The following is a 115,092-nucleotide window of genomic DNA, read 5'->3' on the forward strand; positions in this document are numbered from 1 at the left end:
CTGAAGGTGTACTCCGGGTCGAATCCGCGCACAAACGCCTGCCAGAGCCGGTCCGCGGACCCGGCAGCAGGGGCAGTGCCCGACCACCACAGCAAGACCGGCCTCGGGCTGCGGTCTCCACGGAGGTGGTCGAACTGAAGGTGGATGACAGTGCCTTCGATGACCGGTGACTCTCAACTCTCCCTTGGGGTGGGTCGGCCCAGGCCGAGCGGCGGACCAGTAGCGGGTGCGGCCGGTCCCAGGCAGTGGCGACGGCTTTCCCGTAGTGGGTGGTATCGGTCACCGTGGTGACGGACGGGGGCGGCTGAGTTACCGAGGCCTCGAACGCGAACTCCGCTCCGCGCTTGGGCTTGCGGCCGACCTTGCCAGGCGGCTGCGGCGGGGGCGGGAGATACCGTACGCGATCCGAACGCATCCGACCCGGCATCTCCACGGGCAGGTCCGCCAGCAGGAAAGCGAGGCGGGGCCACGTCGTAGCCGGCATCGGCGACGACCAGGACGGACGGATCCCCGACCTGCCACTGGCCTCTCAGATGCAGCCGCTGGAACACGGCCTGGATCTGGGCTGCGGTGCCGCGGTCGCGTCGTCCCAAGGGCACAGCCGGACCACATCCAGCATGGCGGTCCACGACGTCCGCCCCCTGCTCCAGAGCGGCCACGAAAGAGTAGGGCATCCGGGGATCATCTGGGCCGAGCCCCTGCCACGACCATACGTGTGACAGAACAGCCGTTCCGGGCTGGTATTCGCATCCGTCCGCAGCCAGTTGCTCACATCGACCGCCAGCACCAGCTGCCCCTCGGCCGTCCGCGGAAGTGGTAACCCCGCCAGCGGCCTGCGCAGCCGCGACACGTCGAGGTGCCCCTGGTTCACCCCGCAGTACAACGCACCATGACCACGCCGGTACTCCGGCGCCAGGGAGAGCTCGACCAACGACCTCACCCGGCCGTCCGCACCGATCAAGGCATCACCCAGCTCGAACAACGCATCACGCCGTCCGGTCAGACACGCATACAACTCCATCCGGAAGCAGGCGAATTCCGAAACCGCATCCCGCTGGACCTCGTGCTGCGGCAGACTCATGGCTACGGCCTTCGTGCTGGTCAAGCGCCTCTGCGACGGAGCGCATGATCAGGCGGAGGTCGCTCCCACGTCAGCTACTCAGCTGAAACAACGGCAAGTTCGAGGTCGCATTCGACCGCGGACGATAAACGTCAAGCCAAGTCGGTCCGCTTCTGAGGCGTACATCGATCGCCAGTAGAACGACGGAGACTCATGACGCGGACGAGATGGACGACGAGCAAACTCAGTTGATGCGCGAGGGCAGCCCTGCGAGACCGGTGTCGCGCATGATGCGCTCGACCGTGTCAATGAGGGCGCTGTCGGCTCCGACTACGGACTCGACGCCTCCGGGGAGGAGATCGCGCTCGCGATACCACTCGCGCAGCTCCTGCTCAGTGACCCGGGCCACATAGTCACGATCGGCTTTTGAGGCATGTCGGGTCAGTGTCTCCTCGATCGGGATATCGAGGTAGTAGCAGCGGGAGACTCCGCGATGGTCTCCGAGCAGCCCCGCAAGCATGTCGCCGTATCGGTCGGCGTACAGGATCCCTTCGACCACCACGTGGTAGCCCGCGTCCAGCGCGTAGCGGGCGACCGCGTCGATCAGCCCGATGTTGGCGCCGCCAGGCACATCACGCTCTCTCAGCACGATCCGCCTCAAGTTGTCCTGACCGACCAGAGCCAGGCCACGGCCGAACCGGTCGCGTATCCCCGCCGCCACCGATGACTTGCCCGACGCCGAGTTCCCTCGAACGACCACGAGCCGGGTCTCTTCACTTCCTACGATCAGTCGGGGCACGGCTACCTACCCCCAATAGCTGCGGCGCAGTGTTTGAAAGAAATCAGTGCCCCCCGTACACAAGCCCTGGTCTCGCGGGCGAAGAACTTCACCGAGGGCGAGACTCTCACGTACAAGCGGGCCCCGCTCTCGCCGGCCAGCTCCCACATCCGGGAGCGGTGCCAGTCGTGAGAGACCTCGCGTACGACCACGGCCGGCCCGGTTCGCTGCTCCGCCCAGTCCCGCACCGTCGCGGGCAGGAGTTTGGTCTGCCTCACGCCGTGCACCTCGCGCTCGGGGGAGCGGCGTGCGAGCAGCGAGAGGAGTCGGCGGCGGCGAGGGATGGGGGCACGGTTCCTCCTTGAGGGGCCTCGTACAGCCAAGTCGGTGAAACGCGTGGGATCCGCGAATTCGTGCGTACTACGTCCTGCTGAAATGCCGAAATGCTGGAATCCGGGCTTGATGCGCACTGGCGGATCGGTTGGGGATACGTAATTCGCTCCGGATGGCACTGTGCGTCGTCGAAGGGCTGGTGTGCTCCACGGCCGACGCATTCATGGGCCCCCCCGTCAGACGGACGGTGAGTGCCGGTGGGAGGTTCTGTAGTGGATCAAATAGGCACACTGTTTTTCGTCGAGTGAAGGTTTGTCCTCGCTCTCGACTGCCTCGCTGATGCTGTTCTCGATCGAGAAGCGGTAGGCCCACTTCTCGAAGGTGGGAGGGCAGTACTGGAGAGCCTTCATCTGCTCGTCCAAGTCGTCGATGTCACTGTTGCCGTTGAACTCGCCGCCGCTGTCGTGGGCTTCGTACTCGTGACTACCATGACCCGCTGATCGCTGCCCACCAGCAGTTCGGCGGCTCGATCGTGCTGGTCTGGGACAGCCTCAACGTCCACAAGGCCGCCGGGCTGCGGGAGTTCGCCGCATCCCGGGACTGACTGACCATCAGCCCTGCCTGATCAGCTGCACGACCCCATGCGTTCAACCGCAGTACTTTGACGCTTCGGCGTACGGCATCGCGTGGGGACGGGCGCGTGAGGCGGTGCTCACCCCGACGAGCACGCCCTTGAGCTGGTGAAGCGCCCATACGACCTGCGACACGCGGGAACCTCGTTCTGGCTTTCCTCGGGTGTCGACCCTGCGGAGTGCGTGCGCCGGGCCGGACGGAGCGTCCAGGTGCTCTATCGCTACTACGCCGAACTCCTGGCCGAGGCGCGGAATCATGCCAAGACCTTGACAGAGGAGTCGATGCGGCGATGGGAAGGGCAGGACGGCACCGCATGGAACACATGAGCCTGGCCTTGGCCCGGAAATGCCCGGGAACAGCTGGTCGGAGGTGGGACGGGAGCGGGAGATACACTGAGAATTACCTCGCATCTCGCTCCATGGCCTGGATGCGCGAAACGAAGGGCGCCTGGCAGGTAAAACACTTGCTCAGGCGCCCTTTGCCTGCGGCTAGAAGAAGCCCAGCTTCTTCGGCGAGTACGACACGAGGAGATTCTTCGTCTGCTGATAGTGCTCCAGCATCATCTTGTGGTTCTCCCTGCCGATGCCCGACTGCTTGTATCCGCCGAACGCGGCATGTGCCGGATACGCGTGGTAGCAATTCGTCCAGACCCGGCCAGCCTTGATGGCGCGGCCCGCCCGGTAGGCGGTGTTGACGTCACGGGTCCACACGCCCGCGCCGAGGCCGTAGAGCGTGTCATTGGCCGTGGCGATCGCGTCGTCGAAGTCGGTGAAGGACGTCACCGCGACGACCGGGCCGAAGATCTCCTCCTGGAACACCCGCATCCGGTTGTCACCCTCGAAGACCGTCGGCTGGACGTAGTAGCCGCCCTCCAGCTCACCGCCGTGCTCGATACGCTGACCACCGGTCAGGATCTTCGCGCCCTCCTGCTGACCGATGTCCAGGTACGACAGGATCTTCTGCAACTGGTCGTTGGAGGCCTGGGCGCCGATCATGGTGTCGGTGTCCAGAGGGTGCCCCGGCACGATCTGTTCGGTCCGGGCGATGCCGGCTTCCAGGAACTCGTTGTAGTGCCCGCGCTGGATCAGCGCGCGCGACGGACAGGTGCACACCTCACCCTGGTTGAGGGCGAACATGGTGAACCCTTCCAGGGCCTTGTCCAGGAAGTCGTCGCTCGACGAGGACACGTCGTCGAAGAAGATGTTCGGTGACTTGCCGCCCAGCTCCAGAGTCACCGGCTTGATGTTTTCGGAGGCGTACTGCATGATCAGCCGCCCCGTCGTGGTCTCACCGGTGAACGCGATCTTCGCGACACGGGGGCTCGACGCGAGGGGCTTGCCGGCCTCCGCGCCGAAGCCGTTGACGATGTTGACGACGCCCGGCGGGAGCAGGTCGGCCACCAGTGTGAGCCAGAAGTGGATGGACGCCGGGGTCTGTTCGGCCGGCTTGAGCACGACCGCGTTGCCGGCGGCGAGTGCCGGGGCGAGCTTCCAGGTAGCCATCAGGATGGGGAAGTTCCACGGAATGATCTGTGCGACCACGCCCAGCGGCTCGTGGAAGTGGTACGCGACGGTGTCGTCGTCGAGCTCGCTGAGCGAGCCCTCCTGGGCGCGCAGCGCACCCGCGAAGTACCGGAAGTGGTCGATGGCCAACGGGATGTCGGCGGCCAGCGTCTCGCGTACCGGCTTGCCGTTCTCCCAGCTCTCGGCGACCGCGAGCTCCTCCAGATGGGCCTCCATCCGGTCGGCGATCCGGTTCAGGACCAAGGCGCGGTCGCCCGCGGAGGTCGCCCCCCAGCCGGGTGCCGCGGCGTGCGCCGCGTCCAGGGCCAGCTCGACGTCCTCAGCGGTACCACGGGCGATCTCGGTGAACGGGCGGCCGTTGACGGGGCTCGGGTTCTCGAAGTACTGGCCCCGGGTCGGCGGGACGTACGCGCCGCCGATCCAGTGGTCGTAGCGCGACTCGTACGAGACGATGGCGCCCTCGGTGCCCGGCGCAGCGTAACGGGTCATCTCTGTGGCCTCCCGGATCCGGTGCCGCCCGCCGTTGGACGGCCCTCGGCGCGAGGCTAGGGAACGTGACGTTGCAAGGTCGTTGCATCCCGCTCCCGCAAGCGACGGGCGCCTCGCACCCACCGGGGGCGGGCACCCCACGGCTGCCGGAGGCGGGCACCCCCGTGCCCGGGGGGAGACGATCTCGCCCGTCACCCGCCCTGTTCCGTGTCGAGACTGCGCACCCTGGCCAGCAGCGGGGCCCGCCGTTCGGCCGGCACCGCCCCGGCGAGGGCCCGCCACACCGGCAGGTCCTCCTCGCCCCACGGGCTGTACGCCCAGTCGGCGAGCAGGCCCGGATCGCCCCGGGCGATCAGCGCCGCCCGCAACTGGTCGGCGAGCCGCCGGCGCAGCCGGACCACGGCGGGGGACTGCGAACCCGGCAGCAGCGGTCCCGCGTACGCATCCAGCGCGGCGGCCACCGCCCCGGAACCCAGCAGCCGCGCCACCGTGTCGAAATCGGCGTCCACCGGGGCGGCGATCCGGTACGGCCGGGAGCGCAGCAGACCGGGCCCCAGCAGCCTCCGCAGCCGGGAGAGTTCGGCCCGCAGGGTCACCGGAGTCACCGACTCGTCCTCGTACAGCTCGACCAGCAGTTCGTCGCCCCCGACGCCTTCGGGATGGCGGGCCAGTGCCACCAGGATCTCGCTGTGACGCCTGCTGAGACGGATCCTCCGGCCCTGGGCTACGAGCACGGCCTCGTCCCGTCCCAGTGCCCCGAGCCGCACGGACTCGCCGGCCGGCGGCGGTGCCAGAAGGGCCAGCTGCGACTCGGCCGCACGCGCCACGGCCTGGACGAACGCCAGGCTGTGAGGGTGTGCCAGCCGGTCCCCGCCCGTGATGTCCACGGCGCCCAGTACACGCCCGGTCCTCGGGTCGTGCAGCGGGGCCGCGGCACACGTCCACTGCTGCACCGGCCGCAGAAAGTGCTCGGCGCCGAAGACCTGGACCGGCCGGTCCAGCGCGATGGCGGTTCCCGGCGCGTTCGTCCCCGCCACGGACTCCGCCCACCGGGCGCCCTCCGCGAAGTTCATCAGCCCGGCGCGCCGTCGGGTCGCCGCGTGGCCCTCGACCCACAGCAGCCTGCCGTGCGAGTCGCAGACCGCGAGCAGGTGCTCCCCGTCCGTCGCGTACGTGCTCATCAGCTCGCGGATCACCGGCATGGCACGGGCCAGTGGGTGGGCCTCGCGATAGGGAATCAGCTCCTCGGCGCCGAGTTCCATCAGGGCCGCCCCGTCCGGGCTGACCCTGGCCCGCGCCGAGCGGCGCCATGATTCGGCCACCACGGAACGTACCGGCCGCTCCAGCCTGTCTGCCGAGGTGAACGCCTCGTGCGCACGGTGCAGTTCGCCGAGCCGTTCGCCGGGATCCGCGTCGGGTGCCAGGGCCACCCAGGGGTCCGTCAACTCACCCTCCCGTCCATGGGTGTCGCGCCCCATCGTTACCCCGGTCCGCCGCCGTGACAACCTCGGCGCGGAGAGTGATTGTCCCGGTCAGCCGGACAGGTGGGCCGAGAAAGGGAAGGCTGTGGGGCAGGTGGGTCAGGTGAGATTCACGAGGCGGATGTAGCGGACCCAGTCCCAGTGGGCGCCGGGATCCGTGTGGTCGCTGCCCGGGACCTGGTGGTGGCCGATGATGTGGGCCCGGTCCTTCGGGATGCCGTGGCGGTCGCAGATGTCCGCGGTGAGCTTCGCCGACCGCTCGTACATCGCGTCGGTGAAGTAGGCGGGCTGGTCGACCCAGCCCTCGTGCTCGATGCCGACGCTGCGGGTGTTGTAGTCCCAGTTCCCCGCGTGCCAGCCGATGTCCCGCTCCCGTACGCACTGGGCCACGTACCCGTCGCCCGAACGCACCACGTAGTGGGCGGAGACCTGCTTGGCCGGGTTCTGGAAGATGCCGATCGTCTCGTTGAACGTCTCCTGCGTGACATGGATGACGACGAAGTCGACCGGATATGCCGAAGGCCGTGTCGAGGCGGTGTAGTTGGAGGTGGACGCGGGAGCCCAGTTCGCCGCCGGGTAGTCCGTCTCGGCGGTCGAGGCGGCGACCGCCCGTACCGAGGCGGGCAGCAACGCCGCCGCGGCGGTGACGGCGGCGCCCTGAAGAATCCTTCTGCGGTGCATCGGCACTCCTGGGGGAGGACGGGACGGTGACACAGGATCAGGACCGTGGCAACACCGAGGCTGTCTCCCGGAGATGACGATGGAGACCGCGATTCGGTTCCCCGGTGGGCAGCCATTCCTTGCGGATCTTGGCCACGCAGGTGTAGTTGGTGTCGCAGACGTTGGCCAGCGGCGCCTCACCGGCCTGGCTGACCAGTTGGTAGGCGTCGAGTTCGGAGAGACCGTAGTCGCGGACCAGCCATCGTACGAGGTCCAACTGGGAGATCCGGAAAGCGTCTTCGAGCGGCCGGGCGGAGCCGGTGGACATCAGATGGGTGTCGGACTCGATCCGCGGCCACGGGGTGGCGACACCCTTCAGCAGTTCGACCAGTACCACGGTGTTCATCGCGCACTCCACGGCGACGCCGCAGGTCTCGCCCTCTCCCTGGCGGGCGTGCCCGTCGCCCAGACTGAGCAGCGCGCCCTCGACGTTGACGCCCAGATAGCAGGTCACCCCGGCCCGCATCTCCGGCGTGTCCATGTTGCCGCCGTGCGCGTCCGGCACCAGGGCGGAGCGGACCTCCAGGTTGGCCGGGGCGACACCGACCGTGCCGTGCATGGGGTCCATCGGCAGCTCCACCTGGATGTCGCTGTCCCTGGCGTTGAACAGGCAGGTCCGCCGGGCCCGGTCCAACTGCCACATCCACACCACCTCGGGCAGCGGGGCCTGGAGCGAGGCCGTGGTGTGTGTGGAGGTCAGCGCCCCGAACAACGGCACGGTCGTCGACGCGGCCCAGTCCCTGGCCGGCTCGATCGACACGAAGTGCACCGCCACGGTGTCGCCCGGCTCGGCCCCCACCACGTGGAAGGGGCCCGTCTGCGGATTGAGGAACGGGAACTCGCACACCTGCGACACCAGGTCCCTCTCGGAACGCACCCGCCCCGCGAAGCAGTCTTCGGTATACAGGTCGAGGAAGGTGCCCGGTTCGATCCGTGCCACCGGAGCGGCGCCGCCGAACGTCCAGGCGTATTCGCCCTCGCGCGGTCGTACGGTCAGGATCCTGGGGTCACTCATCGCTGTGCCGCTCCTGTCTCGGGCTCGGGAGTGGGTTCGGTCCCGGGCGGACGCGAGGAGCACGCCGTGCGTTGTCCGATGTACGGCCGAGCGTCCGGCGGGGAGGGGCCTACCGTACGGCCGCTGCGCAGGTGACGGAAGACGGCGCGCGTGGGCAGGAGGGGGGCGGGCGGCAGCGCGGCGATCGCCGGGCACAACCTTCAGTGGGCGTACGCCTGCTGAGAGCTGGGCCCGGCGATCGCCGCGCGTGCTGAGCGATCCGGCCGTTCGGCCGGTCAGCTGTATGAGTGGTTCAGCCGTTCAGTCGTTCAGCGGGCGAGGCAGCTTGAGGGACGTCACCGATGTCTCGATGCCGCTGTCGACCAGCCGTCCGTTCGTGTCGAAGGCGTCGGCGCCGTCCGTCATCCCGAAGTCGTTGTCGTTGATGAGCGCGAGCGTGCTCCGGCCCGTGACCGCGACACCTTCGATCTTGCCGGGGATGCCCGGGACCGTACCGAGATCGATGACCAGGCGCTTGCGCAGCACCCGCACCCCGGCCGCCGCGGGGTCCGTCAGTTCCTCGTACGAGGGTGAGGTCTTCGGGTCGTCCCAGGACGAACCCAGGATGCCGGAGCCGCGGGGGAGTGTCACCCGGTGCAGCCGGGCCGCCTTGTCGGTGCGCTCCTCGACCAGCAGTGTGTCCCGGTTCAGGGCGACGACCGAGGAGATCTTGAGCTCGGAGGTGTCGTCCTCGCTCGGGTCGACGACCTCGACCGGGTCGAAGCGGTAGGCGTATTCGGCGGTCACCGCGTGCTTCTTCGTCGAGAAGCGCAGCAGCCGGACATTGCGCGAGGCCTCGCCCGCGTCCTCGTCGGGCAGCGAGAGCGGGCTCTGCACCGCCATCACCAGATCCCCGCCGGGCAGCAGGGCCAGTCCCTCGAAACCCCGGTTGATCTTGCGGTGCAGCAGCACTCCGGGAAGCGCCTCGACCACCGGGTAGTCGGCGCCCCTCAGCCGCAGGCCCTCGGGTACGTAGCGGGCCAGCACACGGCCGCGCGAGGAGACATGGACGAGCGAGGGGCCGTACTCGTCCACCAGCCAGAACGAGCCGTCCGCCGCACGGACGACGCCCTCGGTGTCGAGACCGTTCGGGTTGTACGTCAGCGGCGTCGTCGCGTCGTACGTGTAGGGAGCCTCGTCGCGGCTCCCCTGGTTCGGCAGCCCGGTGACCGGAGCGCCGGACCGGGTAGTGAGCGGGATGGCGCTCAGGACCTCGACCCGCTTGCCACCGACCCGGATCTTCACGATCGCCGGATCGAACCCCGGCACGGGGAACGTACGACGCTTCTTGCCGTCGACCTTGATCTGGCCGTTCGGCCCGCGGTCCGTCACCGTCCAGAACTCGCCCTTGCGGCCGGCCGGGTAGATGTCGCTGCCGATGCCGCCGAGCTGCACATCGCGGTCGTCCCGGACCGTGCCGGGCAGCAGACCGTTGCTGAAGCCGGCGAGCGGGATGTCGCCCAGCACGGCGCTTCCGGTGATCCGCGCGGTCCGGTCGGGACGCTCGTGGTGTCCGTGGCGCTCCTGCGGACCGGCGGTCGCGGTGGCGGCGACACCGAGAGTGGACAGCAGAGCGAGCGGCAGCCCGACGGCAAGGGTACGACGGACAACACGCGCGGACATGGGGCCTCCAGGGGCACAAAGATTCTTCGGCGACGTCAGGTTCTGCCCCCACGCGCAACTCCCGGTGACATCGAGTTGAACGTGGGGGCACCACATGACGAACCTGGCCCTGCTTGCCGCCGGACCCTTGTACGTCTGCTGGACCCGTGTACGTCCACCGGACCCCGTGTACGTCCGCCGGGGCGGTGCACGTCCGCCATGCGCGGCGGGGCGGTGCACGAAGGAGTGTGCCCCCGCGTCAGGCGTCGGCCCGGGAGGCGGCCAGGGCTCCCGCCGGGTCGTCGTCGGCCGGACCGGCCGGAATCCAGCGGCCCCGGTCCTTGCGGTACGGCCACCAGCGTCCGTCCCGCCCGTACCGGAGCTGGACGTCCGCGCCCGTCACCGTCCAGCGGGCCCGCCCGGCCCGCAGCTGTGGCCGTTCGCCTTCCTCCCAGGCTCCGGCGAGCTGCGCCTGAGCCCGTGCCAGGGACTCCGGGTCCGGGTCCCACTCGTCCTCCAGCACCGCGAGCGCGGCGCTCCCGCCGTACCGCCAGGCACGCACGGCGGCGTCCAGCTCCGCCCGTCGGCGTCCGGAGCCCGTCGCGAGCCGGGTGGCGATCCACGACTCGGGCGCGGTCTCGGCGGCCAGTCGTACGGCGTCCTGGTCCGGCGTCAGCTCAACGGGCAGTGGCTGGTGTTCGTGCCCCGGCGCCAGGGCGTCCAGCAGCATCCGGTGGGCTCGTGCGGCGCTGTCCGTCGCCAGCAGCTCCAGAGCCGCCGGATCGAGACCCGGTGCCGGGTCGGTCTCCGTGTCCAGGGAAGGCGGAAGGCCCGGTTCCGCGGGGACCGGCGGGGGCTCCGGGAGCGGCGGGACTATGCCGCCCGCCGCGTAGGCCTCCTCGGCAGACACACCCCGGCGTGCTCCGATGCCACCCCGGTCCGCGGTGTCCGGCGGCTCGCCGCGCGCATCCCGGACCGCGCGTGCGGCACTGCGCACCTGGAGTTCGTCCAGCAACCGCCGCTCGTCGCGCCCGCGCATCAACAGCAGGACGAACGGATCCTGGTCCAGCAGCCGCGCCACCTGGTAGCACAGGGCACCCGAGTGCGGGCAGTGGTCCCACGCCTCGCAGCCGCACTCCGGTTCCAGGTCGCCGATGCCCGGCAGCAGGTCCACCCCGGCCGCCGCCGCGTCCTCCACCAGATGCGGGGGCATCTCCCGGTCGAGCAGCGCCGCGATGTGCCCCGCCCGGTCGACGGCCATGTCCAGGAAGCGGTCCCACTCGTCCCCGCTCAGCTGCTGGAGCAGCACATCGCTGCGGTACGGCGTCGCGTCCCGGTCCTGGACCACGGCCGTGATCCGCCCCGGCCGTACGGAGACCGCACCGACCTTGCCCTCCCTGGCCAGCCGCCGCCCCTTCTTGAGCTGCTCACCGTCGAGCGCCGTGTCCTCCAGCGCCTTCAGCCAGGCCTGGCCCCACCAGGACGACGCGAATCCGCGTCCCTGCGCCGGCGGCAGAGCCGCGAACGTACGCTCGGGACCGCCACGTCCGTCGGCACCCTGTCCGTATCCGGCCCCAAAGTCGTGCCCGTAGGACTCACCGTAGTCCTGACCGTCGTTGGGCTCGTCGCCCAGTTCCTCGCCCAGTTCCTCGCTCAGTTCGTTGCTCCGGTCGTCGTCGTAGGCGTCGTTCTCGTACGCGTCGTTTTCGTAGGCGTGGCTCATCGTGCGCCCCCTCGCAGCTGGACCAGATCGGCCAGTTCCGCATCGGTCAGTTCGGTCAGGGCCGCCTCGCCCGAGCCCAGCACCGCGTCCGCGAGTCCCTGCTTGCGGGCCAGCATTTCGGCGATCCGGTCCTCGATGGTGCCTTCGGCGATGAGCCGGTGCACCTGGACCGGCCTGGTCTGGCCGATCCGGTAGGCGCGGTCCGTCGCCTGTGCCTCGACCGCCGGGTTCCACCAACGGTCGAAGTGGACCACATGCTCGGCCCGGGTCAGGTTGAGTCCGGTGCCGGCCGCCTTCAGGGAGAGGAGGAAGACCGGGGCCTCGCCGGTCTGGAACCGGCCGACCATCTCCTCCCGCCGAGCGACGGGCGTACCGCCGTGGAGGAACTGGGTGGGCACCCCGCGCACCGCCAGATGCTCCTCCAGGATCCGGGCCATCTGTACGTACTGGGTGAACACCAGCACGCTCGCGTCCTCGGCCAGGATTGTGTCGAGGAGTTCGTCCAGCAGCTCCACCTTCCCCGAACGGTCCGCGATCCTCGGCTGCTCCTCCTTGAGGTACTGCGCCGGGTGGTTGCAGATCTGTTTGAGCGACGTCAGCAGCTTCATGACGAGCCCACGCCGGGCGAATCCGTCGGACCCGGAGATCTCCGCCAGGGTCTCGCGCACCACCGCTTCGTACAGTCCGGTCTGTTCCGCCGTCAGCGAGACCGCACGGTCGGTCTCCGTCTTGGGCGGCAGTTCGGGCGCGATGCCCGGGTCGGACTTGCGGCGCCGCAACAGGAACGGGCGCACCAGCGCCGCGAGGCGGTCGGCGGCCGCCGGATCGTTGCCGCCCTCGACCGCCGCCGCGTACCGGTTGCGGAACGTGCCGAGGCGGCCGAGCAGCCCCGGCGTCGTCCAGTCGAGGATCGCCCACAGCTCGGAGAGGTTGTTCTCCACCGGGGTGCCGGTGAGCGCGACGCGGGCCCGCGCGCCGATCGTCCGCAACTGCTTCGCCGTCGCCGAATGCGGATTCTTGACGTGCTGTGCCTCGTCGGCGACCACCATTCCCCAGTCCGCCGCGGCCAGCCGGGCGGTGTCCAGTCGCATCGTGCCGTATGTCGTGAGGACGAACTCGCCGTCCCCGAGCCCGTCCAGCGAGCGTGCCGCACCGTGGAAGCGCCGCACCGGGGTGCCGGGGGCGAACCTCTCGATCTCCCGCTGCCAGTTGCCCATCAGGGACGTCGGGCACACCACCAGGGTCGGCCCGGCGGCCGTCGGATCGCTCTGGCGGTGCAGGTGCAGCGCGATCAGGGTGATGGTCTTGCCGAGTCCCATGTCGTCGGCGAGGCATCCGCCGAGGCCGAGCGAGGTCATGGTGTTCAGCCAGTTCAGCCCGCGCAACTGGTAGTCGCGCAAGGTGGCGGCGAGCGCGGCAGGCTGGCCGATCGTCCGCTGTCCGCCCGACTCCGGATCGGCGAGCCGGTCCCGCAGCTTCTCCAGCCAGCCCGTCGCGGCGACCTCGACCCGGCGGCCGTCCACCTCGGTGGAACCGGTGAGCACGGCCCCCAGCGCGTCGATGGGGGTGACCTTGCGGTCCTGGGACTCGCGGGCCCGCCGGGCCTCCTCGGGGTCGATGAGCACCCATTGGTCGCGCAGCCGCACGACCGGCCTGCTGGACTCCGCGAGCCGGTCCAGTTCCGCCCGGCTCAGCTCCTGGTCGCCCAGAGCGAACCACCAGTTGAAGGCCAGCAGTGCGTCGGCGGACAGGAACGAGGGGGTGTCGGACCCGGTGCGGGCGGGGGCACGGCCGGCGTCCTCGGGCCCGTCCTGGCCGTGCTCCTGGTCGGAAGGCCCGATCACCGCACGCGCGGTGAGCTTCCTGGCCAGTTCCCTCGGCCAGTGCACCTGGACGCCCGTCGCGGCGAGTGCCCGTGAGGCGGGCCCCAGCAGTTCGGAGATCTCCTCGTCGGCGGGCTCGACGGAGTCCGGCACCGCTGCCGACAGCAGAGGGGCCAGCGGCGGCCAGGCGCGGGCGGCGCGGCGCAGGGCGAGCAGGGCGTCCATCCGGGCGCGCGGGCCGAAGGCGGCGGCGGCCGGTGTGCTGCCCGCCCACACCTCGGCCGCGTCGGCGACCAGCGTGGGGTCGCTGACGCTGTGGATCTGCAGAACGGCACGGAACGACGGCTCGGCACCGGAGGAGTCCGTCGTGGCTTCCGGTACGGCCAGCCCCGACACCTCGATCCGCAGGGAGAGCCGTACGCCCGCGTCGTGTCCGGCCGCCACGTCGGCCGCCCAGCCGCGCAGAGCGGGGACACGCTGCGGCTCGTCGGCCGCGAAGGCGGGCCCAGCCGCGGCGAACGTGGCGGCGGGCGTCCGGGGCAGCGCGTCGGCCACCGCGTCCAGGAACGCGCGCAGCAACCGCTCGGGCTCGGGCAGCAGAACGGATTCGCCGGCGGTGGTGCCGGAGTCGGCATCGAGCGGCACCGCATGGGCGGTGGGAGGCATGGACGCCGCCAGCGCCCGGATCCGTTCGAGATCGTCCGCCGCGAGCGGCCCGGTCCGCCAGGCGTCGTGGTCCATGGGGCTGAGTCCCGGCAGCAGCAGCCCACGGGCGGCCAGTTGAAGGGCGAGGATCCCGGCGGCGCCCCAGAAGGCGGCCGAGGGGGAGGCGTGCGCGCTCACCCGGGCCCGGGTGAGTACCGCGAGAGCATCCCGGACGGGCATGTGCAGCGCGGGAACGGAGAAGGGCCGGGCGTCGGCTCCGACCACGGTCAGCTCCCGCGAAAACCCGGGAGAGCCGGGCGGGGTGCTACCGTCCGGGTTCCAGAACGCGATCAGGCCGGTACGGGCCGGATCCGCGGGGAGGAAGACTGCGGAGCAGCGGGACAGTTCAGAGATCTCGGAAAGCGTTTCCGCAGGGTGCCTGTGCACAGCGATGTCAGATTCCTCAAATTTGACTAGTGGGTCCGGGGTCGCCGAGGGTACTCCACCCGGAGTCCACTGCGGCAACTCCGTGCCGTGATCCAGGTCTCATTTTCCTGCCTTCCGGAAGTCTGTGGTGCAGCCAGCACCACCTTGGGACACGGGGGCAGCCCCCCGGATATCCGGGGTGGTGGCGCCATGGCTGCCGCGGGTCCCCAATCCGTACGTTTCATGAGGTCAGCGCACATGCCCAGAGACCGGAGACGTCATGCCCCAGGCGATAGCCACCGTTGCGGAGCACACCCGCGACGGATCGGAGAGTTCCGGAAGCACGGGAAGTGACGCGACCCCCGCAAGTGCTGCGAGCACCGCATGCGAGGTGGGTGTCACGAGCGCCGCAAACGATGCGAGCGTCACGGGCGTCGCCGGTGACGTGGCTGTCGCCGGCTCCCTGGGCGGGGTGAGCGGGAGTCCGGAAGAGCCGGGCGCGGGAACGCCGGGCTCCGGGTCGGCCGGCGCTTCCGGAAGCGATTTCGCCCCGCTCCTGCGGGCCGTCAAGGGACAGGGTCTTCTGGACCGCCGGACCGGTTGGTACAGCGCGGGTATCGCGGCCAATCTGGCCGCCCTGGGAGGGGTGATCACCGGCCTCGTCCTTCTGGGCAACACCTGGTGGACCCTGCTCCTCACGCTGCCGCTGGCGATCCTGTGGAGCCGTACCGCCTTCTACGGGCACGACGCGGGGCATGCCCAGATCACCGGTGACCGCAGGAAGAGCCGGATCATCGGGCTCTTCCACGCCAACCTGCTCCTCGGCATGAACGAGGCGTGGTGGAACGACAAGCACGTCCGTCACCACGCCAACCCCAACCACATCGACAAGGACCCCGACGTCGGTGTCGGCGCCCTCGTCTGGACCCAGAAGCAGGCGGCCCAGCGCGAAGGATTCGCCCGCTGGCTCACCCGTAACCAGGCCCGGCTCTTCTTCCCGATGCTGCTCCTCGAAGGCATCGCCCTGAAGATCTCCGGCTTCCAGTTCCTGCGGAATCAGCCCGTCAAGGAGCGGGCCCTCTCCGGCCTGCTGCTGATCGCGCACCTCGCGCTGTACGCCACGCTGCTCCTGAGCACGATGTCCCTCGGCAAGGCTGTCGTCTTCGCCCTGGTTCACCACGCACTGTTCGGTCTCCACCTCGGTATGGCCTTCGCGCCGAACCACAAGGGCATGGAGATGCCCGACCCGGACGGCGACCGCTGGGGGCATCTGCAGCGACAGGTCCTGACCTCGCGCAACGTGCGCGGTGCGTTCCTCACCGACTGGTTCCTCGGCGGTCTCAACTACCAGATCGAGCACCATCTCTTCCCGAGCATGCCGCGCCCTCACCTGCGACTGGCCCAGCCGCTGGTCAAGGCCCATTGCGAGGACATCGGCATGCCGTACGCGGAGACCGGAATCATCGAGTCCTACCGGCAGGCGCTGACCCATATGCACGAGGTCGGCGAACCGCTGCGGTAGACGCGGGCCGTGATGTGGAACCGATCAGCGCGTACAGGCGTTCACACAGCAGGGAGCGGCTTCGGCCGCGAAGGAGGCGTGGACCATGTCGAACGGTGCGAAGATCGCCATCGGGGGAGTTGTCGCGGCAGCCATCCTGTGGCCCCTCATCGGGTTCTGGTGGGCGCTGCTGGTGCTGATCGGAGTGCCCGTCGTGGGCTATCTGATGCTTGACCCGTCCCAGCGGCGCAGGCTGCGCAGAGTCAGCCGTAAGCAGATCGGTCGCTGACCCCCCGGGGACCGGGACGTCAGGAAGGGCGTACGGCCAGTTCGTCCAGGGCCTTCAGCAGACCGGGCAACTCGGGGCCACGGCCCACGGGCAATACCTCCCCGGGCGTCTCGTCCAGCAGGATGAACGCGATGTCGTCCGTCCTCGCCACCAACGACCACCCCGGCCCGTCGGCACGCAGGGTGCGGGCGTCGGCGGTGGCGAAGGCGGACCGTATCCGGCCGGGTGGCGGTGGAGTCCGGATATAGGCTCGTGCCTCCTCCAGTACCCGGCGCACACCGGGGTGCTGGAGGGAATGGAGGCCCGCCCCCTCTGTTCCGGGGCCCTCGGCCGATCCGGAGCCTTCGGTGTCCGCTTCCCGGTGTCCGGCCGCAGCGGGCGTCCCCGTACGCGATGCGTCGGGTTCGGCCTCTCCGCCCCGCACTCCGCCGACCCCCGTTTCCCCGGTCCGCCCCTCACCGGGCCGGGCGAACAGCGAGTCGTCGATCCGTTCGCGCCAGTCCGCCCACCGCGCGGCGATCTCGTCCGCCCCGAGACGCCGCTGCGCCGGACCCCAGGCCTCGGTGTCGGGCGGTGTCAGCGGGGCGGGACCGCCCCCTTCCGCCGCCGGGTCCGGCAGCGGGTCGTGCGGGGCCGGAACACCGGGAGCGGCGACGGCCACGTCGAGCGGCCAGCCGGGCAGCGCGCACACCACGGAGCGGTCGTCGGGGGAGAGGTCGTACTCCATTCCGCAGTCCCAGGCGGAGATGGCGACCGCGACCAGAGAGACGTCCTCGACGACCACGGTCCAGCGGGCGCCCGTGCCGTCCTGGCCGAGCACCAGACCGTAGCCCTCCTCGTACGGTTCGAGGGCGAGCGCCCGGCACGCGGCGACATAGTCGTCACCGAGCACGCTCGGGAACCGCGCGGGGGTGAGCAGCACCGCGGTCAGCACAAGCAGCGCGTCGTCATCGGCGACCATGTCGTCCGTCCCGGCCACAGCGTCCTCCTCGTCCCTGACGGCTTGATCTGTCGGCGCACCTTAACTACTCGGTAACCCTGTCGTCGAGGCCCTGACAAGTACGCGGGAAGGCCGTCGCTCGCGTCCCCGCGCCGGTGGGGACGCGAGCGGACACCGGCGCCGCCGCCGCAGGCCCTGCGTAAGGTTGGACCTCCGGCCGAACGAGGGGACAGCGTGGTGAAGAGGTACGACAGGCTGAAGGAGATCCAGCGACTCGACCCGGAACGGGACTTCCTGGAGATCTACCGTCTCACCGCCTGCTACGAGTTCCCCTGGGACATCACCAGAGCACTCGAACTGGCCCTCTACCGCACGTATGCCGTTCCCAGCATCGGCCGGCTCCTCGCGGCGACCGCCGAACTGACGGACCGTTCGCAGAAGCGCTACGACGACACCGTCCTGCTCCTGGACACGGTCGTGGAGCACGGCTTCGGCACCGGACAGGGACGTACCGCCATCCGCCGGATCAACCAGATGCACCGCAGCTACGACATCAGTGATGACGACATGCGCTACGTTCTGTGCACATTCGTCGTCACTCCGAAACGATGGATCGACAGCCATGGCTGGCGCAGGCTGTGCGACCACGAGATCCGTGCCTTCGTGGCGTACTACCGCACGCTCGGCACCCACCTGGGGATCAAGGACGTGCCCAGCACGTACGAGGACTTCGAGCATACCCTCGACGCATACGAGCATGAGCACTTCGGCTGGGACGAGGGGGCCCGCAGGGTCGCCGATGCCACGCTGGCCCTGGTGGGCTCCTGGTATCCGGCCGTGCTGGCGCCCGTCGTACGCGGCGCCAGCCTCGCGCTCCTGGACGACTCGCTGCTGCGGGCGTTCCGGTACGAGCGGCCGGGCCCTGCCGTCCGCCGGCTGACCAACGGCGCGCTGCGGCTGCGCGCCCGTACGGTACGGCTTCTGCCACCGCGGAAGTCACCGCACTACGCGCGCCGGAACCCCGAGGTCAAGGGGTACCGGGAAGGGTACGCGGTCGCCGGGCTCGGCACGTTTCCCACGCCGGGGGTCCGCGGGTGTCCGGTCCCGCACGGCCGGACACCGCAAGCCCGGAGCGAGCGGACCGAGAGCGGTCCGGAGCCCGTGCGGTAGGTGCCTGTCGGCCGTCCGTACGGGGGTGAGGACGCCCCGACGGAACGCACCGTCCGGTTCCGCTCGCCGGCCGCGGAGCGCAGGGCCGGCGGCGGCGCCGGGCGCGGTTGCGTGAAGGCCTGATTCTCCGCGGGATGACGCACGGGTTCCGGGTCGTCGATTCCCGGTTCTGGTCCCAAGGGCCCGGAGCGGACGGACGGTGCGGGGGAACCTCGTCAGACGTTGACGCCGTAGTCGGAGGCGATCCCCGCGAGCCCCGAGGCATAACCCTGGCCAACGGCACGGAACTTCCACTCGGTGCCGTGCCGGTACAGCTCGCCGAACACCATCGCGGTCTCGGTCGACGCGTCCTCGCTGAGGTCGTAGCGGGCCAGCTCGACGCCGTTCGCCCGGTTCACCACGCGGATGAACGCGTTACGGACCTGGCCGAAGCTCTGGCCGCGGCTCTGGGCGTCATGGATCGACACCGGGAACACGATCTTCGCGACCTCGGCCGGTACCCCCGCCAGGTCGACATCGATGGACTCGTCGTCGCCCTCGCCCGTCAGGTTGTCGCCGGTGTGACGGACCGAACCGTCCGGGCTGTTGAGGTTGTTGTAGAAGACGAAGTGCGCGTCGGAGAGGACCTTTCCGGCCTCGGCGCAGAGCAGGGCACTGGCGTCGAGGTCATGATCGGCGCCGGTGGTGGTCCGTACGTCCCAGCCCAGTCCGACCGTCACGGCGATCAGGCCCGGCGCCTCCTTCGACAGGGAGACGTTGCCGCCCTTCGCCAGGGTCACACCCATGGAATTCCTCCAGTATTACGTCGCTCCGCACGGCTCCGCCGTGCCGTACAGCCGTCGCTCATACGAACGTGCGGTGCGGTCCTCATGGTTCCCTGATTGCGCAAGTCATGAAGTGAAAGAGATGGACGACGAGTGCGCGGGCTCACCGGGACTCCTCCTCCTTCATGGCCTTGGTCTCGCTCTTGAGGATGCGCATCGACTTCCCCAGGGCGCGGGCCGTGTCCGGGAGCTTCTTCGATCCGAAAAGCACGATGAGCACGATGGCCACGATCAGCAGGTGCCAGGGCTCCAGGCCGTTGCGCAACATTCTGGTCCTGCCCTTCTCTCCGTCCGCACGGCAACAGTTGCCGCATTGCGCAACTGTACAACCGTGGTGAAGGAGGGAGCCGGCCGCCCCCTCACCGCGGCCCGCCCCTCACCCCGGTCGGCCGCCGGAGACCGTGCTCCCGCATCGCCCGCGCTCGCCGTCGTACGGCCGACGGTCGTCACGGCGGCGGTCGTCACGGCGGCGCGCCGCCGACAGCCCGGCCGCGTACAGCCCGAGCACCGTGCCGAGCAGCAGGTAGTAGAGCGGTGGGAGGGCGGACATGCCCAGCAGCGGGCCCACAGCGGTCAGGGGCAGCAGCACCCCGACGGCGGCCAGCCCCGCCGCCGCCGCACGCAACGGTCCACCGGCGCGGCGCTCGGCGGCGGTCCGCCCGGTACGCAGCAGCACCATCACCAGGGCCTGGGTGAGCAGATTCTCGGTGAACCACCCGGCATGGAACGCGGTCTCGTCGTCCGGCGCCGCCGGGTCGCGCAGGGCCAGCGTGAGCACGCCGAACGTCGCGAGGTCGGCGGCGGCGTTGAGCAGCCCGAAGCCCGTGATGAAGCGCAGGAAGTCACGAGGACGCAGCACGGTGGGCCGGCGAAGGACCGATGCCGCGGGCCGGTCGAACGCGAACGCCAGCTGTGCCGCGTCGAAGCAGAGGTTCTGCACGAGCACCTGCGCCGGGAGCATGGGGAGGAACGGCAGCAGCAGCCCCGCGGTCAGCATGGCGATGACGTTGCCGAGGTTCGAGGAGAGCGTGACGCGCAGATAGGTGGCGATGTTCCCGCTGCTGCGGCGGCCCGCGACCACGGCCCGGTCGATCGCCGTGAGGTCCTTCTCGGCCAGGACGACGTCTGCCGCTTCCCGAGTCACGTCGACCGCGTTGCGGGGGCAGATGCCGACGTCCGCGGCGTGCAGCGCGGGGAGGTCGTTGACGCCGTCACCGAGGAATCCGGTGGTATGCCCGCCCGCGCGCAGGGCCGCAACGATGCGGGCCTTGTGCTCCGGCGTGCACCGGGCGAACACGGTGGTACTGCCCGCCAGTCGCGCCAGCTCCTCGCCCGACAGCACATCGATCCGGTCGGCCGTCACGACGTCGCCCGGTCGCAGACCCAGGTCGTGGCAGACGCGGGACGCGGTACCGGGATGGTCGCCGGTGAGAACCTTCACGGCCACGCCGCGCGCCGCCAGGACGCCGAGTGCGTCGGCGGCGCTGGGAGCCGGGAGGTCCCGGAGGGTGACCAGGCCGAGGAACGTCAGCCCCCGCTCGTCGGCCGGGGTGTAGGCGCCGGTCCGGGCCGGACGGTCGGCCCGCGCCACGGCGAGCAGCCGTAGCCCGCGCTCCGCTTCCCGGGCGGCGAGGGCGAGCAGCCGCTCCCGTTCCCGTCCCTCCAGTACGCAGCGGTCGAGTACGGCCTCGACCGCACCCTTGGTGACCAGCGTGTGGATGCCGGGGCGGCCGGGCTGCCGGACCACGGCGGTGGCGAGACGGCGTACCGGATCGAACGGCAACGCCGCCACCCCGTCGTACAGGGACAGCGGTGAGCTCTCGTCCCCCGCCTCCGCGTCGTCCTGCGCCGCGTCGAGAACCGCTTCGTCCAGTGCGTCGGGAGCCGGCAGTTCGGCGAGTTCCAGAGTCCACAGCGCGCCGACCGCGGCCCAGCGCAGTGCTTCCGGATCCGGCCGCCCCGTCCCGTCCACCGAACCCTCGACGACCGGCCGGTCCTCGGTCAGGGTGCCCGTCTTGTCCAGACACAGGACATCGACCGCTCCGAGGTCGTGCAGTGCGGGCAGTCGCTTCACGATGACGCCGTTCGTGCGGGCGAGCCGGGCGGCGCCCCGGGCCAGCGCCGTCGTGACGATGACGGGCAGCATCTCGGGGGTCAGGCCTACGGCCACGGCGACGGCGAACGGCAGGGTCTCCAGGCCCCGGCCGCGCAGCGCCGCGTTGGCCATGAGTACCAGGGGCGGTGTCAGCAGCATGAAGCGGATCAGGGTCCAGGAGATCCCCTGCACCGACCGGTCGAAGGCGCTCGTGGTTCGGCGGCGGGCGCGACCGTCATGGGCGGCGGCGAACCGGGTGTCCCCGCCGGTCGCGACGACGACCGCAGTACCGCTGCCGGAGGTCACACTGCTGCCCTGGAAGCAGAGGTGGGGCTGTGCGAACGGGCCGGAGGAGGACACGGGTGGTTCCGGGGACTCGACCGGGTGCTTCGGCACCGGCGCGGACTCTCCGGTGAGCGCGGACTGGTGCACGGTGAGGCCGCTCGCGCGCAACAGCCGCACATCGGCGGGCACAAGATCTCCCGGCCCGAGCCGGATCACGTCGCCCGGCACCAGATCGGCCACCGGAACCTCACGCGCACGGGGCGCGGCATCGGCCGACGTACGGCGCAACACGGTCGCCGTGGTCGCGACCAGCTCTCTCAGCGCGGCCGTCGAGCGGTCGGCGCGGTGTTCCTCGCCGGAGCGCAGCAGACAGCTGATCAGGACGAGGACCAGGGTGACGCAGGCCGTTCCCCACGCCGTCACGAGAGCCGACACCAGGCCCAGACAGAGCAGCACCGAGGTGAACGGGTCCCGGAGGCTGCCCAGGAAGCGCCGGGGCCAGGAGACCGGACGCCAGGCGGGAAGGACGTTCTCCCCGAGCCGCGCCAGGCGCTCCTCGGCCCCGGTCTCCAGCAGCCCGCGCGGTCCGCTGTCCAGCGAGCGCAGCACCTGGAGCGGGGTGAACCCGTCTCCGGCAGCGCCGGTACCGGCGTCCGTGACATCGATGGGCCCGCCCGTCGCGGGACCGCGGCCGCCGGCGGCGGAGCCCGCACCGCGGTGGTGGGCCGCCGTCAGGGGAATCACCGTGGCCGGGGCCTCGTTCAGGTCCTCACTGCCTGATCCAGCGGCTGAGGTGCTGTCAGGCACCGAGCTCACGCAGGCGGACAGGTCGCGCTGACGGGTGCCCGGCCTCTTCCGCCAACTGGCCGACCATCAGCAGTACCACGCTCACGACACCCGGATCGTCGACCAGATAGACCTGGCGGCGCCCCTCGCGGCGCGAGCGTACGAGTCCGGCCAATTTCAACTTCGTCAGATGCTGGCTCACCGAGGGCAGTGTGCCGCCCACCCGCTCGGCGAGCCCGGTCACATCGCTCTCGCCCTGGGACAGTGCCCACACGATGTGCAGCCGGGCGGGCGACGCCAGGAGCCCGAACGCGGCAGCCGCCTCGGCCAGCACTTCCGCGGGCGGATCATCGAAACCGCCGCCGGAACCTGTCGACACGCTTGACCTCTCCGTCCACGGGGCCGCCGCGCGTATCCATCCCGCACGCGTTCCCTGTACCGACAGGGCCAGTCACCCGAAACGGCCAGTGTAGGGGGCGGGGCCTGCTCGCTCATTGGCCGATCCGGCACTCTTCCGAAGCGAAGAGGACCCGATATGGGCAATGAATGATCATCACTCGATGGTGTCGTGGCGAACATGGCCCAAAAGTGATCACTCTGAAGTCAACTGTGACCATCGCTGTCCACTCGGGCCGCGTCGGCATGCCGGGACGCAGGCCCCGGTGAACTGCGGCTCGCCGGCCCCGGCGAGCGCGCTCAGTCCGCCACTGCGGCCATGGCGAGCGCCTTGTCCACACGGACACGCACGATCAGCTCGCCGGGTACGCCATTGCGCCTTCCGAATTCCTCGGCCGCCTCCTCGCCCATGTACCGGGCCGCGATGCGCGTCGCCCAGTGCCTGAGCCGATCGGCGTCCTCACTCAGTTCGGCGCGCCCATGGAGCACGGCGAAAGCGAAGGGAGGCCGGTCGTCGTCGACGCACAGGGCCACACGGTCGTCACGCGCGAGATTGCGGCCCTTCACGGTCTCCTTGCCGGTGCTGAACACCAGATCGTCGCCGTCGAGCAGGAACCAGACAGGGGCGATGTGCGGACTGCCGTCTGCCCGGACGGTCGACACCTTGGCGGTACGGGTGCCCTCGGAGAGGAAGGCCCGCCGCTCTTCATCGGTCATGTGGTGTGCCATGGCCCCATCCTCGGACGAAGTTCCGCGTGGCGCGAAGCGACGCCCCGAGGAAGGGGCCGCTTGCCCGTACGGGAGCGGTACGCAAGGCTTACGCGCGAGCGGGGAACGGGGAACGTATGAGCGGGGAGGACGAGCACATGGCGCTGGACCGGGGACTTGACTGGCTCCTTGACGATCTCACCAGCAGGGTGGAACACATACGGCACGCACTGGTGCTGTCGAACGACGGTCTGGTGACCGGGGCGAGCACCGGACTGGCGCGCGAGGACGCGGAGCATCTGGCGGCGGTCTCTTCCGGCCTGCACAGCCTGGCCCGCGGATCGGGACGGCACTTCAGGGCCGGCCGAGCCCGGCAGACGATGGTCGAATTCGACGAGGCGCTGCTCTTCGTGACGGCCGCGGGCGACGGCAGCTGTCTGTGCGTGCTCACCGCAGCCGAAGCGGATGTCGGCCAGGTCGCCTACGAGATGACGTTGCTCGTCAATCGGGTCGGTGAACACCTCGGTGTCGCGGTCCGTCAGGGCGGCGAAACCGACAACGACCGCCCCTGACCTGCGTTTTTCACCGGGTCTCGGGAGTTGTCCACAGGCCTCGCGGCAGCAGCCTCCTCCGGGCTACCGTGATTACGGAGAGTATTCGAACCTCACGGGGGAGGACTGGGCATGACCGTTACGGACGTCACCCGCACGCACGGAGAGGAAGCGCGCGGGCAGGAGGGAAATGACCTCGCGGTCACGGTGGCCGCGGGCCGGGCCGCACAGGAACTGGGTGTGAAGCGCGGGGAGTTCGAGCTCGCGGTGCATCTGGGGCTGATCGCCATGACCACCGGACAGGGCGGCGGTCGCCCACGGGTCGCCAAGGACGAGATCGAGCGGCTGCGGGCACAGCCGGGATTCCCCGACGCCCTCGGGGAGCGCGTACGCACGGTGGGCACCGCGGAAGGGGCTGCGCTGCTCGCCATCAGCCCGGCCCGGTTCACCAGGCTGGCACGGGCGGGTTGTTTCGCTCCGGTTACGTTCTATCTGAACCGCTACCGGGCGGTGGTCTGGCTCTACCTGGCCGACGAACTGGCCGCGTTCGCCACCCGCGAGCCCGCGCTGCTCGCCGGTACGAGCCCTGCGGGAATGCGGACGATGCTGGAGGCCGGGGCCGACTGGCGCGCCCGGAACTGGCGATCGCAGCGGATCGACAGGCTGCTCGACCGCACGGAGGACGCATGGGCGAGGGCCGCCGTGCAGGCGTCCGCGTTGGATCCCGTCCAGCTCGCCGAGGTGGTGGACGATCCCTACGAGCGGGCCTACCTGGCCAGGGTCAGGCCGGAGCCCGTGTTCGGACGGCCGGGATCGGTGTCCGCCAGGGAGGTCATGGGGGAGCTGATGCTGGCGGACGATCCCGACGAGATCCTGTGGCGGCGGGTCGGGCTCAACCTGGAGCTGGACCGGGCCCGCGCGTACCGGGACGCGCCGCGCTCCGGTGAGGAGCGGGGCCTGCGGGCGACCCTGCCGGACGGGCCGCCGTCCGGGCGGGGCAGGCATTCGACCCCTGAGGGGGCGGTGGTTCTGCCGTGGCGGCCTGTGCGGGACGCGGGTCTGTCCACGCCGGCCCACCGGTTCGGCCCGGCATTCCGCCCCGGTCCTGAACTCATGTCTCCCTCTGAGCCCGATTCCTGCCCCGGGCCCGCACCGGGCTTCGTACGTCCGGCCACGTCCGAAGGCTCCTTCCCACGGTGCGAGGACGCGGCCGAAGGCCCGTCCGAGGGCTCCTTCGGTGTATCCGGCGGCGATCTCCCCGGAGCCGTATCCGTTGCCCCGCATCCGTCCTCCCCCCGGCGCATGCCCGCTCGCGCACGGGGGCTCCTCGCCCGGCTGGGACGGCGACGGCGGGGGCCCGATAAACGCTGGCGGTCGGCAGCCCCGCACAGGCATCCTGAGCCCCATGTTGATCAGGGAAGCAACCGCTGAGGACTGGCCCGCCATCTGGCCCTTCTTCCACACCATCGTCGCCGCCGGTGAGACGCTCACCTACCCGCTCCAGCTCGGCAAGGAGGACGCGAAGGACTGGTGGTTCCTCGCGGCGCCCAACCGTACGGTCGTCGCGGTCGACGACACCGGGACGGTGCTGGGCACGGCGAAGATGAACCGGAACCACATGGGCAACGGTTCACATATCGCCAGTGGCACGTACATGGTCGACCCCGAGCACTCCGGCCGGGGTGTGGGGCGGGCTCTGTGCGAGTACTCGGTGGAGTGGGCCCGTGCCTCGGGCTTCCGGGCCATGCAGTTCAACGCGGTGGTCGAGACGAACACACATGCCGTCAAGCTGTACCGATCGCTCGGCTTCGAGGTGCTGGGAACGCTGCCGGAGGGCTTCAACCATCCGACCGAGGGATACGTCGGGCTGCACATCATGCACAAGGCGCTCTGACAGCGTTCGCGCGCGTACGGATCAACGTCGAGGTGTGCAGGGCGGCCTGACATGTACGGCCCACTCTCTCATCGCGCCACCGAGGCCAGGTGTTCCGCCGAGGTTCATGTCCGTCTTGTGGCAAGCAGCGGAGGTTTGAGAACAGTTGGGCTGTCCCGTGATACGCGGGGGCGGTGCGTCGCCCGGTGCCAATGGCAGTACTGTGCGCCCCACCGCCATTCGGGCGATGAGAGATTCATATGGAGGAAGAATCCATGACCATACCCAGGAGATCGTGGCGTGGCGCGGGAGCACTCGTGGCCGCTGCGGTCGTCGGTCTGACCGGCGGGGTCATCTCCGCAGGTCCGGCCGCAGCTCACACCCCCACCTGGGTCGTGACCTGTTCCGATGTGAGCGTCGACCTCACCAACTACACGAGCAGTGTCGCCAATACGGTGACGGTGACGGTGGACGACAAGGAGCTGCTCCCGACGGAGACGTTCGGGCGGGAGTTCCACAAGAAGCTCACACTGCCTGCGCACGACAAGGAAGTGACCGTCCGACTGATCGTCAAGGACGGTGGCGAGGGCGGTACGTACTCGCGCGACCTGACCGAGACGGCCCCGGTGTGCGAGGACGAGACGCCGAAGCCCACACCCAGTGAGACGAAGCCGACGGAGCCCCCGGTCACGTCGACTCCCGAGCCGAGCTCCACCCCGAGCGAGAAGCCCTCGGAGTCCGCGCCCGCCGTGCCCGCACCGAGCTCCAGTTCGCCGGACCTGGCCGAGACCGGCTCGTCGTCCGCCACGCCCGTCATCGGTGGCGCCGCGGTCGCGGTTCTGCTCGCCGGCGGCGGCATCCTGTGGGCCGTCCGCAAGCGCCGTACCACCCAGAACTGACGCTGTCCGTCCGGCACGCGGGCCTACAGGCCGCACCCCGTGTTCTCTGAGACCGAGCTGTTGAGCGTGTGAGGACGGTCCGCCGAGGGGCGTGTCGCATCACTTCCGGTGGTGCGGCACGCCCCTCACCCTCGTACCGGTGCCGGCGCGGCAGCTCTCAGCGTGTTCCGGAGCCGGCCCCGGCTGTGGACGGGGGCGCTGCGGCGGGCCCGGGATTCGGGCCGATCTCGCACCAGACGGCCTTTCCCTCGCCGCGGGGTTCGATCCCCCAGCGGGTCGCGACCGCGTCGAGGAGAAGCAGTCCACGGCCCGACGTCGATGTTTCCCCCGGGGTCCGCCGTCGGGGCCACACGCTCGACCGGTCCTGTACCGAAAGCCGTACGCGCCGTACCGGCTCGGGCAGCACCTCCAGGGTGAGTACGGCTCCGCCCTCCGTGTGGAGGAGCACGTTCACCAGCAGTTCACCGGTGACCAGTTCGGCATCGTCCGCCAGCTCGGCCATGCCCCAGTCGGCCAGCGCCTGGCGGACAATGGCACGGGCGTCAGAGAGTCCTTCCGGGTCCGCCTGGTGGATGTACTGATGCAGCCGGGGCGCGAGCGGCGACCCCACATCGGGGCTTCGGCGCAGCACCAGCAACGCCACATCGTCCCCCGAACCCCACCGTTCCCACAGCCTGTCCGAGAGATGGTCCGCCAGTGCCTCGGCGCCCGCCGGTCCGGCGCCGAGTTCGTGCGAAAGCGCCGCCACACCCGCGTCGATGTCGGTCCCGGGCTCCTCGACCAGCCCGTCGGTGAAGAGGACCAGGGTTTCACCGGGCACCAGATCGAGCCGGGTCTCGGGGAACTCCTCGTCCTGGAAGTCCGTGGAGATCCCCAGAGGCAGGCCACCGCGCACCTGGGGACTGCCGACCCGGCCGTCCGTGTGCCGGATCAGCGGGCCGAAGTGCCCGGCGCGGACCACCCGCACCGATCCCGACACCAGGTCGACCTGGGCATAGGTGCATGTGGCGAAGCGGTCGGTGTCCAGCTCGGCGAGAAAGCGGGAGGCGCGCGCCAGTACGGTGGCCGGCGCGTGACCCTCGCCCGCGTAGGCGCGCAGGGCGATGCGCAACTGCCCCATGATGGCGGCCGCGTGGGTGTCGTGGCCCTGGACGTCGCCCACGACAATGCCGAAGCGGTTGTTGGGCAGGACGATCACGTCGTACCAGTCGCCGCCGACCTGCCGTCCGCTCCACGCCGCGTGGTAGCGCACCGCGATCTCCCCGCCCTCGATGTCATGGATGCGTCGCGGGAGCATGGCCGCCTGCAGGCCGGTGGCGAACTCGCGTTCCTCGTCGAACAGCATCGCCCGCTGGAGCGACTGGGCCACGATCGCGGCGAGCCCCAGGCACAGAAGCCGCTCGTCCGGATTGAAGACCGTGCGCTCCCGGTAGAACAGGGCGAGCCCGCCGATCGGGCGGGCCTGCGCCACCAGCGGCAGATAGGCGGCGGCACGGAACTCCAGCTGTCCGATGTGCGGCTCCAGCACGGGATACCGCCGGGCCAGGGAGGCCAGCGAGGTGATGAAGCGGGGCTGCCCGCTGAGAATGGTGTCCGCCAGCGGCAGCTCGTGGTTGAGATCGCCGGAGCCGAGCTCGTCGAGTACCTCCAAGGACTCGCCGGCCAGCGCGATGATGTTGAGCGAGGAATTCTCCACCAGCCCGAGCGCCAGTCCGTCGGCGCCGACCCTGGCCAGTCCGCCCGGTCCTGTCAGCGCAGCTGTCACATCGTCCACGGTCACGGCACGCGACATAGCGCTCGTTGTGCGTTCAACGATATTGGTCTGGCGCTGGCGCTGTTTCTCCAGGTCCAGTACGAAGGCCGAATGGGCGACCTCCGCCGTCGCGTCCCGCACGATTCCGACCATCCGATGGGCCTGTCCGTCCGCCGACCGCAGGATCCGGGCCTGGAGATGCGTCCACTGGCTGCTTCCTTCGTCGAGCGGGACCCGGAAGTGGATACTGCAGGAGGTGCTCCCGCTGCTGATCGCCTCGTCGATCGTGTCGTTCACACGGTCCCGTTCCGCCGGTTCGAGCCGGTCCATCACCATGCGCGCGTCCGCGTCGAACGCGGCGGGATCGACGCCGAGAACCATCAGCCCCGCATCGTCGATGTCCAGCGTCCGGGAATCCAGATCCCACTCGAAGCTGCCGGTCCGGTTCAGGGCCAGGCGCTCCGCCGGCCCGAGTCCGCCGTTGTGCCGCCGGTCGATCCGGCTGAGCGGCCGGGCGTCGGCGTCTTGTCGCTGCTCGTGGTCGGTCATACCCCCTCCGGAGGTCGTCCGGCCGGGGCTGCTGGACGGCGCGGCCCTCAGGACTCAATTGTCGAGCCGGTCCGGCGGGACTGCCACAGCGGATCACCCGGCCGGGCCCCGGTCCCCGCCTCCACCGTGTTCCGCCCATGTCCCGTGGACCCTGCCGCCCCCCTCTCCCACGCCGTCACCGGCCCGTCGCACAATGGGCAGGGAATGATCGTCCACGAATGGTGGACGGTCCGCCCACAGGCCCACCGACCGGGAGCGCACACATGAACGATGACGGCCCCGTCCTGCTGCACACCCAGGGCCACGCCCTGTACATCACGCTGAACCGGCCACGAGCGCTCAACGCGCTGAACCACACCATGGTCCGGTTCATCGACGCGGCGCTCGCCGGTGCCGAGTGTGCGGACGAGATCACCTCGGTGGTGATCGGCGGGGCGGGGGAGCGCGGTCTGTGCGCGGGCGGTGACATCCGCACCCTTCACGACGACGCACGCGCCGGGGGCCGGTCCTCCTTGGAGTTCTGGCGCGACGAGTACCGGCTCAACGCCCGCATCGCCCGATTCCGCAAGCCGTACGTCGCGCTCATGGACGGCATCGTGATGGGCGGAGGCGTGGGTGTATCGGCTCATGGCAGCATCCGTGTCGTCACGGAACGCTCACGGGTCGCCATGCCGGAGACCGGCATCGGATTCGTGCCCGATGTCGGGGGCACGCACCTCCTGGCCGCCGCTCCCGGGGAACTGGGCACACATCTGGCGCTGACCGGCCGGAGTGTCGGCGCCGCCGACGCACTGCTCTGCGGCCTCGCCGACCACTTCGTACGGTCGGAGCACCTGCCGGAACTCACCGCGGCCCTCGCCACGAGCGCCACGCCCGACGAGGTCGCACGGACGGTGCGCCGGCACACGTCCGAAGCGCCCGGTGGCGAACTCGCGTCCGCGCGCCACTGGATCGATGCCTGCTACGCCGCGGAAACGGTCGAGGACATCCTTGAACGGCTGCACGGCAGCGGCGTGCCGGAGGCGCGGGACACCGCCGCGACCCTCCTGACGAAGTCGCCCACCGCGCTCAAGGTCACCCTCGCCGCGGTACGCCGGGCGCGCGCGCTCGACAGCCTGGAAGCCGCACTCGACCAGGAGTTCCGGGTCTCCAGCCGGGCTTTCGAGCAGCCCGACTTCGTGGAGGGGGTACGCGCCCAGATCATCGACAAGGACCGGAATCCGCAGTGGAAGCCGGCCGGCCTCGCCGAGGTCTCCGACCGCGACGTCGCCCGCTTCTTCGCGCCGCTCGGCCCGGACGAGCAGGAACTCGGACTCGCTGTGGACGCGGGTACGGACAGGGCCTGACGCGCCGGTCGGCGGTCCCTGACGTGTGTGCCGCCGGCCTCGGCCTGAGGCCGACGCGCCGGTCAGTGACCGTTGCCCGACAGGCTCGGCCGCAGGGCCCGTACGAGAGCGAAGAGCCTGTCCTCGTTGCCGGACAGCCCCGCGCCACTGAGTGCCTGGTCCGCCTCCTCCATCGGAGACGTGAGCAACGGCAGGTAGAGAGGCATGTCGTCCGGGTCGGAGAGAGCGGCCCGGGTGGCTTCCAGTAACCGGACATACGCCCGGGCCGCGGCGAGTTCGTCTTTGTCCATCACAGCATCTCCTGGTCAGAGGTGTCGGACCGGCAAGCATCCCCCATGGGTCTGACAACGTCCCGCGGACGGCTCCCGCTCCCCGGTCGGCCGGTGTCAGGCGTCTCGCGGGCCCGGAGGGCCGGCGGGCGGCTCCACTTCCAGGAACCTGCGTCGCCGGGGCCCGCGGTAGAGCAGCGCCGTCCAGCCGAGCCGTCGCAGCGCGCCGGCGCACCGGGGCAGCGCGTCCTCCTCCTCGTGAGCGGCCCCGCTTCCGGGTGGACCGGCCCACTCCACCCGTACCGTGCCCGGGGATTCGCCCTCCAGTACGCGATACCCGGCCGCCGTGCGCCGGCCGGAGGCGTCAAGGGCGGAGGGGACCGCTCCGGAGGCCTCCAGGGCCAGCGCGACGGCCCGGACCGGCCGATGGAGCTCCCATGCCGCGGGCACCCCCTCCGGGTCGGCCTGCCCGGTGTTGGTCAGCCTCCGGATCTGGAGCAGCCCCTCGAAGGCGGTCCGCACCGAAGCGGCCCGCACCTCCGCCGCCCGCCGGGAACCGCCGGTCCCGTCGTCCGCCCCCGAGAGCGGCGGACCGTCCCCGGTGGCCGGTTCGAACCCGGTCTCCTCCTCGGCGCTCATCCAATTCCCCTTCTCCGGTACCGCACTGCGCTCCAGTGTGCGCCGGGCCACTGACAACGCCGAAGCCCGACGGGCCCGCAGCACGCGAGAGCGAGGGACCCGCGGCGGCGCCGCGAGTGCGCCCGCCGGGGTGCGACCAGGGCGCTGCCCCTGCCCATGGGGGTCAGCAGGGGAGCAGCAGGGATACGACCAGCCGACGCGCGAGCGGACGGCGGCTCCCACCGTGGCCGGCGGCCGGGCCGGCGGGTTCCGGGGCAGTCGCGCGGCCGCAACTGATCATGGGCGCGGCGCGTCCGGGTGATATCTCGCTAAACTCGGCCCCCTCGCACTTCAGAACAGAGGAACCGCACCCCGTGTCCGACAACGATCCGAGCGTCGCACCCGACAGCGAACGTGCCGCTCTGCGCGCGGACTGCGCGAACTGTTTCGGGCTGTGCTGCGTCGCGCTGACCCTGACCGCATCGGCGGACTTCGCGATCAGCAAGGACGCCGGGGAGCCCTGCCCCAATCTTCAGGAAGACTTCCGCTGCGGCATCCACACCGCGCTGCGGCCGAAGGGCTTCTCCGGCTGCACGGTGTACGACTGTTTCGGCGCGGGCCAGAAGGTCTCCCAGGAGACGTACGGCGGCCAGGACTGGCGGTCGGCCCCGGACACCGCTCAGCAGATGTTCCAGGTGTTCCCGGTGGTGCGCCAGTTGCAGGAACTGCTCTGGTACCTCACCGAGGCGCTCTCCCTGCCCGCCGCCGGGCCCCTGCACGCCGAGATCGGGCGTGCCCTGGAAGCGACGGAACGTCATACCCGCCGCCCCGCCGCGGAGCTGGCCGGACTGGACGTGGCGGCCCACCGGGACGGCGTCGCCGATCTGCTCCGGCGTGTCAGCACACGTGTGCGGGCCACCGCGCCCCGCCGCAAGAAGCGTGGCCACCGGGGCGCCGACCTCATGGGCGCCCGGCTCAAGGGCGCCGACCTCCGGGGTGCCGACCTGCGCGGGGCCTACCTCATCGCGGCCGATCTCTCCGGCGCGGACCTGCGCCTCGCCGATGTCATCGGCGCCGACTTCCGGGACGCGGACCTCTCCGGTGCCGACCTCACCGACAGCCTGTTCCTCACCCAGACCCAGCTCAACGCGGCCAGGGGCAACGCGGCGACCGGCCTCCCGGGCCGTCTGACCCGCCCCACGCACTGGAGCTGACCCTGGGGCGGGACCCCGCTGTCAGACACCCCCACCGGACTCCAGCTCCGACTTGAGGCGTGCCGGCGTGGAGCCGGACGGACCGTGGTGCCGGAGTCCCGGGGCGCCACACCTTACCCGCGGGTAGTTCCGTCCGGTCCACGGGCGGCGCCGCGCGGTGGCACACGAGCGGGGGTGCGAACGGTCGGCGGCCCTGGTTCGTTGGAGAGTGTGGCGTACGCGCGACAGCGCCCAGTGGACCGCACCCGAGGAGCCCCGCACATGCCCAGCCCTACCGAAACCGGCGGCACCGGCACCGATACGACCCGTACCGGTCCCACCGGCTCCGGCCGTACACGTCTGGTGGAACAGCTCATGGAACGGTTCCCCCACGTGCCGCGGGAAGCGGTCATCAAGGAGGACCTGCTCCGCGGCGGCGTCGCCTTCGACGAGTCCGCGCTCAGCGACAACGAGCACGGCGACGTCAAGCCGAAGTCGTACTTCATCTTCTCCTTCGACCACGGCACGCTGCCCGAGCTCGGCGCGGCCGCGCTGCGCCGTCCCCCCGAGGAGATCGTGCTCACCGGCGGTCCGTACGGGCTGCGGCGCACCGTGGTGTCCGTGCGGGTCAACCCGGCTTCCCCGTACCGCGTGGCGGCCGGCCAGGACGGAGTGCTGGGGCTCTATCTGGACGGCAGGCGCATCTCCGATGTCGGTCTGCCCCCGATGCCCGACTACTACCGCCACACCCTGGAGAACGGTAAGTCCGTGATGGAGGTGGCCCCCACCATCCAGTGGGGCTACCTGATCTACCTCACCGTCTTCCGGGTCTGCCAGTACTTCGGCGCCAAGGAGGAGTGCCAGTACTGCGACATCAACCACAACTGGCGCCAGCACAAGGCGGCGGGACGCCCCTATACCGGGGTGAAGGACGTGGAGGAGGTCCTGGAGGCCCTCGCCATCATCGACCGGTACGACACGGCGAAGACCTCCACCGCCTACACGCTCACCGGCGGTGCGATCACCTCGCACCTCGGCGGACGCGACGAGGCCGACTTCTACGGGCAGTACGCCAAGGCCATCGAGGAGCGCTTTCCCGGCCGGTGGATCGGCAAGGTCGTCGCCCAGGCCCTGCCCAAGGCCGATGTGCAGCGCTTCCACGACTACGGAGTGCGGATCTACCACCCCAACTACGAGGTGTGGGACCGCCGTCTGTTCGAGCTGTACTGCCCCGGAAAGGAGCGTTACGTCGGGCGCGACGAATGGCACCGCCGCATCCTCGACTCCGCCGAGGTCTTCGGCCCGCGCAACGTCATCCCGAACTTCGTCGCCGGTGTGGAGATGGCCGCGCCCTCCGGCTTCGCGACGGTCGACGAGGCCATCGACTCCACGACCGAGGGACTGCGTTTCTTCATGTCGCACGGCATCACACCGCGCTTCACCACGTGGTGCCCCGAGCCCACCACCCCGCTCGGCAGAACCAACCCGGACGGGGCGCCGCTCGAATACCACATCAGGCTGCTGGACGCCTACCGCTCGACCATGGAGGAGTACGGTCTGTCCTCACCGCCCGGATACGGTCCCGCCGGGGCCGGTCGCGCGGTGTTCTCGGTGAGCTCCTTCATGGACAGCCTGGCCCCGGACCAGGCGGCGCCGGAGGACGGTGCGGCCGGCTGACCCCGGCGCCGTGCCCGCCCCGGTACCGCCCCTGTCACAGGGCCGGACGCCGCCGGGGCGCGGCACGGTTTCCCGCCGTGACGGGGTCAGGCACGCCACTGCGAGGTGCGCTCCGGCGAGGCCTCGGCCAGTTCCTTCACGATGACGTCGGCATCGCCCCGGCTCCCGTAGACGGGCGTTCCGGGCTGCTGCCGCCACGAGTCGTCCAGACCGCCCGCGTCCACGGTGTCGAAGCCGAGCTCGTCGATGAGGTCGCGCACGGCTTGCTTCGCCGCGGTGTCGTCTCCGGCGACCGGCAGTGCCTGACGGCCGGTGCTGCCCTGCGGGCGGCCCCGGTCCAGGATGTCCTGGGCGTACGTCCCGTTGAAGGCCTTGATCACCGGGTGCCCGATCTGCTGCTCGGTCCAGCGGCTTTCGGGCAGACCGTCCTCGATGGCCGCGATCCTGCCGTCGCGTTCCTGCGGGTAGTAGTTGCCGGTGTCGATGACCACGGCACCCGGCGCCGCGCCGTCGAGGACGCCGGAGGGCAGCACGGGCACTGCCTTGAGCGGAATGGTCACCACGACGATCCGGGCGTCCTTCGCCGCCTCGGTCACGTCGACCGGGGTGGCGCCGGTCTCCGCGGCGAGCGCCGTGAGCGTCTGCGGGCCACGGGAATTGGCGACGGACACCTCATGTCCGAGCGCGGTGAGCCGCCGGGTCAGGTTGCCGCCGATGTTGCCCGCTCCGATGATGCCGATCTTCATGGTCCGACCTTCCGCTGCCGACTGCCTGATGAGAAGTGGTCTCGTCGCATCACCAACTGCACACCGGCGTGCGCTATTCCGTGTCCGGCCGAACGGATTCCCCGCCGATGGCGAGGGTGGAACAGGATCTCGGCGGGCACATACCAGGACAAGAACCGGAACCACAGAGCCCCACTTGGAGGCAGTGCCCATGCTGCACGGAGTCGACATCAGCGCGTATCAGCCGTCCTACGACACCGACGGCCTCGACTTCGTGTTCATCAAGGCCACCGAGGGCCGTTCGTATGTCAATCCGGCTCTGGGCGCACAGGTCAAGCGGGCGCGGGACGCCGAATGCGTCGTCGGCTTCTACCACTTCCTGTGGCCGGGGAACGTGGCGGACCAGGCGGCGTACTTCCTGAGCAAAGCACCGGAGAAGGCCGGCGATCTGCTCGCTGTCGACTGGGAGGAAACCGGGGAGGGCACCCGGGCCAGCAACGCGGAGAAGGACCGCTTCATCCGTGAGGTGAAGCGCCTGCGGCCCGGTCAACGCGTCCTTCTGTACTGCAACCGTTCCTTCTGGCTGAATCACGACACGACCTCGTACGCGGGCGACGGGCTGTGGATCGCCGACTACGTCACGGCAGGCAAGCCCCGTATCGAGGCGTCGTGGCGCATCCACCAGTACACCGACCACCCGCTGGACAAGGACGTGGCCGACTTCTCCTCCCTGCGGGCGATGCGCGACTGGGCGGCCGGGTAGCCGAAAAGCCGCCGCGCCGAGCACGTACGTTCACACAGGGGAAGGCAGGCCCCGATCGCTCGGGAAGCGAACCCCGGGCGATCGAAATAGTCTATCCTGAGGCCTTTGTTCACCATGCCTCAGCATGCCCGCGTCGGCCGGCCACCAGGTCCTGGTGCGGATGGAGACGTCCGGGCTCTGCCACACCGACATCCACGTGGCCCGGGGGGACTGGCCCGTCAAGCCGAGCCCGCCGTTCGTACCGGGTCACGAGGGCATCGGGATCGTGGAGGCGGCCGGAGACCAGGTGGGCCATCTCGCGGTGGGGGACCGGGTGGCGATTCCCTGGCTCGGTGAGGCGTGCGGGCACTGCGACCACTGTGTCTCCGGCTGGGAGACACTCTGCCTCCAGCAGCGGAACAGCGGCTACTCGGTCGACGGCAGCCATACCGAGTACGCACTCGCGCACGGCACTTATGTGGTTCCCGTCCCCGACGGCATCGATCCGCTCGACGCCGCGCCCCTGACCTGTGCCGGCGTCACCACCTACAAGGCGGTCGAGCTGTCCGGAGCCCGCCCCGGCACCCGCGCCCTGATCTCCGGGATCGGCGGACTCGGGCACCTGGCCCTCCAGTACGCGCGGATCTTCGGCGCCGAGACCATCGCGGTCGATGTCACCGACGAGAAGCTGGCGCTCGCCCGGGAACTGGGCGCCGACCATGTCATCGACGCCCGCGTCCAGGACGTGGCCGAGGAGACCCGCAGGCTCGGCGGCGCGGACGCGGCGATCTCCCTGGCCGTGAGCAATGAATCGTTCGGGGCGGCGTACGGTGCGCTGCGCCGCGGCGGCACCCTGGTGCTGGTGGCGCTTCCGGCCGCGGGGAAACTCGAACTCCCCGTATTCGACACGGTGCTGAACGGCACGAAGGTCGTCGGCTCCATCGTCGGCACCCGCGAGGACCTCGCCGAGGTGTTCCAGCTCCATCGCCTCGGCCGTACGAGAGTTGTCCGGGAAACCCGCGGCCTCGACGACATCAACACCTCGATCGACGAGGTCCTGAGCGGCAAGGTCTCCGGACGCCTCGTCTTCGACCTGCGCTGAGGATTCACCGGGCGGGCCCGCCCCGAGCCGGCCCGCCCTGACCGATGGGCCATTTGAGTGTCCTTGGCGGGCGCTCGCGCAGCGCCCGGAGAGATGTCCCACCGCACCGATCTCCGCGGGTCCATTCTGGTCGCCGAGTCCGCAACGGGCCGTCGACCGAAGGAGCGTCGCAGTGACGACGAGGGACACCTCACAACCGGTGGAAGCCGATGCCGCCTACCAGAATGAATTGCCGGTACGGCGCGAGGAACCGGGAAACGTCGTCATCAAGTGGCTGACCAGCACCGACCACAAGACGATCGGCACGCTCTATCTGGTCACGTCGTTCGCCTTCTTCTGCATCGGCGGAGTGATGGCGCTCTTCATGCGCGCCGAACTGGCCCGTCCCGGCACGCAGATCATTTCCAATGAGCAGTTCAACCAGGCGTTCACGATGCACGGCACCGTCATGCTGCTGATGTTCGCGACGCCGCTGTTCGCCGGATTCGCGAACTGGATCATGCCGCTCCAGATCGGTGCGCCCGACGTGGCGTTCCCGCGGCTGAACATGTTCGCGTACTGGCTGTACCTCTTCGGCTCGGCCATCGCGGTGGCCGGCTTCCTCACCCCGCAGGGTGCCGCCGACTTCGGCTGGTTCGCCTACTCCCCGCTCACCGACGCCGTCCGCTCGCCGGGCATCGGCGCCGATATGTGGATCATGGGTCTGGCCTTCTCCGGCTTCGGCACGATCCTCGGTACGGTCAACTTCATCACCACCATCATCTGCCTGCGCGCACCCGGCATGACGATGTTCCGCATGCCGATCTTCGTCTGGAACGTCCTCCTGACCGGTGTGCTTGTCCTGCTGGCCTTCCCGGTCCTCGCCGCCGCACTGCTGGCGCTGGAGGCGGACCGCAAATTCGGTGCGCATGTCTTCGACGCGGCCAATGGCGGCGCACTGCTCTGGCAACACCTCTTCTGGTTCTTCGGCCACCCAGAGGTGTACATCATCGCCCTGCCGTTCTTCGGCATCGTCAGCGAGATCATTCCGGTGTTCAGCCGTAAACCGATCTTCGGATACATCGGTCTGATTTCCGCGACGATCGCCATCGCGGGGCTTTCCGCGACCGTGTGGGCCCACCATATGTTCGTCACCGGCGCTGTATTGCTGCCGTTCTTCTCCTTCATGACCTTCCTGATCGCGGTGCCGACCGGTGTGAAGTTCTTCAACTGGATCGGCACGATGTGGAAGGGTTCGCTGTCCCTTGAGACACCGATGCTCTGGTCCGTCGGGTTTCTCGTGACGTTCCTCTTCGGCGGTCTGACCGGCGTCATCCTGGCCTCGCCGCCGATGGACTTCCATGTCTCCGACTCGTATTTCGTCGTCGCGCACTTCCACTATGTGGTGTTCGGTACCGTGGTCTTCGCGATGTTCGCCGGATTCCACTTCTGGTGGCCGAAGTTCACCGGCAAGATGCTGGACGAACAGCTCGGCAGGATCACGTTCTGGACGCTGTTCGTGGGCTTCCACGGCACATTCCTGGTGCAGCACTGGCTCGGTGCCGAGGGCATGCCGCGTCGTTACGCGGACTACCTCGCCGCCGACGGCTTCACCGCGCTGAACACGATCTCGACGATCTCCTCGTTCCTGCTCGGCCTGTCGATGCTGCCGTTCTTCTACAACGTCTGGAAGACGGCCAAGTACGGCAGGAAGATCGAGGTCGACGACCCGTGGGGTTACGGCCGTTCGCTGGAGTGGGCGACCTCCTGCCCGCCGCCGCGGCACAACTTCCTCACCCTGCCGCGGATCCGTTCCGAATCCCCGGCGTTCGACCTGCACCACCCCGTCGTACGCGCCCTGGACGAGGCCGCCAACAGCCCCGCCGTCTGAGTGAGGGCGGCTCCGGGGGACAAGCAGGTGTGAGGGCGGCAGCCCAGGACCAGGACGGCCCGACGACAGGAGGACCGGTGAAACCACACGAGGACAGTGCCCGCGGCCTGGCCCAGCTGGAGGGCTATCTGCTGTGGAACGCCGAGATCGAGGAGGCCCGCAGACAGGCCCGCCGCCTCACCGGACAACTGCCCTGGCTCACCACGGCTCAGCGCGAGGACGTGGAGCGCGTCTACCTCATGGAACGGATGGCCGGCTGCCGGGAGTCGCTCACCCGGATCACCGGCCGGGCCGCCGAGCTGCGCGGCGAGTACACCGAGCGCTACGTGCGGCTCCGGGCGCGCTGCGTGGCGGCTTCCGTGGTGGCGGTGAGCGCCGTGGGCGGCGCCTGCACCGCACTCACCGTCCTCACCCGGTGAACCGGCGCGCGCCTGTCACCATCCCCGCCACAGCTCGGGGAACGGTCGTCCGGGCGAACGGCCGGCCGGGGCGGCTCATCCGGCGGCGCCGAAGTTCTGGGTCCACACCGGCCCGCTCCCGGTGCTCCGCATCCCCACACCGATCTCCTCGAACGAACAGTTGAGGATGTTGGCCCGGTGCCCGGGGCTGTTCATCCATGAACTCATCACCTCCGCCGGGGTGCGCTGGCCCTTCGCGATGTTCTCCCCGTACGTGCTCCAGCGATAGCCGGCCGCGGTGAGGCGATCGCCCGGATCGGTGCCGTCGGGCGAGGTGTGCGCGAAGTAGTCCCGGGACGCCATATCGGCGGAATGCCGCTGCGCCGCCGTGGACATCAGGCCGTTTCCGCGTACCGGACCGCATCCTTCCTTCGCACGCTCGGCGTTGACGAGATCGGTGACCTGCTGCGACACGGAGGGCGGGGCGGGCGGCGCCGGAGTGGCAGGCCGGGGAGAGGGCGCCGGGGTGCCCGCTGCGGGCCGTGCACTGCTGCTCGCCGTGGCCCCGGCGGTGGGAGAAGGCGTCCGCGACGGTGAAGCGGTGGGCGAGGACGGCACCACGGACGCCGGCCGCGGCGGCGTCGCCGCGGGCGCCGAGGAGCGGGTGGAGGCATCGGGCGCACCGGCCGTGACCGCCGCCTCGTCCCGGTCGGAGTCCCCGTCGTCCGCGTAGAGATGTACGGCGCCGCCACCGGTGCCCAGGGCCGCGACCGCGACCAGCGCGGCCACGACCGTATTGCGCCGTCGCCGCCGGAGGCCACGCCGGCGCTCCGCACGTCCGGGCCGGTGCGGACGGACGGCGGCGGTGGTGGCGGACCCGGCCGCGTGACGGGCGGCGGCGGGTCGTCCGGCGGCTGTGTTGAGCAGGTCCGGGGCGGCTTCCGGGAGGGACGGCGCCAGAGGTACCAGGGCCAGTCCGACGAGCAGGCCCTCCGCGGGGACGAGCTGAGAACCGTGACCCGAGCAGACGGTGCAGCCACGGGCATGACGGGCCAGACGCTTGCGCCAGAGGGCCGACGGCACCCCGTCCCATCCGGCGACGATCTCCTCCAGCAGGACGCAACGGGGGCGGGAGCCCAGCGCGCCCACCACCACCCTGGCCGCCTCCAGCTGGGCCTTCATCCGCTGGACCCGGACCGCAGTGTGCTGCGGGGTCAGTTCCAGAGCGTCGGCGACCTCGGCCCGGGACACCTGACCCGCGGTCTCCAGCCACCACAGTGACAGCAGAGCCCGGTCCTCCTCGTCCAGCCACCGCGTCGCCTCCGCCACCTGGCGGCGCTGTCCGGTCAGACCGAGCCGGAGAATAGTCACATCGACGAAATCGGCACCCGGGTCAGGCCTGTCGTGAGCGTCGTCCAGATGGTCGGCGGGCATGGCCCCGGACCGCTGCTCCCGCCAGTGCTCGCGTATCTCGTTCATGGCTATGGCCACCAGCCAGGAGCGGAAACGCCCGGGATCACGCAGCCCGGGAAGACCCCGCAGCATGCGCAGCACCGTCTCCTGCACGACGTCATCGACGTCCGCGTGCCCGTTCAGCGCACGGCCCACGATGTTGTAGAGCAACGGCAGATACGACGCGACGAGCCGGTCCTGCGCCTGCTGGTCGCCGCTCCGCGCCGCGGTGATCAACGCCGTGCCGTGTTCCTCGCCCATGCTGTGCTCACTCTTCCGGGGTCCTGTTCCGTCTCTTCCCACACCCGGGAGACGCGGTGCGGGCGGGACAATAACAAGAATCCGCCGGACCACCCCAAGTTTCTGCCCTCGGGGTGGTGGCCGCACCGGCCGTCGCGATGAAGCCGTTCGTGAGCACGGCCGGTGGCGTACGGTCAGGGGCCGTCAGCGGCGGGGCGGCCCGTCCTGGTCGCGGTCGGTGCCGAGCTGCTGCTTGAGCTTGTCCTGCGCGGTGTCGACCTGGCCGCTGTACTTGCCCTTGGTCCGGCCGTCGACCATGTCACCGGTCTTGTCGACGGCCTTGCCCGCCTGAGCCTCGTGCCCCTTGAGCATCTTCTTGAGCTTGTCCAGTGCGGACATGGCTGAGCCTCCTCGCGTCTGCCCCCCACCCATCCAGGGTCACCGCACGGCGCCCGGCCCGCATCCGGGGGCGTATGCCGGGCTGTGGCGCCGTCGCGGGGGCCGGAAGGTTGAAGACCGGCTGCGTGGGCAGATACCGGTTGACCAGTAGGAGGTGGTGGCAATGGGCCGCATCAGGATCGTCCGTCGTCCGCCGCCCCCGTCCGGGCCGCCCCCGCTCGATCTGCGGACCCCGTCCGGGCGGCCCCTGCCGTACTGAGCGGATCCGGCGCGACCGGCGGGTCGCCAGGGGCCGGCGGGACCTCACGCGGTGAAGGGTGGTCCGCCGTCCGGGCCGCGGCTCCCGCTGCCGCCGTCGCGCCGCTGAGGCGGAGCTCCCGACAGCGGTGCGAACTGCTCCACCAGCGTCTGCAGCTCCTCGACGGCATGCTCCGTCCGGCGGCGGATATTGGTGTGTTCGGCCACGATCGCGGCCAGCAACAGCGCGGTGAGCGCCACACAGCCGTTGAAAAGCGACAGGTTCACCATGATCTCCACCAGGCTGTGGTTGTCGAACGGTCCCACGCCATCGGTTCCGGCGACGATCGCCAGCACGGACACCAGCAAGGCGCAGGGCGCGCTGCCGGGCAGTTGAAAGCGCAGCGCCGCCCAGATGAGCACCGGAAACACCAGATAGATCATCGACAGCGAGCTTCTCGTCGCCAGCAGGCCGACCGACAGCGTCGCGACTGCCAGCACCGAAGCCTCCACCCAGCGGTCGGTCATCCGCGGCAGCCTCGCCCTCCGCAGGACCAGCACGAGCGGGGTGACCACCAGCACCCCCATGGCATCGCCCGCCCACCAGGACGACCAGACCAGCCAGAAGCTGCTCGTCGGCAGTTTGCCGCTGAGTAGCAGTTGCACGCTGCCCACCGTCGCACTGATGAGCATTCCCACGAACGCGCCGAGAAGAACGAGCATCATGCCGTCCCGCAGACGTGCCAGATCGACCCGGAAGTCCGCTCTGCGCAGCATGAGATACGCGCACAGCGGTGCGACCGTATTGCCCGCCACGATGCCGAGACCGGAGAACGTGACGGAGCCTCCGGTCGCGGTGATCGTCAGGAGCGCCCCGAGGGCGATGCCCGGCCAGATCCTCGTTCCCAGAATCAGCAACGCGCCCAGAGCGACGCCCGTGGGCGGCCAGAGCGGAGTGACGATGGACCCGTGGACCACCACTTCCCTGAGCAGGCCGAGCCGTCCCGACCCGTAGTAGACGGCGGCGACGCCCAGTATCTGCGCGACGGCCACGGCCCGATGTCTGGCTTCCTTGCTGCGGATCACACCTGTCATCAGACACCGACCGCATGGGGAGGCGGCTGTGACACGCTCGGCGGGCGCGCGACGCGCCTGTGTCACCGCGGCCGGCGGGCGGCCTCATGACGCAGGACGAGCACCGCCGCGTCGTCCTCGTGGCCGGTGAACTCCGCCGCCCCCAGCACCTCGTCGGCCAGTTCCTCGGCGCTCGCCCCGGAATGGGCGCCGACCAGCCGGCGCACCCGGTCCAGGCCGTCCTCGATCAGCAACGACGGGCCCTCGACCACGCCGTCGGTGAGGAGCACGAGGGTTCCGGCGGTGTCGAGCGTGCGCCGGGTGACGGGATAGTGCTCCCCGGCCGCGATGCCCAGAGGCAGGCCGCCGGGGTCCTCGGTGATGCCGGACAGCCCGTCCACGGTCCCCCATACGCACGCCACATGACCGGCCCGCGCACTGTGCAGCTCCCAGGTGCGCGGGTCGAGCCGGAGAAACGTACAGGTCGCGAACAGTGCGGAGTCCACGGACAGCAGCAGATCGTTCGTACGCGCCATGACGTCGCCGGGATCGGAGGCCGTGGCCGCGATCGCGCGCATGGCGATGCGTATCTGCCCCATGAAGGCCGCCGCCTCGACGTCGTGGCCCTGGACATCGCCGATCGCGAAGCCGAGGGCCCCGTCGGGCAGCGGGAATCCGTCGTACCAGTCACCCCCGATGTCCAGCCCGTGGCGGGCGGGGGCGTAGCGGGCGGCGCTCTGCAGTCCCGGCAGCGTCGGCAGCGACGCGGGCAGCATCTCGCGCTGGAGGGCCTGCGCCAGCTCGACGCGCGCCTGGTGCAGTTCCACTTCCTGCCGAGCGCGGGCGGTGAGACTCTGCAGGGTGTTGAGCAGTTCCTCGGCGCTTCCTGAGCGGGGAGTCCGACGCGGGTTCATGGGCCGCTCCGCGGTGCGTTAGTTCCTGCATCATATTTCGGGCACCTGCGCGGGGCGACTTCGGACGGTGGCCGGGGAGGACGGGCCGTCGCGGGGGCGGTCCGGTACCGGCTCGCGGAAGCCGAGCACCGCCGGATGCCGGATGGTCCGACGCACCGCGCCGTTGTCAGTGCCCGGTGGGATGCTGCCCGCATGGACGAGCTCATGAGGCAGCGCCGGGTGTACGGCACCGACCACGACGACCCGCACCCCGGACCGAAGGCCGGCCACGAGTACCGCGAGCTGGTGGGCGGTCCGCTGGACGGACTGCTCCTGGACGTCACGGGCTGGAGCGACGCGGCGCTGCGCGACGGTGCGGGGCTGATCACGGAGATCGGTGCCTACGGTCCGGGCGGGCGGGCGGAGTACGGGCCGCGCGACGGCGATCCGGACCGGTGGGACTGGCGGGGCGATGTGCGTTAGGGCGTGTGTCGAAAGTAGCGCCGTCCGCCCGAAGGGCGGTGCTCACGGCGTCCGGTGCGTGCGATCGCACGGCGGAGGAGTGTTCTCGTACTGGACGTACGTGGACACTCCGACAACGCGGACAACGCGGACAACGCGGATAACGCGGATAACGCGGCGAGCGTGCGTGCCGGGCATCGCGGGCCAGGCGGGACTTTCACACACGCCCTGGACGCGCCGACCGTGCGGACGACGGCGGGACACCCCGGGCAGGGGCGTGCTCTTCTCGCCGGGGGAGCCGTAGCCACTGGGGGCGCCCGTAGATCCAGATGCGGGCGTCCGGTTCCGGCGCGAGGATCGGATTACGGGCGGTGGTCCGGCCGCGCCCTGGCCCTCTCGGGTCAGTTCTCCCTTCCGGGTGCTTCCGGTCCGCCTCCCGGCCGCATCCGTGAACACGTACCGGTCCTTCGTACCGGGTCGTCCAACCAGGCGGAGCGAACGCCGCCCTGTCGAGCTGGAGTGTTTTGCCGCGCGCCTGTTCGATAGGTTGGCGCGTCATGAGGGCATTGAGCGCTGTTGGGTACCGTCGGCTGGGCGCAATCGGATCCGTGGCGGCCGCCGTGGGGGGCTGGGGAGCGGGATCACTCCCGGCCCGTGACCCGTGGGGGCTCTGGCCGGCCTACGGGCCCGGAGTGACCGCGGCGGCAGCCGTGCTCGCCTACGCCGGGCTGACGCTGCTCGTCGTCGCCTGGTGGCAGTACGGCAGGGCCGGGGCCGGTGTGCGCGACACACTCGTCACCCTCGTCTGGTGGGCGGCCCCGCTCGTGCTGACACCGCCCCTCTACAGCGCCGATGTGTACAGCTACATCGCCCAGGGCGCGATGGTCATCGAGGGGCACGACGTCTACAGCGTCGGACCGTCGGTCCTCGACCCCGGCGGGCTCGGCGGTGACGCCGCCGCGAGCGTCGGGAGGAACTGGACCGACACGCCCGCACCGTACGGCCCGTTCTTCCTGATCCTCGCGCGACTCGTGACCTGGGCGACGGGCGGGACGATCGTTCCCGCCGTGCTGGGCATGCGGCTCATCGCCCTGGGCGGGCTGGTCCTGATCGTGTGGGCGCTGAGGCGTCTCGCGCGCGAGTACGGCAGGAGCGAGAGCGGCGCCCTGTGGCTCGGCGCACTCAATCCGCTGCTGCTCATCCATGTGGTCGGCGGGATACACAACGACGGGCTGATGATCGGGCTCATGCTCGCGGGCACGGTGCTCGCCACCCGCGGACGGTGGGTGGTGGGGAGCGCGCTCGTCGGGCTCGCCATGATGGTCAAGTCCCCGGCGGCGCTGGCGCTGCTGTTCATCGGCGTACTCGTGGGCAGGGCGGCGACCGGGCCCCTGGTACGACGCGTGGCCAAGGGACTGCTGGCGCCCGGTCTGGTCGCGGGGGCGGTCGCCGTGGCGGCGGCACTGCTCGGCGGCACGGGCTTCGGCTGGCTCGGGAGCCAGGGGGTCGCGGGTTCCATACACACGGCACTGTCGGTCACCAGCGACCTCGGCCTCGTACTCGGCGAACTGCTGCACCTGCTCATCGGATCCGATGTCGAGCCGGTCAAGAGCGCGGTGCAGACCCTGGGCCTGGCGGCGGCGCTCGGCCTCATCCTGCACTTCGCCTGGCGGGCGGTGAACGGGCGCCTCACGGCGGTGCACGCGCTGGGGCTGTCCCTGGTGGCCCTGGTCGTACTCTCGCCGATGGTGCAGCCCTGGTACCTCCTGTGGGGCGTGACGGTGATCGCCGCCACCGAATGGCGCGGCCGCACAGCGCGGGTACTGGCCGTGCTGTCGGCGGCGCTCGTGTACGAGACCCATCCCTCGGGGAGCACACCGGCGTACGGATTCGTCCTGGTGGGTGTCGTCTGCGTGGTGGCCGCACGTCTCGTGCGCCGCGAACGGGCCGTATGGGACGCGCCCCGCATGCCGGACATCCGTACCGAGGGCGACCTCCGGCCACGCGTTCGCCTCTGAGCCGGCCTGTGAGCGGCCCGGCGTCGGACCAAAGGTTTGGCACCGGCGCGGGCCGTGGGGGTACACTGCGGGGGTCCTATTGTCTCCGATAGAGGTGGACGTTGCGCATCTGAGGTTCGCGATCATCACGCGGTACGGCACCGTCCGTACACCTGTCACGCCGCTGCTGGCATTCCTGCCGCCCGTGACCCCGCGTGGATGCGACCTCGGTGCATGAGCCGTCCCTGACTTCTCGGAAGGCCGCACTCCCCTCTTACCCGGCTTGGTCGCCGTGTGGTGCTCGCATACGAAGCCCCCTGTACACCGCGCTTGCGACTGCGAGGACCTCCATGGCCAACCCCACCCTGCCCAGCGCCTCCGTGACCTGTTCGGGCCTGTCCTTCAACTGGCCGGACGGCACCCCCCTCTTCGACGGCTTCTCCGTCAGCATCGGCCGGGGACGCACCGGCCTCGTCGGTGCCAACGGCACAGGGAAGTCCACTCTGCTGCGCCTCCTGGCAGGCCTGCTGCGTCCCTCCCAGGGGTCGGTGACGGTCGGCGGAACACTCGCCTACCTGCCGCAGAACATCACGCTCGGCACGACACTCCGCGTCGACCAGGCCCTGGGTATCGCCGAGCGGCGGGCCGCGCTGAGCGCCATCGAGGGGGGAGACGTGGACGAGGCGCACTTCGCGGTCATCGGCGACGACTGGGACGTGGAGGAGCGGGCACGGGCGACCCTGGACTCACTCGGCCTCGACGGCGTCGAACTGGACCGGACCGTGGGCGAGATGTCCGGCGGCGAGACCGTACTCCTGCGCCTGGCCGCGCTTCTGCTGGAGCGCCCCGACGTTCTGCTGCTCGACGAACCGACCAACAACCTCGACCTGTTCGCACGGCGCCGGCTGTACGAGGCGGTCGACTCCTGGCGCTCCGGTGTGCTGGTCGTCGTCAGCCACGACCGTGAGCTGCTGGAGCGCGTGGACCGCATCGCCGAACTGCGATCGGGATCCGTGAGCTGGTACGGGGGCGGCTGGTCGGCGTACGAACAGGCCCTGGCCACCCAGCAGGAAGCCGCCGAGCGCATGCTGAGGGCCGCCGACGCGGACGTGCGGCGGCAGAAACGCGAACTGGAGGAGTCCCACATCAAACTGGCCCGCCGCGAGCGGCAGGGCCGGAAGGTGGAGGCAGAGCGGCGGCTGCCGAAGATCCTCGCCGGTGCGCGCAAACGGGCCGCGCAGGAGTCGGCGGGCAAGCTCCGCGGACTGCACGAGGACCGCCTCCACGAGGCACGCGAGCGGAGGGAGGAGGCCGCGGACGCGATCCACGACGACGCCGAGATCAGGGTGAGCCTGCCCCGTACGGCCGTGCCCGCCGGCCGCACCGTACTGACCCTGGAACAGCTCCGCCCGCGGTACGGCAAGCTGCTGGACGGCAACCTCCAGGTGCACGGTCCCGAACGCATCGCCCTGGTCGGGCGCAACGGGGCCGGGAAGACGACGCTGCTGCGCACCCTCACCGGAGAGCTGGCACCCCTGGCCGGCGAGGCCAGGACGTTCGTGCCGCTGCGGTTCCTTCCGCAGCGCCTGGACGTGCTGGACGAGGAGCTGAGCATCGCGGCGAACGTGGCGCGCATGGCTCCCGGTGTCGACGACAACCACATCCGCTCCCAGCTCGCACGGTTCCTGTTCAGGGGAGCCCGCGCCGAACAGCCGGCGGGCACCCTCTCGGGCGGGGAGCGCTTCCGGGCCGCGCTCGCGGCGACGATGCTCGCCGCACCCGCCCCCCAACTGGTAGTGATGGATGAGCCGACCAACAACCTCGACATGGCCAGCGTGCGGCAGCTGACGAGCGCGCTCGACCACTACGAGGGCGCACTCCTGATCGCGGGCCACGACCTGCGTTTCCTCGAATCCATCGGCATCACCCGCTGGCTGCTGGTCGAGGAGGAACTGCGGGAGACGAGCGCCGAAGAGGTCCGCGGCCTGCTCGGAGCGCCGGACGCGGAATGACGGCTCCCGCCGCGGCGTCACCTCACACGTTCACCACCGACCGGAAGGGAACACTCTCCTGAAGATGTCCGGCACACCTGGGGACCGCGCCGACGAGCAGGACGTCCTGTCCGGCGACCACCACTCCGCACACCTCCTGGCCGAGAACGTGCACTGCGTGCTCGGGGACCGCCAGGTGCTGCGCGACGTCTCGCTGAAGGTCTCCCGCGGCGAGCGGGTGGGCCTGATCGGCGAGAACGGCCGGGGCAAGTCGACGCTGCTGCGCGCACTCGCCGGTGAACTGCCGCTGCGGCGCGGTCGGGTCGTGCGCGCGGTCGCGGGCCAGGTGGGATTCCTGCCGCAGGAGCCCGGCTTCCCGGCCGACGCGGTCATCGAGGACGTACTCGTCCGGGCCACCGCCGAATTCGGCGAACTGGCCGAACGGATGCGCGCCGCCGAGGAGCGGATGGCCTCCTGCGAAGGTGACCCGGGCGAGGTGCTCAGCGAGTACGGCAGCCTCCAGGACGAGTTCGCCCGGCGCGGCGGATGGGAACTCGACGCCCGTATCGGTGAGGTGCTGGACGTCTTCGGTCTCGGCGGACTGGACCGGACACGCCCCACCGCGACGCTGTCGGGCGGCGAGCGGTCGCGTCTGGGACTCGCCGCCCTGGTCCTCAGGGAACCCGCCGGACTGCTGCTGGACGAGCCGACCAACCACCTCGACGACCGCGCGGTGGACTGGCTCGTCCAGTGGCTGGGCCGGTACCGGGGGCCGTGCCTCATCGCCTCGCACGACCGGGTCCTGCTCGACACCGCGGTCACGGCCATCGTCGATCTGGACGGCCCCCACGGCTCCACCGTGCGCTACGGCGGCGGATACCGCGACTACCTCGACGACCGCGCGGCGGCGCACGCACGCTGGTGGCAGCAGTACCGCGACTGGCACCAGGAGCTGGCCGAGGCACGGCGGAGACTCGACCGGGCCGCCCGGTCGGGCCGTACCTTCAGCGGAATCCGGGACGCCGACAAACTGGCCTACAACGCCGCCGGAAGCGCCGCGGAGGCCGCGGCCGCCCGTGCGAACCGCGCGGCCCGGCAGCAACTGGGACGGCTGCTGGACGAGGAGGTGCCGCGCCCGCCCGAGCCCCTGGCCTTCCGGCCTCCCGCGACCGGGGAGGTGCCCGAAGGAGTGCTGATCAGGGCCGAAGGACTGGTCGTCGGCGATGTGCTGCGCGGTGTGGACCTGGAACTCTCCCCGGGCACGCGGTACGTGATCACCGGACCGAACGGTGCGGGTAAGTCCACCCTTCTGTCCGTACTGGCGGGCCGGCCGACGCCCGACGCAGGGAGGGTCGTACGCGAACCGGGGGTGCGCGTCGGCCACTTGCCGCAGGAGAGCCACTTCACCCAGGAGCGGCGCGGCCTGCTGGACACCTTCGCCGCCCACCGGTCGGCCTACGTCGACGACGCCGCGGCGGAACTGACCAGGTTCGGCCTGTTCGCGGCCACGGACTTCGGCACTCCGGTCAACCGGCTGTCCGTGGGCCAGCTGCGGCGCCTCGAACTCGCGCTGCTGTTCGCGCAACGCCCGCACCTGCTGCTGCTCGACGAGCCCGGCAACCACCTCAGCCTGGCTCTGGTCGAGCAGTTGCGGGAAGCGGTGGAGCGGTTCACCGGCCCTGTCGTCATGGTCACCCATGACCGCACGGTGCGCGAACGCCATCGGGACAGCGTGCTGGAACTGGTGGACGGGCGGCTGGCCCGCCCGGTGCGGCCCGCCGGACGGAGCGTACGCCGGGGTACGTGAGGTTCGTGCGGGTCGGCCACGGGACGACCGGGGGCAACCGCTTCTCCCGCCGGACTCTGGCCCGGCCCGGGGGCCGCTGCCACCATGGACCGTATGACCCAACTCCAGCTGGCAGTAACCGCTTTGGCAAGCGCGGCGGGCGTGTACACCGTCCTGGCCGTCCTCTGGACGCTACGCGCCAGGGCCGACCGGGCAGCCGCCGCTCAGCTGGGCGATATGGACATCGACCCCTGTCACGCGGCGGCCACCGCGGGCGACACGCATGACGCCGTCGAGCACGCGGCCGCGGCGCTGCTGCTCCAGGGCCGGTTGCGGATCGACGGCGACGGGCGGCTGGATGCGACCGGCGACGGTGATACGGGCCATCCGCTCTGCGACGCCCTGCTGGACGCCGTACGCTGCCGCGCCCCCGTCACCCTGCGCCGGCTTCGCTGGGACACCGGACTGCGCGTGCGGTGCGAGGCGTTCCTCCGTGAACAGGATGCCGCGGTGCCCCGCTGGGCAGGCCGCCGGAAGGACGGCCTGGGCGTCACCGCGTGTGCCACCGCGTTCGCGCTGTCCTTCTTCTACGCCGTCCAGCTGGCGTTCTGGCACGAGCCGGTGGCCTCCGACCTGGCCGACATACTCTTCGCCCTGTTCCTCACCGTGATCACCGGCCTGATGATCGCCGTCCCCCTCGTCTGGCTCGCGCTGAGCGCCTGGCCGCAGCGCCATGACCCCTTCCGCGCCCATTGCGCCGCGCTCCCGCAACCGGTGATGACCACCCTCGACGAGGAACGCCGCAGACGGCTGGGCGAGAGCCGTGTACACGTCGAGCCGTGGGAACGCGAGGACATCACGTGGGTGGACAGCGGGGGAGCGTTCTGAAGCCCGTCCCGTACATCTCGCGCCCGCCGGGGCCTACGGGACAGCCTCTGGCGGGTCCCCACAGCTCCGGAAGCGGAATCGGCCGGGGGCGGGCACGGTGGAAGGGCCGGTGACCGCGAGATTCGGAGGCACCATGGACCAGCAGGACACCGCGCCGGGACTCCACTGCCTGGTGACCGGTGCGACCGGCTACATCGGAGGGCGGCTCGTCCCCGAGCTGCTCGACGCCGGGCATCGCGTACGGTGCCTCGCGCGGACTCCCGAGAAGCTGCGCGACCACCCCTGGACGGGCCGGACCGACGTCGTCCGCGGTGACGTCCTCGACCCGGAATCGCTCCGTACCGCCATGCGGGGGGTGGACGTCGCCTACTACCTGGTGCACGCGCTCGGCAGCGGCCGGGACTTCGAGGCCACGGACCGTGAAGCGGCCCGGAACTTCGCCGAACAGGCACGTGCCGCCGGGGTGTCCCGCCTCGTCTATCTGGGCGGCCTCACCCCCGTCGGCGTACCGCGGGACGAGCTGTCGCCGCACCTGCGCTCGCGAGCGGAGGTCGGCGACATCCTGCTGGGGTCCGGAGTGCCGGCCACGGTGCTGCGCGCGGCCGTGATCATCGGCTCGGGCTCGGCCTCCTTCGAGATGCTGCGCTACCTCACGGAACGCCTGCCCGTCATGGTCACCCCGAGCTGGGTGTCGACCAGGATCCAGCCGATCGCCGTCCGTGACGTACTGAGGTACCTGGTGGGCAGCGCCGCCATGTCCGCCGAGGTGAACCGCACCTTCGACATCGGCGGCCCCGACATCGTGACGTACCGGGAGATGATGGAGGAGTACGCCGCCGTCGCCCGGCTGCGGCCCCGGCTGATCCTGCCCGTCCCGATGCTGACGCCACGCCTGTCCAGCCACTGGATCGGACTCGTCACACCGGTGCCCCGCTCGATCGCCCGGCCGCTCGCGGAGTCGCTGAAGTACGAGGTCGTCTGCGCCGAACACGACATCCGGCGGTATGTGCCCGACGCCCCGGGGCAGCCCTTCACCTTCCGGCGGGCGCTCACCCTCGCGCTGCAGCGGGTGCGTGAGGCGAACGTGACCACGCGGTGGTCCTCGGCCTCGGTACCCGGCGCACCGAGCGACCCGCTGCCCACCGATCCGGACTGGGCCGGCGGCAGCCTGTACACCGATGAACGGGACACGGGCATCGACGCGTCCCCCGAGGCGCTGTGGCGTGTCATCGAAGGCATCGGAGGCGACAACGGCTGGTACTCGTTCCCGCTGGCCTGGGCCGTCCGCGGGTGGCTCGACCGTGTCGTGGGCGGTGTCGGCCTGCGGCGCGGACGCAGGGACGCCGGACGGCTCAGAGTGGGCGACGCGCTGGACTTCTGGCGCGTCGAGGAGATCGAGCCCGGGCATCTGCTCCGGCTGCGCGCCGAGATGCGGCTGCCCGGACTGGCCTGGCTGGAGCTGTACGCGGAGGAGGACGGGGAGGGCGGTGCCCGGTACAGACAGCGCGCGCTGTTCCATCCCCGGGGGCTGCTGGGCCACGCCTACTGGTGGAGCGTCTTTCCCTTCCACTCCGTCGTGTTCGGTGGCATGGCGCGGAACATCACGCGAGCCGCACTGAAGCCGACACGGTCGGAACGGGCCGAGGCGGCCGCGGCCCTCTGAAGCGGTGTGACCTCGGGCCAGGGGTCCTCCGGCCTGTTGGGTGACTGATACACGTACCGTACGGTCACGCCCTTGCTACGTTCTCCGGTGGAGAGTCGGCAGGTGAGCGAGCCCGAGGAGAACGTGCTGTGCGGATCTACATCAGCGTGGACATGGAAGGCATCACCGGACTGGTCGATGTCGAGGACGTCCAGCCCGGAGGCCGGGACTACGAGCGCGGGCGGCTGATGATGGCGGAGGACGTCAACGCCGCTGTCCGGGGCGCCCTCGCGGCCGGAGCCACCGACATCACCGTCAACGACGCGCACGGCCCCATGCGAAACCTGCTGCCCGAGACGCTCCACCCCGCGGTCCGCCTGATCCGGGGGAAGCCCAAGAACATGGGCATGCTCGAAGGGCTCGGCCCCGAGCACGACGCGGTGATCTGCGTCGGCTACCACGCGCGGGCCGGAGCGCTCGGAGTGCTCAGCCACAGCTTCCTGGGACACGAGATCGAGGACATGTGGCTGGACGGGGCGCCCGTGGGCGAGATCGGCCTGGCCCAGGCCGCGGCGGCGGCCATCGGCGTTCCCGTACTCGTCCTCACCGGGGACGACAGCGCCTGCGAGGAGATGGCGACGTGGGACGGCACCGTGACCACCGTGGCCGTGAAGTACGCGAAGGACCGCTTCGCCGCGGAGCTGCGCCCGGCGGCCGAGGCGCGGGCGGCCATCGAGGAAGCGGTCGCCACCCGTCTCGCCACGCCGCCGACCCGCCCGGCGACGGTGGACAGCCGGGCGACCCTCACCGTCCGCTGGCAGTCGGCCTCGATCGCCTCCATGCTCCAGGGCATCCCCGGGGTGACGGCGACGGACTCGCGGACCGTCCAGGCGCAGGGGTCGCTGCCCGTCCTGTACCGGCTCTTCGGGGTGTGGGTCCGCCTCGCGTCCTCGCTGACCAGCCAGGCGCCCTACTGCTGACCGGCACGCCGCCTCTCGTCGAGGGGCACGGCGGCCGGCTTACGGCGCCGGAGACATGCCGACAGATGGTGCTGCAGCGACTGGCCGACCGCCGCGAGGTCATGGACGAACGTCAGCGTGCCGTCGTCGGCCAGCACATAACGCCGACGGGTGGCGTTCACCTCCTTGGCCGTGGGGGTGAGGGCCACCTCGTGGGTGGTGAGATCCACCGTGCCGTCGGCTGCGCGGCCGGCCGAGATCTCCGCGATGCCGGTGGGCTGGGTGATCAGTGCCTCCACCCGGCCGTCGGGCTGGAGTCGCCACCAGCCGCTCTCCCGGGCCGACGGGCGCAGCGGCGCGTCGTCGGCGTCGAGCAGCCACGCACGGGCCTCGTAGTGCAGGAAGGGCCGGCCGTCGTGGCTGAAGGTGACCTCCTGCGCATAGGTGAAGTCCCCGGCGAGCGTGGGGTACTCGCCCTGCCCCCGGCCGTGCCAGCTGCCCAGGAGACCGAGCACGGGCGCGAGCAGTGCGTGTGGCGCGGGGGCCTCGTCCGGTCGACGGCTGTCGGGGAACGGGTACTCCGGTACGGGGTCGAACACGGTGGTGTGCTCCTGAGGTCGAGGCCGGTGTCAGGCGGAAGCCTAAGCGCTGTCCGGCGATCCCCGGCCGGCTCACGACGGCGGTCGCGGCGACGCCACCGGCGGACTCCCGCGCGCTGGATTCACACCTGCCGGGGCCGGCGGTTCGTTCGACGACGTGGCGAAACCGACGGTCCATGTCGTCGACCGGACCCCGGACGGGATGCCGCTGTTCCTGAAGGTCCCCGGCCTCGGACCGGTGCCCACCCGTCCTTCGCCCTCACCGCCCGGCGGCGGTGAGGGCACGGGTCAGCGCAGTGCCGCCGGGGACGACCCGCCGGCCACGGCCACCCGGGGCTTCCCGGTGCCGTCCGCGGGAACGGCCCAGATGTCACTCGACCGGGCGGTCGCGCCCGGCAGCGCGTAGGCCACCGTGTCGTCGTCCAGCCAGGCCGCCTGGTCATCGACGCTGCGGGTCTCGGCGAGCGGTGTCTCGCGCATGGTCCGCAGGTCGAGGACGTACAGCCGCCAGGGTGCCGCCGGGTCGTCGGACACCTTCTTCTTGAAGGCGACCCGGGTGTTGTCGGGCGACAGAGAGGGGCACTCGGCGTTCTGCCGCAGCGCCTTCGCCGACCAGTCCTTCATGTTGCCCTCGACGAGATAGGTGCGGCCCTTGGTGGAGACGGTCGCGTAGAAGCGGTTGTCGTCGCGGGCGAACGTCACTCCCCAGTAGTTGACGTCGGGGGAGTGGTAGCGGGCCCCGTCGATGGTGAGGGGGATCTCCTCGATGGACTTGATGAGATAGCCGGTACGCAGGTCGAGGACGGCCGTCCGGGTGGAGAAGGCGGTGGTGGCGTAGGAGTCACCGGTGGCGAACACCGTCCAGGAGAGCATCGTTCCGGAGGCCGAGACACGCGCCCGGGTGGGAACACCCGGCACGGTGACGCGCCGCGTCTCGCGCAGTCGCCGGTCGAGGACGACGGCGTACGTCTTGGGCAGCACCCCGGGTTCGGCGCGCAGACAGAGCGCGTTGTCCCCGGCGGCGTAGAACCGGTCGCAGGCGGGGCCGCCGGTGGTGCGGGCCCCGGTGGTGCTGCGGACCCGGGTGGTGGTGCGGGTATCGGGGCCCGCGGCGAGCGGCTGGTGCGCCACGCGTCCCGTGGCCGAGTCCCGGAAGTACAGCGCGGGCCCTTCGAGCGCGAACGAGGCGTCGGCCTCCACCTGTTGACCCTCCGTCCGGTTCTCGGCGTGCAGCGCGTACCCGAGGGAGCCGCCCCCCAGGAGCAGCACCGCGGCCGCCACGACCGCGACACGGGAACGGGGGCCGAGCGGCCCGGCGGGTGTCGGGAACCTGAGTCTCATGCGGTCCGCCTCTCGGGGATCTGGGCTTCCGGCCCCTCGGGGGCCGGGGAGCCGGACGGGTTGCGCGGCAGCAGTGCCCAGCCGCCCGCGAGCGCGGCGACCAGGACCGAGAGCGCCGCCCACAGCGCGGGGCGCGGCCCCCACAGGGTCCACGCGGCGCCGAAGCCGGCCGCGGCGACCATCCGGGCGAGCGCCTGGCCGGTCTGGAGCAGGGCGAGTCCGCCCGCCCTGCCGTCCGCGGGCAGTGAGGGCCCGGCGAGGGCCATCAGCACCCCGTCGGTGGTGGCGTAGAAGACGCCGAGCAGCACGAGGACCGGGACGAGGAGAAGCGGCGCCGGGCCACCGGCGGGGGCGAGGAGTGTGGCGTACACGCCGAGCAGCGCGAGATGTCCGAACAGGAACGGCAGACGCCGGCCGACCCGGTCCGCGATTCGGCCCGCCGGCACCGCGAGCAGCAGGTAGCACGCCGCCGCGCCCAGCGGCAGCAACGGGAACCAGCCGATGGGAAGGTCCAGGCCGCGCTGGAGCAGGAGATAGACGAAGGCGTCGCCCACCGTGGCGGCGCCGAGCAGGGCGGCCGCTCCGAGGATCCGCCGGAACGTGGCATCGCGGAGTGCGGCGAACGCGTTCCACTTGCGGGGGGCCGCCTTCGGAGCCGCCTTCGGTGCCGGTTCGAAGGACGGTGCCGTGGACGGCCCGGGAACGTACAGGACGAGCAGCAGCACCCCGAGCAGGCCGACGCAGAAGCTGACGACGAACACCGCGTCGTAGGCGCCGGCGGTCGCCCAGAGCAGGGCGAACGCGGCGAGCGGACCGAGCAGGGCCCCCGTGGTGTCCATCGCCCGGTGCACGCCGAAGGACCGGCCGAGCGTTTCGGGCCGGCTGCTCAGGGTGATGAGCGCGTCGCGGGGCGCCGTACGGATGGCCTTGCCGACCCGGTCGGTGGCGAGGGCGGCCGCGATTCCGGCGGTCGCGCCGCCGGCGAGCAGCAGGCCGAGCCGTGAGCAGGCGGAGAGGGCGTAGCCGAGCCCGGCGACGCGCTTGTGCCGGTGGCCGCGGTCGGCGGCATGCCCGCCGAGCAGCCGGACGATGGAGGCGGCGCCGTTGAACAAGCCGTCCAGGAAGCCGAATTGAAGAGGTGAGAGACCAAGCCCGAGGACGAGGTAGAGCGGCAGCACCGCGGTGACCATCTCGGAGGAGATGTCCGTGACGAGGCTGACCGTGCCGAGTGCCAGGACGGTGCCGGGGACACGCCGGCCCGCCCCGCCGGAGCGGGGCGGTGCCGGTGTGTCCCGGCGGCCTGTGGTCGCCAGGTACATCAGTGGCAGGTGTACTTCGGGCTGGTGTCCTTGTTCTTCCCGTCGGTGCCGACGTAGTTCCAGCTGTAGCCGGAGTCGGTGAAGTCCAGCTTCAGGACACCGTACTCACCGCTGATCCGCTTCTGGCTGTTGGGCTGGACGTTCTCGATGGGGTAGGGCTCGGCGCCGCCCATCCCGCCGATGATCTCGGTGAGCCCGTCGGCCGTCGCCTTCCCGTCGGGGTTCTGCGGGGCGAACCGCTCGTAGTGGTGGTCGTGCCCGTTGAGCACGAGGTCGGCCTTCGCCCCGTACAGGATCTTCCACACCGGCCTGCTCACCGGGTCGTTGCCGTGACCGCCGGAGGAGTAGAGCGGGTGGTGGAAGAAGGTGGCGATGCACGCCTTGCTGTTCTTGGCGAGGTCGGCCTTGAGCCAGTCGATCTGGGCGCTCTGGTCGAAGGAGTTGGAGTCGAGGGCGATGAAGTGCCAGTTGCCCTCGTCGAAGCTGTAGTAGCTCTTGCCCTGGGGGTACGCGATCGCCCCGAAGTACGTCTTGTAGCCGACGAGGGGTCCGGCCGGGTCATAGGTCTCGTGGTTGCCGGGTACCGGGCGTGTCTTGTTCTTGAAGGCGCCCCAGGTCTTGTCGTAGTAGGCGCGGTAGTCGGAGATCCGGGCGTCGTCGTACTGGTTGTCGCCCATCGTCAGGTAGAACTTCGGATTGATCTGCTGTGCCAGCGCGGCGGTCCTGGGGTGGGCGCAGTCGCTGTCGGAGGCGGTGCACTGGGCGGCGATGTCACCGGCGGCGACCACGGTGAACGCACCGGTTTCCGGGGGCGTTCCCTCGGAGGTGCCGTACACCTCGACCTCGTACAGCGAGTAGCCGTAGGCGGTGCCGCGCGCCGTGCCCTGGACGCGCACGTAGCGGCCCTTGCCGGACACGGTGGGCCAGTCGTCGGTGCCGCCGTTCCCGGCCGTCTCCTCGGCCAGCCGGGTCCAGGTGGTGCCGTCGCCGGAGACCTCGATCCGGTACGCCTTGGCGTATGCGTCCTCCCAGGTCAGAGCCACCCGCGTGATGTCGGCGGCCGCCCCGAGATCGACACTGATCCACTGCGGATCCTTGCCCTCGGCGCTGGCCCAGCGGGTGGCGGGGTCGCCGTCGAACGCGTTCTGCGGGCCGAGCGCGGAATCCTCGCTGGAGGACGCGGTGGCCGGCTTCCCGCGGGAGAGGAGGGGATCCGCGGCGGCGCCGGCCCGGTCGGGGTAGGCGAGCAACAGGCTGATGACGAGGAGCAGTACGGCGGCGATGACCATGCCCACCGTATGGCGTCGTGTCGGATGGGGCAGGACTGAGCGGTTCGGGTACATCCCTGGACTCCTGGCCTTGGGGGTGGCGAGAGCTGGGCATTGGTACGTGATGTCGCGTCCCGGCCCGTGCGCGCGGGCGGGCAGCGACGTCGTGGCGGCCGGGCCAGAGCTCTCACTGAGCGCGTCATGCCCATGGGGCGGGCACCGCGCCGAGCCGCCGCCCGGAATGCTAGCTGACAGTAAACTTTCCTACCAGTAGTCCAACTCTCTTTACTGAGGCCTTTGTTCGGTACGCCGGAGCACCCCCGTGCGGCCGCTGGAAGTACCGCTCGTTCGGGACGTTTCCCGGATGCGTCCTTCCCGGGCCGAGATGCGCAGGCAGCGGGGCCGTGGTCGGTGCGGGTGTCCTGCTCTCCTACGATCGGACGGAAGTTGCCGGTGGAGCGAAGGCGGGTGAGCGGGATTGGGGCAAGGTCCTGACTGGTTCTGGGAAGTCCTGGATGTGACAAGGCCACGCCTGTCCGCCCTGGAGACATGGCTGATGGCACAGCCACGACAGATTCTTGAGGAGTTCGCGCTGGCATACCTGGATGCGGCGGACTCGCTGATCGACTTCTCGGAAGGCGTACACATCGACGGATCGGTCTGGTCCGAGGACAGCACCGAGGATCTGTGCCTGTGGGTGGTCGGCCAGGGCCACAGGTTCTGGCACTCGGTGGTGACCGGTGAGTGGGAACTGGCAGAGGCCGCGCAGGCGTATCTGGGACGCCCATCGCCGCTCAGCGGCGAGGTGACTCAGTGGGATCAGGTGGTCTCGGCCCCGGAACACCGGGGTTACCAGTCCCCGGACGCCATCGTCCACGGCGTCTGCCGAACGCGTTTCGCAGAGGACCTGCACGAACGGCTTTCGGATGGATGACCTGCCGGCCAGCCGCTTTCCGGGCGACGCGGCGAGGCTCCTGGTGGATCAGCGGTTGTCGGGTCCAGCCGCCCACCGGGAGCCCACGTGGGGGGATGTGGAAAGAGGGTGAACGGCCGCGAGCGCCTCACCCGCGAATCCACGCCGGCGGCCGGATCAGTCGGGACATCCGCTCTCGAAGGCGTGGTGTCCGTCGGACAGGCGCGTGACGGAGAGCGGTTCGAGGCCGGCGGCAGTGTGCAGTCGCCAGATGTCGTCGGCGGTCCGGAACCCGCGGACCTCCTTTCCGCCGAGCACCATCTGGTAGAGGGCGTGAGCCCCGTCCGACTCCCGGTCGAGCAGGGGCTCCAGCACGATCAGCCTGGGCCGCGGTCCTGTGCGGGCAAGGGTCTGCGCGGTGCGGGTCATGGCCCGCCGTACCGCGGTGAGGATGCGTGTTCCCTGCTCGGGCGACCAGTCGTGCAGCACGTTCTTGAGCAGGTAGAGCCCGCCGCCCTCGGGCACTTCCTCGAAGATGTCCGCCGGCTGGAAGCGGATCCGGTCGGCGAGCGAACGGTCCGGGGCCTCCGCCATGCGGGCCGCCGCCCGGGCACAGACGCCCGGCCGGTCGACACAGGTCCCTTCGAGGCCCGGGTCGCGGGCCAGGAGCGACATGAGCAGCGTGCCGTTCCCGCCGCCGACGTCGATCAGCCGTCCCGGCGCGGAGAAGGAGAACTGTTCGGCGAACGCCGCGGCCGTCGGTCGCGCCAGCTCCGCCATCGCGGCGTCGAAGACCTGCTCCCTCTCCGGTGTCCGGCCGAGGTATTCGTACAGCGGTACGTCGAAGACCTCCTCGAACCCGGAGCGCCCGGTCATGACCGTGCCGAGCAGCCCGGCGAAGGCGTCGTCGTAGGTCTCGGCCAGCAGGATGCAGTGGTGACGCAGGGAACGGGGATGGTCGCTGCGCAGGGCGGCGTGGCTCTCCGCGAGCCGGAACCGCCCGTCCTCCTCGCGCACGAAGACTCCCCGCATGGTCAGGGCCTGGAGGAGGCGAAGCATCACCTCCGGGTCGCTGCCGGTCCGTTCCGCGACGTCGTCGGACGTCATGGAGGCGCCGTCGAGGATGTCCGCGATCCCCAGTCTGGCCGCCACGGCCAGTGCGCGCGAGAAGCACCCTCCTGCGGCGATCTCCAGGAGCCCCCCGCCTGTCTGTGCGTCTTCCCCCTGACGGCGTGCGTCCGTGTCCACGGCCGGCCCTCCTTCCGCTCTTCCTCCCGCCCGGCGGCCTCGGCCGTGCGGTACACGGAACAACGACGCGGAGGGACGACCAGAACGGCTCCTGCCCCCGTATGTCCGGCGCACACAGGAGCGCCGTGTACCCCATATGCGTGAACCTGCACGGTCAGGGACGGTACGGGCCACCCGGGGCGGCAGGCTGGCAGTCAGGTTCTGCTCCGGCCGTCGGCACGTCGGCCGGGCACGCCGCGCCCGCACGAGGCGGCGCCGAAGCGCCGGCCCGTACGCGACCGCCTCGCCGTGCACGGGCCGAAGAGGTGAGGAACAACGTGACAGCCACCGCCGGATCGTCCCCAGCCCTCCCGACCCCGAGCTACCCGATGGAACGCACCTGCCCCTACGCCATGCCCGCCGGATACGGGCCGCTGCGCGAGCACCGTCCGCTGTCCCGGGTGTCCCTGTACGACGGACGAAGTGTCTGGCTCGTCTCCGGGAGCGACGTGGGCCGGGCACTGATCCTCGACCCGCGGATCTCCTGCGACACGGCGCATCCCTCCTTCCCCAGCCTGACCGAGAGCATGGCCTCGCGGCAGATGCCCGGCCTCCCGCTGATCGGCGTGGACGACCCCCTCCATGCCCGCCAGCGCAGGTGGATCTCGTCCGCCTTCGGCATCCGCCGGATCGCTGCCCTGCGTCCGGCCATCGAGCGGACCGCCGCACGGCTGGTCGACGCCATGCTCGCCGCGGGCGACCGGGCGGATCTGGTCCGCGCCTACGCGATGCCCCTGGCCTCCGACACGACGTTCGCCCTGCTGGGGATGCCGCACCGGGACCGCCCGCACGTCGACGCGCTGATCACACGACTCCTCTCGCCGGTCGACGAGGAGGACGGCCGCACCCCGGAAGAGTTGCTCGCCCAGCTCCTGGACTACCTCAAGCGTCTGCTCACGGACCGGCAACGCGCCCCCGGCGACGACCTCATCGACGACCTCGTCGCCGCCCACCGCCCCCTGACCCCGCAGGACCTCGACACACTGGCGATGACGTGCGTCGTTCTGATGTCCGGAGGGAACGAAACCACCTCCACCACCCTCTCCACCGCCGTCCTCGCCCTGCTCGACCACCCCGCCCAGCTCGACCGGCTGCGCCGGGACCCCTCGCTGATGCCCGGCGCTGTCGAGGAACTGCTGCGGATCAGCTCCGTCACGGACGCGCTCCCCCGTGTGGCGGTCGAGGACATCGACATCGCCGGGCACACCATCGAGGCAGGCGACGGCGTCCTCTTCTCGACCATGCTGATGAACCGGGACCCGGACGTCTGGGACAGCCCCGACACGTTCGACGTCCACCGCAGGACCGGCCGCCACGTCGCCTTCGGCTTCGGCATCCACCAATGCGTCGGCCAGAACCTGGCCCGTGCCGAAATGGACATTGCCCTCACCACCCTCCTGCACCGCATCCCGACGATCCGCCTGGACGTCCCCTCGCATCAGGTCCGCAGCGTCGCGGTCCACGTCCAGCTCGGCGGCGTGGCCGAACTGCCGGTCACCTGGTGAGGCCGGCCGGCGAGCACCTCCGGGGACCGCCGGCGCCCGGCCATCGCCCTCGTTGCCCGGCACTCCCACCAGGACAACTCTCTTTCAGAGCCCGGTTCGCGGCGTGCAGGTCACCCGGCGACCGGTCCACCATGTTCTGCTGAATTCCATCCCGGGTTCGCCCCCGCCTCCGAGGCTGTCGACGAGGTCCTCTACAAGGGGGCGCACTCCGCCCCGAAGAGCGGCTTCGAAGGTTCGGCCGAAGACGGCACCTCGCCGGCCGACTGGCTCAAGGTCCGGGACATCACCGCTGTCGACATCGTCGGCATCGCCACCGACCACTGCGTCAAGGCCACCGCGCTGGACGCCGTACGGGCCGGATTCGCCGCACACGTCCTGCTCGACTACACCGCGGGCGTCGCCGCAGACACCACACACCGCGCCCTGGGCGAACTCCGCGAGGCCGGTGTCTCACTTCGGCCGGTCCGGTGACATCGAGCAGGTCGACATCGGGAAGGACGGCGATGACGATCCGGCGGGTGCTGGGCATGCATCCAGCGTCACCCCCGACTAGCCAGCGGCCGCAATGACGGCTTCCTGTCACATCCGGACATGCGCGGGAACCCCTTCCGGGCAGCGGCGGGCTTCCGTTCCGAGAGGCGTGGTCGCCACCGAAATCAAGAGCCGGCTCCCCTTCCCCTTCCGGCAGCCGCCGGGATACCTCTTGGTCGCAGGACCCGTACACACCGCGAGGAGTGAAGGAAGCCATGGATCACGCCCACATTGCCCACCCAGCAGCAGCCGGAGCGGCGGAGGAGACGGGAGGCTGGTACGTGGACGATCGCTGCACGAACTGCGATGTCGCCAGGCAGTACGCACCGGACCTGATCCGTGAGGTCGACGGACGGTCCGAGATCTACCGCCAGCCACAGGGCGAGGAAGAGGCCGGCCGCTTACTCGCCGCCGCGTTCGCCTGCCACACCCGTTCCATCCGGCACACCTCCCAGCGGCTCGACCCCGCGCTGGACCCCTTCCCGTTGCCCCTCGATGACACCGTCCTCCTGTGCGGGCAGAACTCGACGCACACCGCGGGGGCCAACTCCTACCTCGTCCGGCGCTCTTCCGGTACGGCGATGCTCGTGGACACGCCTCGCTGGAGCCCGGCGCTGGCCGCCCGGTACGACACCATCGCCGATGTGACCGACGTCCTGCTGACCCATCGGGACCACGCCGCGCACGGCCGTCGGTACGCGGACCACTTCGGCGCCCGGCTGTGGATCCACGAGGGCGACCTCGACGCCGCGCCGGACGCCGACCGGATCATCCGGGGCACCGGCACCGTCGAGATCGCCGAGGGGATGCTCGCCCACCCGCTGCCCGGTCACACCGAGGGCAGCGTGCTCTATGTCGCGGACGAGACGTACTGCTTCAGCGGCGACAGCTTCTACTGGTCCCGTACGACAGGTGACATCGAAGTGGCGGAGAGCGTCACCTGGTACTCCATCCGGGAGCTGGCCGCCTCGCTGGCGCGAACCGCGGACGGCCTCCGCTTCGAGTGGCTGCTGCCGGGGCACGGAGACCGCAAGCGGCTCCCGGCCGCGGACATGGCGGAGCGCATGCGCCGGCTGACGGCACGTACTCAGGAACTGACCCCCCGGCCCGTGGACTTCACCGCACTGCGCTGGTGACCGGCAGCGGCCCGGCAGCGGCTACCCGGTCGGTGCGCCGTGGTCCGACACGCACGTCACGGACGGCCGCGCGAGCGTCCCGGGCGGCATCCGCCGGGGACGCCGCTGCATAGAGTGGAGGGTGTGACGTGGAGCGAGGAGGAGTACGCCGCGTACCTGCGCGATGAACGGAGGCGCTACGCCTGGGTGATGAGGCGGTACGGGAACCTGTCCCCGGCCGAGTCCCGGGCGGCCGCCGAGGAGCGGTACGCGTACGAGCCGGCCGACGCCCCGTTCCGGGGGCTGGTCTTCCACGACGAGGCGTGGCACTGGGCGATGCTGGCCCTCCACGGGGAGCGGTACTGGACGGACCGGCCCGAGTCGGCCGACGCTCCGCCGGAGTACGACGCCCTCGGCTGAGCACGAGCGGGTACGCAGACGGCGGCGCGGGCCCGTGCAGTGCCGGTGGAAACCGCGGCGGTGTCCGGGCTCGACAGGGGGGCAGGCAGGCGGGGCCCGTTGGAGGCGGGCGCCGCCCGGCTGCTGCGCGCGACCGGCGCGGCCTCACCGCCGGCTGATCCGGAGGTGCCGTCCGTGGGCGCGGGCGGCGGCGGGACGGAGAAGCGGCCGCCGCCCGCCCCGCGGTCAGAACGGCCTGGTCGGCAGGTACTTGCCGTTCAGAGTGATCACCGCGCGCTCGCCGCCTTCGGGGTCGGCGACCTTCTTCACGTCGAGCGTGAAGTTGATCGCGCTGATGATGCCGTCGCCGAACTGTTCATGGACGAGGGCCTTGAGGGTGGTGCCGTACACCTGGAGCATCTCGTAGAAGCGGTAGATGGTCGGGTCGGTGGGAATGCCGCCGGGGAGGGAACCGCGGGTCGGAATGGTCTGCAGCAGCGTCACCGCGTCCGCGTCCAGGTCCAGCAGCTCGCCGACCGCCTGCGCGGACTGCTCCGGCAGGGCGTGCTGCCCCAGTACGGCGGCGGTGGTGAACGCCGGCGACAGACCGGCCGCGTCCGCGATCTGCTGCCAGGTGAGGTCCTTGCGGGTCTTGGCTGCGACCGCGGCGGCGGCCAGAGCCTGACGGGGGGCCGGGTCGAACTGGGCGTGCGTCATGGGGAATTCCTTCTGTGTGAGCCGGTCGCCGGGTGGCGGCCGGTGGTGGTTCCCGCGGAACGGGTCAGGCCGCGACTGTCGTGTCGTCGACCGTTTCGACGGTGCAGGTGGCGATGTCGAAGACCCAGCCCCGCAGGGTGACCGTGCCCTCGGCCAGGGCCCGGGTCACCGAGGGGTGGGTGGCCAGATTCCGCAGCTGGGTAGCTACGTTCGCCCGTACCAGAGCGGCGACTCCGGCCCGGTCCGGGGCGCCGGACGCGGTGCGGGCCGCGGGGACCGCGGCGGCACGGGCCAGGGCGGCGTCCGCGTGGCGCAGCCAGCCGGCGATGGCCGGGGCGCCACTCAGGTCGTGGCCCTCGGCCAGGGCGGTCATCGCCCCGCAGGCGGAATGCCCGCACACGACGATGTCGCTCACGCCCAGAACGGCGACGGCGTATTCGATACTCGCGGTGACGCCGTCGGCTCCCGGGCCGTACGCGGGGACCAGATTGCCGGCGGTGCGGATCACGAACAGCTCACCCGGCTCGCTCTGCGTGATCATCTCCGGGACGACCCGGGCATCGGAACAGCTGATGAACAGCGTCTTCGGCCGGTGTGTGGTGGCGAGACGCGAGAAGAGCCCCGCCCTGGCCGGATAGACGTCCCTGCGGAACCGGGTATGGCCATCACGAAGATCGTGCACGGACACTCCCTCTCATGAGTTCTGCCCTGCGGGCTGACAGAGACAACCGTGCACGACCAGCATCTATAGCGTCCAATATCTGCTGTCCATGAGATCTATCGACTGCATCTATAGTGGGATTCATGGGTCCTGAACTACGCCATGTCCGCTATCTGCTCGCCGTGGCCGAGCACGGCACGTTCACGCGCGCGGCAGAGGCACTGCACATCTCCCAGCCGACCTTGTCCCAGCAGATCAAGCAGTTGGAACGAGCCGTCGGTGCCCTGCTGCTCGACCGCGGCGGACGCGGCGTCCGGCTGACGGACGCCGGTGAGGCATACGTGTACTACGCCCGGCGCGCCCTCACGGAGCTGGCCGCCGCCGACCGCGCCGTACTCGATGTGGCGGACCTGTCCCGGGGCCATCTGCGGCTGGCGATGACGCCCACCTTCACGGCCTACCTCGTCGGCCCTCTCGCACAGGAACTCCACACCCGTCATCCCGGAGTCACCCTGCAGGTGCACGAGATGCCCCAGGACCGGATCGAGACGAGCCTGCTGGCCGACGAGATCGACCTCGGCGTCGCCTTCGCGGCGGCCCACCTTCCCGGAGTCACCGCGACGGCGCTGTTCACCGAGACACTCAGCCTCGTCACCACGGCGGCCGGGCCCGGCCCCGGGGAGCGACAGCCCATGCCGGTGGCCGATCTGGCACAGCAGAGTCTCGCCCTGCTCAGCCCGGACTTCGCCACCCGCCGTCACATCGACCGCTACTTCGCCGAGCATCACATCAGCCCGCCCGTGACCGTCGAGGCCAACACCATCCAGGCCCTCAGCGACATCGTCCGACGCACGCCGGACCTGGCCACGGTGCTGCCCGAGGCCATCACCCACGACCATCCGCACTTGACGCCCGTCCGCCTCGATCCGCCGCTGCCCACCCGTACGGTCACCTTGCTGCACAGGGAGAGCGCCTACCGGAGCGCCGTCGCACGAGCCTTCGTCCGACTGGCGCGCGATGTCGTCCGTGAACGCGGGTACGCCCCAGCGTGAGGGCTCCGCCCGTACTCGCGGTGGTCCGCCGAGCACGCCCCGCCCGTCCGCGCGGGGGTACCCGCGCGGACCCCGTCACCGATCGTCGGATGCGGGAGGCGTGCGCAGGACTACGGGCGGGACGGGGCGGCTGCCCGGGATGTTGATGCGGATCCGGGTGGTGAGCGTGGTCCCGCTCGGAGCCGGCGCGGGCGGGGGCGTCCGGTCAGGCGTCCGGTCCGGGCCCTGGCAGTCGGGACACGGACAGTACTGGTACGGGCGGCCCGGACCCGCGGGCGGGCGGAACCAGTCCGGCGGTCGGGGCGGGCCCGCCGGCGGCGGGTCGTCGAGCGTTGCCATCGCGTCCGCGTTCTGCGGCGGAGCGGGCTCCGGATCGGCCGGACGGGGCCAGGCCTGCTGAGGCACCCGGCGGGGAAGCGGGTCACGGGGAGGCGCGGCGGGGATCCGCAGGACCAGTGTGGGGGTGTCCGGAGCGTGAGGCGCGGAGGGTTCGGAGGCCCGCGCGGGCGCGCAGTCGGCACAGAGCGCGGCGGTCCACCCGCGTGCGTCGTTGTAGCCGAAGGACGGCCGGCGGCACCGGGGACAGGCGAGCTCTCCGCGGCGCTGCGCCTGGTCGACGAGGAGTTCACGGGTCATTCGGGCCGACTTCTGTCCGGCGCCGTTGCTCTGGTGGGGGATGTTCACCAGAAGCTTGAGGCCGGGCTTCTTGCGCGCCGAGGACTCCAGGTCGCTCATGAGCAGTTGGAGGTCCCGCGGTGTGATGCGGTCGTGCGTGACCAGACGGTCCTTCCGCCGGTGGCGGGCACGTGTGCTGCTGCGGTCCGCGTCCGCACGGTCCCAGGCCTTCCCCCACTCCGCGAGGTCGGCCTTGCGGACGCCGCAGGCCTCGGCGAACGCGAGGACGAAGTCACGGCCGGGCGTCGAACGGCCCTTGAGGACCCGGCCCGCCGTACTGCGCGGCAGCCGTCCCACACTGCCGAGGCGGGGGTCCAGACTCCGCAGCGGAGGGCTTCCGTCGTCCTGGTAGAGGTCGACGATGGCGGAGTGCAGGTCGGCGAAGTCCTTGACCACGCTGATGTGCGCCCCGCCGCGGTGTCCGGTGAGCACGCCCTGGGCACGGACCTCGTCGCGGCGGGCGTGCTTCCACAGGCGCTCGGCCTCTTTCGTGCCGCGGCCGCAGGCCCGAGCGTAGGAGGTGACCACGTTCGGGTTCTGCGGCACGCTGCGTCCGGAGGCGGCGCGCGCGAGGGTGTCGGCGCTGAAGTCCGTACGAGCGGCGAGCTGGTGGTAGGTCAGCCCGGCCTCGTCACGGCCCGCACGCAGCCAGGTCGCCAGCGCGAACAGCGACTTGCCGCACTGGGCGATCGGGTTCTCGCGGCGCCCCATGGACGGTCAGGCCTCCGCCGGTCCCGGCTCGGTCGCCCCGATCCGCAGCCGGCGCAGCAGCCGGACGCCCAGGGCCGCCGCCTCGACGATCAGCACGGTCGCGCTGATGGCCGGGAGCCCGGCGACGGCGAGAACGGTGGCGGCGACGACGATGACGATCAGGACCACGACTTCGGGGACGGTGAGAGGACGGGGCGGCACGGCGTCGGACGTGCCGCAGAGAAGGGTGCTGTTCATGATGGTTCTCCAGACGAACGTGTACTGCGGGCGAACAGATGGGTTGCGCAAGGCGGTTGCCGCCGCCTGTGTACGTAGTGATGTTGCAGCATTCCCGGCGGCCGGACTAACCCCTTCGGCGCCGATTCCGCGTCCGCGTCCCTGCTCCGGTCCGGCCCGGCCTCCGGCATTCACAGGACTACCTGCCTGGTCGGGGCAGTGATGACGGACGCGATTCCGCAGATCCGTCCCACCTTTGCGCAGTCCCTTTTGGGGAGATACGCGGATAGCCGCGGTGGCGTCCCGCCCTCTGTTGCCCCTTCCGGCCATGGCCGGAAGGGTTCCGCCCCAGCTCACGGGCCCGCCAGGGTCCTGATTTCCGCGTCCCTGTCCCCGTGTTGACCTGACGGCGCGGATACCCGATCTTTGACGGTGCGCCCGCAGTGGGCATGTTTCCGCTGCGGGGCTCTCCGATGTACTGCGGGCAATCCAGTTCCGGAGACGGGGCGGACTCGTTGCCGCGAGTCCCTCCTCACGTCCCGGCACCGTGATGACGGTGCCGGGACCCGCCCCGCGGAGGTCCGTCCGCCCGGGCGCACACCGACCGGTGGACCACCGGCGGGGCCCGGCCGGCCCCGCCGCCCGCATCGGGGGAGACGTACGGGGACCGTTGCCCGGTGACGGCGCTCCGTGGACCCCGGTGCACCCGGGGGGACGGCTGAGGAGGCGTCCCGCCTCAGCCGTTGAGGAACTCCCCACACCGGAAGGGGCCCAGCGCGGCGCCTTCGGACGGCCGCAGGGTGACTTCCACGTCGTCGGCCCTGACCTTCGGTTCCAGCACGGACTGGGCGCGCGCCAGCGTGCACACCAACTGCCCCGTGCCCTGGTCGTGCCCCGTCGCCGCATAGGGCTCCTCCAGGCGCACCGTGACGCGGGTTCCCGATCCGCTCACCGAATAGCCGCCGAGGTCCTGGACGAGAGAGGTGAGTCCGTCGCGCTGTTCGGAGGGCGACGGCCCCGCCGACAGCAGCTTCATCACCGTGCCGAGGTTCTCGATCTCCCTGTCGAGCAGCGGAACTCCGCGCAGTCCGCCGTCGGACGCGAAATAGAGCCGCGCCCCGCGCGTCGGACCGGACGCCGGCTCGCCCGCGTCGATCACTCCGGTCGGCTGGACGCCGCAGCCCATGAGGGCGACCCCCAGCGTGACGACCACGGCACCCTGCCGCCCCTTCACTCCGTTTCCTCTCCGGTACGCCGCAGAGGCAGCCGCAGTGTGAACACGGCGCCGCCCCGCGGTCCCTCGGCCACATCGATCGTGCCGCCGTGCAGCCGCGCGTTCTCCAGCGCGATCGCCGTACCGAGGCCGCTGCCCTGTCCGCCGTCCTCCGACGCGCCTCGCGTACGGGCCGTGTCCGCCTTGTAGAAACGGTCGAAGACCTGCTCCCGGGCCCCCGGCGGCAGCCCGGGTCCATGGTCCGCGACCTCCAGCGTCACCCACTCCCCGTCCGGCCCGCGGGCCGTCCCGAGGGTCACGGTGACCGGCGGAGCGCCGTGCCGCAACGCGTTGCCCACCAGATTGGCCACGATCACGTCGATACGGCGCCGGTCGACCACCGCGCGGATGTCCTCGTCGAGGTGCGTCCGCACCCGGTCCGTCCAGCCGCGCAGCGCCAGCGACGCCCGTACGGTGTCGGCGAGGCCGGTCTCGGCCGCGTTCAGCCGGACCGCCTTGGCGTCGAAGCGGGAGATCTCCATCAGGTCGTCGACCAGCCGGGACAGCCGTGCCGTCTCCGCGCCGACGGTACGGGCCGCCCGCGCCGCGTCCGGCGGCAGCTGGTCGGCGTCCTCCTCCAGGACGGTCGCCACCATCGTCATCGCGGCGAGGGGCGTGCGCAGTTCGTGCGACACGTCCGCCACGAAGCGGCGTGCCTTCGCCTCCTGCGCGCGCAGTTCCGCGTCGGAGGCCTGGAGCGCGTCGGCGGTCTCGTTGAACGTCGTCGCCAGGTCGGCGAGCTCGTCGTGACCGGTGACCGCGACCCGGCTGCCGAGATCCCCGGCCGCGAGTTCGCGGGTGGCCCGGCCCAGCTTCCGTACCGGACGCAGGACCGTCCGCGCGGCCAGCAGCGCGAGGACGGCGGCCAGCAGCACCACCGGCACGATGCCCGCCCGCACGGAGCCGAGCAGGGCCGCGGTGTCGTCGCGCTCGGCCCGCAGATCGGCGATCATGAAGACCTCCAGGCCGGAGGCGCGGCGGTCCCCGTCGGCGTACATCACGGGCGTGCCGACGGCCAGATAGGGCTCGCCCCGCCACATCACCCGCTGGAACCGCGCCCCCTTCCCGGTGCGCACGGTGTCGCGCAGCCCGGTGGTGATCCGGTCCTCCGTCTCGGCGAGCGAGTCGGAGACCCCGGTGAGTTCCTGGTAGCGGGCGACCACGATGTTCCCTCCGACCCCCTCCGACACCTTCGCCGCGAACCCGGACAGCGACTGCTGGTCGGGGGGGATGTCGAACTGGGCCGCCACCGTGCCGACCCGCTCCCGGAAGTCGTTCACCGCCGTGTTCTGGGCGCGTTGGAGGACGGCGGTGCGGGCGTCCCGGTAGGCGAGGGCGGTCGCGGTCACCGCGCTGATCAGGGCGACGAGGACGAAGGCGATGACGAGCCGGACGCGCAGCCCGCCGACGAGCCGTCGCGAGCGCCCCTGCGGGGCGCCGCCGCTGCCTCTTCCCGGACGGTTCACAGCGGCCCGAAGCGGTAGCCGAAGCCCCGCACGGTCTGGACGTACCGCGGCTTCGCCGGCACGTCCTCCAGCTTGGCCCGCAGCCGGCCGACCGCCGCGTCCACCAGCCGGGAGTCGCCCAGGAAGTTGTGCTCCCAGACGGATTCGAGGAGCTGTTCGCGGCTGAGCACCCTGCCGGGGGAGGCCGACAGCTCCAGCAGCAGCCGCAGCTCGGTGGGCGGCAGCGGAACCGGGGTGCCGTTCTTGGTGACGGTCAGCCCGGCGCGGTCGATGTGCAGGCCCCCGAGGACGGGACCGCCGTCCGCCGGCCCTGAAGCGGACGTGGGGACGGACGCCGCATGGGACGGCGACGGCTCCGCGCGGCGCAGGGCGGCCCGGATGCGCGCCTCCAGGACGGGCGCGGTGACCGGCTTGACGACATAGTCGTCGGCGCCGGCCTCCAGGCCGGTCACGATGTCGGAGTCGTCGCCGCGCGCGGTCAGCATGATGACCGGCAGGGTCGCCGAGCGGGCGCGGATGCGGCGGCACACCTCGAAGCCGTCCATACCGGGCAGCATCAGGTCCAGTACGGCCAGTTCGACCCGTGCGCCCCCCTCCCCGGCGAGCAGGGCGAGGGCCTGCTCACCGGTGGCGGCGGTGTCCACGCCGTACCCGTGCCGGCGCAGCACGAGTTCCATCCCGTCCCTCACGGACGCGTCGTCCTCGATCAGAAGCACATGCGGCATGGGGCCGATTATGGGCACGGCGGAACCGATCCGCCTACTCCGTACAGCAGCGGACGCGCAGGTCGGAGGCATTGTTACGTTCCCATCACCTCGTCATGGACGGGCCATCATCTGCGGCCGTGAACGTGAGGCCCATGAGTTTCCCCATGACGAACCCCCGGACCACCACCCGGCTGCGCCTGGCCACCCTCGTGGCCCTGCCCGTCCTCGCCTTCTCCGTCGCCTGCGGCGGCGGTGACGACAGCGCCGGCGGCGCGAAGAAGGACGAAGCGATCGCCGACGTACCGGACGCGCCGGCCGCGAGCGCCGCGGAGGGCGACAAGAAGCCGAGCACCCCGCCCGCGGGCAAGAGCGCGTTCTACGACGCCCAGATGACGTACGTCCAGTGCATGCGCGCCAAGGGCGGATACCCGGACTTCCCCGACCCCAAGCTCAGCGGCCACCTCGACTGGACGAAGGTCAACGAGATCGGTTCCCAGCCCGGCCGCAACAAGGGCATCAAGGGCGGCAAGAACGGCGCCTGCGTCCCCGAACTGCAGGCCGCCTTGACAGCGACGCCCGAGATCGACCAGCAAAAGGCGTACGAGTCGATGCTCGCGCACGCCAAATGCATGCGGGACAACGGCATCTCCAAGTTCACCAACCCGACGATGAGCGCCGGGAACGCCCAGCCGGGCGGTCAGCCGAACCCGATGTCCCGGGCCTATGAGGAGGACTCGCCCGCGTACAAGCAGGCCCGCAAGGCGTGCGAGTCGAAGCTGCTCGAAGGCCTGGACGGTATGCAGTGAGGCGCCGCACCGCTTTCCTCACGCTCGGCGCGGCGGCCGTCGCGGCCGCCGTCACCGGGGGAATCCTGCTCCCCGGTGACGGCGGCGGCACGGGCGCCTCCGGGCGCGACGGCGGCCTGCCGCCCGCCACCGCCACCGTCGTACGCACCGACCTCGTGCAGTCCAAGACGGTCGACGGCAAGCTCGACTTCGCCCAGCGCCGCCCGGTCGGATCCGCCGTGGAGGGCACCGTCACGGTGGCCGCTTCCGAAGGGCGGACGGTGACCAGGGGGCAGACGCTGTACGAGCTGAACGACAAGCCCGTCACCCTTCTCTACGGGCCGGTCCCGATGTTCCGCGAGATGAAGGCGGGCGACCGGGGCAGCGATGTGCTCCAGCTGGAACGCAATCTGCGTGACCTGGGGTTCGGAGCGAAGCTGTACGTCGACCCGTGGTACGACAAGGACACCGAGGCCGCCGTGAAGGAGTGGCAGAAGACCCTGAACCGCGACACCACCGGCAGGGTCGGCATGGGCGACGTCGTGTTCCAGCCCGACCGGGTCAAGGTGGCCGACGCGGACGCCGCGCTCGCCGACCGGGTCGGGCCGAGCGACACCGTCCTGACGGTCGCCTCCACCAAGCCCGTCGTACGGGCGCAACTGGATCAGACCGACGGCGCGCTCACCTCCAGCGGCACCAAGGTCGAGGTCACCCTGCCGAGCGGGAGGACCGTGGCCGGCAAGGTCGTCGGGACGGTGCGCCCCGAGGACGCCGCCGGCGGGGGCGAGGCCGCGGCGGAGGGCATCACCGTCGAGGTGGCCCTCGACGGCGGAGCGGGAGCCGTCTCCGGTGAGGACGCCGAGGCGCCGGCGAGCGTGAAGTTCGTCAGCGAGGCACGCCGGGGAGTCCTCGCGGTCCCCGTCGAGGCGGTCGTCGCCCTGCGCGGCGAAAAGGGCGGCTACGGCCTCCAGATCGTCCGGGGCACCACCTCGAAGATGGTGCGGGTGGAAGCGGGCATGACCGCCGACGGGCGGATCGAGGTCAGCGGCCCGGAGGTCCGCGAGGGACTCAAGGTCGGAGTGGCGAAGTCATGACGCCTGCCCCCGTGATCGAACTGCGGGACGCCACCAAGTCCTACCCCGGTGGCGTCCACGCCCTGCGCCGGGTGAACCTCACGGTCGAGGAGGGCGAACTCGTCGCCGTCGTCGGCCCGTCCGGCTCCGGCAAGTCCACGATGCTCAACGTCATGGGCACCCTCGACAAACCCACCACGGGCACCGTCCGGGTCGCCGGGTACGACGTGTCCGGACTCTCCGACTCCCGGCTCTCCGCACTGCGCGCCCGCCACATCGGCTTCGTGTTCCAGCACTTCCACCTGGCGGCGGGCCGCGACGCGGTGGACAACGTCGCGGACGGACTGCTGTACGCGGGCGTACCGCTCAAGGAACGGCGTACGCGGGCGCGGGAGGCACTCGCCAAGGTGCGGCTCGACCACCGCTACGCGCACACGCCCAACGAGCTGTCCGGCGGCGAGAAGCAGCGCGTGGCCATCGCCCGCGCCCTGGTGGGCGACCCCCGGCTGCTGCTGGCGGACGAACCGACCGGGGCACTGGACACCGCGTCCGGCGAGATCGTCATGGAGCTTCTGCACGAGCTGAACGCGTCCGGCACGACCATCTGTGTGATCACCCACGACAACGAGATCGCGGACTCGCTTCCGCGCCGGGTCCGCTTCAAGGACGGCGAGATCGTCTCGGACTCGCGTCCCGCCTCCCTTACCGGAACGGAAGAGGCGGTTTCATGAAGAACGCTCTCAAGCCCTCGCGCCTCTCCCCGCGCGACGTCCTCCGCGTCGGTGCGGTCGGCCTCCGCGCCCGCCGCGCCCGTGTGGTGCTCTCGGCGCTCGGCATCGCCATCGGCATCGCGACCATGGTCGCGGTCGTCGGCCTGTCCGAGTCGAGCCGTTCGGACCTGATGGCCCAGCTCGACCGTCTCGGCACCAACCTCCTCACCGCCGAAGCGGGCGAGGACGCCATGGGGGGAGAGGTCGAACTCCCCAGGAACGCGGTGGCGATGGTCGAGCGCATCGGCCCGGTGCGGCACGCCACGGCCACCGCCGAGGTCGACGCGCGCATCCGCCGCAGTGACCTGGTCCCCGAGGAACGCACCGCCGGAGTCACCGCCCAGGCGGCCCGCATCGACCTGCTGTCCACGCTCGGCGGCGAGGTCGGCAAGGGTGCCTGGCTGGATACTGTCGGCGAACGCCTCCCGATGACGGTCCTCGGGGCGGTGGCCGCGGAGCGCCTGGGTATCACCCGAACCGGCGAGACGATCATGATGAACGACATCCGGGTGGTCGTCGTCGGCATCCTCGAACCGATCGAACTGGTCCCCACCCTGGACCGGGTGGCCCTGGTCGGATTCCCCGCGGCCGAGCGCTACTTCGGCTTCGACGGACTCCCCACGACCATCTTCGAACGCTCTACTGACGCCTCGGTGGAGGACGTACGGGCGGTCCTGGCCCGCACCATCAGTCCCGGCAACGAGTCGGCCATCAGGGTCTCCCGGCCCTCGGACGCGCTGGCCGCCAAGGCCGCCACGGACGAGGGCCTGACCAACCTGATGCTCGGCCTCGGCGCGGTGGCCCTGCTGGTCGGTGGTGTGGGCGTGGCCAACACCATGGTCATCTCCGTTCTGGAGCGCCGTCAGGAGATCGGCCTGCGCCGGTCGCTGGGAGCGACCCGCAACGCGATCCGGCTCCAGTTCCTGACCGAGTCGCTGCTGCTGTCGGCGCTGGGCGGGGCGGCCGGCGCGCTGCTGGGAGCCGCGGCGACGTACGGCTTCGCGAAGGTCCAGGGGTGGACCGCGGTGGTTCCGCCCTGGTCCCTCGCGGGCGGGCTGGCCGCCACGCTCCTGATCGGTGTGGTCGCGGGCCTCTATCCGGCGATCCGCGCCTCCCGCCTGCACCCGACAGTGGCTCTGAACGCGACGTGAGGAGGACCGACGCCGCGCGGCCGGTGTCGGACGGCGGACGCACACGGGGGACGCACACGGGGGACGCACACGGCAGGGGCTGGGCCGGCCGCCGGACCCGGGGCCGCCCGGGTCCGGGTCAGGGCTTGCGGGCGAGACCGCCGTGCTCGCCGATGGGTTCCGCGGCGGCGGAAGCGGGCTCCGGACGCCAGAGGGGAACGGAGACGACGCCGGGCTCCAGCAGTTCCAGACCGTCGAAGAACGCCGCGATCCTGTCGACGGGACGCAGGAAGTACGGCACGGCACCGGTCTCGTTGTAGGCGTCCTGGGCCGCCTCGTAGGCGGCGTCGGTGCCCCGTGAACCGTCGTTGATGGAGAGATAACTGCCCGGCGGCAGTCCGTTCATCAACCGGGTGACGATGGAGCGGGCCTGCTCGTAGTCCGCGACGTGGCCGAGGATGTTGCTGAGGATCAGAGCGGTGGGCAGGCTGAGGTCCAGGGTCTGGGCGGCGGCCGCGAGGATGCGGTCGGGGTCGGCCAGGTCGGCGTCGACGTACGCCGTCGCCCCCTCGGGGGTGGAGGTGAGCAGAGCGCGGGCATGCGCGAGGACCATCGGGTCGTGGTCGACGTAGACGATCCGGCTCTCGGGGGCGAGCCGCTGGGCGACCTCGTGGGTGTTGTCCACCGTCGGCAGGCCGGTCCCGACGTCCAGGAACTGCCGGATGCCCGCCTCCCGGACCAGGTACGTGATGTTGCGGCGCAGGAAGGCGCGGCTGCTGCGGGCGACGGTGACGATGCCGGGGAAGACGGAGCTGTACGCGTCGCCGGCTTCCTCGTCGACGGGGTAGTGGTCCTTCCCGCCCAGCCAGTAGTTCCAGATGCGGGCCGAGTGCGGCACCGATGTGTCGATCTTCTGATGCACCGCCGGTCCGGGCGTCATCTCATGGTCAGTCATGGGTACCGTCCGTCTTTCCACCGCTGCGGGAGTGTCCAACGTCCAACCTACGTTCCGTCAGTTCCGGCCCGTACACCGGCTCGACCCGCCCTGGCCCCTGCGGATCGCGTCCTCGGATGGCCCGTTCGGCCGGTCGGCACCCCTGCCCGCGGACCGCGGCCGGCCGGTCTCCCCGTCCTTCTTCCTTCGCCGGGACCCACCCCGAAACCGGCACCGCGACGCGGCGGGACGCCGTCCGCCGGTACTTCGGTGCCGATCGTGGTGGCGGGCAACTGTCCGGAATTGATTTGCTGTCGCGCGGGAACGGCGAGATTACGGCTGCCCGACGCCGGTCCGCATGTACACCGGGAACGCCTGTGAAATCGCGGGGTGTTCTCGATCCGACGGGATACGCCGCGCACCGGCCGAAGCGGTCCTGATTCCGCCGGCGGTGTTTATCCTTTTGCTGCGGATGCCACAGATGCCCCGTGGAGTGAAGATAGCGGCTCAATAGGTCACCCGGAAGCCACGACCGGTTCCGTGAATCATCGGCCCTGGGTTGTCCTTCCCGCATACTGCCCTATGCTTTCCTCGCCGGTGGATGGGTGAGGGATAGAGATACCTGCCGCTGATGGCGCGGCCTCTCGACCGGCACGTGTGCCTGCGCTCTCGAAAATCAAAAGGGTAAATCCGCACTCATTCGGGAATCGAGTGACTGAAATGCAGCAATTGACGTATGAGCAGGTGTCCGATGCCGGCAGCGACTCCAGTGGCATGCCTGGGGAGTGGGTGGTCAAAACGTCGAACGGCGAAGGGTTCCGTTGGCAGGGGTTCTACACCGGGCCGCTCGAACTGACGCCCAGACAGTCCGCCGATATGGCAAGAGATCTTCTCGGGATGGAGCCCGATGCCATCGGAGCCGCCGCTGCCGAGGAACTGGAACCGTACGTCTCCGACGGAACCGCCGTGCAGGCGGTGATCCTGCACTCCGCCACCCCGATCCTGCGGAGCCTCCAGGCCGACCTGGCGGACGCGAGGTCGGGACAGCCGGCGGACGATGTCGCGACCTATGTGGAGGCGCGTTCGGTCAGCCTGGCCTCGCCCGGGGACGTGGTGGTCGGACGGTCCCGCCCCTGGCGGACGGCCGCGACGCTGGCGGGGGTCGAGGCCGTCGAGGTGCCCGGCATCGAGTACTACTACCTCTCGCAGGCGCTGCTGCTCCTGGCGCACCGGACCGATGGCCGGGCCCCCGCCTGGCAGCGGCTCATCGAGGTCGTGCGCCGCAACCCTCGCATCCTCATCCGGCTCTACGCACTGGACCGCGACACCCAGGCGCTGCTGCTCTACCTCAAGCGGAAGGCCGGCGTCGAGAAGCTCCTCGTCGATGCCAACAGCCCCGAAGTGGCCGACTACTGGAATACCAAGGCCCCCCTGCACCCCTCGGTCGACGACGCGCTGACGGTGTCCGGATCCTTCCGGGACCCGGCCGACCTGCTGGCGGCGGAGACGGCACTGTCCCCGATGGCCGTACGCCTGGGAGTGCGGTTCCCCATGGTGCCGGGCTACTCGGTGTACCCCGACGCCTCGGACGGGACGGTGGTGGTCCGGCGGTTCACCGAAGCCGCGGCTCTGCTCCATGACCGCTACGGCTTCACCCAGGGCTGCCTGAAACCCTCCGAGGGCGGCGCGGGCGCCAGGATCTCCCCGGCCATCAGCATCGACAGCCCCGAAGAGGTGGCCCGCGTCGCCGAGCAGCTCCGGCACACGAAGGAACCCTGGGTGCTCGAAGCGTTCATGCACTACACCCAGGTCCCGATCGGCGGCTGGACCGTACCTCTGGCCCCGTCCGCGCACGTGCGCAACGGACACGTCGCCGAGGGGGTGACCCTCCAGCTGACCGGCGGGACGTCCTGGCAGGGCAATGTGCTCATGGACGCCGAGAGCTGGGCCGAGGCGGGTCTGTCGGCGGACACCTACCCCGCCATGCTCGACATGGTGGAGGAACTGCGCTCGGCCTTCGCGGAACGCGGGCTGAGAATGGTCACGGCCGGCATCGATTTCGCCATCGGCCATCTGGGCGGCGCGTTCGGCGACCGCGAGATCCTCGCGTTCCAGGACCCCAACCTCTCCTCCCACGGTGCCGAGTATCTGAGACTCTTCCTCGACGCCGCCCGCGAGCGGGGACACGGACGGTACGCGGCGACCAAGGTGGTGCGCCCCGAACCGTCCAGTGACCTCGCGCTGCTGCGCGACCTGCCGGAGCCCGCCATGGCACCGGGCTGCCACGCCGAGGTGATCAGTGCCGTGCCCGGCCGGTGGGGCATGCTGGCGGCCTCCGCGCCGTCGCCCGTCAAGGCTCTGGAAACCGTTCTGTCGTACGAGGCCTCGCTCTCCGCCACCGGCCGCATCCGCCCGGCGGCGGCCCGCCGCTGACAGCCGCGCCGCACTTGCCCGGACGCACCGTCGCGCCATGAGCCGGCAGTCCGGCGGCGGAACGGGGCCAGGCAGGTGCGGCGTGTCCGCGGAGCAGCGGGACACGGTGGCGCTCACCGCCGGATGATCAGCCGCACCCGGAAGGGCCAGGAGCGGGACGGCCGGACACCGGCGGTTCGGCAGGCCGCTTCAGGGGCGGGAACGGGGCGGGCCCCGGTGTCACACCGGTGACGAGGTGTGCGGCGGGGAGCCGTCCGGGGCACGCAGCATCCCGGGGGTCCGGTGACGTCCGGTCGTACGCCGGATCCAGAGGACGAACTCGGGCCACGGCTTGCGGTCCCGGTGCCGGTAGGTCGTACCGCGGTCCTCCTGCGGCACCGCGCTGATGACCTCCCCCCGCTCCAGGCCCCGCGCGAGTTCGGTCAGACGGAGCGCGGCCGCGTGCACCGATCGCGCGTACAGCTGCTCGTCACTGTCGCCCGGGTGCGGCGCGGGGGTGACCCGGTCGAGGATCGGCCCGGCGTCCAGCGCGGGGGTGACCAGGTGCAGCGTGGCGCCGATGTGCTGCCAGTCCTGGTGCAGATAGGCGAAGTAGACCCCGTGGTTCCCCTTGTACTCGGGGAGCCATCCGCCGTGGATGTTCACCATGAGCCCGGGTGTCCGCTCGATGATCTGCTTGCCGAGGATGCCGGTGCCGCAGACCACGGTGAGATCCGGTTCGAGCCGTGCGCTGAGCTCCTTGGCCTCCGCGCTGTTCACCGAGTCCACCACATGAACGGGGGACGGGCTGTGGGGGAGTCCGCGCGACAGCTCCTGGAAGTACGTACGGCGCTGCCGGGCACGGCCGGTGACCCGCTGACGCCAGCCCTGGTAGACGCGGTAGGCGAGGTCACGGTGACGGCGGTTGCGCTTCAGCCTCCGCTTCTGCGCCGCGCCGGGTTCCACGATCGTCGCCACGAGGTCGAGCTCCGAGGCCAGGAGCAGGCGGAGGTAGGCGTGCTGGGGGTCGTCGGACGTGAGCAGCAGGACCCGCAGACGGCTGCCGTCCGGCGTGGCACGGATGGTCCAGTCCTCGTTGTTGATCTCCATCTGTGTCTCCCTCTCAGGTCGTGACCGTGTCGGCGGCGACGTCTGCACCGAGAGCGCGGCGTGTACGCAACGGGTGGTAGAGCGTGTGCATGGGGTGATGCCGTCCGCGCAGCGCGTCGAGCACCGCCTCCGCGATGACCGGTGCCTGGGCGAATCCGCCGGTGTTGTGGCCGCCGGTGACGACGAAGGTGCCGTTGGCGGCCGGAGCCGTACCGAACAGACCCAGGTTGGAGGCCGTCCACGGCCGGACGCAGTACGTCTGTGTCCCGCGCAGGCCCGCCCTGCCACCGATGCTCTCGTAGGTGCGGGGGAAGAGCCGCCGCACGGTGTCCGCCACCGCGGTGTGCAAGCTTCTCAGCTTGCGCTCGTCGATGTTGCCGGGGTCCGCGCCGGTCCAGCCGTAGCCGGAGCCGATCATGAGTACCGGTTCACCCGAGGCGTTCCGTCCGACGGTGACATTGGCGTCCTCGGTGATGTGGCCCCGCCGGGCGACCTTGAGGGAGTTGGCGAGGGCGGGCTCCAGGTTCGGGATGGTCGCCCAGCAGCCGAGGACGCCGTGGATCTGGCCCGCGAAAGGGGTGTCCAGCAGAAGGGAACCGCCGTCGACCCCGGGGGAGACCACGTAGTGGTCGCAGGAGAGGACCCCGTCGGCCCCGCTGACGCCTGCGACACGGTCACTCGCGTCCCGCAGGAGACGTTCGGCGCGCAGACCGAAGCGCAGGTCGGCTCCGCCGGATGCGAGGGAGTCGAGCAACCGGCCCATGAAGTCATGCACGTTGACCGTGAAGCCCCGGACGAGAATGCCGCCGGCGAACGCGTCGGGTGCGGCGTCCCGAAGGGCGGGAAACTCTTCGCGGATCTGCGGCGAGCCATAGCGGCCGAGGGTTGCTCCGACGGCGTCCTGCCGCAGCGCGGCGGCGTCGAGGTGCTGGGCGTTCTCGTACAGACGGAGGATGTCGTGGCGCAGCTGGACGTCGTCCAGGAGGTGGGGCCGGGATTTCGGCCAGGACCGCCACAGCTCGCCGCTGCGCCGGTTGAGGCCGAGGATGTCCCGGCTGTAGCCGTGGGCGAGCCAGGGCGGAACGCTCTTGAAGTCCCGGATCCACCGCTGGTCGGCCTCGGACGCGGCGGTGTCCGGACGGACGTCCCAGCCGAGCCGCGCGGGCGGACGGTCGAAGACGAGATTGCTCTCCGTGTCGGTGGTGCTCTTGGCGTGGTACTCGTCCATCTCGGTGAGGGTGAACATACGGGCGTTGCCGCCGCCCCGGGAGGCTCCGTACCTGTGCCAGGGCTTGTTGTCGCGCGGATCCGGGCAGGCATCGACGACGGTGACCTGGAATCCGTTCTCCATCAGATGGTGGGCGGTCACCAGGTTGGTGACACCGGCACCGACGAGCAGGACCGTCTCCCTTATCCCCTGGTGCCCGGCGACGGGGGCGGGCCGGTGGCCGCGGGACGCGCGATCGGCCGCGACGAGCTGCTCCTGCAGGAACCGTTCGGCGAGCGCGATCGCCGAGAAGAGCGCGCTCTCTTCGCCGTGGCTCCTGGGGTGGGAGCACACGAGGACGGGGATGCCGAAAGGAAGCTCCCGCCGAGGTTTCGCCGGATGCATGGAGGGCAGCCGAGGAGTCCTACCCGCCCGTTGGGAGGACTCCAGACGTACTAAGGCCACACGATCAGCGGGCATCGTGTGGCGCCAATGGCGCAGGGCTTTCACTCCGATCTCACGCTCCGAGACGATCACGCCGGGGCGTGTCCCGGTGATCGCCGCCGCGAGTGCTCCCTCATCGGCGGTGAGAAGATCCGGCCGGAACTGGATTCCGTTGCTCGATACATTCTGCGCCAACGAGCCCGGCACCTCAGCTATGACAAGAACGCGCATTTCCCCTCCACGGTCGGCCTTCGACGTCGTGCTGTCTGGGACTACAGAGAGCGTCCCCTGACCTGGCGAGTCGCAGTCGGGCTATGCGGGTTTCTTTGAGCACCGATGGTCCTGTGCCCCGGCCGTCGGTGACGATGGCCGGGGCGGGCCGGGCGGCCGTCGTCGCGTCGCCGCCGGCCGGTGCCCGCGAGGTGCGGTGCTGGTCATCGCGGTGGGGGCGCCGCGCGGCGGGGCCGGCAGGGTCAGAGTTCTCTCGTCATGAATATGCGGCTGGATCCTGCGGGTGCGCAGGCCACTTCACCCAGACGCCGCCACCCGTGCCGCTCGTAGAAGAGAGGGGCCTGGAAGCTGATGGTGTACAGCGCCCCGGTGACGCATCCGCGGGCCCGCCCCTCGTCCTCGGCACGGCGCAGCACGGTGCTGCCCAGACCGGTGCCCCGCAGTGCCGGCGGGAGGTACAGCAGGTCGACGAAGAGCAGGCCGAGAGAGGTCCGCCCGGTCAGGCCGCCGACGACCTGCCCCGTATCGCGCTCGCGGACCAGGACGGCGAGGGGGCGTCGGTCGGCGATGCCCGTGACATCGGTATTGAAGCGGTCCAGTGCGTCGGAGACGACCGCCACGTCGTCGGGGCGGGGTGTGTCGGTGAGGTCCAGTTCCAGGGAGCTGTGCGTGCTGTTCATGGGAGTGGAGCGTAGGGTCCGTACCGTTCGGCGGGCGTCGAACGGTACGGAGGAGACCATGGCGGGTGCTGGAGCCGACCGGGGCGAGCCGGATGTCGGCGTCGGCCTCGCCGCCGTGGCCGGACTGCTGTCGGACGGCACCCGTGCCGGCATGTGCGTGGCCCTCCTGGACGGCCGGGCGTGGACCGCGCGGGAGCTGGCCAGGCATGCGGGCATCGCCCCCTCCACGGCCACCGAGCACCTGAACCTGCTGGTGGACGGCGGCCTGGTGGCCGATGAGCGCAGTGGCCGGCACCGCTATCTGCGTCTGGCGGGACCGCACGTGACGGCACTGCTCGACAGCCTGGCAGAGATCGCCCCGTACAGCCCTCCGAGTCCCCGCTCACTCGGCGCGACGGGACGCGCGCGGGCCCTGGCCCGAGCCAGGCTGTGCTACGACCACCTCGCGGGAACCCTCGGCACGGCCGTCACCGACGGGCTCCTCGGCGGCGGCCTGATCACCTGGGAACCGCAGCCGGCACTCTCCGCGGCAGGAGCGTCCCGGTTCGACGAGCTCGGCATCACCTGGTCCACCACGTCCCGGCGCCCCCCGGTCCGGGCCTGCCTCGACTGGACCGAACGCCGCCCGCACCTGGGCGGAGCCGTGGGAGCCGCGCTCTGCTCGCACGCGCTGGCGGCAGGCTGGGTCATCAGGATCGGCACCGGCCGGGCCCTCGCCGTCACGGAGGCCGGGCGCCGGGTCTTCGTCGAGCAGTTCCATGTCCCGGCGGACCGGCTTCCGTCCGGCGAGAACGGGCCCCTGCCCCGGCAGTGACAGGGCCGCCCGGCCGCTCCTCCTCCGTCGCACGCCCCCTCATCGGACGAGTGCGGTTCGAATACTGGGTAGACTGACCTACCTAATATCCGAAGGGGAGTGCGATGAGCGAAACCGGCACCGCGGCGACGCCACCGAAGAGGCGGCGGGGAGCCGCACGCGAGCGGCTGCTGGCCGCCGCGTCGCGCCGCTTCTACGCGGACGGGGTGGCCGCCACGGGCATCGACACGATCACCGCCGAGGCGGGCGTGGCGAAGATGAGTCTGTACAACAACTTCTCCTCCAAGGCGGACCTGGTGATGGCCTACCTCGATGCCCGGCACGAGGAGTGGCTGGCCCTCTACCGGCAGCGGCTGGAAGGCGCCCGGGGCGGGCGTGACGGGGTGCTGGCCGTCTTCGACGCGTACGCGGATCACGCGGCCCACGCCTACGAGCACGGATTCCGGGGGTGCGGACTGCTGAACGCGGCCGCCGAACTGCCCGCGGGGGACAGGGGCCGGAGTGTGGTGCGCCGGCACAAGGAGGAGGTCGAGTCCCTGCTCGCCGGGCACCTCGACGAGCTGCTGCCCGAGCGGCCCGAGGACGCGCGCGCGATGGCGGAACATCTGGCGTACCTGCTGGAGGGCGCGACGGCACGCGCCGGGCTGGACGGTGCGGGCACGCGTCTGGAGCGTGCCCGGACGATGGCGGCGGACCTGGTGGACCGGCTGTGACGCGCCGCGCCGGACGTCCGGCCGGTTCGGTGGGCGCCGGGTCCCTGTGCGTGCTCGTGGCGTCGGTGCTGTGGGGGACGACGGGCAGCGCCGCGACCTTCGCCCCGGCGGTGGGCCCCCTCGCGATCGGGGCGGTGGCCATGGGGCTGGGCGGGCTGCTCCAGACACTGGTGGCAGGCCGCCGTATCGCGGCCGAGGCGCCCCGGCTGCGCGAGGAGCGGAGTGCGGTGCTGCTCGGCGGGATCGGGGTGGCGATCTACCCCCTGGCGTTCTACAGCTCGATGCGTCTGGCCGGGGTCGCCGTCGGGACGGTGGTGTCGATCGGCTCGGCCCCGCTCGCCTCGGCCCTGATCGAACGGGTCGTGGACAGGCGCCGTCTGACGCGCCGCTGGATGCTCGGCGCCGGCCTGGGCCTGTCCGGGACGGTGCTGCTGTGCCTGGGCGAAGCGGCTCGGGCCCACTCCGCCCCGGGGAGAGGTTCCGCGCGGGAGACCCTGCTCGGCGTGGGTCTGGGCCTGCTGGCCGCGTTCAGCTACGCCCTGTACGCCTGGGCCGCACACCGGCTGATCAGCCGGGGTGTCTCCTCCGGTGCGGCGATGGGCAGCGTCTTCGGGCTGGGCGCCGTGCTGCTGGTGCCCGTGCTGCTGGCCACCGGCGCCCCGCTTCTCGACTCCTGGCCGAACGCCGCCGTGGGCCTCTACATGGCCCTGGTGCCCATGTTCATCGGCTACGTACTGTTCGGCTGGGGCCTGAGACACATCACCGCGAGCACCGCGACCACGCTCACCCTGCTGGAACCCGCGATCGCCGCCGTACTGGCCGTGCTCGTCGTGGGCGAACGCCTGCCCCCGCTGGGCTGGGTGGGTATTGCCCTGGTCGTCGCCTGCCTCGCCGTGCTGACCATGCCGTCGAGACCGGCTCCGCGGACACCGGCGGACGGCCCCGGCCCCGATGCCGGGGCCGGGGCCGAAACCCGGATGCTGGGAACGGCCCGGCACCCGGCCCGGAGCGGCTCGCGACGCCGCAGCGGCACACCGGGCACGACCGAAGCGCGCTGACGGGACAGGGCGGGGTGCGACGGGAGGGGCGGGACGGGGTAGGACAGGGCAGCCGTCAGGGGGTCCGCAGACCCACGCGGTCGATCGCACAAGTCCCGGGATTCCTGGTGCTCTTCGGGTTCTGGCCCACATGGGTCAGCTGGATCCGGTTGACTCCCGCCCGCAGGGGGACCCGGTCGAACTCCGGCTCGGCGTAGGTCATGACCGGGCTGTACAGATCCAGCGGTGAGCCGACCGCCGTGCCGTTGACCGACAGCCGGTAGATGCCCCGTGAGTCATGGCGCTTCACCCGGAGCCTCAGCGTCCGGGTACCGGGCTGCGGAGGCCGGAAGTCGCACATCAGCGCGTCGCCGGGCGCGGCGGGCGTGAACAGCACCCCGTGACCGGCGCCGCACTGGGGATCGGCGAAGGTCTCGGCGCGGCCGCCCGAGGCGGTGACCACCAGGTCCTCCGCCTCCGCCTGCCATTCCAGGGGGCGCGGCGCCCAGTCGCCGCGCGAGTCGCACAGCACCACACGGGTGCGGTCGGTAACGGCCTCCGTGTCGGTGTAGGCGACCATCCGGCCATCGGGTGAGAAGGCCGGATGGGGATGGCCGGGATGGGCGGAGCCCCAGCCGACCTGGCCGAGGGTGCGCGGAGGGTGTACGCCTGTCAGATCCACCAGGGCCACCGCACCGACCTGGCCGAACGCCGAGCCGTTGCGGCCATTGGTGTCGGTCACGGCCCAGCGGCCGTCCGCGGTGAGACCGCAGTGGTTGTACGCGCCGTTCGACCCCGAGGGGCCCGGTGCCAGCAGCCGGTCCGGCCGATCGTCCGGGTGGACCATCCACAGCCCCGACGCCTTGCCGCCGATGGCCACGGCGAGGCAGCCGGTGGCGGCGCGGGAATTCCACACGGGGTGGGTCCCGACCGGGACGCCCGCCGCTGCTTGGTCCCAGATCATCCTGCCTCTCGGTGCGTGGACCGGATGCACGGCCCAGGCGAGGATGTTGCCGCCGAGCGCGTAGCCGATCCATTCGGGATCGTGGGCGCTGTACTGGAAGTGGGTGGCCATCACGTCCCCCGAGAACACCTCCCTGACATTCCCGCCCGTGAGCTCGATCTCCACGGCCGTGGTCGGTCCGGTGGTGATGGGTGCCGGGTAGTGGCTGCACAGCACCCTGTCGCCCGCCGGATGCAGATTCACGACCACGCTGAGCGCGCGGCCCGGCGGTGGTGAATAGAGCTTGACGGGGGAGGGGTTGGCCAGGTCGATCAGCCAGATCGCGTTCTCGGCGCAGGTGACGAGGCGTCCGGAATGGATGTTCCACCAGACGAACGGGTTCCGGTCGCTCGCCGGGGTCGCGAACCGCGCCAGGAACCGTTGCTCACCGGTCCGCAGATGCACCTCCCACAGACTCGTTCCTCCGGTCTCACGCTGTCCGAGCACGATGCGGTCGGCGTCGACGAAGCCGTTGTGGGTGGGGTAGGTGAAATAGCGTCGCTGGTCGAAGGTGCTGAGGTGGCGCAGGGCGAACGGCTCCCCGGCCGCGGCGCCGGCGGCGGTCGCGGATCCCGTACCGGCAGCGGCACGTACCGATCCCGTACCGGCGGCGGCGTGCGCGGATCCCGGTCCCGCGGCCGCGCTCACCGATCCCGTTCCCGCGGAAACTCCCGCGGCCAGCACAGTCAGCCCGGCCAGACGGCCGAATCCTCTTCGGGTGATCTCACTCATGGCGTCCTCACGGTGGGTGGGGCGCTCAGCTTCGAACCCGCCGAAGGGGGACGTCAAGGTGCTAATACGTATTAGTTCAGCCCGCCGGCCGATCCGTGGCCGCGTGCCCGCCGGCCCGGCGAACGCCCACGCCGTGCGCCCGTCGTCACGGGCGTTGCTGTCGGACAACTTCCGGAAAATATGCGTCCGACCTCTTGACGGGCTGCTCGGGGCGCGCTCAAAGTACTCGTCAACGCCCAGTACTAATACGCATTAACGAAGGATCGGAAGCGGAGATGGCGCAGCGGGAAGCTCAGGATCGGCGTGGCCGGACATCCCGTCCGAGGCAGGCCGAGGTCGCTCGCCTGGCGGGGGTGTCGCAGGCCACCGTCTCGCTGGTCCTCGGGGGCAACAAGCAGGGCATCTCCATATCCGAGGAGACCCGGCACAAGGTCCTCGCCGCAGCCGACAGCCTCGGGTACGTCCCCGACCCGGTCGCCCGCCGGCTCGCGGCCGCTCGCAACAACCTGCTCGGCGTGTTCTCCTTCACCGCCGCCTTCCCGACCGATGTGCAGCACTCCTACTACCCCTTCCTCGTCGGCGTCGAGCAGGAGGCCGCCTCCCGCGGCTACGATCTCGTCCTCTTCACGGGATCGAGCGGCGCCGGTGCCACCCGGCCGGAGGCGCTGAGCCGGGTCAGGCTCGCCGACGGCTGTCTCTTCCTCGGCCGGCACGCACCCACCGCCGAACTGCGCCGCCTGGTGGAGGACGGCTTCCCGGTGGTCCACATCGGCCGCCGCGACGAACTGGAGGGGCTCGCCTGTGTCGGTGCCGACTATGTGAGCGCGAGCGCCGAAGTCGTGGCCCGGCTCGCCGCGGCGGGGCACGAACGGATCGTGCTCGTTCGCGAGGACGACGACGCCCACGCCTCGACCGACCGTGAACACGGCTTCCTCAAGGGGCTGGAGGAAGCCGGTCTGCCGGCCGGACCGGCCGCCGTCCTCCGGTGCGCCGACCCGGAGGCGGAGCTGACGGCGACATGGCTGCGCGCGCGTCTCGCCGAGGGCGTCACCGCGTTCGTCGCCGAGGAGACCGACACGGGCGCCGCCTGGCGGGCGCTGCGCGGAGCCGTCCATGACGCGGGCCTGTCCTGCCCCCACGACCTCTCGCTGGCCCTGCTCGGCAGCCCGCCCGCCGACCTGGCCCATGAGCCCGAGCCGGCCGGATTCGACATCCCCCGAGCGCAGTTGGGCGCCGCCGCCATTCGGCTGCTGGCCGCCCTGGTGGCCGGTGATCAGGCGGCGGAACCCCTCGTGGCCTGCCCCTTCCGCCCCGGCGCGACGGTCGGGCCGCCGCCGGTACGGGCCTGACGTCACCCCTGCCCGGACCCCCGGGCGGTGGATCCCGCAGCGGATCCACGATCCGAACCCCCGATCACGTGCGGCATCCCCTTTCGTGCCGCACGAGTTCCACGCACCACAAGGAGTGAAGTGAACGTGCAGCAACCCGACATCCTCGTCGTCGGCGGAGGCCTCGGCGGCGTCGCGGCCGCACTGGCCGCCTGCCGGGCCGGACGCAGCGTCGTCCTCACGGAGGAGACCGACTGGATCGGCGGTCAGCTCACCTCGCAGGCCGTGCCTCCGGACGAGCACCCCTGGGTCGAACAGTTCGGCACCACGGCCTCGTACCGCGGTCTGCGCGAGGGCATCCGTCAGTACTATCGGCAGTGGTACCCGCTGCGCTCCGAGGCCCTCGCCCTGACCGAACTCAACCCCGGTGCGGGGCGCGTCAGCAAGCTCTGCCACGAGCCCCGGGTCGCCCTCGCCGTCCTGGAGTCCATGCTCGCCCCCCACCGGGCTGCGGGGCGGCTCACCGTTCTGACCGGGCACCGTCCGGTCGCCGCAGAGTCCGACAACGATGTCATCCGTGCCGTGACCGTCGAGTCCCTGCCGGACGGCAACCGCCTGACCCTCACGGCCCGCTACGTCGTCGATGCCACCGAGACCGGCGAGCTCCTGCCGCTCGCCGGCGTCGAGCACGCCAACGGCGCGGAGGCGCAAGGGGAGTTCGGCGAACCCCACGCGCCGGACGAGGCCCAGCCGCTCAACCAGCAGGGCATCACCGTCTGCTTCGCCCTCTCCCATCACGCCGGCCAGGACCACACCATCGACCGGCCCGAGGACTACTCGTTCTGGCGCTCCTACCGCCCCGACTTCTGGCCCGGACCGCTCCTCGGCTTCGAGGCACCCGACCCCCGCACGCTCGAACCCGTGCCCCGCACCTTCGTCCCCAACCCCGCGCTCGCCCCCCTGGACGTCACGGCCGACCAGAGCGCCGACGCGGGCGACAAGGAACTGTGGGGCTTCCGCCGCATCCTCGCCCGCACGATGCACCGCCCCGGTTCCTTCGACTCCGACATCACCCTCGTCAACTGGCCCCTCAACGACTACTGGCTCAAGCCCTACATCGGCGAGGAGACACAGGCCCTGCGCGAGGCGCGGCAGTTGTCCCTCTCGCTGCTGTACTGGCTCCAGACCGAGGCTCCCCGGCAGGACGGCGGCACCGGCTTCCCCGGCCTGCGCATCCGCCCCGATGTCACCGGCACCGCCGACGGGCTGGCCAAAGCCCCGTACATCCGCGAGTCCCGCCGTATCAAGGCCGTCACCACCGTCACCGAACACGACGTCGCCATCGACCTCGTCGGCCCGCGCGGCGGCACCCGCTACCGCGACTCGGTCGGCGTCGGCGGCTACCGCATCGACCTCCACCCCTCCACCGGCGGCGACAACTACATCGACATCGGGTCCGTGCCCTTCGAGATCCCGCTCGGCGCTCTCGTCCCGCGCCGGCTGCGCAACCTGCTGCCCGCCGGCAAGAACATCGGCACGACCCACATCACCAACGGCTGCTACCGCCTGCACCCGGTGGAGTGGAACATCGGCGAGGCCGCCGGCGCCCTGGCCGCACACTGCCTCGCGGACGACGTCGAACCGCACCAGGTCCAGGCGGACGACAAGCACTTCGACGAGTTCGCCCGGGTCCTGGACCGCGCGGGGATCCAGCGCCACTGGCCCGACGTCCGCGGCTACTGAAGCGTGTTGCACAAGGAGGTGCTTCCCACCATGACCACCCACCGCATCCGAGTCGGCATCGATGTCGGCGGGACCTTCACCGACGCCGTGGCCGTCGACGCCACGACGCTCGAACTGCTGGGACAGGTGAAGGTCCCCACCAGCCACCACCACGAGGACGGCGTGGCCCACGGCATCGTCACCGCCCTCGACCGGCTGCTGGACCGGACCGGCCGCGCCCCCGAGGACATCGCCTTCCTCGCCCACGGCACGACGCAGGCCACCAACGCCCTGCTGGAAGGTGACGTCGCCACCGTCGGCCTGGTCGGCATCGGCTCCGGTGCCGGAGCCGTCCTCACCCGCCGCCTCGCCGCGCTCGCCCGGCTCGAACTCACCCCGGGCAAGCGCCTACCGCTCACCTACGCCCATGTCGAGGACCCTGAGGACACCACCGCCGTCCGCCGCGCCGTCGAAGCCGTCGCCCAGGAGGGCGCGGAAGTCCTGGTCGCCAGCGAGCCGTTCGGAGTCGACCGTCCGGAAGGGGAGGAAGCCGTCACCGCCGCCGCACGGGCGGCCGGGCTCCCCGCGACAGCCGCCCACCGGATCACCTCGCTCTACGGCCTGCACAAACGGACCCGTACCGCCGTGATCAACGCGGCCATCCTGCCCCGCATGCTGGCCACCGCCGATCTCGTCGACGCCTCCATCGTCAAGGCGGGCGTCACCGCGCCCCTGATGGTGATGCGCTGCGACGGCGGAGTGATGTCCCTGGACGAGATGCGGCGCAGACCACTGCTGACCGTCCTGTCCGGCCCGGCGGCCGGCGTCGCGGGCGCGCTCATGCAGGAGAGGATCAGCGAAGGCCTGTTCCTGGAGACCGGCGGCACGTCCACCGACATCAGCGTCGTGCGGCGCGGCAAGGTCGCCGTCCGGCACGCCGTCATCCTCGGCCGCACCTCCTACCTCAACGCCCTGGACGTACGCACCGTCGGCGTCGGCGGCGGCTCCATGGCGCGCGTCGATGGCGGCAGGATCATCGGCGTCGGACCGCGCAGCGCGCACATCGCCGGGCTGCCGTACGCCTGCTTCGCCTCCCCCGACGACCTGCGCGACGCCACCGTCACCACCATCCGGCCGCTGGACGACGACCCGGCCGACTACGCCGTCATCGAGGCGGCGGGCGGCCGCTACGCCCTCACCATGACCTGCGCCGCCAACGCGCTCGGCCGGGTGCCCGAGGGCGACTTCGCCCGCTGCGACCCGGCCGTGGCCCGTGCCGCGATCGCCCCGCTCGCCGCACACCTCGGCGTCGACGTACCGACGGCCGCGTCCAGGATCCTGGACGCCGGCACCGCACAGGTGAAGACCGTCGTCGATGCCATGGTCAAGGACTACCGGCTCGACACGGACGCCGCCGTGCTCGTCGGCGGGGGAGGCGGCGCGGCCTCCGTCACCCCGCACCTCGCCGCCACCAGCGGCATGGAGGGCCGGATCGCCCGCAACAGCGAGGTCATCAGCCCGATCGGCGTCGCCCTGGCCCTCGTCCGCGAACAGATCGAGCGGATCATCCCCGGCGCGGGAGAGGAACAGATACTGGCCGTCCGCGCCGAGGCGGAGGCCGCCGTCGTCGCCCAGGGCGCCTCGCCCGACGGCGTCGAGGTCGAAGTGACCGTCGACCCGCAGACCAGCACGGTACGGGCCGTGGCCACCGGCGCCACCGAACTGCGCACCCAGGACCGGGCCCACCGCACCGGCGAGGACGAACGCCTGCGCACCGCCGCCGCCAGCCTCGGAACCGCACCGGCACATGTCGAGGTACTGGCGGGCACCTCGGCGCACACCGTGTACGGGACCGAGATACGCCGACGCCTCCGCGCCGTCCGCCGCCCGGTCCGGGTCATCGACAGCGACGGCGTGATCCGACTCCACGCGGCGGACGCCCAGGTGGAGACGACCACGGTGGGCCGTGCGCCCGAAGTGCTCGCCGCACTCGTACGGGACACCACCTCGTACGGGGACGGCGGCGTCCGCGCCCCCGCCGTACGGCTGCTCATCGGCTCCCGGATCGCCGACCTCTCCGGCGTACTCGACCCCGAGCCGCTGCTCGCCCTCGCCCGCAGCGAACTCAAGGCGCGAGCCGCCGACGAGCCGGTCGTGGCAGTACTGGAGGTACGGACATGAACAACGCGACGGGCAAGGGGCGAAGGACGTCTCCGCACACCGCCGACGACCTCGAACTCGCGGTCGATCTGCTCGCCGGCACCCCCACCCACGAAGGCCGCGACCGGGCCCTGCTGCGCCAATGGGCCCGGACGGCCGAGGAGTTCGGGACGCGGCTGCCCGCCGTACGGCACCGGGCACGCGTCGTGGAGTCCGACGGCGGGCTGGACCTCGGTCTGCTCGCCCGCTACACCACCCGGCCCGAACCCACGATCGAGGTCTTCACCGACTCCTTCGCCCGCGCGGAGGAGATCGTCGAGGCGCGCGGCTGGCGTCACTGGTTCCCCGCCGGTTCCCTCCGCGCCGCCGCCCTCGCCCACGAGGCCGTCCACGAACAGCTCCACCACGGCCCGGCACGGGCCGCCCTCAAACAGGCGCTCGGCCACACCGTCCTCCGGCTGGGCCGCCACCGGCTGCTCGGCCATGTCGTGGGCGCCGAGGAGATCGCCGCCCACGCCCACGCCCGGACCGTCTGCGGACTCGGCCGCAGCCCCCTCCTGATCACCGCCGCGCTCGCCGGAGCCGGTACCGCTCCCGCCCCGCACGGAAGAGAGAACTGACCGTCATGGGTCTCGTCATCCTGCTCATCATGGCGGCCGGAGTCGCCGCGATGCTCACCCGCAGACTCCCCACCGCCTTCGCCCTGGTGCTGCTCGCCGTCGCCATCGCCCTCGTCTCCGGCGCCCCGCTCACCGGCAAGGAGAGCGTGCTGCAGACCGTCCTCCAGGACGGCGCTCCCGCCCTCGCCGCCACCATGATCGCCGTACTGCTCGGCTCCTGGCTCGGCAAGCTCCTCGACGAGACCGGCATCGCCGGAACCCTCGTCCGGAAGATCATCGAATTCGGCGGCGACCGCCCCACCGTGGTCGCACTCGGAGTGCTGGCGGTCTCCGCCCTCGTCGGCACGGTCACCGGCTCCGCACCCGCCGCGATGCTCGCCGGAATCATCGGCATCCCCGCCATGGTCGCGGTCGGCATCCCCAGGACCACCGCGGCCGGCACCATCCTCATGGGCATCGCCGTCGGCATCCCCTTCGAACTCCCCGTGTGGCAGTTCTTCTCCACCGCCCTGGAACTGCCGATCCCGACCGTCCGCGGTTTCATGATCAAGCTGTTCCCCTTCGCGCTCGTCGCCGCGGTCCTCTTCGTCCTCGTGGAGTCCCGCCGCCGCGGCGTCGAACACGCCTGGGCCTTCAGGCCCGCGACGGCCAGGCCCGCCTCACGGCGCGCGAAGCTCGGCGACGCCCCCTGGTACGCCCTGCTCACCCCGGTCGTCCCGCTGGTCCTGGCCCTCGGCCTCGACGTGCCGATCATCCCCTCGCTCCTGGCGGGCGTGCTCTACGCGCTGGTCACCACCACCCGCCCCGGCGGAATGAACAAACGGCTGCTGCGCACGCTCTACGGGGCCTTCGAGGTCGCCGCCCCGCCGATCGCCCTCTTCATCGCCATCGGCATCCTGCTCGCCGCGGTGAAGCTGCCGGGCGCCGTCGAGGCACTCGAACCCCTGGTCAAGGCGGTCAGCCCGCAGAACGCCGTGCTGTTCGTCCTGGTGTTCACCCTGCTCGTCCCGCTCTGCCTCTACCGGGGCCCGCTCAACGTCTTCGGTCTCGGCGCGGGCATCGCGGGCGTCCTCATCGCTGCCGGGATCTACCCCGCCACCGCCGTCCTCGGCCTCGCCACCTCGTACAACCAGGTCTTCGGCGTCGCCGACCCCACCAGCACCCAGACCGTGTGGAGCGCCCAGTACGCGGGGGTCACCCCGCAACAGGTCATGCTGCGCACCCTCCCGTACGTCTGGGCCGTCGCCCTCGGCGGCTTCTGCGTCACCGCCGCCACGTACCTCTGAGCACCTCCGGGACGCGGCAGCGCGCGGGCCGCGCCCCGGACCCGCGCACTCCGCGCCGATGGGGAGGAGACATGCGAAAGGAGCAACAGGCGCGTACGGATGGGGCATTGGTCTACGCCAAGAGCATCCGTCCCTGTATTCTCATCAGTGGCCAACAGCACAGCATCCCCCCACCCAGGTTGCGTGCCGGCACGGGCAACACCCGCAGAACTCTGCCCCAAGCAGCCGGGTCCCCCCATTCGCCGCCTCCAGGAGGTCACGGTGAACGTTCGTACCAGAAGCACGGCCATCATCGGCACCATCTGCCTCATCGCCTCCCTCGCCCTAGCCACGGCGTCCGCCGACGAGCCCGCCCCGGCGGATCGGGCGGCGAAGGTCGCGCTCACGAAAGTGGCCACGGCCCAGAGCCCGACCGCCGGTGCCGCCGGACCGGGCGACACGGTCTGGATCGCCGAACGCGCCGGCACCGTACGCGTCCTGGACGGTCAGAACCTCGGCGAGCCGGTCCTCGACATCTCCGACGAGACCACCACCGACGGCGAACGCGGCCTGCTGGGCATCGCGTTCGACAAGGAGTTCGCGCACTTCTACATCTCGTTCACGGACCGTGAAGGCACCAGCACCGTGGACGAGTTCGGTGTGCGGGACGGCAAGCTCCAGCCGGAGACCCGGCGCACCGTCCTGACGCAGACACAGCCGTACTCCAACCACAACGGCGGCGACATCAGGTTCGGCCCCGACGGTTATCTCTACATCGCGTTCGGCGACGGCGGCGGGGGCGGCGACCCGGAGGGCAACGGGCAGAACCTCGGCACGCTGCTCGGCAAGCTGCTGCGGATCGACCCGGCCGGCGGCGAGCCGTACGCGATCCCGGAGGACAACCCCTTCGTCGGCGTACCGAACGCGAAGGGCGAGATCTGGGCGTACGGGCTGCGCAACCCGTGGCGGTTCTCCTTCGACGCGGGCACGGGCGACCTGCTCATCGGCGACGTGGGCCAGAGCGCCTGGGAGGAGATCGACTGGGCCCCGGCGGACAGCGAGGGCGGGGAGAACTACGGCTGGTCCGAGATGGAGGGCAACCACGCCTTCCGGGGCGGCACCGAGCCCGCGAACCACGTCCCGCCGGTCCACGAGTACGACCGCAACGGGCTGGGCTGCTCGGTGACCGGTGGATACGTCTACCGCGGGGACGCCATCTCGGCCCTTGAGGGACAGTACGTGTTCAGCGACTACTGCGACGGCACCATCCGCGCGCTGCGGATCGAGAACGGCGAGGTGACGGGCGAGAGCGACCTCGGAGTCAACGGCGGCGAGGTCATCTCGTTCGTGGAGGGCGGCGACGGCGCGCTGTACGTGCTCGCCATCGGCGGCAGCGTCTCCCGTATCGATCCGGCGTGACCGTCATGGGATGAGGGCCGTACGGAGTATCAGGCCGGGCCCGGTGAGCCGATCCCTCGGCACACCGGGCCCGGCCTGCTTCGCGGCTCGGTCCGCCGTGTCCTTCGGACAACTGCCGGGGCCGGTGAGCGAGGTCCCGGCGCGGCGGTCGAGGTGCGGGCAGGAGAGTGCGGCACCCAGCGAGGCCCCCCCCCGGCATCGCCGCCCCAGGGGCTGCCAGCAGGATGGCCTGATGACGCATACCGAAGATGAGGCGACTGCCTACGCCTGGAACGCTCTCGGCGGGCGGGCCGAACTGGTCGGGGGAGTGTCGTACGCGGGGGCGAGCGGGGTCCTGCCCGCCCGGCTGCCGGTGCGGGAACTAGCACGGGCCACCGTGGGCGTGTGCTCGCTGGCAGCCGCGGAACTGCTCGCGCGGCGGAGCGCGGGAGCCGTTCCGGCGGTACGGGTGCACGAGGCCGCGGTGGCCACGTCGTTCGTCAGCGAGCGACACCTGCGCATCGACGGCCGGGCACCGGCATCGTTCGCACCGCTGTCCGGCTTCTGGCGTGCGGCGGACGGCTGGGTACGCACCCATGCCAACTACCCGCACCACCGGTCCCGCCTGCTGAGCGCACTGGGCCTGCCCGACTCCGGCGATGACCGGACGATGACCGGGCTGCTGTCGGACGAACTGGCCGCGCGCCCGGCACGGTCCGTACAGGAGGCCGTCCACGCGGCGGGCGGCCTTGCCGTGGCGGTGGCCCGGACCCCGATCCGGGCCGGAATCCCGCTGGCCGAGACACGGCTCCTCGGGGAGAGCGGTCCGCGGGCACTCCCGCCGGCCCCGCTGCCGGCCAGCGGTGTGCGGGTCCTCGATCTGACGCGGGTCATCGCCGGTCCGGTCGCGTCGCGCACACTCGCCCTGCTGGGAGCGGACGTACTGCGTGTGGACCCGCCTCAGCTCATGGAGGACGGGGACGCCCACGCCGACACCGGATTCGGGAAGCGGTCGACACTGCTGAACCTCTCCGGCCCCGAGGACCGGCGGGTCTTCGAGGAGCTTCTCGGCTCCGCAGATGTCGTCCTCACCGGGTACCGGCCCGGCGCACTGGACCGGTACGGGCTGGCCCCGGACGCACTCCTCGCCGGGCGCCCCCACCTGATCGTCGCCCAGCTGTGTGCCTGGGGGTGGTCGGGACCCTGGGCGTCGCGGCGTGGTTTCGACAGCCTGGTCCAGGCGGCGAGCGGTATCGCCTCGGTCGAGGCGTCGGCCGACGGCTCCCCGGGAGCGCTGCCCGCACAGGCGCTGGACCATGGCACCGGGTACCTTCTCGCGGCCGCGGTGCTGCGTGCCCTGACCGACCGGCAGACGTCCGGCGGTGGGAGGCATCTGCGGCTGTCCCTCGCCGGTACCGCGTCCTGGCTGCTGCACGGCATCGTTCCGGCACCGCTCGACGGCGAAGCCCACGCCCCGCGGCCCTGGCTGTCCAGGACCGCATCGCCCTACGGCATGCTCGACCACGCGCTGCCGCCCGTGCACTACGACGGGGCACCTCGCAACTGGAGCCGTCCGCCCACCGAGTGGGGCAGCGATCTGCCTGCCTGGGTACGCGTCAGAGCCGGTGCTCGTCCCGCAGACCGGGGGCGCCGGCCCGGCCGGACGACGGAGTCCTGATCGCCGGCCGGCCGCGGTAGGAGGCACCCGGTGCCCCTACCGGTCGGCCCTGTTCAGGCGGGCAGGGGGAACCGGGCCCATACGGCCTTGCCGGACTCGCCGGCGGGTTTCCAGCCCCAGTCCTCACTGAGCGCGTTGACGATGGGGAGTCCGCGGTGGTGTTCGGCCAGGGGTGCCGGCCGGGTGAGACATGGGCGCCGGCCGCTGGGGTCGTAGACGACGCAGAGCAGGCTGTGGGGGCGCCGGGTGAGGGCGAGCCAGACGACGTGGGCGTCCGTCGCGTACGGGGGAGTGCGGCGGCCGTGGCGCACCGCGTTGGCGACGAGTTCGGAGGCGACCTGCACGGCATCCTCGCGCACGGCTTCCAGGCCCCATCTGCGCAGGACGTCGGAGGCGAACCTTCGCGCCTCGTGGAGGCAGGAGGTCGTTTCCCCGATCCGGTACGCGGCGAACGGGGGCGCGCCGAGGCTGAGATGGGCGGTCAGGTCCTGGGGGCCGGGGGTCCGGCCGCGGGGGGCGCGGACCGGGGCGGTGTGCTGCAGGTGGTGGGTCTCCGGCATGTGTGTCTCCCCCCGTCGTGAGCGTGTGCGGCACGCTCACCGCATTTTGTCCCGCTACCTGGCGCCGTGATGCTCGTTTTGAAAGTGCGGCTGAAATTTCAGGACGCCCCTGATCGCACATTCTTTCCCTTTCGGGGGTGGGGAGAAGGTGTGGCGGGGTGGATACAGGAACAGGAGTGAGCGTGATGACGCAGGTCAACGGCGTGAGTGCCGAGGCGATCCCGGGTGCGGTATGGCACAAGAGCATCCGGAGCAATGCCGGGGGGAACTGTGTGGAAGTAGCCCGTCTGGAGGGGGGAGAAATCGCGATGAGGAACTCCCGTTTCCCGGCGGGGCCCGCCCTGGTCTACACGCCGGCGGAGATGCAGGCGTTCCTTCTCGGCGTGAAGGACGGTGATTTCGACTTCGCCCTGTAAGGGCTGCCAGATTTATGGCCAATGGGTGATTCCCGGGACCGGCGCTGCCATACTGACTCCCCAGTGACCGGCTCCCAGGGGAGGTATCGCCATGACCGGCAAGCACGTGGAGACCCTCTCCATACGCGGGTTCGCACCCCGCCCCCACCTGGGCGCGGCGGCCCACCGCAGGGCTCTGGGCGAACATCTCCGCCAGTGCCGCATCGGCGCGAACCTCACCGGCAAGTACGCGGCCCGGAGGATCGGCACATCGGCACCGACGGTGAGCCGGCTGGAGAAGGGCGAGCGCACGGAACACGCGGGCCGTCATGCCACGGCCCTGCTCGGGCTGTGCGGGATCACCGATCGACGGGAGCTCTCCCACGCGCTGTCCATCGCGGCGCAGGGAGAGCGCCCTGATGTCTGGGAGCCGTTCGGCGGCTCAGTGGCCCGCTGGGTGCAGCCGCTGCTCGCCCTGGAGCCGGCGGCGCAGCGCATCATGTCCTACGAGCCGCAGTTGGTTCCCGGCTGGCTGCAGACACCCGAGTACGCCCAGCTGGTGATGCGTGCGGGCTTTCCCGACGCGTCGCAGAAGGAGATCGAGGACCGGGCCGCGGCCCGGGTCAGCCGGCTGAAGATGTTCCTGCGCGCCCAGGACCCGCCCGCACTCGTCGCGGTCATGGACGAGGACGTGCTGCGGCGCCCGGCCGGCAGCCCCGGAGTGATGTACCGGCAGATCGAGCACCTGATCGCCCTTCTCAAGGGCGACCTGCGGCACCGCATCAGCCTGCACATCGCCCCGCTGTCGATGGGGATGACCGGAGCTGTGGGACATCCGATCGTGCACCTGCGGTTCGCGGACGCGCTCCTGTCCGACTTCGTCTATCTGGAGCAGAGCGAGAGTGCCCGGTGCGTCGAGGGCGAGGGCGAGGCCGAGCGCTACCAGTCGAGGATCTTCAGCCTCTCCTGCATGTCCCACCCGGCCGATCAGACCCTCACCCAGCTGGAGGACCGGCTCGACGAGCTGGCCGTCACCCTGTCCTGAACACCGCGCGCCGGGCCGTCAGCGGACGATCCCGGCGCCGCCGAACTCCTCCCACTCGAAACTGCTCTGCGCGGGGGCGTCCGCGGTCTCCGGGGGCCGCCACCGGGACACCTCGACGAGCCCGGGTTCCAGGATGCCGAGGTCGTTCTCCCGGAAGTAGGCATCGACGTCGGCACGCGTCCTCACACGGCCCCAGTGCCCGTGAGTCTCGCGGTCCATGAAGTCGGAGACGCCGTCACGGACCTCCGCGCTCTCGCTGACCAGCTGGCAGATGACCATGATGCTGCCGCTCGCCAGCCGGCTCTTCACCCTGCGGATGAGCTCCAGCGGGCGGTCCGCGTCGGGGATGCAGTGCAGAACCGAGACGAAGAGCGCGGCGACGGGCTCACGGAAGTCGATCAGGCGCGCGACCTGTTCGCTCTCGAAGATCGCCTCGGTGTCCCGCATGTCCGCCTGCAGCACCGCGGTCCGCTCATTGGTCTCCAGGAGCGCGCCGCCGACGGTGCGGACGATCGGATCGGTATCGACATACACCACCCGCGAGGCGGGCCTGACACGCTGTGCGATCTGGTGCACATTGTCCTGGGTGGGAAGACCGGACCCGTGATCGATGAACTGACGGATGCCGTAGTCCTGGGCGAGGGAATGCACCACGCGCCGCAGGAACGCCCTGTTGTTCAGTGCGAGCAGTTTCATGCTCGGCACCTGGCGTAAGAGATCATCGCACGCGGCACGGTCCGCGGCGAAGTTGTCCTTGCCGTCCAGCAGATGGTCGTACATCCGAGCGACGCTCGGTGTCCGCACATCCACCCCGTACGGAAGCCGGTCATCAGCCTGCATCGCATCCCCCGGATGACTGTGCGGCGCGCCCCGGTCGGCGCGCCCGGAGGGGAAAGCGTAGTGAAATTTCAGCGGTGGCACGAGACCACGAACGGCTGACCAAGGTGTTCCTCGGACGAGGGGGAGCACGGAGGAGTGGTGAGAGGCGCGTGTTTCACACTCCGGTCCGCGGTCGCGGCGGCCTGCAGGAACAGGGGACCGGGCCCTCGGCACCCGCGGTGTGCAGGGCCACGAGGAACTCTCCGTGGGGCAGTCCCATGAGCTCGGCCGCCCTGGTGGTCTCCATCCGCAGGTCGGCACGGAGCACGAGCGCGTCGCTCACGCAGCGCCGACGGCAGGAACACGCGCGACCGGTCCCGTCGACGTGGTCCACGCTCTCCGAGAGCATCCGCCAGGCGACCGCCGCCGGGTGCGAGCAGCCCAGGGTGGTGGACCAGCGCACCGCGAGTGCGGTGAGCGTGTCCTCGACCGCCTGCTCGGCGGGGCCGCCCGCACCGAGTCTCGCCGTGGCATAGGCGAGATAGCCCTCCCGGTAGAGGGCACGGAAGGCGTGGAAGGCGATCAGAGCGGTCCTGCCGTCCGTGACGCGCACCGGCATACGGCCGGTCTGCGCAGAGTGGGGCAACCATGTGGTCGTCATGTCATCCGCACCGCCGTCAAGTTGTCGGATCAGTGACCAGGCCGGAAACACGGGAGTCGTCCGCCATGAGAACGCTGTAGTGAATCGCCTCCCACAGCGGCTTGAAATCGGCCGCCTGACCGCCCAGCGCGGTGACGGTCGCACCGAGGATCTCCCACTCGGGCACCGCGTCCCCGTTCAGCACCTGGGCGACGAGCCACGCCGGTACCCGCCCGTTGCTGCGCCGGTGGATCTGCTGGGGTGAAGGACGCGCGGCGGCCAGATGCAGCCCGCGCAGTGCCGCTTTCAGCGAGGCGATGTACTCGGTGACCGTCTGCCGGGCCGGCTGGGTGATGCCGTGGGCGACCTCGCACAGCAGACGCAGCTCCCGGGGCTCCTGGCCCACGATGGTGCACAGATGGCACACCAGGTCCCATGACGGCAGCCGCTCTCCCGACAGGACCCGGGAGATGAAGGAGGGGGACAGCATGGTGAGGTCGGCGATCCTGCGGATGCTGAACCCGCTCTCCCGCTGTGCCTGGGACAGGGCGGCGGCGAGCCGCTGACGGGCGGTCACCGGGGTCCCCGGCGCCGGTCCGTCAGCAGGAACCGCGGTCTTGCTCGGCTGTATGGAGGCCAGCGTCCGGGGGGCCGGCAGCGGCGCGGCCCGCTGCGAGAGCGCCCGGTGGTCCAACTGCCGCCGGACACGGTCCGCCTGCCATTTCGACCTGGCCGTCTCCGCCGTCACATTCACCGCCCGGCCGATGTCGTCCCACCGGGCCCCCCGTGCCCGGCCGGCGAGTACCTCCGCGGCGAGGAAGCAGTCGATCTCGTTCTGCACAGCCCGCGCGCGCTGTACGAGTTCGGCCAGGTCCTCGCCCGCGTACGTGGCCTCCAGCAACGCGCCGGCCAGCCTGTGCAGTTCCGCGGCGATCTCCTGCCCGAGCGACCGCCGGCCCTCGCCCGCGGACGGGCGTTCACGTTCCCTGCGGCGCTGGGCCTGGCGCCGGTGGCCGGCGTCGCAGTAGACGCGCCGGCGCCCGGGACCCTTCGGTTCGGGCAGTTCGGCGCCGCAGAAGCCACAGGTCCGCTTCGCGTCGTCTCGCGGCATGTCGTTCCTCCTCGCACCGCCCGGCCGTCCCGCACCGATGCGGGGGAGACGGCTGTGCGGAGCCGATTACTCCACTTCGGGCGGGGGTGCGTTCCGGTGCGCGAAACGGGTGTCACGCACCCCTGATGGCCAGGCGGACGCCCTGTGGTTCACGGAGCATCCGGTCCATTCGGGCCCGCGGCCGGGAGCAGCGCGGGACGCGGGACGCCCACGCGGGTACTCCCGAAATACCCGGCCCGCACAGCCCCGCCCACGCGCCGTCCGCGGGACTGGTGGAAGGACCGCACGGAGCGCATACGTCACCGGGATGAAGCGTGACAGTGCAGGCACGCGGCCGTGCGAAACCAGCCCTCGTGCCGCTACCGTCATCAGTACTCCGAGACGTTGCGGCGCTTCGGAGCGCATATCGAGAAGGCATGGGCTTCCCCCAGGGAATCTTGTGACGGTCGGAATGCTGAAGAAAAGGGGGGGCGTGGTTCCCAGGTTCACAGGCTCGGCCCAGGCCCCCCTCTCAGACGGGACACTAGCCGGGACGGCCTCTCCTTGGCCACGTACTCATGCCGTAATCCGATATGTGTACCCGGAACGGGACACGAAAAGCCGACGAGGTCGGAATTCCGAACACGTGGCCGACTCGTCGGGTGTGAGGAGCGACCAAAACACGAAAGCGTTGATCGCTTTCTTTCCTTTTCTTATTGAAATCGCGCTGATCTTGACAGCGGGTCAGACAGTGACCACCCTCTGGAATTTCGCCCCACCGATACCGGTCCGCTCACCCTTCCCAGTTCGACCAGGTCAGGTAGTCCGCCCAGAATGCTGTGGTGACGGCAACGACCCGCTGCCCGTTCTCGGTGCTGTCCCGCGGGCCGCCGAACTCCTTGCCCACGTAGTCGATGAGGTCGTATCCGTAGGGGATGATGTCGGCGCCCCGGATCGACAGCACCGGGTGAGCGATTGCTCCCGGGCCGGCCGGCAGATAGCGATGGGAGTGGACGGGGATCAGCTGCGGCACTGACGCCAGGTGCACCCTCGCGCCGGATACCGCGTCCGTCCGCCGGGCGGGACGCGTGCCCCAGGCCGGATGCCAGAAGGCCGCCTCCGCCACGGCGAACAGCACGCCCTCGACCGGCTTGTCGAGCCAGGAACGGAGCTGGACGGCCTTGCCGTAGCGCCAGTCGGGCCACCCCGGTCCGGTGGGCAGCCCCACCGAGAGGAAGGCGCGGTGGTCCTCGGCGAACGCGAACCCGAACCGCGCTTCGATACCGGTCAGTTCCTGCTCCGTCAGACCCGGAAGGATGTGGGTCCGTCCGAGCCTGGCCAGCAGACGTGCCGCCCTGGCGCCGAGCTTCACCCCGAACGAGTCAACCATTTTTGCAGGCTACAGCCCGATGACCTGACACCGAGGAACAAGGTTTTGCGAGCGGCACGTGGGTCAGCGATCGATGGTCCATGCCGTGTCCGGGGGCGGGGTGCTGTGGGAGATGACGTGGCGGACGATCCGGAACGCGTCGTCGAGGGGCACGGTGTCCTCGTCGGGGTACTCGTCGTTCTGTGCGTTCTCCAGCTCGATCATGGGCGGGACCCTTTCACGCGGGCCGGACAGTGGCATGTGCCGCCGGGGCATCCCCCACGTTCTCAGCGGGGGCGGGTCTGGGTGGCCGGTGTACGTGGGGCCAGGAGGAGGTTTTCGTAGGTGTGGTGGTGGCGGGTGGTGGTGCGGTGGTGGAGCAGGGCGGCCGCGCGGGTGTGCTGGCCGGCGTCGATGAGGGCGCGGGCGAGGGTGTCCTGGATGATCTCGCGCTCGACCCGCACTCCGCCGATCCGTTCGGCTTTCTCGCCCAGGCCGGCCAGCAGGTCCACCGCGGCGCGGGGGCGGCCCGCGGTGACTTCGGCCAGGGCCCGCACCACGGGTGCCAGAACCTCCCGGAAGTCGGGGCGTTCGTCGGCGGCGGCCCTGCGGGCCAGGATGTTCAGGTCGTCGGCCGCGGACTCCACGGCCAGGGCCAGGGCGAGGTTGAAGGTATGGAAGACCTCCGCCATCCCGCCCGGTGCGGAGAGCAGTTCCCGGACGTGATCCGGATCGCTGAGGCCGGCCGGTGACTGCCCTGCCAGGAGCAGGCGCCAGTTCGTCGCGGCCCTCATACCGACATCCGTACGCGCCAGTGCCGCATCCGCCCGCCGACGCGCGTCCTCGAAGTCGCCGCAGGCGATGGACTGCAGTGCGGCATGCCAGTTCAGGTGCCGTGACTGCATCGCCCGCGGGTCCGCCAGGAGCCACTGGTCCAGGAAAACGGCACAGGCACGGCCGGCCCCGAGTTCGTGTTCGGCGTGCGCGAGGGCGTGAGCGGCCACCCCCGAGCGCGGGTACAGACCCAGCGCACGCCCGGCCAGTCCATGCGCCTCCCGTACACGTCCCTGCTCCGCCCTGGCCGAGGCCAGCCAGCTCATCCACGGCCAGCTCTCCGGGCCCGCCACCGTCGCCTGCTCCTCCATCAGGGCATCGCCGCGCACCCGGTAGGCGGCATCCCCACAGGCGAAGAACGCGCCCATCATCAGACCGGCCAGCACATCGGCAGGCCACCGCCCGAAATGCCCCGCCAGATGGTCGGCCGTCAGCCGGTACTGCCGGTGCGTATGAAGGAACACCCCGTACACCAGACTGGCCTCCCGCTCACCGACGGCCAGCGCGTCCCGGTGCGCGATCACGAGCTGTTCCTTCAGTACGGTGTCGTCCCAGCGGTCACCGGCCACCAGCGACAGCAGCGCCCGCGCCACACCACAGCCCGGATCCGAACCCACCCACCGGCGCAGCAGAGGCAGCGTCCGCCCGCTCAGGGACAGCAACGCCTCCACCGCCCGCTCCTCCACCGGCACATCCGGCACTGCCACGCCCACCACCGTCGGCCCGGTCACGTCCCGCCCACCGGCCCGTTCACTCGCTGGGGCGGAACAGGGCCGTGCAGACGATGCCGCTGTTGCCGCAGTGGTTGCGCGGCAGACTCAACGGCAGACCGGCCCGATTCCCGCTGCCCACACCGCTCCCGGCGACCGTGGCGCCCTCGGCCCGAGCACCGCCCTGGCTGACACACGTGTTGCCGAACACCGCGTTCCCGATCCCGAGCACATTCGCGTGAGCGGCACCGGCCGGAAGCAACGCCGCCCCCGCCACCGCACCCAGCACCGCCGCCCGCACACCCACACGCCCCGCGCCACCACCCGTACCCCACGTCTCCGTACCCATCACGCCACTCCTCCACCCGGGACCGCCCCGGTGCCCGCAAGATCCGACCCGGCCCGGACGGACCCGGACCGCATCCCGTCAACGAGACACACCCAATTCCGACACGCGGACATCGGGAGACCACCCCCGGGCAGGCCCGGCTCGGTGGGAGGCCCGCGCGCGTGGGGTGCCATCCAGCGTTCCGTCCCCGTGCCGGCCGACGGGTGTGTGAACCCGCGTAACCTCATCGCGTGGCGGGGTGTCGGGCGCTTCACGACCCTTCGGCGTAATCTGCGGAAGTGCCGGAGAGGAACGATGTGTTGACGGTTGGCGCCCCTTCGTCAGGCCGTTCGGTGACCACCACCACGCACGGGAGGACCCACGTCATGAGCATTCCGCACCGTCTGATCGGTTCCGGCGACCACAAGGTCCTGGTGCTTCACGACTGGTTCGGCACGAGCGCCGGGTGGGGGTCCTTCCTGGACTACCTGGACGGCGACACCTTCAGCTACGCCTTCCTGGACTACCGCGGCTACGGTGACCGCAAGGACGTCACCGGCGAGTACACACTCGCCGAGATCGCGGGCGACGCCCTCGCCCTGGCCGACGAGCTCGGCTGGGAGCGTTTCTCCCTCCTCGGCCATTCCATGGGCGGCAAGGCCGTGCAACAAGTGCTGGCACAGGCTCCGCGACGCGTGCGCAAGCTGGTCGGTCTGGCCCCGGTCCCCGCCGGGCCCTACCCGCTGGACGCCGACGGCGAGGCGCTCTTCTACGGCGCCGCGCAGGACCGCGACCGGCGGCTGGCCATCGTGGACCTGGTCACCGGGCAACGGGCGAGCCGAGTGTGGGTCGACCTGATGGTCGACCGCTCCCTGGAGCTCTCGACCCGCGAGGCGTTCGGCGGCTACGTCCAGGACTGGGTCACCGCCGATCTGACGCACCGGATCGTCGGCAATCCCGTTCCGGTCAAGGTCATCGTCGGTGAGCACGATCTGGCCCTCACGGCCGACGTCATGCGCGGTACATGGCTCAGCCTCTACCCGAACGCGGAGCTGGAGGAGATCGCCAACAGCGGCCACTACCCGATGCACGAGACACCGGTGGTGCTGGCGACGGCGATCGAGACGTTCCTGCGCGACTGATCCGGCCGGACGGCGACGCCCCACCTGATGGGGCGTCGCGGTCGGTGAGCGTGGAGGAGACGACGTACGCGGGGGAGGAGTTCATCCAGTCGGCCGTGGGCACCTGCTCGTTGGTGGCATGGGGAAGAAGGGGCTCCACTCCTGATAGGTGTTTGCGGCCCGGCAGAGCCATGTCCGCGTTCTCGGAAAGCCGTCGCAGGGCCGCCCCGGACTCAGCCCTGTTGTACGGCATGTTCCACGTTTCGGGGGCCTCCACCACACCGTCCAGAGGCGAGAACAGACCGGCGATGATCTTCCGCGTGAGGTGCTCCTGCACGGTTGGTCCAGTTGCTGTCATGGAGAGAACTTTCACGGGCCCGGCTTCGTCGGGCAGCCAGCGCGGGAGCGCGTATCGGTGGGATGACCGATGTGCGGGCGGTGGGGGCGCGGCCATAGTCCTGGGGAGATCGTTCGTGGGCGGCTGTGATGCGCCCAGTTCTTGAAAGGACCCTTCTGTGGACACGTATGCGGATCTGGTGTTTCTCGGCGGTCGGGTGGTCACGGTCGATGCGGAGTTCTCCGTCGCCTCGGCCCTGGCGGTGACCGGTGGGGTCATCAGCGCCGTCGGCGGCCGGGAGGACGTCGCGCCGCTCATCGGACCCGGCACCCGTGTCGTCGAGCTGCGGGGCGCGACACTGCTTCCCGGAATCAACGATTCCCATCTGCACGGATGCGCCTTCGGCATGGCGACGCCGCCGCTCTCCCTCGAGCTCGGCCATCCCGCCGTGTCCTCCCTCGCGGGCGTGGCCGAGGTGGTACGGGAGGCCGTGGGACGGCTTCCGGAGGGACAGTGGATCACCGGGCACGGCTGGGACACCGGCTTCCTCGACGAGTGCGTCTCCGACCCCTCGCGGCAGCCGTCGCGGCACGACCTGGACGCCGTGAGCCCGGACCATCCGGTCGTTCTGTACTCCTTCTCCGGGCACGCCACCTGGGTCAACTCCAAGGCACTGGAGCTCATCGGGATCGACCGGCACACCGTCGCGCCGCCCGGCGGAGCCATAGTCGTGGACGGAACGGGGGAGCCGACCGGGCTGCTCCACGAGGGGGCCCAGGCCCTCATCCAGAACGCGCTGCCGCCGCTCAGCCGACAGGAACGGACCGACGCGATCAGGTCGGCACTCGCCACGTTCGCCACGCTCGGCGTGACCAGCTACACCGAGCCCGGACTCGGCCCCGGCGGCGACGGCATCATGCGGGGCGCGCTCGGCGCCGAAACCCTCGACGTCTACCGCCGACTGCTTGCCGACGGCGAACTGACCGCCCGCCTCGGCGTCCTGCTCCTGCCCACCGGAATGGCCGGCACCGCCGAGGAGTTCGCCCGCACCCTCACCGCCCTCGGCAAGCCCGACGAGACCGATCCCCGCCGCCTCGCGATCCTCGGGGTCAAGATCTTCGCGGACGGCATCGTCCCCAACAAGACGTCCTGGATGCATGAGCCGTACGTCGGCGGCGGCTGCGGCTCCCTGTGTGTCGGCGGTGAGACCGACAGCGAGCGGACCGCCGGGATCGACGCCATGATCCGGCACGCCCACACCGCCGGGCACCAGCTGGGCGTCCACGTCACCGGCGACCGGGCCTGCGACGCCGTCGCGGACGCGTTCGCCGCGGCCATGGCCGAGCATCCGCGGCCCGATGCCCGCCACTACGTCATCCACGGCGACTTCCTCACCGCGCACAGCATGAAGGTGCTGGCCGCGCACGACTTCGGCGTCAACATGAACCCCACCATCAAGTGGACCGTCGCCGACATGGAAGAGGAGTTCGTCGGCGCCGAGCGGGCCGCCTACGCATGGCCCTACCGCGATGCCATCGACGCCGGAGTACGGGTCGCGAGCGGGTCCGACGCCCCCGTCACCTACCCGGACTGGCGCCAGGGCATCGCCACCATGGTGCTGCGCGAGTCGAAGGCCGCCGGCCGGGTCAGCGGGCCCGAGCAGCGCATCGGCCTGGCCGAGGCCATCCGTACGTACACGATCGACGCGGCCTGGCAGGACTTCGCCGACGACTGGAAGGGTTCCCTGGAACCGGGCAAGGTCGCCGACCTGTGTGTGCTCGACGGGGATCTGCTCACCGCCGACCCGCACGACATCCCGGAGATGCCCGTCGTCCTCACCGTCATGGACGGGCGGATCGTGCACGAAACCCTTCGAGATTGACGTATTCCGGGCGCATGACCATCCTTGACGGATGGCAGCGGAGCGGAGCAGTGGCGACATCCTGGACGCGGCCGTCCACGTCCGTGAGGCCGCCAGGAGCGCCACGGCCGGCGCGGCGGGCGTCGACACGGTTCTGGCGGCGCTGTCGGACGTGGTGGCGTACGACCATGCCTCCCTGGCCCGGTGGGATCCACTGCGCCGGCGCCACACCACGCTGGCCGGGAGCTACCCGGAGGACGCCACGTCCTACATCGAGACCCGCCTCCACCGGGACCCGGTGTTCCCCGTGCTCCGCAGCCCGGACCGGGGCGGGCTCTGGCTCGGGGACGTCCCCGGGCAGTTGCTGGTGGCATCGCCGGGCTTCCAGGACGTGCTGTGCCCCCTCGGCATCGAGGACGGCGTGGCCCAGTGCCTCTTCGCCGCCGACGGCCGGTACGTCGGCATGCTGAACGTCAGCACCCGCAGACCACGGCGCGCCCCGGATCCGGCGCGCGCCGTGGTCACACTGCTCACCGAGGCACTCGCCGCCGCGGTCGCCACCGGCGCGGGCCCGTCGCCCGAGGAGACCGCCGCGGCCGAGCCCGCGGCGGGCGCGCGGCCCCCGGAAGCGCGGCGGTTCGGCGGGCTCTCGCCCCGGGAGCTCCAGGTGCTGGCCGAACTGACGGTCGGCCGTACCAACCGGGAGATCGCCGAGCGGCTCTACATCACCCCGCGCACCGTGGGGACCCACATCGAGCACATCCTCGCCAAGCTCGACCTCCCCAACCGCTCGGCGGCCGCCGCCCGAGCCGTCGCCTGGGGCGTCGAACCCTCCCGCTGACGCGGACCGGAGGCGGTGAGGCGGACGGGGACCGCGGTGGAGCGGGGCTCAGACCGCCATCGCTTCCTGGGTCCACCGGCTCACACGGTAGGGGACCCACCAGGCCAGGGGGCCGAGATGGAGGACGAGCTTCTCCTCGGTGAAGTCGTCCAGGGCGTCCTTGGCCACGGAGTCCTGCGGGGCCCCGTAGGAGAGCTCCCCGACAGCGTGGCGGTAGTGCGGTTCGTCCGCCGTGAAGCGCTGGAGGTTGCCCCAGCGGCGGTCGCGGATCTGGAGGAAGCCGGGGCCGTTGCGCCACAGGCACTTGCCCAGGTAGTGGCCGTTCCGCCAGGTGGAGAGTGCGGAGTCGGGCTCGGAGGCTCCGCGCAGGGTCCGGGGCGGCTGGAGATGGCTGAGGGCCTGCCAGTCATCCGGACGTGCCGGGTCCAGCCGGAGGTCCCATTCGACCAGTACGGCGCGGGCGGTGAGGTCCCGGACCAGGCTGAGTGCCCGCGCGGTGCGGCGTGCTCCGGCGAGGTCCCCCGTCGCCGTGAGGTCCACGGCGGCCGGCAGGGCCACGCGGCGTGCGCCGAGTTCCCAGAGCCGGTCGCTCTCGGACGCCTCGGGGCCGGTCAGGTCGAGACTGCCCAGAGACATCCCGGGCAGGGCGCAGGCGGCTTCGTCGTAGTCGCGCCAGGCCGTGACGCGCAGGGTGTCCGCGGTGGTGTCGAGGGCTGAGTCCATGGCAGGGAGTCTCCGGCTCGTGGGGTTCGCTGGCATCGGGCTGGGCTGGGTTGGGTTGGACTGGAGGGATGCGGACGCCGTCGCGGCCGACAGCGGGGCGGGGCCTCAGGCGAGTACGGCGTCACGGTCCGGCTGAGCGCCGGTGTCCGCTTCGTTGTCGGACGCGGACGGGGACGCGGACGGGGACGCGGACGGGTTCGGGGACGCGGTCCCGGGTGCCGCGTGCGCATGACGCATGAAGTCCAGACGCAGCAGGTTCTCGTTCACGGCGGACGGCGCGAGATGCACGTACTGGCCGCCGTCGGTGAAGAGAAGCCCGAGTTCCAGCCAGTGGGCCAGCAACGCTTCGACGTCCGCCCCGGTACGGCCGTGGCCGGGTATCCGGACCGTCGCCTTGCGGAGGACCGAGGCCGGTGCGTGCGGCTGGTCCAGGAGACGGAAGACCGCGGTCTCGAAGGGGTCGGTGAGCTCCATCACCCGCCAGGCGAAGGAGCGCCGAGCGCTGACGAGGACGATCCGGTCACCGAGGTCGGTATGTGTGAGACGGGCGTCGGTGTGGTGCTCCTTCCAGAGCGCCAGGGCATCGTTGAGAGCCGATACGGTGACCTCCCCGACGCCGCGCTCGGGGGCCTCGAAGACGTAGGCGAGGTCGTACAGCTCCTCCTCCGGCAGGTCGTAGGTGAAGCGGTAGTGCGCCTCCGGCCGCAGCCCGTCGAACCCCAGCGACGGCTGGTTGAAGTACGGGCTGAAACGTTCGATGGCGATCCGGGCGGAGAGATCGACCGGCGGGTCGAGATGTTCCAGCGCCGGGATCTGACCGATGACCCCTTCGTAGTCCTTCGCGCTCTCGCCGGGAAAACCGTGGAGGTAGTTCCACGAGACGGACAGTCCCGTCTCCGCCCCGTCCCGGAGCATCCGTACGTTCTGGCAGCCGCTGACGCCCTTGTCCATCAGGTCCAGGACCCGTTTGTTGAGGCTCTCGATGCCCGGCTGCACATAGATGAGACCGGCCTCGGCCAGGGTACGCAGCTGGTTGCGCCGCATATTGGCCTTGATCTCGACGTGCAGCCGCAGGTCGTACCCGCTGTCGATGATGCGGGGCAGCACGGTGGAGAGATAGCCCATGTCGAGGATGTTGTCGACGACGTACATGTCGAGCACCCGGTGCTTGCGCGCCAGGTCCATGATCTCCTCGTAGAAGACGTCGGGGCTCTTGCTGCGGAACTGCATGAAGGAGCCGTTGAGTCCGCAGAAGGTGCAGTGGTGCTTCTCGCCCCACCAGCACCCGCGAGCTCCCTCGACGACGAGTTTGGGCTCGACCCAGTTGCGGGCTACGGAAGCGGCCAGGCGCTCGAAGTACCCGCTGTAGTCGGGCGACAGGATCGTCGCGGGCGGCAGCGGACTCGATGCCATGGGATTCGCGGTGCTGGAGCCGTCTTCGGTCCGGTGGCAGAGCCCGGGGACCCCGGAGAGGCTCTCCCCGGCGGTGAGCGCGCTGAGCAACTGGGGGAACGCGGCCTCTCCCTCGCCCCGTACGACGTAGTCGAGGAAGGGGAAGTTGCGGTGCAGCGCCGCGCCCTGCTCGGCGTCGCAGTTGGCGCCGCCGATGACCGTCCTGATGTGCGGAGCGAGCCGCTTCACCTGCCTGGCCGCCGCCAGCGCGGCGGTGTTCTGCTGGAAGGTGGACGTGAAACCGACGACGTCCGGTGCCTCGCCGACGATCCGCCGAGCGATCTCCGCGACGAAGTCCGGTGCCATCCGGTGCAGTTTATGGGACATCTTCATCCGGGTCTTGCTCAGCTTGGTGCGCATCGCCTCGGTGAACTCCGCCTCGCGCCACGACGGGTCGTCGTAGAGGGCCGAGGAGAAGACCCAGTCGCCGCACCCCATGAAGTACGAGGACAGGGAGTAGTACTCGTAGTCGGTCGGCGTGAACTCGGTGCGTGCCGTGACCCAGTCGGTGAACTCCAGGTTTGCGTGGAGCACCGTCGCCGTGGCACCGGGAACGCGCTCGTCCACGCTGCGCTTGAGGATTCCCAGGGCGAGTGACGGAAGGTCGATGGGTGACCAGGGCATATTGACCAGCAGAACACGCACGGGGGCTCCTTGGCAGTGGTGCGGCGGGCAGGGGCGCACAAGGCACCGGAGGAATCGGGAGGGTCCGGGGAGAAGGAGAAGGGCCGGCCCGGTGCGCGGGCACGGGACCGGCCCCCGGGAGGGACCAGTGCGTGTGTCGAAAGTCCTGCCAGGCTCGCGACGCCCGGCACGCGCGCTCGCCGCGTTGTCGGCGTTGTCCGCGTTGTCGGAGTGTCCTCGTACGTCCAGTACGAGGACACTCCTCCGCCGTGCGATCGCACGCACCGGACGCCGTGAGCCCCGCCCTTCGGGCGGACGGCGCTACTTTCGACACACGCCCTAGTTCTCGATGTCCGCTTCCTCGGCGTTGCGGATGGGCACCGTGATGGTGATGCTGATGCCCGGCTTGCGGTTCTCCTCGTCGCCCGCGAGCGGGTCGTTGTTGATGATGTCCTTCTGCATGATGTGTCTACCTTTCCGTGAGGCGTTGAGCCGTTCCGTTCGCGGCCGGTTCGGGATCGCTCGCCGGCCGGCCGGACTCCCCCCGCCTGGTGGAGGGGGGCGCTTCGGGGGTGGCGCGTGGACGGCCGCGGAGTTCGCGGTCGAGGAAGACGAGGGCGCCGCGCAGGACGCTCAGGTGGTCCCGGCCGTCGTATCCGTCGTGGCCGGTGTCCAGCCACAGCGCCTCGTGGCGCTTGCGGTGGGTGACCAGCTCGTCCAGGTAGTCCCGGATCTGACCGGGTGGACACTTCGCGTCGTGCGTCGCCGCGACGACCAGCAACGGCGCGTCGAGGTCCGGGACATAGGTGTGCGGTGAGCTCCGCGCGTAGCGCGCGGGGAACTCCCGCGGAGTCCCCCCGAAGAGCCGCTCGTCCAGTGTGCGCAGGGCGGGTGTGGTGGTCGCGTGCGCGTGGGCGAGGTGGGCGACCGGTTTCACGGCGACGCCCGCCTGCCACAGGCCGGGGCGGGTTCCCAGCGCCAGCAGGGTGAGGTAGGCGCCCCAGGAGGTGCCCCAGAGGGCGAGTGCCCGCGGGTCCGCCCAGCCGCGCGCGACCAGGTCCGCTTGGACCGACGCGAGGTCGGCGACCTGGGTGAGCCCGACTCCCTCCGTCATCGCGTTGCGCCAGGCCGGCCCGTACCCGGTGGAGCCGCGGTAGTTGACCCGGGCGACGGCGAAGCCGGAAGCCACCAGGGAGTGCAGGGCACCGTCGTAGGCGTCGCGGTCGTGGTCGGCGGGACCGCCGTGGACGAGGAACACCGTGGGCGCCGGCGCGGACACCCCCTCGGGCAGGGTGACGAGGGTGTGCACCGGCCCGTCGGGGCCCGGTGTCCACAGATCGCGCGGTACGCCGGGTACACGCGGGGGGAGATGCGGAGGGGAGGGCAGCGCGGTACCGGCGGTGGAGAGTGCGCGCGGCGGGGTGGCGGTACTGGTCCAGAGCGTGTGTACGTCGCCGTTCACCTGCTCGGAGGCGTCCAGCAGGGTGCCCGGGGCCGTGGGCAGTACGGTCAGCCGGCGGGCGGTGAGGTCGGCCCGGTGCAGGACACTGCGGCCGTGCCGGTCCTGGCGGATCAGTACGGCGCGGCCGTCGGGGCACCAGCGGCCGGTGATCTCCGTGTCGAACGCGCACCACAGGTGGGTGATGAGCGGCTGGCCCGGGGACCAGGTGGCAAGGAGGTAGCTGCCCTGCCACTCCCGTACGAGCAGCAGGTCCCGCTGAGCGGGAAGGGGCCCGAACCCGAGGGACCACAGGGCTCCTTCGGGTTCTTCCAGCACGGCGTGCCGGGTGCCGTCGGTGCCGAACACGGTGACCGCGCTCGCGGAACGGGCCTGCGCACTGACGGCCAGCAGGTCACCGGCGGCGGTGATCCCGGTCAGATTCGCGTGATGGGGGAGACGGGCCACCGCGTGGGCCCCACCACCGCGCGGGCCGCTGAACACGGTGGTGCCTTCCGGGTCGCCCAGGGCGACCGCGACGGTGCCGTCGCGGCTCACGCCGAGACCGCGTGCCAGACCCGCCGGCACGCCGTGGAGGCCGTCGCGGGCCGGTCCGCCGTCGAAGGGCCGGAACTTCCAGCGGCCCACACCGCGGGCGTCCTCCTCGAACCACCACACATGGGCCTGGGTGTCGATGGAACCGTGGAAGGTGCCCAGCGGGTGGTCGGTCACCTGCCGGGCGGAGGCGGTCGTGGCGTCCCAGGTGAAGACCTCGCAGCGGCCGCCCGCGTCGGCGGTGAAGACCATCCGGTGAGGATCCGTCGCGCACACCTCGGGCAGCGCGTCGCGGGAGACCAGAAAGGGAGGGGGCGCTTCGCCCACCGCGCGGGTGCTCCCGGAATCGGCGGCGGAGGGGCCCGTCACGAGGTGCTCCCGGTGTCCTTGAGCGTACGGGGATGGGCCAGGCCGGTGTACGCGGCGAGGGCGATGAGGGCCGCTGTGCAGCCGAGGGCGGGTCCGGCCGATCCCGCCCGTGCCGCGAGCAGCCCGGCCGCGGCGGGCCCCACCGCCGCGGCGCCTCCCGCCGCGGCGGCCAGGACTGCCCCGGCCCGGGCCTGGAGGTGCGGGGGAGTGGTCGCGATGGTTCTGGACTGGAGCACGACGGTGGCGCAGGGCAGGATCAGGCAGACCCCGCCGAACAGCGCGGCGAAGGCCCATGGCGAACGGGCCGCGGCCAGCCCCGCGGCGAGCGGCACGAGCAGCCAGGTCACCGTGAGGAACGCGCGGGCGGCGCCGAGCCGTACCGCCAGCGCGGGAGCCGCGAGCGCGCCCGCGATTCCGGCCGCCCCGGACACGGCCAGGACCAGCCCGGTCGCGGTCCCGCTGTGGCCGTCGCGCTCCAGGGAGAACAGCACCCCGAAGTAGAGGGCGGACAGCGCCCCGTTCACGACCGCGGTCCACAGCGTGACCAGGCGCAGCAGCCGAGTGGTACCCACCAGACGCAGGCCCGCGCCCGCTTCGGTGAGCAGAGCCTCGCGGCGAAGCCGGCGCGCGCGACGGTCCGGGCCCTCGCGGGAGGGGCCCGTACAAGCCGTGCCGCGCTCCCCGTCCGCGGGCCGGTCCGTGGGAGCGGCCGCGGGGCCGGCCCCTGCCGCCGCACGCAGATCCGCACGCATGAACCCGACGCACACGGCGGTCACCGCGTAGGACAGGGCATCGACGACGAAGGGCCAGGCGCGGCCCAACTGGTAGAGGGCGCCCCCGAGCAAGGGGCCCAGGACCAGGGCGACGTTGTCCCCCACCTCCAGCCTGGCCACGAGGCGGGGGTAGCCCTCCGGCGGGCAGATAATGGCGACCGTCCCGCGGGCCGCGGCGTCGTAGGCGGCGGTGCAGAGACGTTCCACCAGCACGGCGCACAGCAGCAGGACCAGGGGCGGCCGGCCCATGGTCACCATGACGGACACGGTCGCCATGGCCAGAGCGGCCAGACCCGCGGACCAGAGCATCACCGTCTTCCGGGCGCCCCGGTCGGCGGGGACCGCCGCCAGTGGTCCCAGTACCAGCCCGAAGGCCGCGGACGCACCCGCGATCAGACCGACCGCGGCAGGGGAGTACCCCAGCGTGAGCAGCAACAGCGGGAGCACGATGCCCGAGGTCTGGGTCCCGAGAGCGTCCGCGGTGCTCGCCCACCAGAACAGGCGTACATCACGGGGCGAGGCGAGAGGGTCGGCCGCGGTCGGAACTGCCGGGCTGTCGCTCGCCCTGGAAGCCGGCGTCGCTGACATATTCATCTCCCCCTCTCCTCCTGCGACGATGAAGAAAGATCTTCACCAATCAGCTACAAATTGCTGAAAATGAAAAGGAATTGAAACGAGCCGGAGCCTAGCCACGGGCTGCCGGGCGCCACAAGGGCATCGCGGGGTTCGGAATTGCCGGCCCCACGGCGAAATCCGGCCTTGGTCCGGAAGGCTGTACGAGCCTTCGGGATGCTGCGCCGCTTACCCGTCCGCGATGGTGTGAAAGGCCGGAGAGCGCGTGGGCCGACGCGGGAGGCGGCGCCCGAGAGTTCGCTCCGGCACATGGCCGCTGGATCACGACCAGGCATTCCGGACCGGTGGTACAGCCCCTTGCGGTGAGCGGGGGGTGAGACGCCCACGCCTTCCGACCTCAGGCTTCGGCATCCCAACGATGAGGCCGAAAAGCCGAGTTCATGATTCAGGTGCCTGTGGAACAACAGGGCCGCTCCGCGTGGAGCCGTGCTCCGCCGCATTCTCGGAGGCGAAGCGCCCGGCTCCGTATCGGGGGGAGACTCCCCGGCGGATGCGCTGCTGCAACCATGAGGTTCTGGCGGGGCCCGGCCGGCCTCCACGGTCCGCGGGGCGGCCCCCGGCACCGTGATTGGCCGAAAGAGAAGGACTCAGGGGTACCCGCCACCATGTGGCCGGTACCCCTGAGTCCGTCGGGCTTGTTCGTCCTGCTTCGAGTAGCAGGGCTTTTCGCCCCGGCACGGCTTGGGCTTCGGTTCGCAGTGTTCG

99 protein-coding genes and 4 pseudogenes (1 of these 103 only partly in view) are annotated in these 115,092 nt (G+C 71.0%); 50 read left to right on the forward strand and 53 right to left on the reverse strand.

The features are described 5' to 3' along the window. Positions 1-1,081, reverse strand: a pseudogene (locus OHA98_RS18080) (transposase) (its annotated part extends 314 nt beyond the left edge of the window); the annotation flags it as partial. 223 nt (positions 1,082-1,304) lie between these two features. Further along, on the reverse strand, positions 1,305-1,859 hold the full coding sequence (locus tag OHA98_RS18085) for an AAA family ATPase (RefSeq protein ID WP_266927018.1): 555 nt from the start codon (positions 1,857-1,859) through the stop codon (positions 1,305-1,307). A 790-nt stretch (positions 1,860-2,649) separates the two neighbouring features. Here OHA98_RS18085 and OHA98_RS18090 point away from each other — a divergent pair. Next, a pseudogene (locus OHA98_RS18090) lies at positions 2,650-2,772 on the forward strand (IS630 family transposase); the annotation flags it as partial. A gap of 139 nt (positions 2,773-2,911) precedes the next feature. After that, positions 2,912-3,130 carry a hypothetical protein gene (locus tag OHA98_RS18095; protein WP_266927020.1) on the forward strand — a complete coding sequence of 73 codons (219 nt, stop codon included), beginning with the start codon at positions 2,912-2,914 and terminating at the stop codon, positions 3,128-3,130. 162 nt (positions 3,131-3,292) lie between these two features. On the opposite strand, the gene OHA98_RS18100 is transcribed toward OHA98_RS18095, so the two are convergent. The 7 genes from OHA98_RS18100 to OHA98_RS18130 form a co-directional block, all read right to left on the reverse strand. Next, positions 3,293-4,816 (reverse strand): aldehyde dehydrogenase family protein, encoded by a 1,524-nt coding sequence (locus OHA98_RS18100; RefSeq protein WP_266927021.1) that lies wholly within the window; start codon positions 4,814-4,816, stop codon positions 3,293-3,295. A gap of 191 nt (positions 4,817-5,007) precedes the next feature. Then, positions 5,008-6,261 (reverse strand): GAF domain-containing protein, encoded by a 1,254-nt coding sequence (locus OHA98_RS18105; RefSeq protein ID WP_266927023.1) that lies wholly within the window; start codon positions 6,259-6,261, stop codon positions 5,008-5,010. Positions 6,262-6,396: 135 nt separating this feature from the next. After that, a complete protein-coding gene (locus OHA98_RS18110; RefSeq protein ID WP_266927025.1) occupies positions 6,397-6,978 on the reverse strand; it encodes an N-acetylmuramoyl-L-alanine amidase in 582 nt (193 codons plus the stop codon). Positions 6,979-7,015: 37 nt separating this feature from the next. Further along, positions 7,016-8,032, reverse strand: coding sequence for an acetamidase/formamidase family protein (locus OHA98_RS18115; protein ID WP_266927027.1), 1,017 nt, complete (start codon positions 8,030-8,032; stop codon positions 7,016-7,018). Between the two features lie 300 nt (positions 8,033-8,332). Continuing rightward, on the reverse strand, positions 8,333-9,694 hold the full coding sequence (locus tag OHA98_RS18120) for an esterase-like activity of phytase family protein (protein WP_266927028.1): 1,362 nt from the start codon (positions 9,692-9,694) through the stop codon (positions 8,333-8,335). Between the two features lie 238 nt (positions 9,695-9,932). Next, positions 9,933-11,396: an SWF or SNF family helicase gene (locus OHA98_RS18125; RefSeq protein ID WP_266927030.1), complete on the reverse strand. Its 1,464-nt coding sequence runs from the start codon at positions 11,394-11,396 to the stop codon at positions 9,933-9,935. Continuing rightward, positions 11,393-14,311, reverse strand: coding sequence for a DEAD/DEAH box helicase (locus OHA98_RS18130; RefSeq protein WP_266927032.1), 2,919 nt, complete (start codon positions 14,309-14,311; stop codon positions 11,393-11,395). The genes OHA98_RS18125 and OHA98_RS18130 overlap by 4 nt, the downstream gene beginning before the upstream one ends. A gap of 451 nt (positions 14,312-14,762) precedes the next feature. Here OHA98_RS18130 and OHA98_RS18135 point away from each other — a divergent pair, with 451 nt between their 5' ends. Together OHA98_RS18135 and OHA98_RS18140 are read left to right on the forward strand one after the other, a co-directional pair. Continuing rightward, positions 14,763-15,812, forward strand: coding sequence for an acyl-CoA desaturase (locus OHA98_RS18135; RefSeq protein ID WP_266927943.1), 1,050 nt, complete (start codon positions 14,763-14,765; stop codon positions 15,810-15,812). Positions 15,813-15,897: 85 nt separating this feature from the next. Then, positions 15,898-16,080, forward strand: coding sequence for a hypothetical protein (locus tag OHA98_RS18140; RefSeq protein ID WP_266927034.1), 183 nt, complete (start codon positions 15,898-15,900; stop codon positions 16,078-16,080). A gap of 19 nt (positions 16,081-16,099) precedes the next feature. On the opposite strand, the gene OHA98_RS18145 is transcribed toward OHA98_RS18140, so the two are convergent. Further along, positions 16,100-17,059, reverse strand: a complete 960-nt coding sequence (locus OHA98_RS18145; RefSeq protein ID WP_266927036.1) for a hypothetical protein — start codon at positions 17,057-17,059, stop codon at positions 16,100-16,102. A 195-nt stretch (positions 17,060-17,254) separates the two neighbouring features. Here OHA98_RS18145 and OHA98_RS18150 point away from each other — a divergent pair, with 195 nt between their 5' ends. Further along, positions 17,255-18,190: an oxygenase MpaB family protein gene (locus tag OHA98_RS18150; protein WP_266927038.1), complete on the forward strand. Its 936-nt coding sequence runs from the start codon at positions 17,255-17,257 to the stop codon at positions 18,188-18,190. Positions 18,191-18,405: 215 nt separating this feature from the next. Here OHA98_RS18150 and OHA98_RS18155 read toward each other — a convergent pair whose 3' ends face one another. The 5 genes from OHA98_RS18155 to OHA98_RS18175 all read right to left on the reverse strand — a co-directional run bounded on the left by OHA98_RS18155 (position 18,406) and on the right by OHA98_RS18175 (position 23,305). Then, entirely contained in the window at positions 18,406-18,975 is a 570-nt protein-coding gene (locus OHA98_RS18155) for a TerD family protein (RefSeq protein ID WP_266927040.1), read from the reverse strand. Positions 18,976-19,117: 142 nt separating this feature from the next. Beyond that, positions 19,118-19,282 (reverse strand): Sec-independent protein translocase subunit TatA, encoded by a 165-nt coding sequence (tatA, locus tag OHA98_RS18160; protein WP_266927042.1) that lies wholly within the window; start codon positions 19,280-19,282, stop codon positions 19,118-19,120. Positions 19,283-19,390: 108 nt separating this feature from the next. Continuing rightward, positions 19,391-22,060 carry a magnesium-translocating P-type ATPase gene (gene mgtA / locus OHA98_RS18165; RefSeq protein ID WP_266927944.1) on the reverse strand — a complete coding sequence of 890 codons (2,670 nt, stop codon included), beginning with the start codon at positions 22,058-22,060 and terminating at the stop codon, positions 19,391-19,393. A gap of 133 nt (positions 22,061-22,193) precedes the next feature. Further along, complete coding sequence (locus OHA98_RS18170; RefSeq protein WP_266927044.1) at positions 22,194-22,559, reverse strand: metalloregulator ArsR/SmtB family transcription factor; 366 nt, start codon at positions 22,557-22,559, stop codon at positions 22,194-22,196. Positions 22,560-22,876: 317 nt separating this feature from the next. Next, complete coding sequence (locus OHA98_RS18175) at positions 22,877-23,305, reverse strand: PPOX class F420-dependent oxidoreductase (RefSeq protein WP_266927046.1); 429 nt, start codon at positions 23,303-23,305, stop codon at positions 22,877-22,879. Positions 23,306-23,442: 137 nt separating this feature from the next. On the opposite strand from OHA98_RS18175, the gene OHA98_RS18180 reads away from it, so the two are divergent. The 4 genes and pseudogenes from OHA98_RS18180 (at position 23,443) to OHA98_RS18195 (ending at position 26,607) form a co-directional block, all read left to right on the forward strand. After that, a complete protein-coding gene (locus tag OHA98_RS18180) occupies positions 23,443-23,856 on the forward strand; it encodes a roadblock/LC7 domain-containing protein (RefSeq protein ID WP_266927945.1) in 414 nt (137 codons plus the stop codon). Between the two features lie 111 nt (positions 23,857-23,967). Further along, a pseudogene (locus tag OHA98_RS18185) lies at positions 23,968-24,786 on the forward strand (DUF6397 family protein); the annotation flags it as partial. A 454-nt stretch (positions 24,787-25,240) separates the two neighbouring features. Beyond that, positions 25,241-25,729 (forward strand): GNAT family N-acetyltransferase, encoded by a 489-nt coding sequence (locus OHA98_RS18190; RefSeq protein ID WP_266927047.1) that lies wholly within the window; start codon positions 25,241-25,243, stop codon positions 25,727-25,729. Positions 25,730-25,983: 254 nt separating this feature from the next. Next, complete coding sequence (locus OHA98_RS18195; RefSeq protein ID WP_266927048.1) at positions 25,984-26,607, forward strand: LAETG motif-containing sortase-dependent surface protein; 624 nt, start codon at positions 25,984-25,986, stop codon at positions 26,605-26,607. Positions 26,608-26,764: 157 nt separating this feature from the next. Here OHA98_RS18195 and OHA98_RS18200 read toward each other — a convergent pair whose 3' ends face one another. Next, positions 26,765-28,909 carry a SpoIIE family protein phosphatase gene (locus tag OHA98_RS18200; protein WP_266927050.1) on the reverse strand — a complete coding sequence of 715 codons (2,145 nt, stop codon included), beginning with the start codon at positions 28,907-28,909 and terminating at the stop codon, positions 26,765-26,767. A 263-nt stretch (positions 28,910-29,172) separates the two neighbouring features. Between OHA98_RS18200 and OHA98_RS18205 the strand changes: the two genes are divergently transcribed. Further along, the gene (locus tag OHA98_RS18205) at positions 29,173-30,255 is read left to right on the forward strand and encodes an enoyl-CoA hydratase/isomerase family protein (RefSeq protein ID WP_266927051.1); all 1,083 of its coding nucleotides are present in this window, start codon (positions 29,173-29,175) and stop codon (positions 30,253-30,255) included. A 62-nt stretch (positions 30,256-30,317) separates the two neighbouring features. Here the strand turns inward: OHA98_RS18205 and OHA98_RS18210 are convergent, their stop codons facing one another. Both OHA98_RS18210 and OHA98_RS18215 read right to left on the reverse strand, forming a co-directional pair. Continuing rightward, a complete protein-coding gene (locus tag OHA98_RS18210; protein WP_266927052.1) occupies positions 30,318-30,545 on the reverse strand; it encodes a hypothetical protein in 228 nt (75 codons plus the stop codon). 96 nt (positions 30,546-30,641) lie between these two features. Then, the gene (locus tag OHA98_RS18215; RefSeq protein WP_266927053.1) at positions 30,642-31,163 is read right to left on the reverse strand and encodes a hypothetical protein; all 522 of its coding nucleotides are present in this window, start codon (positions 31,161-31,163) and stop codon (positions 30,642-30,644) included. 353 nt (positions 31,164-31,516) lie between these two features. Between OHA98_RS18215 and OHA98_RS18220 the strand changes: the two genes are divergently transcribed. Next, positions 31,517-32,356: a pentapeptide repeat-containing protein gene (locus tag OHA98_RS18220; protein ID WP_266927055.1), complete on the forward strand. Its 840-nt coding sequence runs from the start codon at positions 31,517-31,519 to the stop codon at positions 32,354-32,356. Between the two features lie 261 nt (positions 32,357-32,617). Then, positions 32,618-34,012: a radical SAM protein gene (locus tag OHA98_RS18225; RefSeq protein ID WP_266927056.1), complete on the forward strand. Its 1,395-nt coding sequence runs from the start codon at positions 32,618-32,620 to the stop codon at positions 34,010-34,012. A gap of 86 nt (positions 34,013-34,098) precedes the next feature. Here the strand turns inward: OHA98_RS18225 and OHA98_RS18230 are convergent, their stop codons facing one another. Beyond that, a complete protein-coding gene (locus OHA98_RS18230; RefSeq protein ID WP_266927058.1) occupies positions 34,099-34,758 on the reverse strand; it encodes an NADPH-dependent F420 reductase in 660 nt (219 codons plus the stop codon). A gap of 190 nt (positions 34,759-34,948) precedes the next feature. Between OHA98_RS18230 and OHA98_RS18235 the strand changes: the two genes are divergently transcribed. From OHA98_RS18235 to OHA98_RS18250, 4 genes are all read left to right on the forward strand, one after another. Then, complete coding sequence (locus OHA98_RS18235; protein WP_266927060.1) at positions 34,949-35,500, forward strand: glycoside hydrolase family 25 protein; 552 nt, start codon at positions 34,949-34,951, stop codon at positions 35,498-35,500. 124 nt (positions 35,501-35,624) lie between these two features. Beyond that, positions 35,625-36,581, forward strand: coding sequence for a zinc-dependent alcohol dehydrogenase (locus tag OHA98_RS18240; protein ID WP_266927062.1), 957 nt, complete (start codon positions 35,625-35,627; stop codon positions 36,579-36,581). Positions 36,582-36,753: 172 nt separating this feature from the next. Then, the gene (gene ctaD / locus OHA98_RS18245) at positions 36,754-38,451 is read left to right on the forward strand and encodes a cytochrome c oxidase subunit I (protein WP_266927064.1); all 1,698 of its coding nucleotides are present in this window, start codon (positions 36,754-36,756) and stop codon (positions 38,449-38,451) included. A gap of 77 nt (positions 38,452-38,528) precedes the next feature. Further along, positions 38,529-38,870, forward strand: coding sequence for a hypothetical protein (locus OHA98_RS18250; RefSeq protein WP_266927065.1), 342 nt, complete (start codon positions 38,529-38,531; stop codon positions 38,868-38,870). 75 nt (positions 38,871-38,945) lie between these two features. Here the strand turns inward: OHA98_RS18250 and OHA98_RS18255 are convergent, their stop codons facing one another. From OHA98_RS18255 to OHA98_RS18270, 4 genes are all read right to left on the reverse strand, one after another. Next, positions 38,946-40,562 carry a sigma-70 family RNA polymerase sigma factor gene (locus tag OHA98_RS18255; protein ID WP_266927067.1) on the reverse strand — a complete coding sequence of 539 codons (1,617 nt, stop codon included), beginning with the start codon at positions 40,560-40,562 and terminating at the stop codon, positions 38,946-38,948. A gap of 183 nt (positions 40,563-40,745) precedes the next feature. After that, positions 40,746-40,940, reverse strand: coding sequence for an antitoxin (locus OHA98_RS18260; protein ID WP_266927069.1), 195 nt, complete (start codon positions 40,938-40,940; stop codon positions 40,746-40,748). Between the two features lie 303 nt (positions 40,941-41,243). Then, entirely contained in the window at positions 41,244-42,263 is a 1,020-nt protein-coding gene (locus OHA98_RS18265) for an MASE1 domain-containing protein (RefSeq protein ID WP_266927071.1), read from the reverse strand. 71 nt (positions 42,264-42,334) lie between these two features. Beyond that, the gene (locus OHA98_RS18270) at positions 42,335-43,165 is read right to left on the reverse strand and encodes a PP2C family protein-serine/threonine phosphatase (protein ID WP_266927073.1); all 831 of its coding nucleotides are present in this window, start codon (positions 43,163-43,165) and stop codon (positions 42,335-42,337) included. A 192-nt stretch (positions 43,166-43,357) separates the two neighbouring features. Here OHA98_RS18270 and OHA98_RS18275 point away from each other — a divergent pair, with 192 nt between their 5' ends. From OHA98_RS18275 to OHA98_RS18305, 7 genes are all read left to right on the forward strand, one after another. Continuing rightward, positions 43,358-43,627, forward strand: a complete 270-nt coding sequence (locus OHA98_RS18275) for a hypothetical protein (protein ID WP_266927075.1) — start codon at positions 43,358-43,360, stop codon at positions 43,625-43,627. 536 nt (positions 43,628-44,163) lie between these two features. Then, positions 44,164-45,624 carry a polyprenol phosphomannose-dependent alpha 1,6 mannosyltransferase MptB gene (gene mptB, locus OHA98_RS18280; RefSeq protein ID WP_266927077.1) on the forward strand — a complete coding sequence of 487 codons (1,461 nt, stop codon included), beginning with the start codon at positions 44,164-44,166 and terminating at the stop codon, positions 45,622-45,624. Positions 45,625-45,953: 329 nt separating this feature from the next. Further along, positions 45,954-47,615, forward strand: a complete 1,662-nt coding sequence (locus OHA98_RS18285; protein ID WP_266927079.1) for an ABC-F family ATP-binding cassette domain-containing protein — start codon at positions 45,954-45,956, stop codon at positions 47,613-47,615. A 64-nt stretch (positions 47,616-47,679) separates the two neighbouring features. Next, complete coding sequence (locus OHA98_RS18290) at positions 47,680-49,401, forward strand: ABC-F family ATP-binding cassette domain-containing protein (protein ID WP_266927081.1); 1,722 nt, start codon at positions 47,680-47,682, stop codon at positions 49,399-49,401. Between the two features lie 93 nt (positions 49,402-49,494). Next, positions 49,495-50,268 carry a hypothetical protein gene (locus OHA98_RS18295; RefSeq protein WP_266927083.1) on the forward strand — a complete coding sequence of 258 codons (774 nt, stop codon included), beginning with the start codon at positions 49,495-49,497 and terminating at the stop codon, positions 50,266-50,268. A 133-nt stretch (positions 50,269-50,401) separates the two neighbouring features. Then, complete coding sequence (locus tag OHA98_RS18300; protein ID WP_266927085.1) at positions 50,402-51,931, forward strand: SDR family oxidoreductase; 1,530 nt, start codon at positions 50,402-50,404, stop codon at positions 51,929-51,931. Positions 51,932-52,059: 128 nt separating this feature from the next. After that, positions 52,060-52,890 carry a M55 family metallopeptidase gene (locus OHA98_RS18305; RefSeq protein WP_266927087.1) on the forward strand — a complete coding sequence of 277 codons (831 nt, stop codon included), beginning with the start codon at positions 52,060-52,062 and terminating at the stop codon, positions 52,888-52,890. Here OHA98_RS18305 and OHA98_RS18310 read toward each other — a convergent pair. After that, the gene (locus tag OHA98_RS18310; protein WP_266927089.1) at positions 52,881-53,468 is read right to left on the reverse strand and encodes an FABP family protein; all 588 of its coding nucleotides are present in this window, start codon (positions 53,466-53,468) and stop codon (positions 52,881-52,883) included. The genes OHA98_RS18305 and OHA98_RS18310 overlap by 10 nt on opposite strands. Before the next feature lie 130 nt (positions 53,469-53,598). Between OHA98_RS18310 and OHA98_RS18315 the strand changes: the two are divergent. After that, positions 53,599-53,688 (forward strand): annotated as a pseudogene (locus OHA98_RS18315) (RidA family protein); the annotation flags it as partial. A gap of 68 nt (positions 53,689-53,756) precedes the next feature. Here the strand turns inward: OHA98_RS18315 and OHA98_RS18320 are convergent. The 3 genes from OHA98_RS18320 to OHA98_RS18330 are packed head-to-tail and all read right to left on the reverse strand — an operon-like array spanning position 53,757 to position 57,471. Then, positions 53,757-54,809 carry a hypothetical protein gene (locus OHA98_RS18320; protein ID WP_266927091.1) on the reverse strand — a complete coding sequence of 351 codons (1,053 nt, stop codon included), beginning with the start codon at positions 54,807-54,809 and terminating at the stop codon, positions 53,757-53,759. Then, a complete protein-coding gene (locus tag OHA98_RS18325) occupies positions 54,806-56,128 on the reverse strand; it encodes an MFS transporter (RefSeq protein WP_266927092.1) in 1,323 nt (440 codons plus the stop codon). Before OHA98_RS18325 ends, OHA98_RS18320 begins: the two co-directional genes overlap by 4 nt. Next, a complete protein-coding gene (locus tag OHA98_RS18330) occupies positions 56,128-57,471 on the reverse strand; it encodes a discoidin domain-containing protein (RefSeq protein WP_266927094.1) in 1,344 nt (447 codons plus the stop codon). The genes OHA98_RS18325 and OHA98_RS18330 overlap by 1 nt, the downstream gene beginning before the upstream one ends. 481 nt (positions 57,472-57,952) lie before the next feature. Here OHA98_RS18330 and OHA98_RS18335 point away from each other — a divergent pair, with 481 nt between their 5' ends. Next, on the forward strand, positions 57,953-58,330 hold the full coding sequence (locus tag OHA98_RS18335) for a hypothetical protein (RefSeq protein WP_266927096.1): 378 nt from the start codon (positions 57,953-57,955) through the stop codon (positions 58,328-58,330). A 156-nt stretch (positions 58,331-58,486) separates the two neighbouring features. Here OHA98_RS18335 and OHA98_RS18340 read toward each other — a convergent pair whose 3' ends face one another. Continuing rightward, complete coding sequence (locus OHA98_RS18340; protein WP_266927097.1) at positions 58,487-59,557, reverse strand: methyltransferase; 1,071 nt, start codon at positions 59,555-59,557, stop codon at positions 58,487-58,489. 317 nt (positions 59,558-59,874) lie between these two features. On the opposite strand from OHA98_RS18340, the gene OHA98_RS18345 reads away from it, so the two are divergent. The 4 genes from OHA98_RS18345 to OHA98_RS18360 all read left to right on the forward strand — a co-directional run bounded on the left by OHA98_RS18345 (position 59,875) and on the right by OHA98_RS18360 (position 63,167). Beyond that, entirely contained in the window at positions 59,875-61,101 is a 1,227-nt protein-coding gene (locus OHA98_RS18345) for a cytochrome P450 (protein WP_266927099.1), read from the forward strand. A 42-nt stretch (positions 61,102-61,143) separates the two neighbouring features. Continuing rightward, entirely contained in the window at positions 61,144-61,572 is a 429-nt protein-coding gene (locus OHA98_RS18350) for an isochorismatase family protein (protein WP_266927946.1), read from the forward strand. A gap of 275 nt (positions 61,573-61,847) precedes the next feature. Beyond that, positions 61,848-62,768, forward strand: coding sequence for an MBL fold metallo-hydrolase (locus OHA98_RS18355; RefSeq protein ID WP_266927101.1), 921 nt, complete (start codon positions 61,848-61,850; stop codon positions 62,766-62,768). A gap of 123 nt (positions 62,769-62,891) precedes the next feature. Next, complete coding sequence (locus OHA98_RS18360; protein WP_266927103.1) at positions 62,892-63,167, forward strand: hypothetical protein; 276 nt, start codon at positions 62,892-62,894, stop codon at positions 63,165-63,167. A 225-nt stretch (positions 63,168-63,392) separates the two neighbouring features. Here the strand turns inward: OHA98_RS18360 and cynS are convergent, their stop codons facing one another. Together cynS and OHA98_RS18370 are read right to left on the reverse strand one after the other, a co-directional pair. Further along, complete coding sequence (cynS, locus tag OHA98_RS18365; protein ID WP_266927105.1) at positions 63,393-63,863, reverse strand: cyanase; 471 nt, start codon at positions 63,861-63,863, stop codon at positions 63,393-63,395. Positions 63,864-63,927: 64 nt separating this feature from the next. After that, positions 63,928-64,545, reverse strand: a complete 618-nt coding sequence (locus OHA98_RS18370) for a carbonic anhydrase (protein ID WP_266927107.1) — start codon at positions 64,543-64,545, stop codon at positions 63,928-63,930. Positions 64,546-64,667: 122 nt separating this feature from the next. Between OHA98_RS18370 and cynR the strand changes: the two genes are divergently transcribed. Further along, positions 64,668-65,576, forward strand: coding sequence for a transcriptional regulator CynR (cynR, locus tag OHA98_RS18375; RefSeq protein WP_266927109.1), 909 nt, complete (start codon positions 64,668-64,670; stop codon positions 65,574-65,576). A 75-nt stretch (positions 65,577-65,651) separates the two neighbouring features. Here the strand turns inward: cynR and OHA98_RS18380 are convergent, their stop codons facing one another. The 5 genes from OHA98_RS18380 to OHA98_RS18400 all read right to left on the reverse strand — a co-directional run bounded on the left by OHA98_RS18380 (position 65,652) and on the right by OHA98_RS18400 (position 70,642). Then, positions 65,652-66,962, reverse strand: coding sequence for a helix-turn-helix transcriptional regulator (locus OHA98_RS18380; RefSeq protein ID WP_266927111.1), 1,311 nt, complete (start codon positions 66,960-66,962; stop codon positions 65,652-65,654). Between the two features lie 6 nt (positions 66,963-66,968). Then, complete coding sequence (locus tag OHA98_RS18385) at positions 66,969-67,199, reverse strand: hypothetical protein (protein WP_266927113.1); 231 nt, start codon at positions 67,197-67,199, stop codon at positions 66,969-66,971. A gap of 715 nt (positions 67,200-67,914) precedes the next feature. After that, positions 67,915-68,412 (reverse strand): hypothetical protein, encoded by a 498-nt coding sequence (locus tag OHA98_RS18390; protein ID WP_266927115.1) that lies wholly within the window; start codon positions 68,410-68,412, stop codon positions 67,915-67,917. After that, positions 68,409-69,917 carry a HAMP domain-containing sensor histidine kinase gene (locus OHA98_RS18395; protein ID WP_266927117.1) on the reverse strand — a complete coding sequence of 503 codons (1,509 nt, stop codon included), beginning with the start codon at positions 69,915-69,917 and terminating at the stop codon, positions 68,409-68,411. Before OHA98_RS18395 ends, OHA98_RS18390 begins: the two co-directional genes overlap by 4 nt. Next, positions 69,914-70,642: a response regulator transcription factor gene (locus OHA98_RS18400; protein ID WP_266927119.1), complete on the reverse strand. Its 729-nt coding sequence runs from the start codon at positions 70,640-70,642 to the stop codon at positions 69,914-69,916. Before OHA98_RS18400 ends, OHA98_RS18395 begins: the two co-directional genes overlap by 4 nt. 146 nt (positions 70,643-70,788) lie before the next feature. Here OHA98_RS18400 and OHA98_RS18405 point away from each other — a divergent pair, with 146 nt between their 5' ends. Genes OHA98_RS18405 through OHA98_RS18420 form a run of 4 tightly spaced genes read left to right on the forward strand, consistent with a single transcriptional unit; the run spans position 70,789 to position 74,403 of the window. Then, positions 70,789-71,430 (forward strand): hypothetical protein, encoded by a 642-nt coding sequence (locus OHA98_RS18405; RefSeq protein WP_266927121.1) that lies wholly within the window; start codon positions 70,789-70,791, stop codon positions 71,428-71,430. Further along, entirely contained in the window at positions 71,427-72,503 is a 1,077-nt protein-coding gene (locus OHA98_RS18410) for a peptidoglycan-binding domain-containing protein (RefSeq protein ID WP_266927123.1), read from the forward strand. The genes OHA98_RS18405 and OHA98_RS18410 overlap by 4 nt, the downstream gene beginning before the upstream one ends. Then, on the forward strand, positions 72,500-73,213 hold the full coding sequence (locus OHA98_RS18415) for an ABC transporter ATP-binding protein (RefSeq protein WP_266927124.1): 714 nt from the start codon (positions 72,500-72,502) through the stop codon (positions 73,211-73,213). The genes OHA98_RS18410 and OHA98_RS18415 overlap by 4 nt, the downstream gene beginning before the upstream one ends. Beyond that, positions 73,210-74,403: an ABC transporter permease gene (locus OHA98_RS18420; protein WP_266927126.1), complete on the forward strand. Its 1,194-nt coding sequence runs from the start codon at positions 73,210-73,212 to the stop codon at positions 74,401-74,403. The genes OHA98_RS18415 and OHA98_RS18420 overlap by 4 nt, the downstream gene beginning before the upstream one ends. 118 nt (positions 74,404-74,521) lie before the next feature. On the opposite strand, the gene OHA98_RS18425 is transcribed toward OHA98_RS18420, so the two are convergent. Beyond that, complete coding sequence (locus OHA98_RS18425; protein ID WP_266927128.1) at positions 74,522-75,337, reverse strand: SAM-dependent methyltransferase; 816 nt, start codon at positions 75,335-75,337, stop codon at positions 74,522-74,524. Positions 75,338-76,192: 855 nt separating this feature from the next. Here OHA98_RS18425 and OHA98_RS18430 point away from each other — a divergent pair. Further along, positions 76,193-77,749 carry a hypothetical protein gene (locus OHA98_RS18430; RefSeq protein ID WP_266927130.1) on the forward strand — a complete coding sequence of 519 codons (1,557 nt, stop codon included), beginning with the start codon at positions 76,193-76,195 and terminating at the stop codon, positions 77,747-77,749. A 219-nt stretch (positions 77,750-77,968) separates the two neighbouring features. Here OHA98_RS18430 and OHA98_RS18435 read toward each other — a convergent pair whose 3' ends face one another. From OHA98_RS18435 to OHA98_RS18445, 3 genes are all read right to left on the reverse strand, one after another. Then, on the reverse strand, positions 77,969-78,838 hold the full coding sequence (locus tag OHA98_RS18435) for a formyl transferase (protein WP_266927132.1): 870 nt from the start codon (positions 78,836-78,838) through the stop codon (positions 77,969-77,971). A gap of 13 nt (positions 78,839-78,851) precedes the next feature. After that, a complete protein-coding gene (locus OHA98_RS18440) occupies positions 78,852-80,450 on the reverse strand; it encodes an FAD-binding oxidoreductase (protein ID WP_266927134.1) in 1,599 nt (532 codons plus the stop codon). Between the two features lie 512 nt (positions 80,451-80,962). Then, a complete protein-coding gene (locus OHA98_RS18445; protein WP_266927136.1) occupies positions 80,963-81,400 on the reverse strand; it encodes a GNAT family N-acetyltransferase in 438 nt (145 codons plus the stop codon). A 58-nt stretch (positions 81,401-81,458) separates the two neighbouring features. On the opposite strand from OHA98_RS18445, the gene OHA98_RS18450 reads away from it, so the two are divergent. From OHA98_RS18450 to OHA98_RS18460, 3 genes are all read left to right on the forward strand, one after another. Then, entirely contained in the window at positions 81,459-82,214 is a 756-nt protein-coding gene (locus OHA98_RS18450; RefSeq protein WP_266927138.1) for a helix-turn-helix transcriptional regulator, read from the forward strand. 104 nt (positions 82,215-82,318) lie between these two features. Continuing rightward, positions 82,319-82,927, forward strand: a complete 609-nt coding sequence (locus tag OHA98_RS18455) for a TetR/AcrR family transcriptional regulator (RefSeq protein WP_266927140.1) — start codon at positions 82,319-82,321, stop codon at positions 82,925-82,927. Beyond that, positions 82,924-83,985, forward strand: coding sequence for a DMT family transporter (locus tag OHA98_RS18460; protein WP_266927142.1), 1,062 nt, complete (start codon positions 82,924-82,926; stop codon positions 83,983-83,985). The genes OHA98_RS18455 and OHA98_RS18460 overlap by 4 nt, the downstream gene beginning before the upstream one ends. A 55-nt stretch (positions 83,986-84,040) precedes the next feature. On the opposite strand, the gene OHA98_RS18465 is transcribed toward OHA98_RS18460, so the two are convergent. Continuing rightward, complete coding sequence (locus tag OHA98_RS18465; protein WP_266927144.1) at positions 84,041-85,699, reverse strand: hypothetical protein; 1,659 nt, start codon at positions 85,697-85,699, stop codon at positions 84,041-84,043. Positions 85,700-85,974: 275 nt separating this feature from the next. On the opposite strand from OHA98_RS18465, the gene OHA98_RS18470 reads away from it, so the two are divergent. The 7 genes from OHA98_RS18470 (at position 85,975) to OHA98_RS18500 (ending at position 95,870) form a co-directional block, all read left to right on the forward strand. Continuing rightward, positions 85,975-87,048: a LacI family DNA-binding transcriptional regulator gene (locus OHA98_RS18470; protein WP_266927146.1), complete on the forward strand. Its 1,074-nt coding sequence runs from the start codon at positions 85,975-85,977 to the stop codon at positions 87,046-87,048. A 126-nt stretch (positions 87,049-87,174) separates the two neighbouring features. Beyond that, positions 87,175-88,770 (forward strand): FAD-dependent oxidoreductase, encoded by a 1,596-nt coding sequence (locus OHA98_RS18475; RefSeq protein ID WP_266927148.1) that lies wholly within the window; start codon positions 87,175-87,177, stop codon positions 88,768-88,770. A gap of 30 nt (positions 88,771-88,800) precedes the next feature. Beyond that, positions 88,801-90,930, forward strand: coding sequence for a hydantoinase/oxoprolinase family protein (locus OHA98_RS18480; RefSeq protein WP_266927150.1), 2,130 nt, complete (start codon positions 88,801-88,803; stop codon positions 90,928-90,930). Further along, positions 90,927-91,529, forward strand: coding sequence for a hypothetical protein (locus tag OHA98_RS18485; RefSeq protein ID WP_266927152.1), 603 nt, complete (start codon positions 90,927-90,929; stop codon positions 91,527-91,529). The genes OHA98_RS18480 and OHA98_RS18485 overlap by 4 nt, the downstream gene beginning before the upstream one ends. 5 nt (positions 91,530-91,534) lie before the next feature. Beyond that, the gene (locus OHA98_RS18490) at positions 91,535-92,815 is read left to right on the forward strand and encodes a TRAP transporter large permease subunit (protein WP_266927154.1); all 1,281 of its coding nucleotides are present in this window, start codon (positions 91,535-91,537) and stop codon (positions 92,813-92,815) included. A gap of 261 nt (positions 92,816-93,076) precedes the next feature. Continuing rightward, positions 93,077-94,213, forward strand: coding sequence for a sorbosone dehydrogenase family protein (locus tag OHA98_RS18495; protein ID WP_266927156.1), 1,137 nt, complete (start codon positions 93,077-93,079; stop codon positions 94,211-94,213). A 232-nt stretch (positions 94,214-94,445) separates the two neighbouring features. Then, positions 94,446-95,870, forward strand: a complete 1,425-nt coding sequence (locus OHA98_RS18500; protein WP_266927157.1) for a CoA transferase — start codon at positions 94,446-94,448, stop codon at positions 95,868-95,870. 53 nt (positions 95,871-95,923) lie between these two features. On the opposite strand, the gene OHA98_RS18505 is transcribed toward OHA98_RS18500, so the two are convergent. Further along, positions 95,924-96,430, reverse strand: a complete 507-nt coding sequence (locus OHA98_RS18505; protein ID WP_266927159.1) for an ATP-binding protein — start codon at positions 96,428-96,430, stop codon at positions 95,924-95,926. A 185-nt stretch (positions 96,431-96,615) separates the two neighbouring features. Between OHA98_RS18505 and OHA98_RS18510 the strand changes: the two genes are divergently transcribed. Beyond that, complete coding sequence (locus tag OHA98_RS18510; protein ID WP_266927161.1) at positions 96,616-96,846, forward strand: DUF397 domain-containing protein; 231 nt, start codon at positions 96,616-96,618, stop codon at positions 96,844-96,846. Between the two features lie 91 nt (positions 96,847-96,937). Continuing rightward, positions 96,938-97,870, forward strand: coding sequence for a helix-turn-helix transcriptional regulator (locus tag OHA98_RS18515; RefSeq protein ID WP_266927163.1), 933 nt, complete (start codon positions 96,938-96,940; stop codon positions 97,868-97,870). A gap of 18 nt (positions 97,871-97,888) precedes the next feature. On the opposite strand, the gene OHA98_RS18520 is transcribed toward OHA98_RS18515, so the two are convergent. The 7 genes from OHA98_RS18520 to OHA98_RS18550 all read right to left on the reverse strand — a co-directional run bounded on the left by OHA98_RS18520 (position 97,889) and on the right by OHA98_RS18550 (position 103,681). Then, positions 97,889-98,710, reverse strand: coding sequence for an SAM-dependent methyltransferase (locus OHA98_RS18520; protein ID WP_266927165.1), 822 nt, complete (start codon positions 98,708-98,710; stop codon positions 97,889-97,891). A gap of 154 nt (positions 98,711-98,864) precedes the next feature. Then, positions 98,865-99,308 (reverse strand): hypothetical protein, encoded by a 444-nt coding sequence (locus OHA98_RS18525; protein WP_266927167.1) that lies wholly within the window; start codon positions 99,306-99,308, stop codon positions 98,865-98,867. A gap of 58 nt (positions 99,309-99,366) precedes the next feature. After that, positions 99,367-100,440, reverse strand: coding sequence for a helix-turn-helix domain-containing protein (locus OHA98_RS18530; RefSeq protein WP_266927169.1), 1,074 nt, complete (start codon positions 100,438-100,440; stop codon positions 99,367-99,369). Between the two features lie 772 nt (positions 100,441-101,212). Beyond that, positions 101,213-101,809, reverse strand: coding sequence for a hypothetical protein (locus OHA98_RS18535; protein ID WP_266927171.1), 597 nt, complete (start codon positions 101,807-101,809; stop codon positions 101,213-101,215). Positions 101,810-101,872: 63 nt separating this feature from the next. Continuing rightward, on the reverse strand, positions 101,873-102,013 hold the full coding sequence (locus OHA98_RS18540) for a hypothetical protein (protein WP_266927173.1): 141 nt from the start codon (positions 102,011-102,013) through the stop codon (positions 101,873-101,875). Between the two features lie 62 nt (positions 102,014-102,075). Beyond that, entirely contained in the window at positions 102,076-103,329 is a 1,254-nt protein-coding gene (locus OHA98_RS18545) for a hypothetical protein (RefSeq protein ID WP_266927175.1), read from the reverse strand. 43 nt (positions 103,330-103,372) lie between these two features. After that, positions 103,373-103,681 carry a chaplin family protein gene (locus OHA98_RS18550; RefSeq protein ID WP_266927177.1) on the reverse strand — a complete coding sequence of 103 codons (309 nt, stop codon included), beginning with the start codon at positions 103,679-103,681 and terminating at the stop codon, positions 103,373-103,375. A gap of 365 nt (positions 103,682-104,046) precedes the next feature. On the opposite strand from OHA98_RS18550, the gene OHA98_RS18555 reads away from it, so the two are divergent. The 3 genes from OHA98_RS18555 to OHA98_RS18565 all read left to right on the forward strand — a co-directional run bounded on the left by OHA98_RS18555 (position 104,047) and on the right by OHA98_RS18565 (position 107,820). Continuing rightward, positions 104,047-104,802 (forward strand): alpha/beta fold hydrolase, encoded by a 756-nt coding sequence (locus OHA98_RS18555; RefSeq protein WP_266927179.1) that lies wholly within the window; start codon positions 104,047-104,049, stop codon positions 104,800-104,802. Between the two features lie 494 nt (positions 104,803-105,296). Next, positions 105,297-107,000 (forward strand): amidohydrolase, encoded by a 1,704-nt coding sequence (locus OHA98_RS18560; RefSeq protein ID WP_266927181.1) that lies wholly within the window; start codon positions 105,297-105,299, stop codon positions 106,998-107,000. A gap of 31 nt (positions 107,001-107,031) precedes the next feature. Beyond that, complete coding sequence (locus tag OHA98_RS18565) at positions 107,032-107,820, forward strand: LuxR family transcriptional regulator (protein ID WP_266927183.1); 789 nt, start codon at positions 107,032-107,034, stop codon at positions 107,818-107,820. A 48-nt stretch (positions 107,821-107,868) separates the two neighbouring features. Here the strand turns inward: OHA98_RS18565 and OHA98_RS18570 are convergent, their stop codons facing one another. The 5 genes from OHA98_RS18570 to OHA98_RS18590 all read right to left on the reverse strand — a co-directional run bounded on the left by OHA98_RS18570 (position 107,869) and on the right by OHA98_RS18590 (position 114,348). Next, positions 107,869-108,543 (reverse strand): DUF5825 family protein, encoded by a 675-nt coding sequence (locus OHA98_RS18570; RefSeq protein ID WP_266927185.1) that lies wholly within the window; start codon positions 108,541-108,543, stop codon positions 107,869-107,871. 105 nt (positions 108,544-108,648) lie between these two features. Then, complete coding sequence (locus OHA98_RS18575) at positions 108,649-110,640, reverse strand: RiPP maturation radical SAM C-methyltransferase (RefSeq protein ID WP_266927187.1); 1,992 nt, start codon at positions 110,638-110,640, stop codon at positions 108,649-108,651. Positions 110,641-110,958: 318 nt separating this feature from the next. Continuing rightward, on the reverse strand, positions 110,959-111,081 hold the full coding sequence (locus tag OHA98_RS18580; protein WP_266927189.1) for a hypothetical protein: 123 nt from the start codon (positions 111,079-111,081) through the stop codon (positions 110,959-110,961). A gap of 7 nt (positions 111,082-111,088) precedes the next feature. Then, positions 111,089-112,981, reverse strand: coding sequence for a prolyl oligopeptidase family serine peptidase (locus OHA98_RS18585; RefSeq protein WP_323179575.1), 1,893 nt, complete (start codon positions 112,979-112,981; stop codon positions 111,089-111,091). Continuing rightward, positions 112,978-114,348 (reverse strand): MFS transporter, encoded by a 1,371-nt coding sequence (locus OHA98_RS18590; RefSeq protein WP_266927191.1) that lies wholly within the window; start codon positions 114,346-114,348, stop codon positions 112,978-112,980. The genes OHA98_RS18585 and OHA98_RS18590 overlap by 4 nt, the downstream gene beginning before the upstream one ends. Positions 114,349-115,092: the final 744 nt, after the last annotated feature.

Origin of the sequence: Streptomyces sp. NBC_00654, assembly GCF_026341775.1 — a bacterium.
In the GTDB taxonomy this organism is placed as follows: Bacteria; Actinomycetota; Actinomycetes; order Streptomycetales; family Streptomycetaceae; genus Streptomyces.

Bases quoted from the DNA above. Each gene is read 5' to 3' on its own strand.
- OHA98_RS18100 (WP_266927021.1), bottom strand. From the start codon at position 4,816: ATGACCCGTTACGCTGCGCCGGGCACCGAGGGCGCCATCGTCTCGTAC.
- OHA98_RS18110 (WP_266927025.1), bottom strand. From the start codon at position 6,978: ATGCACCGCAGAAGGATTCTTCAGGGCGCCGCCGTCACCGCCGCGGCG.
- OHA98_RS18115 (WP_266927027.1), bottom strand. From the start codon at position 8,032: ATGAGTGACCCCAGGATCCTGACCGTACGACCGCGCGAGGGCGAATAC.
- OHA98_RS18120 (WP_266927028.1), bottom strand. From the start codon at position 9,694: ATGTCCGCGCGTGTTGTCCGTCGTACCCTTGCCGTCGGGCTGCCGCTC.
- OHA98_RS18125 (WP_266927030.1), bottom strand. From the start codon at position 11,396: ATGAGCCACGCCTACGAAAACGACGCGTACGAGAACGACGCCTACGAC.
- OHA98_RS18140 (WP_266927034.1), top strand. From the start codon at position 15,898: ATGTCGAACGGTGCGAAGATCGCCATCGGGGGAGTTGTCGCGGCAGCC.
- OHA98_RS18155 (WP_266927040.1), bottom strand. From the start codon at position 18,975: ATGGGTGTGACCCTGGCGAAGGGCGGCAACGTCTCCCTGTCGAAGGAG.
- tatA (WP_266927042.1), bottom strand. From the start codon at position 19,282: ATGTTGCGCAACGGCCTGGAGCCCTGGCACCTGCTGATCGTGGCCATC.
- OHA98_RS18175 (WP_266927046.1), bottom strand. From the start codon at position 23,305: ATGGCACACCACATGACCGATGAAGAGCGGCGGGCCTTCCTCTCCGAG.
- OHA98_RS18180 (WP_266927945.1), top strand. From the start codon at position 23,443: ATGGCGCTGGACCGGGGACTTGACTGGCTCCTTGACGATCTCACCAGC.
- OHA98_RS18190 (WP_266927047.1), top strand. From the start codon at position 25,241: ATGTTGATCAGGGAAGCAACCGCTGAGGACTGGCCCGCCATCTGGCCC.
- OHA98_RS18195 (WP_266927048.1), top strand. From the start codon at position 25,984: ATGACCATACCCAGGAGATCGTGGCGTGGCGCGGGAGCACTCGTGGCC.
- OHA98_RS18200 (WP_266927050.1), bottom strand. From the start codon at position 28,909: ATGACCGACCACGAGCAGCGACAAGACGCCGACGCCCGGCCGCTCAGC.
- OHA98_RS18205 (WP_266927051.1), top strand. From the start codon at position 29,173: ATGAACGATGACGGCCCCGTCCTGCTGCACACCCAGGGCCACGCCCTG.
- OHA98_RS18210 (WP_266927052.1), bottom strand. From the start codon at position 30,545: ATGGACAAAGACGAACTCGCCGCGGCCCGGGCGTATGTCCGGTTACTG.
- OHA98_RS18215 (WP_266927053.1), bottom strand. From the start codon at position 31,163: ATGAGCGCCGAGGAGGAGACCGGGTTCGAACCGGCCACCGGGGACGGT.
- OHA98_RS18225 (WP_266927056.1), top strand. From the start codon at position 32,618: ATGCCCAGCCCTACCGAAACCGGCGGCACCGGCACCGATACGACCCGT.
- OHA98_RS18230 (WP_266927058.1), bottom strand. From the start codon at position 34,758: ATGAAGATCGGCATCATCGGAGCGGGCAACATCGGCGGCAACCTGACC.
- OHA98_RS18235 (WP_266927060.1), top strand. From the start codon at position 34,949: ATGCTGCACGGAGTCGACATCAGCGCGTATCAGCCGTCCTACGACACC.
- OHA98_RS18240 (WP_266927062.1), top strand. From the start codon at position 35,625: ATGCCCGCGTCGGCCGGCCACCAGGTCCTGGTGCGGATGGAGACGTCC.
- OHA98_RS18255 (WP_266927067.1), bottom strand. From the start codon at position 40,562: ATGGGCGAGGAACACGGCACGGCGTTGATCACCGCGGCGCGGAGCGGC.
- OHA98_RS18260 (WP_266927069.1), bottom strand. From the start codon at position 40,940: ATGTCCGCACTGGACAAGCTCAAGAAGATGCTCAAGGGGCACGAGGCT.
- OHA98_RS18270 (WP_266927073.1), bottom strand. From the start codon at position 43,165: ATGAACCCGCGTCGGACTCCCCGCTCAGGAAGCGCCGAGGAACTGCTC.
- OHA98_RS18275 (WP_266927075.1), top strand. From the start codon at position 43,358: ATGGACGAGCTCATGAGGCAGCGCCGGGTGTACGGCACCGACCACGAC.
- mptB (WP_266927077.1), top strand. From the start codon at position 44,164: ATGAGGGCATTGAGCGCTGTTGGGTACCGTCGGCTGGGCGCAATCGGA.
- OHA98_RS18285 (WP_266927079.1), top strand. From the start codon at position 45,954: ATGGCCAACCCCACCCTGCCCAGCGCCTCCGTGACCTGTTCGGGCCTG.
- OHA98_RS18290 (WP_266927081.1), top strand. From the start codon at position 47,680: ATGTCCGGCACACCTGGGGACCGCGCCGACGAGCAGGACGTCCTGTCC.
- OHA98_RS18295 (WP_266927083.1), top strand. From the start codon at position 49,495: ATGACCCAACTCCAGCTGGCAGTAACCGCTTTGGCAAGCGCGGCGGGC.
- OHA98_RS18300 (WP_266927085.1), top strand. From the start codon at position 50,402: ATGGACCAGCAGGACACCGCGCCGGGACTCCACTGCCTGGTGACCGGT.
- OHA98_RS18320 (WP_266927091.1), bottom strand. From the start codon at position 54,809: ATGAGACTCAGGTTCCCGACACCCGCCGGGCCGCTCGGCCCCCGTTCC.
- OHA98_RS18325 (WP_266927092.1), bottom strand. From the start codon at position 56,128: ATGTACCTGGCGACCACAGGCCGCCGGGACACACCGGCACCGCCCCGC.
- OHA98_RS18330 (WP_266927094.1), bottom strand. From the start codon at position 57,471: ATGTACCCGAACCGCTCAGTCCTGCCCCATCCGACACGACGCCATACG.
- OHA98_RS18335 (WP_266927096.1), top strand. From the start codon at position 57,953: ATGGCACAGCCACGACAGATTCTTGAGGAGTTCGCGCTGGCATACCTG.
- OHA98_RS18355 (WP_266927101.1), top strand. From the start codon at position 61,848: ATGGATCACGCCCACATTGCCCACCCAGCAGCAGCCGGAGCGGCGGAG.
- cynS (WP_266927105.1), bottom strand. From the start codon at position 63,863: ATGACGCACGCCCAGTTCGACCCGGCCCCCCGTCAGGCTCTGGCCGCC.
- cynR (WP_266927109.1), top strand. From the start codon at position 64,668: ATGGGTCCTGAACTACGCCATGTCCGCTATCTGCTCGCCGTGGCCGAG.
- OHA98_RS18380 (WP_266927111.1), bottom strand. From the start codon at position 66,962: ATGGGGCGCCGCGAGAACCCGATCGCCCAGTGCGGCAAGTCGCTGTTC.
- OHA98_RS18385 (WP_266927113.1), bottom strand. From the start codon at position 67,199: ATGAACAGCACCCTTCTCTGCGGCACGTCCGACGCCGTGCCGCCCCGT.
- OHA98_RS18400 (WP_266927119.1), bottom strand. From the start codon at position 70,642: ATGCCGCATGTGCTTCTGATCGAGGACGACGCGTCCGTGAGGGACGGG.
- OHA98_RS18405 (WP_266927121.1), top strand. From the start codon at position 70,789: ATGACGAACCCCCGGACCACCACCCGGCTGCGCCTGGCCACCCTCGTG.
- OHA98_RS18415 (WP_266927124.1), top strand. From the start codon at position 72,500: ATGACGCCTGCCCCCGTGATCGAACTGCGGGACGCCACCAAGTCCTAC.
- OHA98_RS18420 (WP_266927126.1), top strand. From the start codon at position 73,210: ATGAAGAACGCTCTCAAGCCCTCGCGCCTCTCCCCGCGCGACGTCCTC.
- OHA98_RS18425 (WP_266927128.1), bottom strand. From the start codon at position 75,337: ATGACTGACCATGAGATGACGCCCGGACCGGCGGTGCATCAGAAGATC.
- OHA98_RS18430 (WP_266927130.1), top strand. From the start codon at position 76,193: ATGGCAAGAGATCTTCTCGGGATGGAGCCCGATGCCATCGGAGCCGCC.
- OHA98_RS18435 (WP_266927132.1), bottom strand. From the start codon at position 78,838: ATGGAGATCAACAACGAGGACTGGACCATCCGTGCCACGCCGGACGGC.
- OHA98_RS18440 (WP_266927134.1), bottom strand. From the start codon at position 80,450: ATGCATCCGGCGAAACCTCGGCGGGAGCTTCCTTTCGGCATCCCCGTC.
- OHA98_RS18445 (WP_266927136.1), bottom strand. From the start codon at position 81,400: ATGAACAGCACGCACAGCTCCCTGGAACTGGACCTCACCGACACACCC.
- OHA98_RS18450 (WP_266927138.1), top strand. From the start codon at position 81,459: ATGGCGGGTGCTGGAGCCGACCGGGGCGAGCCGGATGTCGGCGTCGGC.
- OHA98_RS18455 (WP_266927140.1), top strand. From the start codon at position 82,319: ATGAGCGAAACCGGCACCGCGGCGACGCCACCGAAGAGGCGGCGGGGA.
- OHA98_RS18465 (WP_266927144.1), bottom strand. From the start codon at position 85,699: ATGAGTGAGATCACCCGAAGAGGATTCGGCCGTCTGGCCGGGCTGACT.
- OHA98_RS18470 (WP_266927146.1), top strand. From the start codon at position 85,975: ATGGCGCAGCGGGAAGCTCAGGATCGGCGTGGCCGGACATCCCGTCCG.
- OHA98_RS18480 (WP_266927150.1), top strand. From the start codon at position 88,801: ATGACCACCCACCGCATCCGAGTCGGCATCGATGTCGGCGGGACCTTC.
- OHA98_RS18485 (WP_266927152.1), top strand. From the start codon at position 90,927: ATGAACAACGCGACGGGCAAGGGGCGAAGGACGTCTCCGCACACCGCC.
- OHA98_RS18490 (WP_266927154.1), top strand. From the start codon at position 91,535: ATGGGTCTCGTCATCCTGCTCATCATGGCGGCCGGAGTCGCCGCGATG.
- OHA98_RS18500 (WP_266927157.1), top strand. From the start codon at position 94,446: ATGACGCATACCGAAGATGAGGCGACTGCCTACGCCTGGAACGCTCTC.
- OHA98_RS18505 (WP_266927159.1), bottom strand. From the start codon at position 96,430: ATGCCGGAGACCCACCACCTGCAGCACACCGCCCCGGTCCGCGCCCCC.
- OHA98_RS18510 (WP_266927161.1), top strand. From the start codon at position 96,616: ATGACGCAGGTCAACGGCGTGAGTGCCGAGGCGATCCCGGGTGCGGTA.
- OHA98_RS18515 (WP_266927163.1), top strand. From the start codon at position 96,938: ATGACCGGCAAGCACGTGGAGACCCTCTCCATACGCGGGTTCGCACCC.
- OHA98_RS18520 (WP_266927165.1), bottom strand. From the start codon at position 98,710: ATGCAGGCTGATGACCGGCTTCCGTACGGGGTGGATGTGCGGACACCG.
- OHA98_RS18525 (WP_266927167.1), bottom strand. From the start codon at position 99,308: ATGCCGGTGCGCGTCACGGACGGCAGGACCGCTCTGATCGCCTTCCAC.
- OHA98_RS18530 (WP_266927169.1), bottom strand. From the start codon at position 100,440: ATGCCGCGAGACGACGCGAAGCGGACCTGTGGCTTCTGCGGCGCCGAA.
- OHA98_RS18535 (WP_266927171.1), bottom strand. From the start codon at position 101,809: ATGGTTGACTCGTTCGGGGTGAAGCTCGGCGCCAGGGCGGCACGTCTG.
- OHA98_RS18540 (WP_266927173.1), bottom strand. From the start codon at position 102,013: ATGATCGAGCTGGAGAACGCACAGAACGACGAGTACCCCGACGAGGAC.
- OHA98_RS18550 (WP_266927177.1), bottom strand. From the start codon at position 103,681: ATGGGTACGGAGACGTGGGGTACGGGTGGTGGCGCGGGGCGTGTGGGT.
- OHA98_RS18555 (WP_266927179.1), top strand. From the start codon at position 104,047: ATGAGCATTCCGCACCGTCTGATCGGTTCCGGCGACCACAAGGTCCTG.
- OHA98_RS18565 (WP_266927183.1), top strand. From the start codon at position 107,032: ATGGCAGCGGAGCGGAGCAGTGGCGACATCCTGGACGCGGCCGTCCAC.
- OHA98_RS18570 (WP_266927185.1), bottom strand. From the start codon at position 108,543: ATGGACTCAGCCCTCGACACCACCGCGGACACCCTGCGCGTCACGGCC.
- OHA98_RS18580 (WP_266927189.1), bottom strand. From the start codon at position 111,081: ATGCAGAAGGACATCATCAACAACGACCCGCTCGCGGGCGACGAGGAG.
- OHA98_RS18590 (WP_266927191.1), bottom strand. From the start codon at position 114,348: ATGAATATGTCAGCGACGCCGGCTTCCAGGGCGAGCGACAGCCCGGCA.